Genomic DNA, 115343 nt, shown 5'->3' with positions numbered 1-115343 from the left:
ACCCGGTCCCAGCCGCGCGCCTTCACAGCGTCACGGATCTTTTCGTAAGAGCCGTCGCCGGAGGCGTTGTCGACCACGTTGATCACGCCGTCAATGCCTTCCATCTCCCGCACGGCCACCTCCAGCGCCTGCAGCGTCATGTCCGCCGTGCGGAAATTCAGCAGCGCGGTGAGCAGCTTCGGGTTTCTTGGGTTGCTCATGGGCGCGCGTTCGGGGATTCGGCGGCGTCGATGCAGGCCTTGATGTGGCTGGCGAGCACACGCACGTTGGGCTCAAGCACCATGGAATCGTGATCGCCTGGCACCTCGATCACTCGCAGCGCAGGCATGTAGCGCGTCCAGTCGTTGTCTTCATAGACGACATCGCGGTCGCTGTTGACCCAGCGCCCGCCGGTGATCTTCCAGCGACGGTCCAGCGGTGGACGGAACAGCACCGCCGGGCCATTCCATCCATGCACCTCGTAGCGGGGCAGCGCGCTGCGGAACGCCGCTTCGATGGCGGCGTTGTGCAACTGGTGCGGACTGTGCGTGACTCCCGTGTCGGCGCCGTGACGGAATCGCTGCAGTTCCCACTCCAGGCGGCGCTTCGCCCATTGCCAAAGAAAACCCGGGCCATGGCGGCGCGCCTCAGCCAGCTTGATCATCAGCTTGTCGACGCGGCTCAGCGGCGGGCCGACGGGCAGGGGCGTGTCGAGCATTACCAGCAAGGCGATCTGCTCACCAGCGGCTTCGAGCTGCCGTGCGATCTCGTAGGCCGTGATGCCGCCGCCGGAGAAGCCACCGAGCAGGTAGGGCCCGTGGGGCTGCACCTGGCGCATTTCGGCGATGTAGTCGGTGGCTGCCTCGACCAGGGTTTCATGCGGGCTCTGGTCGCCGTAGAGGCCGCGTGCCTGCAGCCCGTAGAAAGGGCGTCCCACGCCGATGAGGCGGGCCAGGTGCCGCAGGTTGAGCACGTTGCCGAACATGCCGGCCACCAGGAAGAAGGGCGCGCGTTCGCCGCCTTCACCGTCGTGCATGGCCACCAGGTGGGTGAAGCGGCGCTTGGGTGCTGTGACCTTGTCGGCCGTCGGCGCTGCGCCGTCGGTGGAGGTGTCGCCAATCCGCTCGCGGATCATTTCCGCGCACAGCGCGATGGTCGGCGCTTCGAAGAGCACAGAAATCGGGAACTCGACCCGGTAGGCCTTCTTGACCATGGCGAACAAACGCACCGCGATCAGCGAATGGCCTCCAAGGTCGAAGAAACTGTCTTCGACGCCGACCTGGTTCACACCCAGCAACTCCTCCCAGAATCCCACCAGTGTGCGTTCCACGTCGTTGCGCGGCTCCACGTAGTCGCTGTCGAGATCGGGGCGCTGGAACTTCTGGCCCGAGCCCGCATCCGCCGCCACGGACTGGTCCGCCTGACGCACGAGCGCCTCCAGGTTGATCGACGACACCACGACCTGGGGCAGGCCAGTGGCCAGCGCTCGGCCAAACGCGTCGGCGCCCTCGGCTGGCCGGATGCCCAGAGAAATGTTGTGTTGCAGTTGCTCTTCGGCCGCGGAAAGGCGGGCCTGCGCGTCGGCACGCGCCGTGTCGTCGAACACCAGTTCGCGCGCGTCGAGGCGGCTGCTCGAGGCCGCGAAGCCGCCTTCCCTCAGGCGCTTGATGGAGAAACCATGTACCTCCACGCAGACCTCGCCCTGCGCGTCGCACAAGCTCACGTCGAACACCGCAAACGGTGCGTCGGCGCGGTCGTCCCCGGCATTGCGGACCCAGCTCCAGACATGGGCGGGCAGTGGACGGTGCACCCGCACTTCGCGGTACGACACCGGGACCCACAGGTGATCGGGCGCGTAGCCGGCGATCAGGTTCATGGCCCAGCCAGTGGCCAGATCCAGCAGCGCCGGGTGCAGCAGATAGCCTTCCGTCAGGTCGTCGTGGAACGCGCTGGGCAGTTGCAGATGGGCGATGCCTTCGCCCTCGCCATACGCCACGGACTGCAGCACGCGCCAGCGCGGCCCGAAGTTCAGGTGTTGTTCCTGCGGCGAGCGAAGGCCGGCGGGATCGTTCGCGCGGTTGCGGGCGCAGCGCGCCAGCAGGGCGGCGGTATCGATGGCGGCGGGCGCGGGCAGGGCGCCTGGTACCAGGCTGGCCTGGGCATTGAGCTGGTAGCCCTGGCGCCCTTCGAACATGACATCGCTGCGCACCTCCAGCGCATAGCCTTCGTCGCTGCGACCGAGCTTGACCCGCACGGCGCGGGTTTGCCCATCGTTGACTTCAAGCGGGCGGAAGAAATACAGATCGCGGATGGCGAAAGGGCCTTCTTCGCCGTTGCCGCGCAAGGCCTGCGCGGCCAGCTCCAGATAGCCGGTGCCTGGCAGCAGCGCCTGGCCGCTTGCAGTGCGGTGACCGTCCAGGATCCAGCGGTCCTGGGTGCGCCATTGGGCGGTAAAGAGGCGGTGCCCGGCGGCATCGAATGTGGCCTCGTCCAGCAGCGGGCTGTTGGCGGGATGGCGTGGCGCCGGTGCGGCTGCACCCAGGCGGCTGGCCATGGCCTTGGCGGCCATGCCCACTTCGTTCCAGATGCCCCAGTCGATGGCCAGCACCCTTGTGCGCCCGCCCGCCCGGCTCTGCGCGTAGGCATTGAGGTATTCGTTGGCGGCCACATAGTCCACCTGGCCAGCCGGTGCAGTGACCGTGCTGGTGGAGGAGAACAACACCAATTGGTCGATGCTGCCGTCAGGGAAGAGTTCGTGCAGGATCTGCACCCCGTGCACCTTGGGTGCGAAGACTTCTTCCACCGCGCCGGATGTCTTGGCGAGCAGCGGCCCGTCATCCACCACGCCGGCACCATGCACCACCAGGTGGATGCGGCCGAATCGCTGGCGGGCTTGCTCTGCGGCAACCTGCATGTCCTTGACGTTGCACACGTCGGCCGCAACCACCAGGACCTCGGCACCCAAGCCCTCAAGCCTGCGCACCGCCAGGATGCGCTGCGCTTGCGCGCTTTGCGACTCGCTGCCGCGCACAAGTGCATCCCATGTGTCCGGTGCGGGCAAAGCTTGTCGCGCCAGAAGGACCAGGCGCGCGCGCTTTTCGCGCGCCAGGCGCTCGGCCACCGTCAGGCCGATGCCTCCCAGACCACCGGTGATGAAGCACACCGCATTGTCGGGCAACTGCTGAATCTGCCCGGTGTCTGGCAAGGCCAGCGGGGCGTGGCTCAGCTCGTATCGCTTGTCACCACGCAGCGCGGCGATGCGGTTGCCGGGTGGGGAAAACAGATCCTCCAGCACGCGATCTGCAAGATCACCGCAGGCGTCGGGCTGTGGCTTGGCGCGCCACCCTTTGTCCAGCGCCGGGAGGACCACGTCGAGCACGGTGCAGGTCAGGCCAGGCAACTCGCGCGGCGCCACCCGGGCCGGCCCCATGAGGGTTGCTTTTTCAGGGTAGGGCAGGGCCTCATCCCGCACGCGGACGGCCCCCGTGCTCAGCACGGTCATGTGCAGTGGCTTGGGCAGGTTTTCCTCCGCCAGCGCCTGCGACAGGAACAGCAGACTGAAGAAACCTTGTTCGATGTTGCGATGGAAGAAGCTGCTGCCCGGACGGAAACGCTCCGCTCGGGTGACCTGCCAGGCGTGCACGATCTGCTGGGGAGGGTGGCCATTGGCCATGAGGTCGCGCGCCAACTCGTCGTAGCCCTCGCGACCGCGTTCCGGGGCCAGCAGGTATTCGTGCTCGCTCACGCGGGCAAATACGTCGCCCGCACGCACCTTCGTGACCCGGTGCCCCGCTGATTGAAGGCGCTGCACCAGCGCGTCGGTCAGGCCGGCCTCGTCCATGAACACCAGCCAGCTTTGCGCGGGTGTGGAGGCCAGGTCCTGGGTTACATCGAAGTCCACGCCTGCCTGACGCGGGCGCCAGCGCGGCTGGTAGCCCCACTGGTTCACCTCTTCGGTGCGCGTCAGTTGCACCGGTTCTGATGGCGCGTGGCGGACCTCGCCGGGTTCGATGAAATACGGCTTTCGCTGGAAGGCGTAGGTCGGCAGCGGTATGCGGTGGCGGCGCGCCTCGCCCCAGATCGGCTCCCAGTCGATGGGAACGCCGGTGGCCCACAGGCGACCGAGCGTGCCCAGGAACCACACATCGTCGGCAATGGCGTGGTCGGCGTGGCGCAGCGAGTTGATGACCTGATTCGAAGGGACGGCATTGGCCTGCGCCAGCGAACCCAACGCCTTGCCCGGCCCCACTTCGAGGTACACGCGCTGGCCTTCGCTCTTCAGGGTGTCCATGCAGTCGGCGAAATGCACGGTGTTGCGCAGGTGCCCAACCCAGTACATCGGGTCGGTGGCTTGTGCCGCGCTCAGGGGCTTGCCATCGCGGTTGGAGATGATGGGAAGCGCAGGAGCGCTCAAACGGATGCTTCGCAGGTAGGCCTCGAAGCGCCCCAGAATGGGTTCGAGCATGCGCGAATGTGCCGCGATGTCGATCTGGATGCGTTGCGGTTCGATCTCGCGCTTACGCAAGCTGGCTTCCAGTTCGTCCAGCGCGTGCTGAGGCCCGGAGACCACGCAGAGCTCTGGCGCGTTCACACTGGCCATGTCCAGCTCATCGCCCAGCAGGCCGCGTACTTCTGCAGCGGGCAGTGGCACGCTGAGCATGCCTCCCACGGGCACGGTGTCGAACAACTGACCGCGCAACAACACCAGCCCAATGCAATCCTCGAAGGACATCACGCCGGCCAGGCAGGCTGCCGTGTTCTCACCCATGCTGTGACCCACCAGGGCCGCCGGTTTCACGCCCCAGGAGATCCAGAGTTTCGCGAGCGCATACTCCACGATCATGATCAGCGGCAACTGCACCGAAGGACGCTTGAGCCGCTCAACCGCCTCGGTGTGCTGGCCGGCCTCGGGCAGCCAGAGGGACCGGATGTCGTAGTCCAGTTGTCGTTGCAGAACCTCCAACCCGCGATCCATCCAGTCCTGGAACACCGGCTCGGTTGCATAAAGCTCGCGCGCCATGCCCGCGTACTGCGCGCCGCCGCCCGGGAACATGAACACCACCTCGGGGTCGTCGCCCAGGTGGCTGTGGGTGAACACGCGGCGGGTGTCTGCGCCCTCCAGCAGTGTCGCAGCTTCCTCGTGGGTTTCGGCCACCAGCACCCGCCGGTGTTCGAATGCGCGGCGGCCCTGCTTGAGGGTGTAGGCCACGTCGGCCAGGGGTTGCTCGGGATGGGCGCGCAGATGTAAGGCCAGGGCCTTAGCGTTCGCATCCACCGCCGTGCGAGAGCGACCCGAGACCACCAGCAGCTGGAATGGCCAGTCTGAAGGTTCGCTTGAAGGCGCGTCGGGCGCTTCTTCGAGGACGGCGTGCGCGTTGGTGCCGCCCACCCCCAGCGAGTTGACGCCAGCGCGGCGAGGACCTTTGTGCGAGACCCACGGGCTCAGCGTGTGGTTGACCTGGAACGGGCTGCCATCAAAGTCGATGGAGGGGTTGGGGCGCTCGTAGCCCAGGCTGGGCGGGATCTCGCGGTGCTTGAGCGCCAGCGCCACCTTGATGAGGCTTGCCACGCCCGCCGCGGAGTCAAGGTGGCCAATGTTGGTCTTGACCGAACCGATGCGGCAGAACCCGTTTTCTGGCGTAGTCTCCCGGAACGCCTGGGTCAGTGCGGCCACCTCGATAGGATCGCCCAGATAGGTGCCGGTGCCATGGCATTCCACGTAGTCGATGGTGTCCGCCGATATCCCTGCCACGGCCTGGGCCTCGGCGATCGCCTTGGCCTGGCCATCCACGCTCGGTGCAAGGTAGCCCGCCTTGGCGGCGCCATCGTTGTTGACAGCCGTTCCCTTGATGACGGCCCAGATGTGGTCGCCATCGCGCAGCGCGTCCTCCAGGCGGCGCAACACCACCACACCAGCACCCGAGCCAAACACGGTGCCTTCAGCCCGGTGGTCGAAGGCGTGGCAGTGCCCGTCAGGCGAGAGAATCTCGCCTTCCTGGAATATGTAGCCGCGCGCGTGAGGCAGCTCGATGGTCACGCCGCCGGCCAGCGCCATGTCGCACTCGCCGCCCAGCAGGGCCTGGCAAGCGTAGTGCACCGCCACCAGAGAGGTGGAACACGCCGTCTGAATGTTGACGCTGGGACCCTTGAGGTCAAAGATGTGGCTGACGCGGGTGGACAGAAAGTCCTTGTCGTTGCCGGTGTGGCGCAGCAGGAACATCCCTGTGCTGGCCACCAGATCGGGGTTGGAGCAGATGTTGAAGTAGAAGTAGCTGCCCATGCCGCAACCGGCGTAGACGGCGATCGCACCCGGAAACGATTCCGGCGGGTGGCCTGCGCTCTCCAGGGCCTCCCAGGCCACTTCAAGGAACTGCCGGTGCTGGGGGTCCATGATGGCCGCTTCCTTGGGGCTGAACCCGAAGAAGTCGGCATCGAACTGCTCGAAACCGTCCAGCACCGCGGCGGCTGGAACGTAGTTGCGGTGACGCATGCGCTCGGGGCGCTCACCGGCAGCCAGCAGCTCGTCCTCTGTGAGGCGGCGGATGGATTCAATGCCCTGGCGCAGATTGGACCAATAGGCGGATGGGTTGAGTGCACCCGGCAGGTGCGCCGACATGCCGACGATGGCGATGTCGTTCGATGCGTCTGATCGTGTGTTCACACTGTTCTCGCAGGTACGTTACCCGGTATATACCTCCCCCACGGGTAAGTAATTATGACTCGACCATATGTGGCAACGGTGTGTGCTCGGTCACGCTTTTGGGGGTTCCTGTGGCGTCGAAAAGTTGCTGTCTCCAAACTGACTGTCCCCAGACTTGCTGTTTCTGAAGTTGGTGTCGCCCAGAACACCATACTGGCTGCGGTCGTTCAGGACTTCGTCGACAAGGTGAACATCGATCAACCGCGCTTCGGCGGCAAACCCATACACCAGGGTGGTATCGCAAAGAATGTTGATGCTGCGCGGAATGCCATGGGCGGCCTTGGCGATCTTGGCGGTGGCCAACGGCGTGAACAGCTGGCGTTCCCGGCCGGCCACCTTCAACCGGTGATCGATGTAGTCTCCGACTTCCACGGAATTCAGGGGTGAAATGTAGAAGTCGGCCGCCACTCGCTGAGCGAATTGCTGCAACTCAGGGCGTTGGAGCAAGTTGCGCAACTGGGGTTGGCCGACGAGTACCACTTGCAGGAGCTGGTCCTTGTCCGCGTTGATGTTGGAGAGCATGCGCAGCGACTCCATTGCCGCCGGGTTGATGTTCTGGGCTTCGTCGACGATGAGCACCACCCGGTTGTTTTTGCTGTACTCGCTGATCAGGAAGCGCTGAAAGGCGTCGTACCGCGCAATAGGAGAAAGGCCTTCGTAGGGTTGGCCAAACGCCAGCATGATCCACTCGGTGAGATCGGCAAGGTCGGGGTGCGTATTGGTCACCAGTCCAACCTTGACCTCGCTGCCCAGTTCGTTCAGCAGACGACGGATCAGCGTTGTCTTGCCACAACCGATTTCTCCACAAATCACCGTGAAACCGGCCCGGTTGTGGATCGCATACTCCAGCATGGTATAGGCCAGCGAATGGCGCTTGCCCATGTAAAGAAAGTCCGGGTCCGGCTGGATGGAAAAGGGCTTCTCGCGAAGACCGTAGAAAGACTCGTACACGCTCTACCATTTCCGCGCCATGAAGGCGTTCATCCGGCTGACAGCGCCCACTCGCCAAGCTCGCCGTATCGCTGGGTTGATGATTCGAGGAGGCAGTCTACCTTATGCATCAGTCGTGACCGATGCCGCTTCTTGCCCGCGATACGGATGGCGGTGCGCCTGATTGTGCGGATTCAGGCCTTCAGGCAGTCCCTGACCAGCATCCTGACGCCGGCAGGGTAGCTGATCAGGTAGCGCTTCCAGAGCCTGCGGGGCTCCTTGCCCAGCCGATAGAGCCACTCCATCCCGACCCGTTGCATCCAGCGCGGCGCCCGGCCGCCCTTGGGGCCGAGGATTTCGAAGGTTCCACCTATCCCCACAACCACAAGATGGGGCAGCATGGCGCGCAGTTGCAACGCAAGCCGGTCTTGTTTGGGTACTCCCAGCGCTATGAAGACGATCCGCACATCCTGTGCTTTCAGCGCCGCGGAAAACTGATTCAGCTGCGCGTCGCTCAGGTCGACAATGCCGTTGTACAGGTAGCGGCAGGCTTGCCTGGCCGCGGGCGCATAGCGCTCAAGGGTGGCCATGGGGTCCTGGCCGCCGATGATGGCGTAGGCCGGCATCTCGGGTACGCGCAGGTATGCGTCGACCAGGTCGACACCAGTGGTTCGACCGGCGATGGCCTTGTTCTTGTACCGAGAGGCCCAGACCAGGGGCATGCCGTCGGCCGTGATGATGTCGGCCTGCTGAATCAACTCACGATAGGAGGCGTCTCGTGCACAGAGAGCCAGCATCTCGGTGTTCAGTGTAACCAGCCACGCGCCGCGCCCATCTTGGGCGCACTGAAGGATGTCGTCCAGACAGGCTGATGTGCTGTGCCTGACGAGGTCAAATCCGCAAATGGTGGCGTGCACGCTCATTTCAGCAGACGCTTCTTCTGGATACGTGCAACTTCACGGCAAGGAGCGGCCTGCGCCTTTGTGACTGCCATTTTGTCTGGAGCGATCCGGTCATGGACACTCCCGTTCAGGATCAAGGATCGCGTTTCGTGCTTGGCTGTTTGCATATTTCTGCGCGACGAGCAACCAGTGCCCGTACCACAGCGTGTTGAACGTTCCTCGTCGGCGAATGGCCATGCCTTTTTGCGCCAGCCATTGCTCGACATCCATCGGGTCTGCATGTTGCACCCATTGCCTGGCCATGATCAGGTCATGCAACCGATTGGCAGCCGCTCGCCATGTTGGTTTGCAGACCATGTCCTTGAAGATCAATGTCCCCCCCTCCGGGACGGCGTCGCACAAGTCAGCCACGAACGCTTGTTTGTAGGCGTCCGGAATGTGGTGGAGGACGTCAACCACGGTCACTACTTCAAATCCGAGCCGGGGGATGCCTTGTTCCACGGATCTGCTCTCAAATGTGATGGTGTGGCCAGGAGAATGCTTGAGAGCCACTTGTTGGGCAACTTCGATGGCGGGCCCGGATAGGTCAAATCCATGGCCACGCCTGATACGCCCGAGGTCTGCAAGTAGATTGAGCAAAAGGCCATTGCCGCAACCAACATCGAGAACCCTCGATTTCTGGGGTACCTCATTGATGACCTCATGCAGAGGGCAGATGTACGAACGGTAGCTTTGCATGAACCGGACCATGCGGGTTCCTACGTCTGCATAGAGTCTGGACGCCGCGTACATGATCGAACGTGGTCCAAGGGCTGTGTCGGAATTCATTTTGCCTGGGGATATGAAGCGAAGAAGAAGTGACCCACCTCGTGAGTCGTCAGTGTGCACGCCGTCTGGAGGTCACCCGATCCGAGAGCCATGCAGCCCCCACGGCGGCCAAAATCGCCATTTGCCCGGCAAACGCAAGGTGATATCGCTCCTGAGATACCACCACGCTGTGGATGGCTGTGAAGTACAGAATGCTCAAGACGAAAGGAGACGTCAGCGTTTTGCGCCAACCCCGCTGACAAACGGTTGCGCCCAAGCCCACCAACGCCAAGCCAAGAATCAACATCCAGGTCAATTGTGTGAAGCGTTTCAGCCCTGGAACCCAGGGTTCTCCCAGCGCCTGCTTGATGCCTTCGGCATTCCAGCCTACGCCGACGGACTCATTGGAATACAGGATCACCACTTTGCGTACGGCGCGAATGACGAAGCCGAGTGGGTCCTGCTGAATGTACGCTTTTGCCTGACGCCCCATGGTCCGTGCTCTCTCGTTTTCCGGCAACTCGCCAAACTCCTTGGGTATGTACATGTAGCGACCGTCTGTTCCCGGTGTGTTGCCCATCCAAAGTGTGATTCCTCCATTGGTGGAAATCAGCACGGGTTCGCCGTAAAGCTGATAGTTGCGCCAGGTCCACGGGGCGATCACGATGGCCATGACGATGCCGACAGTGATTAGAAGTCGGAGCTGGGATCGGGTGGCCGCCCACGTCATGCCAGCATTTGCCACCACGCAGAACGCATACAGCAAGGGCAGCAGCAGCGCCTGAGGGCGCACCAATGCTGCGAAGCCCAGCAGAAGGCCGATACCCAGCCCCTTGCGCAACGGTCGAACGTTTTCATTGCTCCAGACATCCAGTGCCAGCAGCGTGAGAACCAAGAAGGGCAATTCGCTCGCGAGTATGGTCGGATACATGACCAGCGTTGGCCACAATGCGAGGGTCAGCGCGGTGAGTGTTGCGATCCGTGTTCCCCAGAATCGGGCGGCGAGGCGGGCGCAGATGACAATCAGCGCCAGTGACAGCCCGATATTCACAGCCACGACTGGAAAGTAGTTGAAGCCAAACAACCAGTACACGACCGCATGAAGGAAGGTGGTGCCGGGGGGCCAGAACGCCGTGGGTTGGTGGCTGTTCCAGCCGAACGTGCCATGTTCGACCAGGGTCCGCGCGAAAGCATCGTAGGCTTTGCCATCTGACAGCGGGACGACCGGGATCCACCAGGCCCAGATCAGCCGAAGACCCAGCGCGAGCAGGAGTATCCACCCCAGATGTCGCGCATCGACGATGCCGGATCCTCCTGAGAAAGTGTGTGCTGCGATCATGTGATCAATGGAGAAGATTCCGAATACAGCGGGTGCCTAGAAGTCGGGCCAAAACATGCTCTCCTGGTGCGTCTGAGTGTTCAAAGCGACAGTGTTGTGGCCGCAAACAGAATGCCCGCAATTGCTAGGCTCGTTGCCCATGTCTCGGGATCCTTGACCGCAAAAAATATGGGGTCCTCATCCATGTAGCCTCTCGATGTGACCACCCAGAGCCGCGTCACCCATAGCAGCATCAGGGGGGCGATGAGCCAGAGTATCTCGGGTGATCGATAAAGTTCCGAGACCTCGGGGCTGTGAATGTAGAGCGCGAGCACAAGGACTGATAGATAGCCACTTGCCGCTCCCAGGCTTTGCAGGACGATCACGTCCTCGGTCGCGTATTCTCGCCCGCGAAGTTTTCCGAGCGACGCGCCAGTGGCTGCTTCCTTTCTTCGCACTTCGACCAACTCAGCCACCCGCTTGACAAGGGCCAGCGAGAGGAAAATGAACATCGAGAAGGCCAACAACCAGAAAGAAAGGCTGATGCCCGTTGCCAGTGCACCCGCGACGATGCGAAGGGTATACAGGCCTGCCAGCACGATGACGTCCAGACTGGCCACTCGCTTGAGCCATAGGGAGTACAGCAGAGTGGTCACGAGGTAGGCGACCAGCATGAACTGAAAACCGACGGGCAGAAACCATGCGACGCACAGCCCGGCAGACAGAAGGAGCAGCAGCGCCACCAAACCGGCTCGCACATCAATTGTCCCGGCCGCGAACGGGCGCAATCTTTTCTTGTGATGGTGCCGATCAGCGTCGAGATCGAGCAGATCATTGATGATATAGGTGGCTGATGCACACGCACCGAAGCTCAGGAACGCCAATGCAGCGGCGAGCAATGCCTGTCCGTTCAGCAACTCGTGCGCTGTGATGATCGGGACGAACAGCAACAGATTTTTGAGCCACTGCTGTAAGCGGATCGCGCGAGCCCACGTTCGCCACTTGCTTTCTGTGTCTGAGATGTCCCTGTGCGGAATTCCTATTCCAGCCACCTGGCGGACAAGAAGGGTGGGGGCGTTAACGGACACAGCTGCGCACGACTTCCTCCAGACGGGCAGAGCCGACCATCCACTGGCGACGTACTCGAACTGCCTTGCACCCCAGTCTCGTTCCAGCAAATCAGCTTTGCTTCGTCCATCGAGGTTCTGATCTCTGGTGGTTGCCAGTACGCTGTCAAAAACCGGCAAGTGTTCTGCTACCTGTCTGGCCAGAATTTCATGGCTTCCAGTGACGAGCACAACAGGTCGATGGGTGAGCTTGGCGCTCTGGATCAGATCGATCACCGTAGCGCGATAGGGAAGCAGGGAAACATCGACATGCGCCCGATGGACCAACTGATGCTTCAGGTAACTTCTTCCCGCGAGCAACCACCAAGGCAGCAGAAAAAGCAGCCAAGGCTGCTGCTTTAGCGCGGCCAGCAGAGACTCGAAGGTCAGATCGGTGCGAATCAGCGCTCCATCCAAATCGACGCATAGAGGTTTTTTGGCCGACAGATCAGAGGCATTTCGCTTCATCGCAGCAGTATATTCGGCCAAACTTTAATAAGTTCTCAGTCAGAAGGCAAAAGCGTGAACTGCTCGATGCAGCGGCCCATGGAAAGAACACTGCAGCCTCGGCTTGAACGAACATGGCAATGTATCTAGGCCATTCGCTGACGACCCAGTACCGAGCCAACGCGAGCCGTGAGGCCCACTTCTACATACTTCCACGACAGGACCGCAGCCAGCACAGAAGCCACGACGACCAGTGTGGCAAACACGGGAAAACTGCTGAAGAGAGGGAGGTCAGAGGTGCTTTCCAGCTTGGCAGTCACAAGTACCATGACCGACATCACGGGAATGTGAGCCAGGTAAAGGGAAAAAGACACACGTCCAAGGAGCATGGGCAGCCAGGTTCTGGTCCAGCTTGAAGTGGTTTGCAGAGAGGAAATCATCACCATTCCCAGCGCAGTGCAATAGCCCATGAAGATGTGCCCGGTGGTGAACGCGAGCAATGTAAGAGCCAGCATGAAGAAGGACGTGGGTCGACTCCAGCGGGCGAGGCCTTTGGGCACGGTGCTGGAGAGAAGGCTGCTCAGCGCTCCCAGACAAAAACCCAACAAGCATCGTGCCAAAGCTCCTGGTCCGCCGATGACGTCTAGCGTGCCATAGTGACGAATGAAAAGCCAAACACCCCCCAGAAGTATCACGATCAAAATACAGATGCCCGACCGGCTCAGCGGCACCAAGGACATGGCGAACAGCGGCAATAACAGATAGGCGGCCATTTCCATCGCGATGGACCACAGCGGAACGTTGTACTGGATTTCCAAGCCCAATATGGACTGCAACATGGTGGCATGCAGCACGATGCTGGCTAGGTGTTCATCTGCCTCATACTGCGGCCCCTCTCCCCGCATGCCAACCAGGAACCACACCAAGATCGCCAGTGTCAGCCAGACGATGTAAGGTGGGTAAATCCGCAAAAGCCGGCGCCTCCAGAATTGAAGCAAATCGTTGCGAGACGGATGTGCCAATGAAGCGCCATAGCGGCGCATCAGGATAAATCCGCTCAGAATGAAAAAGATGTCGACAAACAAATAACCGCGCTGAACCAGCGCGGTCAGCGGGCCCAGAGTGACATCAGGCGATGTCAATGCGCAGTGGTAGAGAACCACCATCAACGCTGCTAGGCCACGCAGAGCAGTGTGGGCCGTGATTTCACCCGCTTCCGGGCAAACGACCTCCGCCAACGGGATTGCTTGATTTTTTCGAATGATCATGTCAGTTTCATTTGTGCCTGAAACCGTTTTCACATACTTTCATATATCTCTTTGATAAATATCTCCCGAAATATGTCTGTGGCTGCTGACTTGGTCAGATGGTTTCCGTCGTAATATGCAGGGATGCCCGCCAGCTCCACTTGGCATCGATCGTTGTTACACATCGCTGGTATCGGATCGATCAAATGAACGCGTGGGTGCTCTTTAAATTGATTAAATACTGATTTTGCGCCAGATTGTCGTGCGCGAACTGCTTCCAGCGATGGGGCTTCAGGGGGTTGAATGCCCCAGCGCTCCTTCAGAATCAGTGCGTTGGGAACATTCCAGCCGACTTCGGGAACTCCCTCGATGATGACAACACGACGTCCGCTATCGAGCAATTGTTGTATGGTTCGACGGAGGCCGCGCTCAAAAATTCGATGAGGATTGCTACCCGCCTTGTCCATTTCGTCGCGAACCAGCAGCAGATTGTACGTATCAGTATCTGTTCTTCCATCAACATCCGTGCCTGATTCATAGTATGCCCATCTGGCATGCAGTATCACCGTTCTGAGGTCGGCTCTCTTCAATACTTCCTTGAGGACTGCCTCCGTAAAATCAGTACATCTCGGTTCGATCAAGCGGGATACGCCCGACAAGGGCGGGCATATCATGTTCATCATCAATCCGGATTTTCCTGCGATTCGAGCAGACTCATCAATTTCATCAGAGATTGAAAGCGCATGTGAGTCGCCCATCAAGATAAAATCGTAGGGTCCCGATTTTTCCGTTGGAATGCCGATCGGGCACAAACCGAATTCCATCCAGATCGGTGAGCAGTTCTGAGGAGTTGTGGCTCGATCATTTGCGGCGTCCACAATCGCTTGCTGTTCACTGGGCAAGCGAAATTTCCAGCTGTCAAGAGTTACGACGCAGAAAGTCAGGCCTGCAACAAGACCCATTGCGCCACCGGAGTAACCGAGAATTTTGATGGTACTGCTTGCACTGGTCCGAAACGGTTGTTCAATGAATCGCCACGAAAATACAGCGCCAAGTACCGACGCTGAAATCACGGAAATTGCCATCGATTGAGATAGTGTGGTGGTATTGGATAGGTACTTTGTGAATACCGTAATTGGCCAATGAATCAGATACAGCGAATAGGAAATTTTTCCAATAAATACCAAGGGCGCCCATTGCATGAATGAGAGCGTGCGCACAGGATTGCCGTGCCCCAAGGCAATCAGGATGGCAGCCCCGAGACATGGAGCAAGCGCAGTCCAGCCGGGAAATGGCATCGATTTTGAATAGAAGAAGAAGGGCAAAGAGAGCAGCAAAATGCCAGACGCAGCCGCAATCTCACGAAGGGCGGTGGATTCGAATTTTATTCTCGCAGAGTAAATTGCCAGAATGCTCCCGATGCCGAGTTCCCAAGCACGAGTGGGTAGCAGGTAGAAGGTGGCGCTCGGTTTCCAGTGCACCATGAAAGCCGCCAGCAGGAATGATGCGACAACAATTCCAATAATTATTTTTCCAAGATGCTGGGAGGTGTGCCTGTGAATAAAAATAATCAGGAGCGGGAAGAATATGTAAAACTGCTCTTCAACGGCAAGAGACCAAGTGTGCAGCAGTGGGGCTGATTCGACAGCCGGGCCAAAATACTCCAGCGCCGATTGCCAGAACCACAGATTGGACGAGAAGCCAATTGCTGCAATTGCGGATTTACCCAGTGCATCTACTTCCTCCGGCTTGAAGACCACCCATCCAAAGATCATCGTAATGCCGATGACCGCAATGAGTGCGGGTATGATCCTTCTCGCGCGGCGCTCGTAAAATCTCAGTATGGAGAACTGTTCTTCTTGGACTTCCCGAATGATAATTTTGGATATCAAGAAACCCGATATAACAAAAAAGACGTCTACGCCAACAAAGCCGCCTGGGATAAAGCTGATTCCTGCATGAAATAGTACGACAGGAATGATGGCAAATGCGCGCAGGCTGTCGATATCCTTCCTGTAACCCATGCCATCCCCGTGGGCGGAAATATTTGTCGACATGGGTTTGCCTTTCCTGCTTTCCAAAAAATGATTCAATCAAGATTCAATGGCTATTTTCTGCACCGAGTACCGATGCCGGCTGGGCTGACCGGATGGAGCGCACTGCGGCAGTCACTGTGAAGTGGGCCGCAATGCCGCAGGCTCTGCGATCAGTACTTCGTTCCTTGACACAAGCAACTGTGCCAATTTTTCTGCTTCGATTTTGGCATCGTGGGCCTCACGCACCGCGTTCTTCCCAGCCTTCGCGAACATCGCCAGTTGTACCGACGAGGCCCTCAGGCAGGTACCCATTGCCTTGGCAAGCGGCAGGGCGTTTCCGGGCGGGACCAACCAGCCCGTGCATCCTTCCCGAACCAACTCCGGCACGCCGGCAACCCAGGTGGCGATCACGGGGCGTCCGAGTGCGAGAGACTCCATGATCACCACCGGTAGTCCTTCTGCGAAGCTCGGCAGGATGAGCGCTCGAGACCCCATCAGCCATTCCCGGATCGCCTCGCTGGATTGCCAGCCAGTGATGGTGACGAAGCGTTCGATTCCCAGTTCGCGGGAACGCTGTTCGACGGCACTTCGAAGTGGACCGTCGCCGACCAACACCAGCCGGCAGCTTTGGCCCTGCTCGATCAGCAGTGCGAGCGCCTCGATGAGGACAAGGTGTCCCTTCTCGCTCGACAGCCGCCCCACCGAGACAAATTGATCCACGTCGGGCGCGTCCGTGTGTTCATGTTCGAGAAAGTCGGCGCCAATGCCGCAGTGGATCACGTGAATCTTTCGCCAATCATCGAACGGTATCCAGCGCATCATCTGGGCACGGCCGTACTGGCTGACCGCCACCACGAACGCGGCGCGGCGGACTTTTTCGGGCAGCTTGATGGCCAGCGCGTTGTCCGTCTCCACCGTGCCATGAGCGGTAAAGCTGAAGCCGATTCCGCTCAGCTCGGCGGCCAGCATCGCCACCTCGGCGGGATTGCTGCCGAAGTGGGCGTGCAGGTGGGTGACGGCTGATTCGCGCACCCATTTCGCGATCAGCGCGGCCTCCAGCAGATAGATCCAGTGCACCGGGATGGGCCGGTCGCCGCGCCAGCCCATCCGTGTGGCGAGCGCGAAAGCGCGCCAAGCCCGCCGCGGCGCCTGCACGAGCACTGACAGCATCGCCGCCAGCATCGCGGGGAGCCCGCTCGCCAGCACCTGGCGGGTGCGGCCGGCCTCGGCCTGATCCGCAGGATCGGGCAGGTCTTCATTCGAGCCACGAATGGCGAAGCGCTCCACGGGAATGCCTGCGCCCTCCAGTGCCTCGATTTCGCGGCGAATGAAGGTATGGCTGACCTTGGGGTATTCACTCAGCACATAGCCGATACGGAGTTCGGGCATGGTCTGCTGCTCAAAGTGTGATTCGATGGACGCGGACCCAGCGGATCAGGGCATACAGGGCCCAGATGCGTGTCCAGTAGAGGCCTTTCGCACCGGCGCTGAAGGCTCTCCACAGCCTTTCGACGGCTTCGGGTTGCAGGCCGGCGGACGCCACCAGCGGTGCGTCCAGCAGCGTGCTGCCCACCTCCTGTCCCAGAGAACTTCTGAGCCAGCGGTTGAACGGCAATTCGAAGCCGGACTTGGGCCGCTCGAACATCTTGGGGTCGAGGCCCTTGAGGCCGGCCTGTCTCAGGGCGCGCTTGGATTTCAACGGATGGAATCGCGCACCGGTGTCCATGCGGTTGACCACCGAGAGCAGATCCTTGTCGACGAAGGGCAATCGCGTCTCCAGTGATGCCGCCATGCTGGCAGCATCGGTGTCGCGCAACAGGCGCTCCCCAAGGAACATGCTGTGCTCCATCGCGCTGATGGCGTCGAGCGGCGGCCGTGTCTCCAGGTCGGCCAGGATCGCCTCGCGCCGCAGGGCGGGCAGCCCGTCGGGCAGGAACTCGCCGCGGATGCTCTCGTGCAGCAGGGCGCTCTGGGTCTGCGGGAGAAACAGCGCGTAGGCGATCTGGTAGAGGCCCAGCAGCGATGGGCCTTGCTCGATGATCGCAGGCAGCTTGGCCCACCGGGTCTGGGGCGGATGGCCATGGCTCGGCCGGCTGAGGAACGTGCTGGCCATCGAAGCCGAGAGTTTTGAGAAGGCGCTTGGCAGCGCGTGCAGCGCGCCCAGCCCCGCATGCAGCCGGGGCAGATCGGCGAACGACTGGTAGCCGCCGAACAGCTCGTCACCCCCTGTGCCCACCAGCGCCACCTTGAAGCCGGCGTCGCGTACGGCCCGGGACATGAAATAGGAGTTCAGGCCGTCGAAGCTGGGCTGATCCAGGCTGTCGAGGGCCGTTTCCAGGTGATCGAGGAATGATTGCTGCGTCAGCAGGATTTCCTGGTGCCGGGTGCCGATCGCGTCGGCGACTTGCCTGGCGAAGAAGGCCTCGTTCCTGTCCGCTTCTTCGAAGGTCAGTGTGAAGGAGTTGATTTCGGAGGCGCCCGCACGTTTGGCCAGGTTGGCCACGGCCGAGGAGTCGATGCCGCCCGACAGGAAGATGCCCAGGGGCACATCGCTGATCATGTGGGCGCGGACCGACTCCATCAGCGCGGCCTCAACCTCTTCCTGGGTGGCGGCAGGTCCACGGTGGGCCTCGGGATGGCGCCAGTAGGTGAACCGGCGCAACACGCGTCCCTGTCGGTCGAGCCACATGGCCTCGCCGGGCAACAGGGACTCGATGCCTGTCACTGCGGTTTCCGGCGCGACAGTGAATCCATTCCACAACACCGACGCCACTGCTTTAGGGTTGAGGCGTGGCGCGCGGATCAGCCGCGAGGCCAGCAAGGCGCGGACTTCAGAGGCAAAAGCGAAAGTCCAGCCTTCCGCGCCGGACGGATTTGTCGCGAAATACAGCGGTTTGATGCCCATGGCGTCTCGCGCGACGAGCAGCTCCCCGGTGACCTTGTTCCAGAACGCGAACGCGAACATGCCACGCAGGCGCGGCAGCGCGCGCTCGCCGTGCGCGGCCAGCATCCGCAGCAGGACGGCAGTGTCGCCAGAGGACTGCAGGGCGGTGGGTGCATCCGGCAGTTCCGCGCGCAAGGTCTGGAAGTTGTAGATCTCACCGTTGAGCACGGTGGCGTCGCCACTCTCGGGGTGGATCATCGGCTGGGCCCCCAGGGGGGAAAGGTCCAGGATCGACAGCCGACGGTGTCCGAACATGACGCACTGTCCATCCGGTTGGACGGGCGATGTCCAGAAGCCTTCGTCATCGGGCCCGCGCTGGCGCATGGCGTCCGTCATGCGGCGCAGGGCCGCCTGATGGTCCTCGGAGGGTGTGCCGATGATTCCTGCGATGCCGCACATCAGTGACCGCGCTCCATGGATTGCAGCGCCTTTTGCTTGCCCATCAGCAGGCTGCGCCACTGGTATTGCCGCAAGAAGCGCCGGAAGGCCGGGTTGTCGTAGCGCGGCTTGCGCTGGAGCGCCGCCTTGATCCATCCCCAGAGCATGGCGGCGCTGCCGACGATGTAGGGTTTCTGGTTCACGCGGGAGAGTGCGCTGGCGGCCATGAACAGCAGCCCGGTGCCCATGAAGTACTGGCCGTAGCCATGCCGCATCCGGCCCACATAGATGCTGTCCTGGCTGGAACCCATGGGGCGCAGATGAACGAAGCGCAGGTCTGGCTCGTCCCAGCTGCGCGCTATCCAGCCCTGCATCCGGCACAGATGGTTGTCGATGCCGTCCCACATCACTTCCCGGACAAAGCCGCCGATGGCCTGGAAGCACGTCGTGCGGTAGAACTTCGTCATGCCCAGGGACGTGTCGTCTCCATGCCGCTCGGGTTCGAGCTGGCCGTTTTCCATGACGTAGGCCTTGCCGCTGCACGTGGCCAAGCGATTGTCGGCCAGCATGCGCTCGATCAGGATCTCGAAGTACCGGGGTGGAAGGCGCAGGTCGAGATCGAGCTTGCACAGGAAAGCATAGTCGGTGGGCTCGATCGCTGCGTAGCCCGAATAGAAGGCATCGATGACGCCCGGACCCACGGCCCGATGCCCGCGGTCTTTGCGCGTGACGATCTGAATGAAAGCGTGTTTCGCGGCATATTCCTGCAGGATTTCAGGGGTCGCATCGGTTGAGCCATCGTCGACGATGACCCATTTCGTCGGCGGGACCGACTGGGCCAGCACCGAGTCCAGGGTTTCGCGCATGTAGCGGGACTCATTGCGGCAGGGGGAAATCAACACGTACGAGCGCTCGCTTTTCATGCTGTCCAATCTCTCGTGATTCACTGTGACACGGCGCGTTCACGACATGCCGGGCAGAAGGCCGGTCATGCGCAGAAAAAAGCCGCTCGACTTGAACGTGCCGGCGGCGTTCTTTCCGTATCCGCTTTGAAGATCGATCCGCCGAAGGCTGTACGGATCGCTGCCCTGGGGGTTGATGCCGTATTGCGTGGTCACCGCGTATTCATACCCAGCCTGCCGCACGCGTGCGCTGACTCGCTCATCATAGTCGCCGTTCGGATAGCAAAATGAGCGGACTTCGTGATCTATTTGCGCTTCGAGCACACTTCGGGAGTGGTCGATTTCATGCCGGAGTGCCTCATCGGAGACCAGCGGCAAGATCGGGTGGCTGGTGCTGTGTGAACCGATTTCATGCCCGCCTGATCGCATTTCCCGGATCTGCTCCCAGGTCATCATCCCGTCCCAATCCGGGCGGATGCCTGAGCCCACCAGCTTTTCCAGTCGATCCACGTGCGCACCGCGATCTGCGGGGTCGAGTAATTTGGCTGCGACGATCGCCGCGTTTACGGGGTCGGGCGCACTGCCTGGCACACCCAGTTCGGAAAGCCAGGCGCGCAACTCTCGGGCATCGCGCTGCTGGAGCCTTTGCACTGCATATGCGATCTTGTCGTGCCAGAGCACTTCATTGCCATCAACAGCGTCGGTGACGACAAAAAAGCTCGCACGAACGTTCATGGCGTCCAGCACCGGCAGCGCGAAACGGTAGTTGTCAAGCTGGCCGTCGTCGAACGTGATCGCCAGAGGCGGTTTATCAAGGCGCTGCCCGGACTGGTGCAGCCTCGCGCTGTCGCGCAGGGTTCCGACTGAATAGTGTTCCAGGAACACTTCCAGAAACCGCTTGAGCTCCTCGGGTGTCACCGCGATACCGGGCAACGGATACTGCGCCAGGATCGATGCCGGCAAGACCCGATGGAATGTTGCGATGGTGAGCTTGTTTCGCGCGCGCAGGCTGGGGCGCGTGATGTGACTGGCGTACAGAACTTCCGCGGCCGCGTCCCGGACGAAGTGCTTTGCTTTTCTCAATGTGGACTCCCTGCACCTTTGACCTTTGAAATGTGGGCGTGGTGGATGCGAGTTACTTGTATTCAATGATGCGCGCGGACCCACCTTTGATTCTGGTCCAGTGGAACTTCAGGATGCCCACGGTTTCAGCAAACTTTCCAACGAGCATGAACCATGCCGTGAAGCGCGAACCGGTTTTCCACCAGAGGCGAAAGAACTGAAGCGGGTAGATGGCGAACAACGCCAGCCACCCCGGTCCCCAAGCCAGTGCCAAAATCACTGCGATAGCGGGAATGCATGCTCCCCACACAAGTGCCCGACGTGTCTCGGGGACACAATGGCGCTCGGGCAAGCTTCCATGGAGCCTCGAACCTTCCGCATAGGCGTGCCCCGCTCTCATGCTCCGTTTCCACCACTGACCGAAGCGCGTGATTGCCGCGTCGTGCAGCGTCATCTCCTGGTCCAGGCGCTGGATCGACCAGCCCTTTTGGCGGAGCCGAACGCAGAGTTCGGGCTCTTCGCCCGCGATCATGCCGTCGCGATAGCCGTTCACCGATGTGAAGGCGTTGGCACGCATCAGGGCATCTCCGCCGCATGCCCGGGCTTCGCCGATAGGTGTGTCCCATTCCTCATCGCACAACTGGTTGTAAACGGTTTGCTGCGGAAACCGCTCGCGGCGCCGACCGCATACCACAGCACAGCCTGGATGATCACGCATGAACTGGGTACTGGCCTCCAGCCAGCCGGATACGACTTCACAGTCTCCGTCGACGAACAGGATGTACTCGGTGTCAGGTTGCCGTTCCAGCAAACGGAAAACACCTTGGTTGCGGGCCCGCGCGGCCGTGAATGGAGACGACAGATCAAGCTCGACCACGCTCGCGCCCATCTCGGCCGCCATGCTCCTTGAGTGGTCGGTCGACCCTGAGTCCACATAGACGATCTGCGACGCAAGTGCGCGCACAGACTCCAGACAGAGCCGGAGTCGCTCGCCTTCGTTCCTGCCGATGACCACCACACCCATGGATGCAGCGATTTGATTAGGCTTCATGGTATTTAGATGGCGCTGCAGAGGGTTGGTCGCCATTGTCCTTTGCAGGCGCTGGTGGGCCGGGTGGGCAACGAACCACCACGGCTTGCATTGCGTGACCGCTGCCATTGGCTGGAAGAAATCACCCCGTCGATCTTGTGCGGCAAACAGCTTCTTGGCTGATGGCGCAACGTCGGAGCAGGCCACCGTGCTCCCATTGCGTGAGAGATCTCAAGGCCGATATTTGGTGGAAATTCAATCATTGCAATGCCTGTGCGCTGCATTTCGTTAAACTTTGCTCAACGCCTTTCGCGGCGTTCTGATACCCAGTGAGCGCCGGGTGCGTCAATTCTTGCGTGGATTATCTTCTGCAGATCGGCGGGCGCTCCGCCACGGAAATGCTTTCTCCAGCGCATCCGTTCCTTTGTCACATGGAATCGGTCGTGGTGGTGTGCGAGAGCGGTGAGACACCGTTGCTGCGGTGGCGAGCGAACCGTGCGCAGCCTTGGAGGCCGGGCCACCAACCTCGAAGCGCGGGTGGTCTGATCACGCCCATGCCATTGAAGATCGCACCCGATAGCCGATAGCCGATAGCCGATAGCCGATAGCCGATAGCGCAGCCGTCGGTGCCCTGACAGGTGAGTTGTTGATCCTTGTTTCGGGCGGGTTTTTGAATGACGAGAAAGCAACTCGATGGCATCAAACGTAAAGAATTGTGACCCGCAACGGGATTGAATGTTAAGACTCCCGCGTCGGGGGCGATGCGAGCCTGGCATAGGCGCTTGTGCGCAACGCACAACTGCTTACGTGAGTTAACCTGAAGTGGTGGATCACGGCAGCAATGCAGAGATACTCCGTTCAGTCGGTGGCTTCGGCCGCTTGTTCTGTTCGATCCACTTTCCATACGACTGGGTAGGCGACACTGCATTCCGACCGCGCTTCTACCCGGTTTCAATGGGTAGTTTCGCGGGTGGTTGTACGGTGAGGGTGGCGGTTTACAGATATACCGCCTCTTCCTTTTGACGATTTCCATATGACTGCTCCATCCATCCCAGTGCTCTCGTCGCGGGTTCGCCCGTCCAGTGTTCCACTGGCCCTCCTGTTCCTGGCGGTGCTCAGTGCCTGCGGCGGTGGGGGCGGCGGTGGAGAGAGGTCAAGTGGGGGGGCGATCATAGATGACGCCACGGCCCAGGCGCCTGCACCAGCGCCTGCACCAGCGCCTGCACCAGCGCCTGCACCAGCGCCTGCACCAGCACCAGCACCAGCACCAGCACCAGCACCTGCACCTGCACCTGCACCTGCACCCGCACCTGCACCCGCACCCGCACCTGCACCCGCACCTGCACCCGCACCTGCACCCGCTGGAGCGCCTACCGCCGTTCTTCAGGCAACCCGGTTGAGTGGTGTCGCCCCGCTGGCCGTCATGTTTGACGCCACAGCTTCTTTATTGGGCGGGAGTGGTACCTATGCGTTCCACGATCTGACCTACGACTTCAACTTCGGCGACAACAGCGGACAAACGTGGGGCCTCTCGGGCGTCTCAAAGAACACCCAGAGCGGTGGCCCGCTGGCGGCGCACGTGTTCGAGCTGCCTGGCACCTATTCCGTTCGTGTCCGCGTTGCGGCTCCCAATGGGCAATCTCACGAGGCAACGGTTTCGGTGACGGTTCAGGACGCGGCAGCGTTCTATTCGGGCACCCGAACGGTGTGTGTGTCGACCTCGGCCAACTATGCGGGTTGCCCGTCGGGGGCTGCGCAGCAGACGACGCTGCCTTCCAGCCTGGATGGCAAGCGTGTCCTGTTGCGCAGGGGCGAGAGTTTTGCCGCGATCTCGGTGCGCAATGAAGACGATGGCGTTCAGGTCGGTGCCTACGGCACGGGCGCGAAACCACGGATTCAGTCTGTGCAGATCGGCACAGGTCGCGGAGGGAGCGGGGACTTCCCCGACGACATCACCGTGATGGATCTCGATATCGCCAATGGCATTGAACAGACGGCGTCGGCTTCCAAGCTGCTCATTCTGCGCAACGACCTCGACGATCCCGGCAGCAGCGTCAATAACGGCATCATCATTGGAAGTGCCATCGACTACTGGGCGCCACTCGATCCGTACAGGACTGCGCCGGTGAGTGCGTTCTACAACCCGCGCGAGATCTTCATCGTGGAGAACCGCGTGATCGGCAGCACCGAGAACGACGAAGTGCCGCTGGCCAACCTGCAGGCGGTCGCCTCCCGCATGGCCTTGCTGGGCAACGACTTCGGCCGCGCCAGCCAACACACGGTGCGCCTCTACCGGGCTCACAAGACGGTGATAGCGCACAACGCGCTCAGAGGCATGTCCTCGGACGGTCTTCGTCATTCGCTCAAGCTGCATTCGGGTGGGGTTGGCGCGTACAACGACAACTACGCCCTCTCGGGCTCCAACTGGGCATCCAGCCAGATTGTCATTGCCAACAACCTCATGGGCGATCCGGCCGACAACAACGCCTGGACGGTTGCGGTCCGTCCGCAGAACGATGGCCCGGACAGCAACGAAGGCATCGAAGACGTCATCGTTGAGAACAACCGCTTCGCCCGGGGTTCCCGGACCAATGCCGACGTGGTGCTCGTAGGACGCCGGCTCACCACCCGCGGCAACGTCAGGACCGATGGCCAGAGCCTGAGCATCGGCTATACCCATCAGTCCAGCAGCTATCCCTTGCTTCCGCAGGCCTGGAAAGGTCCTTACTTCGTTCGGTGATGCTGGCCCTGTGCCTGATTTCGAGGCGTTCGGTTTGACACAAGCGTTACCTGGAGCCGTGCGCCCGCTTGCCTGAGCGGCGAACTTTTTTGTGTTTCCCCGGTATCTGTCAACTGCTGGGGATGGCGCCCTTCGCACTCCACCGGCGAGTGTCGCCCTCGGTGCCGTCGCGACATGGGTATCCAGACCTTCAGCAGCGTGCATGCGTCCTGCGTCGCCTCGCGATCTCCATGCGTACCGCCCTCCGGATTTGTGGTGGTCGCCACTCCAAGATGCCCGACACCGTGAAATAAGCCGCGCCTCGCTTTCAACATTGTTCTTCGCACCAATGTGTTCCGGCACTCCGGTCCCGTAAAGTAGGAGAGAGCCCCGCAGGCTCAGTCAGTTGATGCGCTCGAAAGGAGCCAACCCAGGGGGGCTGAAGGCATGCGGGCCGTATTATTCAGTGGCTGCTGCCGCGCATACGCCGGAAGTTGATCCATTTTCACTGGGTTGGCGTACCGTGTTGGCCTTTGAGAGGCGGCACGTCCATAACTCAGCATTCTGGTGCTAATGATGCGAGATTCACAGTTGTTTGCAACAGGTCTGATTCGGAAAAACTCCCGTTCTTACGTGGAGCATTTTTTTTCGCTCAATCAGGATCGACGGCTTTTGGTAAGTTTTTCCGACGAGGAAGCTGCGAGAGAGCCAATTGGCATCACCATTGATGCTTGCATCATGCCTGAAGCGGGTGGGGGTTGGTTCAATGATCACCACGCGCTGATTCACGATGAATTGCCCGCTCAGGTGTCATTTACTTCTGGAACAGAAGGGAAGCCGAAAGGAATTATCCTTAGCTACAGCAATCTTTCGGATGCTGCGGAGCGCATCATCGCAGAGATGGAGCTTACATCCGATGTGCGCGAATATGTTGGCGTACCGGTGACTCACAGTTTTGGAATGGCTCGTGTGCGCGCCATCAGCGCGGTGGGCGGATGCTCTTACTTGCCGCCGAGAGGTTTTGATCCTCTTGAATTTTCGAGAATGCTTGAAGCAGGGGAGGTCAACTCGCTCTCCGCAGTGCCCACGCTCTTGCGAATACTGCTGCAGCGGCCAGACGCATTGAAGGAGTTCGGAAAAAAGCTGCGCTGGATGGAAATCGGATCGCAGTACATGACGGCGACCGAAAAACAGGGAGTTCGCGATCTGTTCCCCAATGCGCGAATCATTCAGCATTACGGTCTTACGGAAGCGTCTCGCAGCACGTTCCTCCAGATTTCCAATGCGCCTGCCGAATTGCTGGAGTCGGTGGGTCGTGCCGTCGGCAATACAGAGGTGGCAATCAGATCCGATGGCCGCATTTTAATCAAGGGTCCACATGTTGCGCGGTACCGTCTTGAGGGTGGACAATTGCAGCAGCTGCATGGAGCTGATGGCTGGTTGCTCACCAATGACTTGGGTCATTTGAAGGATGGTTATCTGTATTTTGATGGGAGAGCGGACGATCTCATCAATACGGGGGGGATCAAGGTCAATCCCGATATTTTGCAGGCGAAGATTGTCGAACTCCTTCAGCAGGGCGGAGGCGTGGTCGTGACCAAAGTGCCGGATGCCCTTCGAGGCGAGGGCATTTTGGTCGTAGGGGAGTCCTTGGATGCGGCCCGACTCAGGAAGGCATCCACAGAAGCGCTCAAGCGCCTCGGGCTTGATGTTGGGGAGGCTTTGCACATCCAAGTCGTGTCCGCGATTCCGCAAACGGCGACGGGCAAGCCGTTGCGCCGGTTGTTGACGGAAGAGTTCGTTCTTGCTGAGAGCGCCGCTCAGGCGACTGCCGACCACACTGACAAGTCGGCTGAACCAAGGACTGGGAATGTGATGGAGTTCTTCCAGGACTTCTTTCCTGGACGCAAGATTGATGCGGACGCCAGCTTTGAAGCCCTTGGCGGCGACTCGCTTGGTTATATTCAATTCTCGATGGAGTTCGAGAGCCGTTTTGGGCCATTGCCCAGCAGATGGGAGTCTCTGACCGTTGAGGAACTGCAAAGTCATGTGGCAGTTGCCCGCGCCAAATCGCTTCCTCGTCTGGAATCTGCAACCCTGACGCGCGCGTTTTTTATGGTTTGTATCATCGCGCTGCATCTCGATACCTTTGTATACAGTAGCAACTGGGGGGCAGCGTACTTTTTGTTCATGCTGGCTGGCTACAGTCTGATGCGTTTTCAGTGGCCGGAGATCAGCCGTACCGGCAGAACGGGGACGATTTTTGGCACCATCTCGAAAATTGCAATTCCAACCGTGATGGTTGTTGCAGCAGTGCAGTTGTGGGCTCACAAGTTTGAACTGAAGCCGTTGCTGTTGATTTCAAACCTGTTCGATCCCAGAGAATACGAAGTCGTGTATTTTTATTTTGCTGAGATTTATATGCAGCTCCTGCTTATTGTGGCTGGTGTATTCTCATTTCGCTCGGTGCGCTCGGCATTTAAAAAGCACCCCCTTGCCAGTGGGGTCATGTTCATTGTCATCTCGACTGCCGTGGGTTATTTGGCTGAGCGCATTTGGGATACCGACTACATTTACCATCGCACACCAACATGGTATCTATGGACGGTGGCGTGTGGAATGCTCATTGCAAGTGCCGCCACGCGTGATTTGTCTAATCGCTTGATGGCGATGGCAGTTGTGACCTTGGCTGTGCTTGTGCATCACGGATTTACATCTGCTACATACTATATTTGTGCCGGATGTGCGCTGTTATTGTTCTGGCCGGAGATTTCTGTTCCAGTACTCGTGAAGCGGTTTGTTGGAGAAATTGCCGGGGCATCGATGTTTATGTACCTCAGTCACTACCATGTCAAGGCGCTCGTAACACGGCTATTCCACGCGCCGATGCCATGGGTTGCCTTGATTGTCGCCATGGTAGTGGGTATTATTTTTGCGCGCACCTATCATTGGGGTGAAAGTCGCGCGTTGGCCTTTGGCAGAAGGCATGCATGGTGGGGGCAAAAGTAGAGCGCCATCTCAGCGTCAATTTGACAAGCCCGTGGCGTGGGTGCAAGCGGATCCTTTTTGTGATGCGCTTGCATGGCCACCTGGGCGATGCGACGCCCGGCTTGGCTCCCGGGCACGGTTGCCCGCGATCCCCATTGAGTTGCATGGAGTGAGTTTCCAGTGATGGCGCGAGTTTCCGGTAGCTGGAAGCACGGTCGCAAGTGAAGCGCGACATCGGGCGAGCCTCTTGCCTCTTCAACCCACAGCCAGTTCCGCACCCCAATGGCGAAGACGGTTCGTACATATGGGCCGGCTTCTCTGGTTGAGCTGTCCACTTGCAATCGAGAATAAGTCACGAAATCTCGATTGCCCTAACCGAAACCTTGTGAAGGTGCACTGTTTCAGCGAAGGCTGAGCATCACCGATGACGTAAGATGCCGGGCTGGAAGTAAGCACAAGAAACTGACGGCGAGCATCGTTGTCAAAGCTGGCTGGCAGCAGGCCTTGTCCGCCGACGGGATGGGCTGCATCCTGTGTCAATGCCACCGCTCCCCACGTAATTTTCCCCTTGTCGTTATTGCCAACTGGTCTACCCGGAGATGAATCATGCAAATTCTTGCTCGCTTCTTCATGTCGATCATGCTCCCGCTGGTTGGGGCAAGCGCCTTGGCGCAATCGAATGTCCCCTACAAGCTGCGGCATGGTGATGCCTTGATGGTGTCGGTATGGCGCGACGAAGCGCTGCGCATGGAAGTTCGCGTGCTGCCAGACGGCAGCATCACGTTTCCACTGGCTGGCCGCATTGACGTTTTGGGACTGAGTACCGCTGAGGCGGAAACCCGGATCGCGGAGAAACTGAAGAAGTACATTCCTGAGGCTGTGGTCACTGTGGCCATTACCGCAGCCGAGGGCAATCGAGTGTTCGTGATCGGCAAGGTGGTCAATCCGGGCGCTGTGGTCATCACCTCACCAGACACAACCGTGTTGCAGATGCTCAGCCAAGTGGGTGGCCTGGATCGTTTCGCAGATGGCAACGCGATCCGCGTGCTGCGCAACACCGAGCAAGGGACCCAGGTCCTGCCGGTGCGTTACAACGATCTTGTCAAAGGGTCCCAACTCGAAACCAACGTGGTTCTGAAGCCGGGTGACACCATCCTGGTTCCATAGGACTTCCCACCATGAGCCGCCGTATAGTTTCCCTGCTGGTCCCGTCCTGGATTGTTTGTGCTTGCCTGCCAGTGTGGGCTCAGAACACGCTGACGGTGCCCATGGAAGTCGTGCATGTCAGCAATCCCAATCTGGTTCCGCAGGGCGTGGGCGATGACTCGAGTCGCGGCAGCACAACGCTCTTTCGCATTCACCCTCAATACACGCTGCAGATGGCAGGCGAGGCATCGCGTACCGAGCTCTCATTAGGTGCGCAGATCGAGCGCTCCAGCGATACGGCGTTGAGTGCAAACCGCAATCTTCCCAGCGTGGGTGTACTGTGGGAGGGTCGTGGGCCCACCAGCGTCATCCAGTTGCGCGCTTCGTTGGCGGAGGCGTCCACTCGCGAGACCGAGTTTGCGGACTTCGGGCGAGTCGCGCTTGACAGCACGCAGCGCACTGGTTCGGTCGGGGCAACGTGGTCAAGGGAACTGACGCCCAATACGGGCTTGGAACTCGCAGCTTTTCACACCAGGGTGAAGTACGACACTTCCACGGCACGCGACTACCAGGAGACGGGGGGCAGTGCCGTCTACCGCTGGCAGGTCAGCGAGAACAGCCGCTATGCGTTGACTGCCAGCACCGCGCGCCAGCAGCAGGAAGGCAGTGTTGGCGGCGGCGTCTCGAACAACCGCGTGTCACGTACTGGTCTTGTTCTCGGATATGAATCGGAATTGAGCGAACGCGTAACCTTGGCGATCAACGTCGGAGGCGTGCGCGCAGGCTCGCTCGAAAAGCGAACGCGGTCAGTGGGGGGCATCAGGCTGACAGGCGAAGGTGAACGGTTGACGTACACCCTGGAATGGGGGGTGGACGTCACCGCGGACGGGACCGCGCGGGGTTATACCCGTGCCGACAACATCGGTGTGTCGCTTGGTTATACGTTGACCGCGGCCACATCCTTGACCCTGGGCGCCAGCCGCGCTCGAGCGTTGAGTGGAGAGCGAAGCCAGGGCTCTCTGCTGTACGCACAGATCCGCTCGGAACTTTCCCCGTTCTGGGCGGCCACGGCGGGCTTGGAGCACCGGCGCGCCCGAACGGGCAGCGTCCCATTTGCCAGAGGTCACTCTGTGACGCTGGGGTTGGTGTACACGCACCCGGATTTCTAGTTGTTCCACCACCATGTCGACCGAATATCAACTGAGTTTGCCGGACTACGTGGCCATCGCGCGGCGCTGGGCCGCGGCTGGCATGCTTGTTTTTTGCCTTGTTCTCGCGGGTTCTGTCGTGGTGGCCATGCTGCTGCCTCGGGTATATGAGTCCACGGCCACGCTGTTGACGGAGGGGCCTCAAGTCTCGGGCGAAGTGGTGCGCTCAACCATCCCGTCCGGCAATGCCGAGCAGCGCATCCAGGCCATCAGCCAGCGCATCATGACGCGTGAAAACCTCTTGCGTGTCGCCGCTGACCATCAGGTGTTCGAGTCGAAGGATGGTGCGATCATCAAAGACTCGGACATCGTGAATGCCATGCGCGGCGGCATCGCCGTAAGGGTGCGTACAACGGGAAACTTGCCGCCGTGGGAGCGCACGGGCAGCAACTTTGTTTTTGACGTTTCGTTCCAGCATGGGAAGCCGGAAAAGGCGCTGGAAGTTACCAATGCGCTGGTGCAATTGTTTCTGGAGGCCAGTACGCTGGATCGTGTCAAGCGGGCCTCGCAGACCAACGAATTTCTGACGCAAGAGGCCGAGCGGGTTCAGGCTCAGCTGGAAGAACTCGAACGCCGCATTGCCGCCTACAAACGAACTCAGGGTGCTGGCGCAGGCGATCAGGCGGTAGCCGTGGCGAATATTCAGAGCCTGGAAAGCGATCTTAGAGCGGTCGAGCGCGAGCATCGTCAGGCACTCGACGAACTGCGAACGCTCGAAGTGGATTTGGTAGGCGCTCGGTCTGGCGTCACGCTGCCGGGAACTGAAGGTTCACCCGGAGCGTCTGCCGCCGAGCAAGAACTGGAGCGTGCGAATGCTGAGCTGGCGCGTTTGCGCAGCCGCTATACCGACAACCACCCGGACGTGCGGGCGCAACGAAGACAGATTGAAATGCTGCAGCGAACAGCGCGTGCGGATGCGGGTGCCGGCACACCGGCGCGCGAGGCGGCGGTGGCGCAGATGCAGTTGGTGATCTCGCGCTTGGAGGCCCGTGTTGCCACAGCGCGCGCGCGCGTTGACCTTCTGTCCGATCAGCAGCGCAACCTGCGCGGCACCATCGCTCAGCTTCGAGCCCAGGTGAGCCGGGCGCCGCAGATTGAACGCGACCTCGCAGTTCTGCAGCGCGACCACGACGCCGCGCGCATTCAATATCAAGACTTGCGCTCCAAGCAACTGTCAGCGCAAGTGGTTGAGAATCTGGAGGATGGGCGCCAGGGTGAGCGGTTTTCCCTGCTTGAGCCCGCCTTGATGCCGGAGTACCCGGTCAAGCCGAGTCGCAAGAAGATCGTGGCGCAAGGCTTCATCGTCGCCCTGGCGGCCGGTGCAGGCGCAATGGCATTGTTGGAGTTCTTGTTTGCCCGTGTGCGCGGCATCAACGCGGTGACCGCCCTGACGGGTCAACGACCCATGGTGGTCATTCCTTACATCGAGACCCGCAGCGAGGTGGCCCAAACATGGAGCCCACGCAAGCGCGCCCTCGTTGCGGCCACGGGATTGGCGGGTGTACTGGGTCTGGTGGCTGTGCATGTTCTGATCACGCCACTGCACACGCTGCTCATCTCCTTGTTCTCCCGCTCAGGCTGAAGGAAGCTGATACATGGAACGCATCAAGCTTGCGATCGAAAGGGCCAAGGCGGATGGTGGCCTGGACGCCGGAATTCCTGCGCCCTCGCAGCAAGACGCTCGGTGGGTGCCTCCGCCTGTCGCCAACAAAATTGCCACCGCACCCAACCGGCCCGTTTCCTCGCCTGCGCAGTACAGGCATACGGCAGTGGTCGATCTCGATCCGGCGCACCTGGAGCGCAACCGCGTGATCGCCCACCAAAAGACGCATTTGGCCAGTTGGGCGTTTGACGTCTTGCGCACTCAGGTGCTGCAGAAAATGGACGAGAATGGTTGGCGCACCATTGCGGTCACATCGCCGAGCCTGGAATCCGGCAAGACCCTGGTATCGATCAATCTCGCTTTAAGCATTGCCCAACAGTCGCAGCGCACGGCGCTGCTGGTTGACTTTGATCTGCGCCGACCGTCCGTGGCCCGCGTGCTTGGGCTTGATCAGCCGGTGTCGTTGAACGAGGTGTTGAACGGCGACGTGGATGTGAGCGAGGCCATGGTTAGCCCGGGTATTGCGCGCCTTGTGGTGCTGCCTACCAACCGTGCGATGTCTCGCGCATCCGAGCTTCTTTCTTCGCCGAAAGTTTCCAATCTGATTGGCGAACTGCGCCAGCGCTACGATGACCGCATCGTGGTGTTTGATCTGCCACCGGTTTTGGTGGCGGATGATGTGATGGCTGTGCTGCCGCACGTCGACTGTGTCCTGATGGTCGTGGGCAGCGGCGTCTCCAGCAAAGCCGAGGTGGAGGAGGCCATGAACCGTGTGGCCAGGGCCAATCTGGTCGGCGTTGTGCTGAACAAGGACACGGCGCCAGCTCAGCAGGACTATTACTGATGCCGACGGCCTGAGGCGTGCGCAGCAATCATGCCTGAGCATATTCGTGCGCTGTTGGTGGTGCTCGTCTTCAGCGCCGGCGTTTTTGCCATCGCGCGAAGCGCCGTGGTTCATCAGTTGATCCCAGAGACCACGTTCAAACGGTGGCGCAAACTTTGGTTTCTGGTGACGCTCGCGCTATTTCTTTCGCACAACATTTGGCTATGCCTCTTGTTGATTTCTGCGATGTTGCTGATTCACCGTCGCCAGGAAGCCCACGTCATGGGCTTGTATTTTGTCATGCTGTTTGTAGCGCCCCCCATTTCAGTGACGATTCCGGGGTTCGGCATCATCGACCATTTCTGGGTCCTGAATCACTACCGCCTGCTGGCTTTGACCTTGCTCTTGCCGACGGCTCTGTCGCTTGCCCGGAAAGGCACCACCTTGCGGCTGGGGCGCTCGAGAGTGGATTGGATGGTTTTGGGGTATCTGTCCCTGGTGTCGCTGCTGTCGTTCCGTGACGTCAGTTTCACGAGCGGCTTGCGGGCGGTGTTTTCACTCTGGATCGATGTCTTCCTGCTGTACTACGTTGCCAGTCGAAGCATTCGCGATCTCGATGGGCTGCGTCACGCGATGACGGGGTACGTGCTTGGTGCCATGGTGTTGTCACTGGTTGCCGTATTCGAAGCGATGCGTGGTTGGCAGCTGTATCTTGCGGTCAAGGATGCGCTCGGCTTGGAAGGCAATTTGTTTGGACTTTATCTGTTCCGATCGGGTCTTTTGCGCCCCGCGGGTACGGCTGGTCAGTCGATCATCCTGGGGTACGCGTTGATGGTGGCGTTGGGTTTCTTTCTTTACCTCAAGGAGTTTTTGCGCCGCCCGGTGCATCGGTGGCTGGGGCTGTTCTTGCTTGGAGCCGGCATCCTGGCGTCGCTTTCTCGTGGGCCCTGGCTGGCCACCGCGTTTCTCGTGCTCGTGTATGTGATGCTAGGGCCTCGTCCAGTGGGTCGATTGATGAAATTGACATATATCAGCTTGTTTGTCCTGCTGCTTGTCGGGCAACTACCGTTTGGACAGAAGGTGATTGACCTGCTGCCGGTGATTGGTAGTCAGGAGCAATTCAACGTGGAGTATCGGGAGGATCTTCTTGAGAACGCCTTGCCGGTGATTGGCCGACATTTGTGGTTCGGCTCCACGGATTTTCTGTTGGCCCCGGAATTGCAGGTCATGATCCAGGGTGAGGGGATCATCGACATTGTCAACAGCTATCTCGGTGTAGCTCTGAGCTTTGGAGTGATCGGATTGTTCTTGTATGTGGGCGCATTTGCGAGTGCATTTGGCCAAGTGCTGCGGGGCAGGCGATTGGCTCGAAAGATTGATTCGGGCTCCTTTGTGCTGGGCCGCGCCCTGGGTGCCACGCTGGCTGCCATCATGCTGATCATCTATACCCTCAGCAGCTTGTTTTCCATACCGTACGTGTACTGGGCGTTCATCGGCCTGTGTGTCGCCTATGCGAGCGTCATGAATGCAAGCGCAAGCACGTTTAAGGAAGGCGCCCGATGACGGCTTCAGCGATGGCGGCTAAGGGGGAAAATTCAGCGCTGAACGCCAAGGCACGATCTGGATCGATCTGGATCGTGGGTGCTTTCGGGGCGTCGCAAGTCTTGCGCCTCGGCTTGAACGTGGTGCTCGCGGCGCTTCTGTTCGAGGAAGCATTCGCACTCATGGCCATCGTCACGGCGGTTATGGTGGGCTTGAACATGTTCTCTGACATTGGGCTGCAGCAGAACGTTGTGCAAAGCCCTCGGGGTGATGAATCGGCCTTCCTGAACACCGCATGGACCATGCAGGTGATTCGCGGCATTGGTCTGACTCTGATTGCCGCAGCGGTGGCATGGCCTCTGGCCACGTTCTATGGGACCAACGACCCCACTGCTCTGGAACTGCGCTGGCTGATCCCGCTGGTTGCGCTGACGGCCGCAATCGATGGACTGCGGTCTCCATCCGCTCTGTCAGCAGCGAGACATATGCTCGTGGCCCGATTGACGCGCATAGACGTGATTGTGCAGATCAGCAACGCGGGCATGGCGATGGTGCTGGTTTGGTTCATGCGCTCCGTTTATGGGATTGCGTGGGCTGGGGTGTTGTCCTCCATTCTGTATATGGTGCTGACCTACTGGCTGTTGCCTGGTCCCCGCCCGCGTCTCATGCTGGAGCGCGATGCGATGCGAGCGATCATTTCGTTTGGGAAATGGATTTTTCTCGCCACGTTGATCTCCTTCCTGGCCATGCAGATTGACCGCCTGGCGTTTGCGGCGATGTACCCGTTGGCGGAAGTTGGGGTGTACTCGATCGCGATGAGCCTGGCGATGGTGGTGACCGCTCTTATCGGTCGACTGCAGATCGCCGTCATGTTTCCCTGGTATTCACGGATGATCGAGAGTGGAATGGCCCTTGAGCAGGCGTATTACAAGGCGAAGATGCCGATGCTCATCATGTCCACCTATTTCGTCACGCTTCTGATCGTCGGTGCCGGGAGCTTTTTCAAGCTGGCCTATGACGACCGATACGCACAGGCGGCTGTGTTCCTTCCCATCCTTTCGGTCGGGATTTGGTTCAGCAGTATGGGCGGCATGTACGGTGCCGCATTTCTTGCGGCGGGACGTTCGAAGTGGATCGCCTTGGTCAGCGCCGTCAAGGTGGGTTCGTTTGCGTTGCTGCTCGTGGTGCTTTCCCACACGGATGGCAGTATGGCGATGGCGACGTTCGCGGTACTGATCAGCGAACTGATCACCTTTGCGATGAGCCGTTATTTGGGATGGCGACTGGGACTGAAGAGTTTGCGGGCTGAGTTGACCAATCTGGTCATGCTGACGGGCTGTTCAGTGGTTGGGGTTTCCTTGGTCCACCGTTTTGGCCCGCTTGCCGCCTTGCATCCCGCCGCCCAACTGCTGGTTCTGGGCGTACTGACGACACTGGCCTTTGCCCCGTTCTTCTTCAAACTCGTCTACCCGCTGCTGAAGCAACGTGGTGCTTGAGGGGGCGGAGATTTCATGCGACGTTGGCTGATCAAACTTCGGTCCTATCTGGTTTGGCAGTTGGGTCGAATGGCACGAGCACCTGCGGTGCTGGTGAATATGCTGTTCGGTACGTTGTGGTACGACGTAGTCGTGGCGAGGGGAAAACGGATTTTTCGTGGGAATGCGGTCGACGCGACGCGCGTCGTCATATATCTGATTTTTCCGAAAGACGGCCTTTTGGCGTCTCACTTGGTGGCGCTGAAGCACTTTCTTGAAGATGGTTATGCGCCGATTGTGGTCTCGAATGTGTCTCTTAGCCTCGAGGATCGAGAAGAGTTGCTGCAATACACCCATCATCTGATCGAACGGCCCAACTATGGGTACGACTTCGGCGGGTACCGAGACGGAATCCTGTTTCTGCGTGATCGCTTGCCAACACTGGATCGCCTCGCGCTGATGAACGATTCGGTGTGGTTTCCGCTGGCGAAGATGCAGGACTGGCTGCTTGCCGCAGAGCATCTGGGGCCCGATGCGGTGGGAGCGGTTTCCAACTACTTTACAGACCCCGAAGACGAGAGAAGAAGTGGAGATATGTCGGAGTCTTGGCAGTATGACACTCAGTATCCGCGTTTTCATTACTGCTCCTTCGCGCTTTCCTTTGGACCAGCTGTGTTGCGCGACGCGAGGTTCCTGAGGTTCTGGGAGGGATTCAGGCTGAGCAACAACAAGGTTGAGACTATTCGTCGCGGTGAGGTGGGGCTCGGACAATGGGTCGTGCGTAGTGGCCATACGCACAGCTGCACGCTGGATCTGTCGCATTTCGACGTGGATCTTGATCGACTCGACGATGCGAGGTTGAGAGAGGTCGCTGAAAACCTTCTCATTCCCGAGGACCCGTCATTGCGAAAGGAAAAAGCGCTTCTATTGGCGAATACCGTTGGCAACTCCGATCAGAGGCGTCGCCTGAAGAGTTTCATACTTCGGGCAACAGCTCGCACGGGGCCCGCCTATGCATTGCTGGACTTTGCCATGCGTGAAAAGAAGCATGGGTTCGTGAAGAAGTCGCCGCTTTGGCTGGATGAAGAAAGTGCGGGCATTACCCTGAAACTGTTGGCAGAGCAGGGCGAACACTTGTTCCATGAGGAAGCGCTTTCGCTGCTGAAGCGGCGAAGCCTGGCCGATGCGACGACGGCGCACTGATAGCGCTTCTGTTTCACGCCAGCGTGTGCAACGGAATGTCCTTTTCCTCCGCCAGCCGATCAAGCTGCCGGCGAGTGCGCCCTCGCAGGAAGGCCGCGATCGCATGGTGCGTCTCTGGCTCCAGAGGGGTGCGCTGCCCCGAAAACGGTATCCCAGCCGCCGAGCACAGGGCCGCTGCGAAATGAGGCTCAAGCGCAGCTACCGCCACGCGGCCGTCCTTGCACGGATAGATGCGGTAGCCGGCGTGGGCCCCTCCGACCGCGCCTGTCGGCAGCGTCAGGCCCCAGGTGCGCGGAAGCGCGAGCCAGGCGGCCGCGTCCGACAGGGCGACTTCCTGCAACGAACCCTTGCCTGAGTGCTGCCGTGCTAGCACAGCCCTGAGCACTGCTTCGCTAGCCATGAGTGCGCCACCCATGTCGGCGAACAGTGTCGCGGGCAGGTCGAGGCCTGTGACCAGTCCCGCGTCGGCGAGGTAGGTCAGGTCGTGCCCAGGTTCCTCGGCCCGCTGGCCGGGCGCGCCCACAATGGCCACCACCGACAGGGTCGGGTGGCGCTTGTGCAGGCCTTTCCAGCCCAACTGCAGCTTCTCCAGTGCAGAAGGACGGAACGAGGTCAGCAGCACGTCGGTGCGATCGAGCGCCTTGTGCAGCGCGATCTGGTCCTTGTCCGATTTCAGATCGAGCGCGATCACCTTGATACCTTGGTGCAGTGTGGCGTACGCATTGGCGTTGTACTGGCCCATGGGGTCGCCCGATGTGCCGGCTGGAGCGCCCTTGGGTCCCGGCGGTTCTGCCTTCACGCAGGTCGCGCCCATGGCCTTGATCCGCATCAGGGCCGCCGGACCGGGCAGGTTGAGCGCGAGGCTGAGCACGCGCACGCCGCGCAGGGGTTTCAGGGCGGGGGCAGGGCGGGGGGCAGGCGTCATATCTTGTGCGGCGCTTGTGGATGTCGCCGCAATGTACCCGCAAGACGCGATTTGCCACCGCCAACGGGTGACAGTGCCGCCTAATGACGTTGCTCTGGGGGGATTCAGCGCTCGCCGAAATTCAGCGGCAGTCCCACGTAGTTCTCGGCGAGCGAGCGCGACAGCGACTCGGAATTCACCAGGTAGTCGAGTTCTGCCTCCTGGATCTTCTGGCCGAAGCCAGCGGTGTCGGGGAAGCGGTGCATCAATGAGGTGAGCCACCAGGAGAAGCGCTCGGCCTTCCAGACGCGTCGCAGGCAGCGCTCTGAGTAGCTGTCGATGCCAGCGGCGGACTTGTCGGCGTAGTACTCGATGAGCGCGCCCGAGAGGTACTTGACGTCGCTGGCCGCCAGATTGAGGCCCTTGGCACCGGTGGGCGGCACGATGTGCGCCGCGTCACCCGCCAGGAACATGCGGCCAAAGCGCATGGGCTCGGCCACGAAGCTGCGCAGGGGGGCAATGCTCTTCTCGATGCTGGCCCCGGTGACCACGCGCGAGGCCATTTCAGGGTCCAGCCGCAGGCGCAGTTCGTCCCAGAAGCGCTGGTCGCTCCAGTCCTCCACCTTGTCGTCCAGGGGGCATTGCACGTAGTAGCGGCTGCGCGTGAGACTGCGCATGGAGCACAGAGCGAAGCCGCGTTCGCTGTTGGCATAGACGATGGCGTGGGGTGAGACAGGTGGCACGTCGGCCAGCACGCCCAGCCAGCCGAAAGGATAGACCTTCTCGAACTCGTTGATGGCGCCCTTGGGGACGCTGGCGCGGCACACGCCGTGAAAGCCGTCGCAACCGGCGATGAAGTCGCAGGCGATCTCATGCGTCTGGCCGTCCCTCTGGTAGCGCACGCGGGGGTGTTCGCCATCGTAGTCGAGCACTTCCACGTCCTTGGCCTCGTACACCGTGGGCAGTCCGGCCGCGCTGCGCGCCTCCATCAGGTCGCGCGTCATTTCGGTCTGGCCATAGGCGGTGACCACCTTGCCACCAGTGAGCCCATGCACATCGATCGCGTGGCGTGTACCGGCGAACACGAGCTCGATGCTGTGGTGGATAGTGCCCTCGGCATCGAGCCGCTGGCCCACACCGGCCTCGCGCAGCAGGTCGGTGGTGATCTGCTCCAGAATGCCAGCGCGGATGCGGCCCAGAACGTACTCGCCGCTCTGGCGTTCGACGATGATGTTGTCGATGCCGGCCTTGTGCAGCAACTGGCCGAGCAGCAGGCCGGAAGGGCCGGCGCCAACGATGGCGACCTGGGTACGCATGGGATGTCTCCTGGGTTTTAGCGATCACCGAGCATAAGAATCCAGGACCGACGATCACAATGGGCGTTTTCGTCGTTTGCACGATCATCGGCTCCTCTGTGCGATCACCGCGCATAATCGGCGCATGAACGCGACGACACCGGCCATTGCCAGGGCCGACTTCATTGAAGGCATGGCCAAGGGCATGGCTGTGCTGGAGAGCTTCGATACCGAGCGCCAGCGCCTCAATGCCACGCAGGCGGCCGAGCGGGCGGGGATCACGCGTGCCGCGGCACGGCGCCACCTGCTCACGCTGGCCTACCTGGGATACCTGGAAACGGATGGCAGCCACTACTGGCTCTCGGCGAAGGTGCTGCGGTTTTCGGGCAGTTACCTCGCCTCGGCGCGGCTGCCGCGCCTGCTGCAGCCCACATTGAACCGACTCGCCGCACTCACCCGCGAGTCGTTTTCGGCAGCCGTACTGGATGGCGATCAGGTGGTGATCGTCGCGCGCAATGTCTCCATCGGTGGCCAGCGACTCATGGCCTACGGGCTGCATCTGGGCGCGCGGCTGCCCGCGCACGCCACGTCCACGGGCCGGGTGCTGCTCGCGGCCTTGCCGAGGGCGGAATTCAGCGCATGGCTGAAGGGGCGGGAACTGCCACGGCTGACCCCGAGAACCACGGTGGAACACAAGGCGTTTCGGGCAGCGATCGCCACAGTGCGCAGTGAGGACATGGCGGTGGCGCGCGAAGAACACGAACTGGGCGTCTACGCGCTGGCAGTACCGCTGCGCAACATGCAGGGCCGCACAGTGGCCGCGCTCAATGTGGTGGCCGCGCCCGAGCGGTTCGACGCACCGGATTTCCAGAAAGACCTGTTGCCGTTGCTGCTGGACGCCGCGCGCGAGTTGCGACCGCTGCTTTGAGGCGTGAAGCTGGCGCTATGGCTTCGCCACTGCGTACCCGCTCGCACAGGGCATCGGATCACTGTGGGTCACGGGCACAGACATCCACGATTCCCGCAACGTCCACAGAACGACGCGGCCGCAACGGGAAGCCAGGGGTTGTCCGCGTTCCATGCGGGTCTCGGTTCCATAGATGTAGCGCTGTGTGCGAGCAGGGCTCGACGGTGGCAGCGGGCCAAGTTTGAGCGCAATATCGATTGCGTGGCCAAGCATCGAAACCACCTCCTCCCGAAAGTGATGTGCGTCGTTCGCCAGCCATGCAGTCAATGGCTCTTCGCCGCCATGCGGGGTTGACACCACCTGGACCATCTGGTCGAAGACGTGGCGGTCGGGGGCCGCATCGGGTTCCTGAACCCGGATGCGCACGTTGAGCACAATGACCCGGTGGTCAGCCGAGATCCGGAAGTGAGGCAGAAGGTGCACGAGTCGGCGCTCATTGCCATTCCCAGCATTGTCGGATACCCAGCGAGCGCGAAGGTCGTGGGTCAGCAGTGACGAGTCAAGACCTTCGATGGCGGCCCTGAAGGGATTCAGTGCCTGGTCGGCCAGCCGTTGACGATCCTGGCGCTCGCTCTCGCGAGACCCATTGACCAGCAGGGAATGTGTGAGGATGGCAGCGATCAGGCCTCCAGCGTTCGGTGCCGGGTAGAGAAACGATGCGGTGCCACCCGCTGGCTCGCCAGCCGCAATGCCGCTCCATGTCAGGGGCTCGGCATCGGACCAGCGAATGTCGAGTGGCGCTGGCGCCTGGGCGCTGACCCAGGAGCATGCGGCCCAGATCGTGACAAGGCCGACAAACTGCTTCACTTGACGAAGGGCTTCTTGATCGCGTCCTTGCCTTCTTCGATCGACGTGAAGTAGGCGTTGGTGAGGCCAGGGAACTTGGGTGCCTCGTCCCAGTTGCCCTGAACACCGTTCTCACGGGAGATCATGTCGTACAACTCGAACTTGTGCGAGCTCAGATCCACGATGTAGGCATGCGCTTCGAACGTGGCGCGAGGAGCACCAGTCGGGATGTATGCGGAGTAGTTTCGCACGGCACCCAAGCTTCGGTATTCGATCACGAGAAGCCTGTCGAGCCTGGTTGGCGACTTGACGGATGTGAAGTCCTTGGGCGCGAAGCCCTCCTGAGGCGCGTTTCGGGTCGGAAGGTCGGCCACCTTGATGGGTTCGTCAATCACCACCACAGTTTGTCCCTGCGCGCGAAGCAAGGCGGCGACTTCGTCCTTGAGGCCTTTCAGGTCGTCCGTTGGCCATTGTCTAACGGCCGAGGTCATGGCATTGTTGGTCATTGATGCCGTGGCCAGACACAGCAGGCAATTGGCTCCGGGAAAATACGTGTCCGGAACAGGCAGTGGGGTGGAGGCCACACCAATTGCACCTTTGCCAGTGACAAAGTAGTCGGTCGGCAGATTGACGAAGGATTGTTGGGGCGCGGCGCAACCCGCGATCAGGACGACCAGCCCCAGTAGCCATGCGCGGCATGACGTCAGATACATCAAGTTCTCCCTCTTTCGTAGAAACAACCCCTGAATGTGGGGTTCGACGGCAGGGAGTGTATCTGTATGTATCGGCAAATTCCGGGTTGGTTTTCCCTTAGACCCCGAGGTACTGCTCCAGCAGCCCAGGCTGCGAGAGCAGCTGTTCCGAACTGCCCTCGAACACCACCTCGCCCTTGACCAGGATCACGTTGCGGTCGGTGATCTGTGTGACGTGTTTCCAGTTCTTGTCGACGATCACGCTGCTGATACCGCTCTCGCGGATCAATCCGCAGATGCGCCAGATCTCGCGTGCGATCAGGGGCGCCAGGCCCTCGGTGGCCTCGTCAAGGATCAGCAGGTCGGGGTTGGTCATCAGCGCGCGGCCGATGGTGAGCATCTGTTGCTCGCCACCGCTGAGTTGCTGGCCGCCGTGGCCCAGGCGCTCGGCCAGGCGCGGGAAGGTGTCGAGCACGCGCTCATAGGTCCAGTCGCGCTGGCCCCGCGTGCCTGCGCGCGCCGACATCTGCAGGTTTTCCCGCACGCTCAGGTTGCCGAAGATGCCACGCCCTTCGGGGACGTACGCAAGGCCCAGGCGCGCGATCTCGAACGTGGGGGCGCCCGTCATGTCATGGCCCTTCACGCGAACCTTGCCGCCGCTGGGTTTGACGATGCCCATCAAGGACTTGAGCAGGGTGCTCTTGCCCATGCCGTTGCGCCCCATCAGGCCAACGGTCTGGCCCTTCTCCACAGTGAAGTCGATGCCTCGCAGGATGTGGCTGGCGCCATAGTGCGTGTGCAGCGCGCGTGCCTCGATCAGCGGGGTCGTGTTCATGCGTGCTCCTCGCCCAGATAGGCGGCCTGCACAGCCGCGTCCGCGCGTACTTCGGCCGGCGTGCCGCTGGCAATGACCTGTCCGTTGACCATCACCGTGAGCTGGTCGGCCAGACTGAACACGGCGTCCATGTCGTGCTCCACGAGCATCATGGCGTGGTCCTTCTTGAGTCGCTGCAGCAGGGCGACCATGCTCTCGGCTTCGGCCTGTCCCATGCCGGCCAGGGGTTCGTCAAGCAGCAGCACGGTGGGTTCGGTGGCCAGTGTCATGGCGATTTCAAGCTGGCGCTGTTCACCATGGCTGGTTGCGCCGGCCACGGTGTGCGCGCGTGCCCTCAGGCCGGCCAGTTCCATGGCGCGTTCACAGCGTTGGTTGACCGCCGTGAGGGCGCTGGCTGCGGACAGCCAGCGCAAGGGGTTCCAGGGCGCGTGCCGCTCGCGCGACTGCGCGGCCAGCCGCACGTTGTCCCACACGGTGAAGGGCAGGAAGATGTTGGTCTTCTGGTAACTGCGGCCCAGCCCCAGGCGCGAAATGCGTTCCGGGCTCTTGCCGGCGGTCTCGGCACCGTTGAGCGTGATGCGTCCTGCCGTGGGCGGCAGGTCGCCCGAGAGCAGGTTGGTCAGCGTGGACTTGCCCGCGCCATTGGGACCGATGACCGCATGGATGCGGTCCCGGTGCAGTTCAACCGACACGTCGTTGACGGCGGCCAGGCCACCAAAGCGTTTGGTGAGGTTCTTCGCCGACAGCAGCAGATCGCTCATGGCGCCTCCCGCTTCTTCGACAACTGTCCCACGAGGCCCAACAGGCCGCGCGGCGCGAGCACCACCACCAGCACGATGAAGCCGCCCATCAGCAACTGCCAGTGCTTGGTGAGGTCCTTGAAGAAGTGCATCACGTACTCGAAGGCGAAAGCGCCGACGATGGCTCCGGCGAAGTTGCCCATGCCACCCAGGATGACCATCATGATGGCGTGCGCACTCATGTGAAAGCCCATGAGTTCCGGATTCACGTAGCCTGTCTGTGCAGCCCACAGAAAACCTGCCACGCCGGCCAGCGTGCCTGCCAGGGTGAAGGCCGCGAGCTTGTAGCCGAAGGTGCCATAGCCCACCGCACGCATGCGGTGTTCGTTCACGCGAATGCCCGCAAGCACGCGACCGAACGGGGAGAACAGCAGGCGGCGCAGGAAGGCGTACACGAGCACCAGCAGCAGCAGCGTGAAGTAGTAAAAGGTGGTCTTGTTCTCCAGGTCGATGCCGGCCCAGCCGAAAACGGACGCATCGGGCCGGAAATAGACATACAGCCCGTCCGATCCACCCAGGGCCTTGTTGTCGAAGAACAGGAAGAACACCATCTGCGCAAAAGCCATGGTGACCATGATGAAGTAGATGCCGTGGGTGCGCACCACGAAGAAGCCGATGACCAGCGCCGCCAGGCCTGCGCCCAGTGCCGAGACGGGCAGGGCCCACCACAGGCTGATCGGCATGTCCGCAGGCGTGAGGAACGCCAGCGCATAGCCTGCCAGGCCAAAGTAGGCGGCGTGCCCCAGCGAGACCATGCCGGTGACGCCTTGCAGCAGATCCAGGCTCATCGCAAAGATCGCCAGGATCATCATTTGCGAGACCATCTGAAGATAAAAGTCGGCGCCGGTGATCGGCACCAGCGGGAAGGCGGCCAGCGCCACGGCGCCCAGCAGCAGGATCACCTGCATGCTGCGCGGGAGTTTTTCGAGTTGGGCTTTCGGTGAACTCATTGTTTGAAGAGCCCTTCAGGCTTGTAGAGCAGCACGGCGGCCATCAGCATGTAGACGGCCATGCCGGCGATCTGCGGCACCAGCACCTTGCCAAAGGTGTCGACCAGCCCGACGAGCAGGGCGGCCACCAGGGCACCGCGCACGGAGCCAATACCGCCGATGACCACCACCACGAAACACATGATCAGCACCGAGCTGCCCATGCCGGGATACACGCTGGAAATCGGTGCGGCGATCATGCCGGCGATGGCCGCCAGCGCCACGCCGAGCGCGAACACCACGCCGTGAATGAGGCGGATGTTGATACCCAGCGACTCGGTCATCTCGCGGTTGAAGGCACCGGCACGGATCTTCATGCCCAGGCGCGTTCGCGAGATCAGCAGGTACAGGCCGAGCGCGAGCAGGATGCACACGCCGGACATCACCAGCCGGTAGACGGGGTAGGAAAGGTTCTCGGTCAACGGAATCGACCAGTTCAGTACCTCCGGCACCTGGACGGCGTGCACGTCGTCGCCCCACAGGATGGAGCGCATCTCCTCGAAGATGTAGATCAGGCCGAAGGTCAGCAGCACCTGATCGAGGTGGTCGCGGTGGTAGAAGTGGCGGAACAGCAGCCACTCCAGCAACCAGCCGAGTGCCACTGCGATCACCGTGCCCAGCACGATGGCCAGCACCAGGCTGTCGAGCCGGGCCACCAGGAACCACGCCATGTAGGCACCCAGCATGTAGAAACTGCCGTGCGCGAGATTGACCACGCCCATGATGCCGAAGATCAGCGTCAGCCCGGCGGCCAGCATGAACAGCAACAGACCGTATTGCAGGCTGTTGAGCAACTGGATCAGGAAGTTGGGGAAATCCATGGCGCGTCAGATGGAGAGCAGGGCGAACGGGCGAGCAAAAAACAGACCAGCGCCTGATGGCGCCGGTCTTTCGTGGTGAACGCGCGATGCGTGTGGGGCCGGAGGTGCCGGGTGATCAACCCATGCGGCAGCCGGTAGCGGGGTCGGCCACAGCCTTCGCGGCGACGCCGATCACCTTGTTTTCCTTGTTCTCGACCTTGCGCAGGTACATGTCCTGAATCGGGTTGTGCGCCTTGCTCATGGTCCACTTGCCGCGGGGGCTGTCGATCACGGCACCTTCCATGGCGGCATACAGCGCCTTCTTGTTGCTGATGTCGCCCTTGACGGCGTTGGCGCCCTTGATCAGCAGCAGGCCGGTGTCATAGCCCTGCACGGCGTACACATCGGGCTGGGTGCGGAACGTCTTGGCGTATTCCAGGCGGAACTGCTTGTTGCGCGGGGTGTCCAGCGAATCGCTGTAGTGCATCGTGGTCAGCACGCCGTCGGCGGCATCGCCTGCGGCGTCCAGCACGCCTTCGGTCAGGAAGCCGGATCCGTACAGTTGGATGTTCTTGTTCAGGCCAGCAGCGGCATAGTCGCGCAGGAACTTGGCCGCACCACCACCGGCAAAGAAGCAGGCCACGGCATCGGGCTTGAGCGAGGCGATCTCGGTCAGCAGGGCCTGGAACTCCACATTGGGGAAGGGCAGCCCCAGCTTCTTGACGATCGTGCCCCCCGCTGCGGTGTAGCTTTTCTCGAAGCCTTCGTAGGCTTCTTCGCCGGCGGCATAGTTCCAGGTGATCCAGACGGCCTTCTTGTGACCCCGGTCGACCATGGCCTTGCCCAGCGCCAGCGTGGGTTGCGAGTTGGTGAAAGAGGCGCGGAACACATTGGGAGCGCACTGCGCGCGCGTGGCGATGTGCACGCCGGCGTTGGGAATCAGGTTGAGCACGCCGGTGTCGCGTGCGACTTTGTGGATGCCCATCTGCACGCCCGAGTGGACTGTACCCACGAGCACGTCGACGTTGTCACGCTGCACCAACCGCGTGGCGTTCTCGATGCCCTTGGCGGGGTTGGACTCGTCGTCGACCTTGAAGAACTCGATTTCGCGGCCGCCGAGCTTGCCCCCCTGTTCATTGAGTGCCATGCGGAAGCCGTTTTCGATGGCCACGCCGAGCTGTGCGAACGTGCCGGTGTACGGCAGCATGAAGCCCACGCGGACCTTGTCCGACTGGGCTCGCACGATTTGCGGCAACAACAGGCCAGTGGAGGCGGCACCGATCACGGCAGCGCTGCGGGTCAGGACGAGTCGGCGGGAAGTCATGGAGTTCTCCTGTGGGTGGTTGCCGGAATGCGATTCACTGTAGACATGGGTGCTGGACTTGGCGATCCTGAATTACCCGTACTTGAGGCCTAAAACATTTATGCATGAATTGAAGGCGTTCGTGTCAGGCCATGCTGCCCTGTGCCAGCGCCGTGCTCAGCCACTCCCGGCACCAGGCCGTGCCGTCCACTTCGGCATCGGTGCCCATGCTCGCGTCGTGGCGGAACACATCGCCGATGCGCACGGCACCCAGATCGGCCAGGCGCTCGTCAAAGCGCAGGCCGCCGTGGCAGAAGGTCTCGCCATAAGAACGGTCGCCCAAGGCCATCACGCCGTAACGCACGTGCCCCAGGAAGCGGGGCTCACTGCCCAGTGAGTCGTAGAGCGCGCGGGCATTCTCGGGCACGTCGCCCGCCCCGTGGGTGGATGAACATATGAGATATAGTGCATCCGACTCAAACACGCGGATGTCCAGGCCGTCCATCGGGCGAACCTGAATGCCATCGACCAGGTCGGTGCAGCTCAGTGCAATGGTGTGAGCCACCTGCATGGCGGTTTGCGTCACGCTGCCAACGAGAATGATGAGTGAAGTGGGCGTGTTCATGGCTCAGAAGCTGCAATATACTTCATGAGCCTTTCGCCAGATACCGGGTAAACCCGATGCTTTCGGCCTCTCCAGGGTGCCCGGATGCGGGACGGTGGATGGCCTGCCCGGAGGGACTCGAACCCCCGACCTGCTGCTTAGAAGGCAGCTGCTCTATCCGGTTGAGCTACGGGCAGACAGGGCGATTGACGATACAAAAAAGGCCCACACTGTGGGCCTTTTTGTTTTTAACGAATGGTCGGAGCGGCGGGATTCGAACTCGCGACCCTCTGCTCCCAAAGCAGATGCGCTACCAGGCTGCGCTACGCTCCGACTAAGCGGCGAATTGTACCCGCTGGCAGCGACGGTTCCGGGCGCATCAGCGCTTTTGATATTGCGTCTTGCCAAACAGCGCTTCGCGCGCCTTGTCGTCGGTGAGTGGTTTGCGCGCATCGGCGAGCACGGCCACGCCACGTTGCACGGCGGGGCGCGCAGCGATGGCGTCGAACCAGACCTTCAGGCGCGGATGGTCGGCCCAGTCGACGCCCTGGTTCTGCCAGCTGCGCAGCCAGGGGAAGATGGCGATGTCCGCAATGCTGTACTGGTTGCCGGCGATGAACTTCTGGTCGGCCAGTTGCCTGTCCATCACGCCATAGAGCCGCTTGGCTTCGCTGGTGTATCGATTGATGGCGTACTCGATCTTTTCCGGTGCGTACAGGCGGAAATGGTGTGCCTGGCCGAGCATCGGGCCCACGCCACCCATCTGGAACATCAGCCACTCCAGCACCTTGAACTTGGCCCTGTCGGACCTGGGCAGGAACTTGCCGGTCTTGGCGGCGAGGTAGAGCAGGATCGCGCCCGACTCGAACAGGTGGATGGGTTGCCCGTCTGGACCCACCGGGTCCACCAGGGCCGGAATCTTGTTGTTCGGACTGATCTTGAGGAAGGCGGGGTCGAACTGATCGCCCTGGCCGATGTTGATCGGGTGCACACGCCAGTCGCGCCCGAGCCGCAGCCCGCATTCTTCCAACATGATGTGGACCTTGTGACCGTTGGGTGTCGGCCACGAGTAAACGTCGATCATGGGTCTGCCTTTCTTCTTCGGGTGTGCTGGGTATGCTTGGGCGATTCACTCTACGGGAAAATGCACACCCATGTTCGAGCGCCTGAAAAAAGCCTGGCTCCGCCTGCACTGGTCGTCCGCTCAGCGCGAACCCCTGGCGCAATGGGCGCAGGCGCATGACCTCGCGTTCACACCTCAGGCCCACGGGGCCTTTGTCTTGTCGGGCCACTGGTCGGGGCAGCCTGTGCGCATCGAATGCGCGTCCTCGTCGCGCCCTTTCATCAAGGGCATGGAGCTCATGGCGCGCGCCGATCTGGGGCTGGCGGGGTCAGGCGGCGTGGTGCTGATGAACCGCATCCTCAAGCTCCACCTGGAGCAGTGGGCGAGCGAACTCTATTCGCAGTACACCGACACGCTGCAAACCACGGCACATGCGCTGCCTGACGAGGTGCGCTGGCTGGCGATGTACCGCGACGCCGGCTGGACAGGTCCCGACAGCCACTTCTGGGCCCGCTACGCGGTGCTCACCGACACGCCGGACATGGCGCGCCAATGGATCGACGGCGACGGACTCCGGCGCCTGATGGATTGGCCCAACGACGCGGTGACGGCCGCGACCCCCTTGATGTTGATGGTGATGCGCGGCAAGGCCTACATGCGCCTGCAGCTCGATGCGCCGCGCGACACCGCCACGGCACTGCACGCGCTGGACCTGTTCCACCATTTCAGCCGCCGGGCCCGTGAAGAGGCGGGCCCGCGCTGAGCGCCGACGCCCTCAGAAGCCGCGGGTGACCGGCATCTCGACTTCGGTCTTGATCGCCATGTGCCTGGCCAGCTCCAGCTTGGCGATGGACTGACGGTGCACTTCATCCGGACCGTCGGCCAGGCGCAAGGTGCGTTGACCGGCGTAGGCGTATGCCAGCGGAAAATCGTCGCTCACGCCACCGCCGCCGTGGGCCTGGATGGCCATGTCGATGATGTCGCAGGCCATGTTGGGCGCCACCACCTTGATCATCGCGATCTCGGCCTTGGCCACCTTGTTGCCCACGGTGTCCATCATGTAGGCGGCCTTGAGCGTGAGCAGGCGCGCCATCTCGATGCGGCAGCGTGCGTCGGCGATGCGCTCATGCCAGACCGACTGGGCCGAGACCGGCTTGCCGAACGCAATGCGGCTGTTCAGGCGCTTGCACATGAGTTCGAGTGCGCGCTCGGCCGCACCGATGGAGCGCATGCAGTGGTGGATGCGGCCCGGGCCGAGGCGGCCCTGCGCGATCTCGAAGCCCCGGCCTTCGCCCAGCAGGATGTTGCCGACCGGCACGCGCACGTTCTTGAGCACCACCTCCATGTGGCCGTGCGGCGCGTCGTCATAGCCGAACACCGACAGGGGGCGCACCACGGTGATGCCCTGGCTGTCGGCCGGCACGATGATCATCGACTGCTGTGAGTGGCGTGGTGCGTCCGGGTTGGTCTTGCCCATGACGATATACACCGCGCAACGCGGATCGCCCGCGCCGGACGACCACCATTTGCGGCCGTTGATGACGTAGTGGTCGCCATCCCGCTCGATGCTGCACTGGATGTTGGTCGCGTCGGACGATGCCACCTCCGGCTCGGTCATCAGGAAGGCCGATCGGATCTCGCCACGCAGCAGCGGCTCCAGCCAGCGGTCCTTCAGCTCTTCACTGGCGTAGCGCTCAAAGGTCTCCATGTTGCCGGTGTCGGGTGCCGAGCAGTTGAACACCTCGGCGGCGAAGGGCACGCGCCCCATGATCTCGCACAGGGGGGCGTATTCCAGGTTGGACAGGCCCTGTGGCGCACGCGGGCTGCGCGGCAGGAACAGGTTCCACAGGCCGGCCTTGAGCGCCTTGGGCTTGAGCTCCTCGATGATGGCCGTGGGAATCCAGGGGTTGCCCTTGGCGCGGTTGGCGGCGATTTCCGCGTAGAAGCGCGCTTCGTTGGGGTAGATGTGTTCGTCCATGAACGCCAGCAGTTGCTCGCGCATGTTCTTGACCTTGTCGGTGTAGTCGAAATTCATCGTGTCTCCAGTGGGGTGATGCGGTGGGTGTGGGGATCAGCCTGCGCTGGCGAAGCGCCAGGCCATCTCGGCCATGGGCCGGGCGCCGGCGGCGGACTTCACGGCTTGCTCGCTGGATGCGGTGCCGGCTTCGACCCGCTTGGCGATGCCTTGCAGGATGGCGGCAAGGCGGAACATGTTGTAGGCCAGGTAGAAATTCCAGTCGGCCTTGAGCTGCGCGGGTTCGGCCAGGCCGGTGCGCTCGCAATACAAGGCGATGTACTCGTCCTCCGTGGGGATGCCCAGGGATTTCACGTCGAGCCCACCGATGCCGCGGAACATGCCCGGCGGGATGTGCCACGACATGCAGTGGTAGCTGAAGTCAGCCAGTGGGTGGCCCAGCGTGGAGAGCTCCCAGTCCAGCACGGCCAGCACGCGCGGTTCGCTCGAATGGAACATCAGGTTGTCCAGCCGGAAGTCGCCGTGCACCACCGAGAGCAGGGACTCGTCGCGCGCCATCGCCGGGATGTTGTGCGGCAGCCAGGCCATGAGCAGGTCCATCTCGGCAATGGGCTGCGTGATCGAAGCCTGGTATTGCTTGCTCCAGCGGCCGATCTGGCGCTCGAAGTAGTTGCCCGGCTTGCCATAGCCGTCCAGGCCGATCTGCAGGGGCTTGACGGTGTGCAGCGCCGCGATGACGCGGTTCATCTCGTCATAGATGGCGCCGCGCTGTGCGCGGTCCATACCGGGCAGTGACTGGTCCCAGAGCACGCGGCCATCAACGCACTCCATCACGTAGAAGGCGCGGCCGATCACCGACTCGTCCTCGCACAGCGCGTGCATCTGCGCCACGGGCACGCCCGTACCGTGCAGCGCACTCATCACACGGAACTCGCGCTCGATGGCGTGGGCGGACGGCAGCAGCCTGGCCACCGGCCCGGGCTTGGCACGCATCACATAGGCGCGTTGGGGCGTGATGAGCTTGTAGGTCGGGTTGGATTGCCCGCCCTTGAACATCTCCACCGTCAGCGGGCCCGCAAAGCCCGGCAGGCGGGGCGCAAGCCAGCGCTCGAGCGCGGGAACGTCGAAGGCGTGTTGCCCGGCGACGGGGCGGGTGCCGACAAAGGTTTGTGTATCGCTCATGCAGCAGGGCTCGAGGCCTTTGGGGGTTGAGGGGCCGGCACCTTCTGCAGCGATGGGTGGGGCGTCAGGACTCCGCTTCGGCGATGCGCATGAGCATCTCGCGGTTGCGCACGACAAGACCACCTTGTTCGATGCGGATTGCGTTCTCGCGCTCCATGGATTTGAGTTCCTGGTTCACGCGCTGTCGCGATGCGCCGAGCAGCTGCGCCAGTTCTTCCTGCGCGAGCTGCAAGCCGATGCGCATCTCGCTGCCGTCCGACAGGCAGGGCACGCCATAGCTGCGCACCAGGTGCAGCAACTGTTTGGCCAGGCGCGCGCGCAGCGGCAAGGTATTGAGATCCTCCACCAGACCGAACAGCGTGCGGATGCGACGCGCCTGCAGGCGCATCAATGCTTCGTACAGCTCGACGTGCGAAGCCAGGATTTTCTGAAAGTCGCTGCGCGCCACGCACAGCAACGTGGTCGGGCCATGGGCATACGCATCGTGCGTGCGCTGGTCGCCGTCGAACATCGCCACGTCGCCGAACCACACGCCGGGTTCCACGTAGGTCAACGTGATCTGCTTGCCCGAGAGCGAGGTGGAGCTCACCCGCACCGCGCCCCTTGCCACCGCCGACCACTCGTTGGGCGGATCGCCGCGCGCGACGATCAGGTCGCCGTCCTTGAATCGCTTGACGTGGGCGCATCGGAGTATGTCGTGACGCAGGGATGGAGAAAGGCTGTTGAACCAGCGACCGTTGTTGATCGCCTCGCGTTCTTCCATTGTCAGAATCGGTTCGTCCATGGGCTGTCTTTTGAGTGACTGGCAAAGCCAGCATTGTCGCCACTGGGACGCGGCGGAGGGATCAGGGTATGCGCGCAGGGCCGTCTTGTGCCGCGCCGATGCGCGGTCTCAGCGATAGCTGGCGGGCCGTTTTTCCAGGAAAGCAGCGATGCCTTCCCCTGCATTGGCGTGATGCAGGTTGCGCACGAAGTGGTCGCGTTCGGACGCGAGCTGTGCGTGCAGCGGCGTGACCAGCGCGTCGTTGGCCAGTTCCTTGATGCTGGCCAGCGCGTTGGGCGCTCGCGCGTTGAGCCGCTCGCACAACGCCAGCGCGGCGGAAAGCGCCTCTCCAGGGGGGGCGACCTGGTTGACAACGCCGAGTTGCTGAAGGCGTTCGGCAGCGACGCGGTCACCACACAACAGCAACTGCAGCGCCGTGGCACGGGGCATGGCGCGCATCAGGCTCCAGGTGGCCCCGCCGTCCGGAGACAGTCCCACGCTGCTGTAGGACATGGCAAACACGCTGTTCTGGGCGGCCAGGATCAGGTCGCAGGCCAGAGCGAGCGAGAAGCCGGCACCGGCGCACGCGCCTTCCACTGCAGCCACCACTGGCTTGGGAAAGGCGCGAATGGTCTCGATCCAGTTGTGCAGGCCCTCGATGCTCTGGGCCTGGACGTCAGGTGGTTGCTGCCGATTGGCCTGCAGCCGCTGCAGATTGCCACCAGCGCAGAAATGCGCGCCTTCACCCGTGACGATCACGCTGCGCACCTCGGGATTGCTCTCGGCCACGTTGAGCGCTTCAACCCCTGCGGCGTACATGTCGGGGCCGAGTGCATTGCGGTGCTCAGGGTTGCTGATGGTCAGCACCATGGTCTGTCCATGGCTGTGGCTTTTCAGGCTGGCGGTCATGCGGTGTGCGTCCGGAGGATGGAGGTCAGGCTTCTTCGTGCGTCAGGCTCAGGCCCAGCGCGCCACGGCGGCGCAGCCAGGGCGAGGGGCGGTAACGCGGGTCGCCGTACACCGTCTGCAGGTTGAACAGGATCTCCAGCACGTTGGTGGGGCCGATGCGGTCGCCCATCGCCAGTGGACCCATCGGGTAACCCAGACCCAACGTGACCGCCACATCCAGGTCGGCCGGCGAACAGATGCCTTGCTGGCACATGTCGGTGGCGATGTTGACGATGGTGGCCACGACGCGCTGCGTGACGAAGCCGCCACTGTCGCGCACCACACTCACGGCCTTGCCGTCGCTGGCGAACAGCGCGTGTGCGGCGTCGCGCATGTCGGACCGCGTCGCGGGATTGGTCGCCAGCACGCGGCGCTTTGTCGAAGCGTCTTCCAGCATCATGTCGATGCCAACGGTGCGAGAGGCGTCCAGCCGCTCGACCGCGGCCAGGGTAGTCACGTCCAGGCCCAGTGGCGCAACCAGGATCAGCGCGTCAGCCGATGGCGCCGCGGCGGTTTCGATGCGCGCACCCAGGTCCTTGAGCAACTGGTAGAGCTCGGCTCGGCGGGCCGCCTTGGGCGAGACCCAGACAGGTGGGCGTTCCGAAACGGTGGGCACGGGCGCCTCGGCGGGCACCTGCGCGACACCCTTGTCGTAGGCGTAGAAGCCTTCGCCCACCTTCTTGCCCACCACGCCACCGGCCAGGCGCTGCGCGGTGATCACGCTGGGGCGGTAACGCGGCTCTTCGAAGTATTGGTGGTAGATCGACTCCATCACCGGGTGCGACACGTCCAGCGCGGTCAGGTCCATCAGCTCGAAGGGGCCGAGCTTGAAGCCCATCTGGTCCTTGAGAATGCGGTCGATGGTGGCGAAGTCGGCAACACGCTCGCCGACCACACGCAGCGCCTCGGTGCCATAGCCTCGGCCCGCATGGTTCACGATGAAGCCGGGTGTGTCCTGTGCCGAGACCGGCGTATGGCCGAACTGGCGCGTGTAATCGGTCAGGCGCTGGCACACCTCGGCGCGGGTCTTGAGGCCGGCGATGACCTCCACCACCTTCATCAGCGGCACCGGGTTGAAGAAGTGGTAGCCCGCGAGCTGGCCCGGGCGCTTGAGGGCCGCGCCGATGGAGGTGACCGACAGCGACGAGGTGTTGGTGGCGAGCACGGCTTCGGGCTGGACGATTCCTTCGAGATCGGCGAACAGGCGTTGCTTCACATCGAGCCGTTCCACCACGGCCTCGACCACGAGGTCGCAGGGGGCAAGATCGGTCAGTGCGGAGGCCAGATGCAGGCGCGCGAGGCAGTCCTCCATGCGGCTTGCTTCCATGCGGTTCTTGCCCACCAGCGTCTGCCAGGTGGACTGGAGGGCGGCACGCGCCGCTTCGGCGGCACCAGGCTGCACGTCGAACAGCCAGACCTCGCTGCCGGCCTGGGCGGCCATCTGGGCAATGCCGCGGCCCATGGCGCCGGTTCCGACGATGCCTGTGCGGGGAAATATGGGTTGCATATGTGTGTTGTATTTGGAATGAGGGCGTCTGGAGCTATGACAAAATGTTTGGACGAAAGAACCAAGGACATCCAAAGTGCGCCAGACATGGACAGGCTGTATTTTGCTATCAACTGCGCTGAGCAGTTCGGCGGCCACACTGGGGAGGCACAGTGGAGCGGCCATCATTGGTCAACCGCTCGATGTCCGCGTACAGGTCCTGCTCGCACCGGGTGAGGATCTGGCCAACCAGTGCCTCAATGCAGACGTCTATTACGGTGACGCGCAGGTTTCGCGCGCTGTCGTGCGCAGCACGCCCCAGAAGACCGCTCCGGATGCCGAAGCCTCAGTGCGTATCCAGGCCGCATTGCCGGTCAATGAACCCATCGTCACGCTCTACGTGCGCGCGGGCTGCGACACCGCGTTCACCCGGCGGTTCGTCCTGCTTGCCGATCCCCTGAACGAGCCGCTCGCGTCGCCCGCCGACCGCTCGCCTGCCGCTTCGAGGGCCGCAGCGGCCCCGCCGCCGGCCGTGCAGGCGCCAACTGCGCCTGCTGGCGGTGATGGCTCGCCTGGCCGTGCCGGTGCGGGTGCCGCAAGTGCAGCCGGCGCAGCGGGTGGATCCGCTGGCACGTCCGCGATGGCACCGGCCAGACCGTCCGCCCGAGCGGAGCGACCAGCCCGCGATCGCGAGGCGACATCAGCACAAGCCAGTGGGCCGAGACCGCCCAGTGTGGTGCGCCGCGCGCCGGCACCGAAGCCAGCACCCGTCGCCACCCCGCGACTCCAGCTCGATCCGGTGGACCTGAGTCCTGGCATCGAGCGCGATCCGGTCCTCCGGCTTTCGCCTTCGCTGCTGAGCGAACCCGGCACGTCGGAAGAAGCGCGTGCTGCGGCAGGGCGGCTCTGGAAGGCCATCAATGCGTCGCCCGAAGACATCCTGCGCGACGCAGGCAAGCTGGCCGAACTGGAAGCAGAGGCCACCCGCTTGCGCGAAGCCCAGGCCCAGGCGCAGGCACGGATCAACGAGCTGGATGCCCAAGTGAGTCAGGCCCGGGACCAGCGCTACCGCAACTGGCTTGTCTATCTGCTGGGAGGTCTGTTCCTGCTGGCGCTGCTGGCACTGCTCCTGCTGTGGCGTCGCCGCCCGCTGGCGCAAGGTTCACAAGCCTGGTGGTCGTCCGAACCCGGCGACCGGAGCTCTCTGGATGCTCCAGCCGTCGCGGACACCCGCAAGGGCCCCAGGAGCGGGGTTGCCCCGCTGGACAACAACGCGCGCAGCATGGATGTCGACCTGAGCCTCGATCTCGATCAGGACTCGTCTCTTGAGAGCATGCCTGTCCCTCTCGACAGGGATGTGCGCTCGAAACGCCAGCCAGAGCAGCCTGCTGCCCCGTTGCAGGCGGGTGATCGTCGGGATTTCTCCCCCAGCGCCCTTGGGGTGTCGCGTTCGGTTGCGGCCGAGGAACTGTTCGATGTGCAGCAGCAAGCCGACTTCTTCGTGTCCTTGGGGGAAGAAGAACAAGCCATTCAGGTTCTGCGCGGTCACCTCGCGGAAAGCCATGAGCCCAGCCCCCTGGCCTATCTGGACCTGTTCAAGCTGTACCACCGGCTGGGTCGCCGCGAAGACTACGACGCCTTGCGCGACGAATTCAATCACGTCTTCAATGCCGGCGCGCCGCCGTTCAGCCAGTACGCGGACGCCGGGCGTGGGCTGGATGCCTACGAGACTGCCTTCAGTCGCATCCAGTCGCTGTGGCCGCAGCCGAAGGTACTGGATTTGATCGAAGAGTCGATTTTCCGCGACGCCAACGACGATCAGGTTGAGGTGTTTGATCTGGAGGCTTACCGCGAACTGCTGCTGTTGCACGCCATTGCGAAGGAACTGATTCAGCGCGACGACTCGCCTGGTGCCTCGCATTCCGAGTTCCGGCAGACCAGCATGCAACCCCTCAAAGCCGATGGTCGGGTCTCGGTCCGCTCGACCGCTGCGGCCACTGGCGCCGATCTGGCGGGCCGCAACACCGAGCCGATGGCGTTCGACGTCCTGACACCGGCCTCGGCGAACCTGGGCCTGGACATCAACCTGAACGATCTGTCGGAGTTCTCGGCTTTCGAGGCAACGCTGCCTGAAACCACGCCGCCAGTAGAGCCGGCGGTGCGACCGCAGACGCAGACAGGTGAGACTTCAAGCAATCTGATCGATTTTGAGGTGCTGGACTTCATGCCGCCGGACGAAGACCCTTCATCCAAGCCCGACGACCGCAGGTGATAGTCAGAGGATCAACATGAAAAACGCCGGCCTGAGCCGGCGTTTTTTCGTGTTGATCAGGTTGTGGCGGATTCAGCGCCGGACCTGCAGAGCGCCGGGATTGACGATATGGGTCGGCGTGCCCTTGATGAAGTTGACCACGTTGTCAAAGGCCGAGGAGAAATACATCTCGTAGCTGTCCTGTTCAACGTAGCCGATGTGGGGGGTGCAGATGCAGTTCTCCAGGCGCAGCAGGGCATGGCCCTGCAGAATGGGTTCCGACTCGAACACGTCGATCGCCGCCATGCCCGGTCGGCCACGGTTCAGGGCGGTGATCAAGGCCTCAGGCTGAATGAGTTCGGCGCGCGAGGTGTTCACCAGCAGTGCGGTGGTTTTCATGCCGGCCAGATCTTCCGGCGTCACGCAGCCAGCGCTGCGTTCGCTCAGGCGCAGGTGCAGGGAAAGGACATCGGCGCATTCGAACAAGGCGGCTTTGCTGGGCGCCACATCGAACCCGTCGGCCGCAGCCCGGGCCCGGCTTTCTTCGCTGCCCCAGACCATGACCCGCATACCGAATGCGCGTCCATAGCCCGCGACCATCTGGCCGATTCGGCCGTAGCTCCAGACCCCCAGGGTTTTGCCACTCAGCACCATGCCGAGCCCGAAGTTGGCGGGCATCGCGGCCGCCTTCAACCCGGCCTGTTGCCACGCGCCGTGTTTGAGGTTGGAGACGTATTGCGGGATGCGCCGCATCGCCGCGAGGATCAAACCCCAGGTGAGCTCTGCGGTTGAGACCGGCGAGCCCATGCCTTCGGCGACCGCAATACCACGCTCGGTGCACGCCGCCACGTCCAGATGACTGCCCACGCGCCCGGTCTGGGCGATCAGCTTGAGCCGGGGCAACTTCTCAATGAGTTGGCGGGTCACGACGGTGCGTTCCCGGATCAGCACCAGCACGTCGGCGTCGCGCAGGCGCACGGACAACTGTCCCACGCCTTTGACCGTGTTTGTAAAGACCTTGGCCGGATAGGGCTCCAGTTTCTCGGCACAGCGCAGCTTGCGCACGGCGTCCTGATAGTCATCAAGGATCACGATATTCATGAGCCCTATTGTGCCTTCAGGCGATGCAGTCACCACCCGGGCGCCTGCAGTCGATGCCCGCACACGCACGGATCGCAGGGCGGGCGCGGCGGGCTCGCCAGGTCATGGCTGTGACCCCGCGCGGATCAGGCGGCGCGCGAGGCCAGTTGATGCTCCTGATCGGCCAGTCGGTCGAGTTCCGCGCACACATCGTTGATGCGACCTGAAATCACCAGCCTGACGCCAGCCTGCCGCGCGACCCCGCGACCCGTCTGGCGCAGCACATGCACGCGACATGACGGGCTTGTGGGACTGCTCGTGGGGACAGGCGCCGCGAGAGGCTCCCGCGACGTTTGCGCCTGAGCCTGGCGACCGAGCCAGCCGGCGCGCGCAAAGCGTTGCACGACCGACTTCGCGACCATGCTTTCATTCGCGGCGGGTGTCTTGCGCAGGGCAGGCGCGGGCAGCCAGCAATCGATCAGTTGAAGGGGCGCGCGCCAGGTGCTGGTGTTGAAAAGTTTTCCCATGTGAACTCCGAAAAAGGGGTTGAACACAGGCAGGATTGCAGACAAGAGCGCCTTCGCAGGGATGTGTCCATGGGTGCGGCATGCCCACCCGAAAGACCAAACGCCCGCCACCTGCTGAGGCGACAACGATTGGCTCGGTCAGAGCTGGAAACTGTTGCGGATCAGGCCCACGGCGAGGCCTTCGATTTCAAACGGCTCACCCGGTTCGACCACGATGGTCTTGTAGTCGGGGTTCTCCGCATGCAATTCGATCAGGTGCTGGCGTCGCATGAAACGTTTGACGGTGACGTCGTCGCCCAGGCGGGCCACCACGATCTGGCCGTTCTTGGCTTCCTTGGTGGCCTGCACCGCGAGCAGATCGCCGTCCATGATGCCGATGTCGCGCATGGACATGCCCCGCACTTTGAGCAGGTAGTCGGGCGTGCGCTGGAACAGGCTGCGTTCGACCTGGTAGGTCTGGTCCACGTGTTCCTGCGCAAGGATGGGCGAACCCGCCGCCACGCGTCCGATCAGGGGCAGCACCAACTGGGACAGGCTGGCGAGCGGGAGTGTAAGCTGGCGCCCGCGCGAATCGTTGATGGATTGCAGATCTTCACTGCGCAGACGGATGCCACGCGATGTGCCACTGACCAGCTCGATGACGCCCTTGCGCGCGAGCGCCTGCAGGTGTTCTTCGGCGGCATTGGCCGACTTGAACCCCAGTTCACTGGCGATCTCCGCGCGCGTGGGAGGGGCACCGGTGCGTGCGATGGCGGTCTGGATCAGTTCCAGTATCTGCTGTTGCCGGGCGGTCAGCTTTGGAGCGGTGTGGGGCAAGTCGAGCATGGAGACCTCGTGGAAGACGGGGGCCGGGGAGTACGCCTTGTGGATGAGCAACGGCAAGTGCTTCGAAGGCGTGCCTGTTTGTCCATCCAGTGCCTGTATTTTTAACCAGTTTCAAAGGATTGGCAAGTGGTGGATCCAAACGAAGCCCGACAACTTGTGATCATGGGCACCGGCGGCACGATCGCGGGACGCGCGGCCCAGGCGGGCGACAACGTCGGCTACGTGGCCGCCCAGGTGGGGGTGGGCGACCTGGTGGCAGCGGTGCCCGCGCTGGCCGGGCTGTCCCTTGAAGTGGAGCAGGTGGCGCAGATCGACAGCAAGGACATGGGCTTGCCCGTGTGGCAAGCGCTCGCTCGGCGGCTGGCGCTTCATCTGGAACGACCGGAGGTCTCGGCGGTCGTTGTGACCCATGGCACCGACACCCTCGAGGAAACCGCGTTCGTTCTGCAGCGCTTGCTGCAACCCAACAAGCCCGTGGTGCTGACTTGCGCCATGCGGCCCGCCTCGGCGCTGGTCCCCGACGGCCCGCAGAACCTGAGCGACGCGGTCTCGGTCGCCCGCCAGATGCGCGAGGGCGGGGTGTTCGTTGTCTGCGCGGGTCAGGTGCATGGGGCGCTGGAAGTGGCCAAGGTGCATACGTACCGGCTCGATGCCTTCGATTCAGGAGAAGCGGGCCCGATCGCATGCGTCGAGGAGGGTTGCGTGCGACGTTTTCGCGCTGAAACCCCCGTGTCTGGCCGCGCCACCCGTGACGAGGCGGCGCTGTCGCGCTTTCTGGCCGCGCGGGAGCTGCCCCGGGTGGAACTGGTGACCAGCCATGCCGACGCGGGAGGTGATCTGGTGCGCGCACTGGTTGCGCAGGGACACGAAGGGGCCACGCGCCCGCTCCGCGGCATCGTTGTGGCGGGCACGGGGAACGGATCGGTGCACGAGGCATTGACCGCGGCCGTGAACGAGGCACGGTCCCGGGGCGTGCGGGTGGTGCTCTCCAGCCGCTGCCCGCAAGGGCGCGTGGTCCCCCACCCGGGTTTGGTTTTTGACCACTCCGCCGGCCTCTCGCCTGTCAAGGCCCGACTGGCGCTTGCGCTGGAACTGCTGGAGCGCTGAAGCCATGTTCGCCGCGCTCGGCGCGCACCCTTGGGCCTATCCAATGTTGGAGGTGGTCCATCTGTTCGGGGTGGCCATGTTGCTGGGCAATCTCACACTGCTGGAGCTGCGTGTGTTTGGCTGGGGCAAGGCCCTGCCGCTGGAACCGCTGGCCAGACTCAGTCTCGGGCTCGTGGCGACGGGTTTCGGCATGGCGGTGGTCTCCGGCCTGTTGATGTTCGGTACCCAGGCCGGGGAACTGCTGGCCAATCGCGTATTCACAGCCAAGATGGCGCTGATCATGCTGGCCGGGTGCAATGCCGGCTGGTTTCACGCCCGCCGCTCGCTGCAGCGGCAGGATCGCACCGCGCGCGTCCTCATGCTGCTGTCGTCGGTGCTGTGGCTGCTGGTGCTGACCTGCGGCCGATGGATTGGCTACGTGTGAAGGAGATGACCATGCAACGACGTGACGTGATCCATGCGGGTGCAGGGCTCGGTCTGGCGGGATGGATCCCCGCAGCTTGGGCCCATCACGGCTGGAGCAGCTTCGACCAGAACCGGCCAATCTACCTGGAAGGCCGCGCGGTGGAAGTGAAATGGCGCAACCCCCACGCCGAGCTGGTGCTGGAGTTGCTCGAGAACCTGCAATTGCCGGCCGATCTCGCCCAGCGGCCCCTGCCGGCGCAGACGGCCGCCATCGACGGGCCGGCCCTGCTAGCCAGGGCCGTGTTGCCATCGCGCCGAGATCGCCGCTGGGAAATCGAGCTCGCGCCCCTGTTTCGCCTCGGTCAATGGCAGATGCCGGAAATTCGCGCTGGGTCCGCGCTGTCCGTGGTGGGCTTCACCTTCAAGGGCGAAATGGGTGAGGCCATCCTGCGCGCCGAGTACGTCTTCCTCGACGGCAAGACCTACGGCCTGCGCTCTGGTCCGGCCTGAGCCGCGACAAGCGCAAAAAAACCCGGCGCTCGGCCGGGTGCGTGGGTGGTACCCGGTCTTACTTCGACAGCGCCTCAAAGGCCCGCGCGGTGATGTCCTCAACCGAACCCATGCCGCTGATGGCTCGGTACTTCGGGGCAGTGGCTGCGTCATTGCGCGCCCAGCTGCTGTAGTAGTCCACAAGAGGCCGGGTTTGCGCGCTGTAGACCTCGAGCCGCTTGGTCACGGTCTCCTCCTTGTCGTCCTCGCGCTGGATCAGCGGCTCGCCGGTCACGTCGTCCTTGCCGGCCACCTTGGGCGGGTTGAACTTGACATGATAGGTGCGGCCCGAGGCCGGATGCGAGCGGCGACCGCTCATGCGCTCGATGATGGCGTCGAAGGGCACGTCGATTTCCAGCACGTAGTCCAGCTTCACGCCGGCAGACTTCATCGCGTCCGCCTGGGGGATGGTGCGTGGGAAGCCGTCGAACAGAAAGCCGTTGGCGCAGTCGGCCTGTGCGATGCGTTCCTTGACCAGGTTGATGATGAGATCGTCACTGACCAGACCACCGGACTCCATTACCGATTTGGCCTGCAAGCCCAGGGGCGTACCCGCTTTCACAGCGGCGCGCAGCATGTCGCCGGTGGAAATCTGCGGGATGCCGTATTTCTGGCAAATGAACGTGGCTTGCGTCCCTTTGCCGGCACCCGGGGCGCCCAACAGAATCAGTCTCATCACTATCCTTCAATCAGAGTTTCAATGGCGTGGCCGCGTGTCTCTCGCGGCAGCCCCTGGGCGTGGGAACCGGGGCGACCGGGCGAGGATAGCACGGGCATCCAGCGGCCTGACTTACGCCGCAGCGCTCCCGCCGACGCCCTGGCGCAGAGGGAAATCAGCCTTGGGTGAACAAGTCGCGCACGCGCTGCAGGTCCTGCGGCGTGTCGACACCTGGCCCCGGCGCGTGGGCGCTCAGGTGCACCGCGATGCACTGCCCATGCCACAGAACGCGCAGCTGTTCGAGGGATTCGGTGCGCTCCAGCGGCGCCACGTCGAGCGTGGGGAAGCGACTCAGGAAGCCGGCCCGGTAGGCATAGATGCCCACATGGCGCAAGGGCGGGGGCGAGGGTAGCACCATGTCGCGCGATTTGTCGTGCAGTAAATCCATGCCGTCGCGCCACCAGGCAATCGGTGCGCGGCTGAAGTACAGCGCTGTGCCGACGCGGTCGAGCACCACTTTGACCACGTTGGGGTTGAGAAAGTCAGCCACGTTGTCGATGGCGTGGGCGGCGGTGCTCATTACGCAGTCGCCGCGGCGATGCAACTCGTTCGCCACCGCATTGATCAATGCGGGTTCGATCAGCGGTTCGTCACCCTGCACGTTCACCACCACAGCGTCATCAGGCAGACCGAGCAGGGAGCATGCCTCGGCCAGCCGGTCGCTGCCCGAGGCATGGTCGGTGCGGGTGAGCAGCGCCCGCACGCCATGCTCGTGGCAAGCTTCGACGATGCGTGTGTCGTCGGCCGCCACCACGCATTGGCTTGCGCTGCTTTGCATCGCACGTTGCGCCACGCGCACCACCATGGGCATGCCGGCAATGTCGGCCAGGGGTTTGTCGGGCAGTCGGGACGAGGCAAGCCGTGCCGGTATGAGGACGGTGAAGCCGGAGGCCGGGTCTGGCGTGCTCATGCCAGCGGCGTGGGGGCAGAAGGCCGGGCCGCTTCCTCGTCGCTCAGGGCGCGCGCTTCGTGTTCGAGCAGGATGGGAATGCCGTCGCGAACCGGGTAGGCGAGCCGGGCGCTGCGCGAGAGCAGCTCCTGCTTCTCGCGGTCAAAGATCAGAGGCCCTTTGGTGACCGGGCAGACCAGCAGTTCCAGCAGTTTGGTGTCCATGGCGGGATGATAGTCGTGACGAGGTTCAGCGCTGTGACTTGAAGGATGCGAGATGCGCATCGACGGCGCTGAGAAAGGCGGGCTCCGGAGTCAGCTCCAGTGGCACGGCCCAGGCCATGGGTGGCATGCCGGGTGCGGCCGTTGGCAGGAGCTCAAAGAGCTTGACGGCATCCTTCTCTGTACAGAGCAGGGGATGGGCCGCGCTTCGGACCAGCTCGACATAGGCCGACGGGTCTGCGTGGTCCGGCAGCCCGACTTCCCGCGCTGGCACGAGGCCGCGTTGGCGCAGCATGTCGAAGAACACCTGGGGACGGGCGATGCCTGCCACGGCGATGAATGCCTGCCCCTGCAGTTCAACGAGCGGAAGGCGCTGCCCTTGGGGTCCGATGGCTTCACTCGCAAGCCGTCTGGTGGCACCGAACACCGGCATGCCCGCTGTCTCGACCGGCCGCTCGCTGCAGCCGTCCACGCTTTGTCGCAACATCATGTCGGGTCGGAAGGGCGCGCCAGGCGATGGGGGCCAGGGTTCGCGCAGCAGCCCCGCTGGCAGCATCCAGCCATTGCCCGTGCCACGGTCGTCGAACACCACGATGGCCAGGTCGCGACCCAGCGCGAGGTGTTGCAAGCCATCGTCACACACCAGCACATCCACCTGTGGATGCAGCGCGCGCAACGCCAGGGCGGCCTCCACCCGGCGCGCCGCCACGCACACAGGCGCGCCAGTGCGGCGGTGGATCAGCAAGGGCTCGTCGCCCACGTCGCTGGCGCTGGAATCCGCCCGCACGTGGTGCGCGTTGCTGGCCTGGCGCCCGTGTCCGCGCGAGACCACGCCGGGGTACCATCCTTGCGAGGCAAGGTGGTTCACCAGCGCGATGGTGCAGGGCGTCTTGCCCGCGCCACCCACCACCGCATTGCCCACGACGACGACGGGCACGTCCAGGCGGTGCACACGCATCACACCGGATGCGTACAGGCGTCGGCGGATGGCCACCAGGGATCGGTACAAGAGGGAGACGGGCCACAGCAGGACATTGACCGGGCCCCGCTTCTGCGCAGCCTGCAGCCATGCAGGCCCCGTGCCGCGACTCATGGCGGGTTGCCGGGGCGTGTTGTCCGGCTCAGGGCTTGCCGCGGGCTGTGGCGCCCGACTGCTGCGTGGCGAACGTGATCTGCACCAACCCTGCGCGGCGCGCGGCGTCCATCACGTTGATGACCGACTGGTGAGAAGCCGCGGCGTCCGCGCTGATCACGACGATGGTGTCACTGTTGCCCTGCGTGGTCAGCGAGAGCACGCGTGTAAGGGCGTCGACCCCCACGCCTTCGAGCACCTGCCGGTTGATCGAGTAGCGGCCATCGCTGCCAACGGCTACCACGACCTCGTTGGGATTCTGCTTGGGCGCCTGCGCGTCGGCCACGGGCAGGTTCACTTTGAGCTCGGTGAACTTGCTGTACGTGGTGGTGAGCATCAGGAAGATCAACACCACGAGCAGGATGTCGATGAACGGGATCAGATTGATCTCGGGTTCGTCGCGCTCGCCGGGCCGGAAATTCATAGCGTCGGCTTCCGCAGGCTGAGCAGGTGGCGGGCGAAGCGCTCGGCCGCCAGCTCCATGGCGAGCAGGTAGCTGTCCACCCGGGCGCGGAAATAGCGCCAGAAGATCAGCGCCGGAATCGCGATCATCAGACCAAACGCCGTGTTGTACAGGGCAATGGAAATGCCGTGCGCCAACTGGCCGGGATTGCCCACGCCCGGCACCACGCCGGCACCTTCTGACGCCTGCGAGCCGAAGATCTCGATCATGCCGATCACCGTGCCGAGCAACCCGAGCAGGGGCGCGGCCGAGGCCACGGTCGCCAGTGCGCCCAGGTAGCGCTGCAACTTCGCGGCGGCTTCGCGCCCGGCGCCTTCCAGACTGGCGCGCAGGTCGTCCTCGCTGGCGCGCGGGTTGATGTTGTAGGTGCGAAAGCCCGTGGCGAGCACAGCGCCCAGGACGGAGTTCTGCTCCAGCTGCTTGACCACGTCGGGCCCCGGGATGCCGTTGCGCGAAACCATGATTGCTTCGTCAAGCAATTTGGGAGGAAAGATCTTGCGCGACTTGAGGCTGATGAAGCGTTCGATGATCAGTGCCATGCCCAGCACGGAGCAGGCGATCAGGGGCCAGATGGGCCATCCGGCGGCTTGTATGATGGAAAACAAATCGGGGCTCCAGGCTTGTGCCGCCTGACGCGGGCGGCCATTGTGCGTTCGCAGGATTATGTCTCAGGCCATTTCTGCCAACTTCAAAGCCCCGTGGGGCCGACATCATGTCGCCACCTGGCTCGGCAGCCGACAAAACGGCACTCATGCACAGATTCTGTGGATAACTTTGTGAAGAACCTTCCTGCTTTCTGGCCGGACGTGCGGCTGCTCTGGGTTCAGGGCTGTTCGATGAACAAACAGGCACTGCAAAACGCTTTGGAATCAAGGCACTTCCAGCTTTCTTGCGAGGAGGGTGGTCGGAAATCGCCGCGATCAAGCAATGACGCGGTGTGTGGACACATTTCGACTGGAGAGGCTTGTGCCTGATGCATTTGCCGGCGCGGACGCGCCATTGGCGCGGCGTGTATGGGCAGTTGGACCTCTGATGCGAGCGGTGGCGGATACACTGTCCGCCCGATTCAATCCGGTCGCGGTTCGGGGTGAGCTTTCCGGCTTCTCGCGCGCGGCCAGTGGGCATTGCTATTTCTCCCTCAAGGACGACAGCGGCCAGGTGCGTTGCGCACTGTTTCGTCGCTCGGCAGAGCAACTGAACTTTGCGCCACGCGATGGCCAACTCGTGGAGGCGCGTGGCAAGCTCGACGTGTACGGTCCGCGCGGCGACTTGCAGCTCATTGTCGAGAGCTTGCAGCCAGCGGGGCAGGGTGCGCTGTTCGAGCAATTTCTCAAACTCAAGGCGCAACTGGAGGCCGAGGGCCTCTTTGACGAGGCGCGCAAGCGACCGCTGCCGGTGCAGCCGCGCAGCATCGGCGTGGTGACGTCGCTGGGGGCAGCCGCACTGCGTGACGTGGTCACCGCGTTGAAGCGACGTGTGCCGCACATTCCGGTGGTGATCCACCCGGCTGCGGTCCAGGGAGCGCAGGCCCCAGCCGAGTTGTGTGCGGCCCTGAGCAGTGCCTACGGCCGCCACGCGCAATCTGGCGAAGGCGAGGTCCTGCTGCTGGTGCGCGGCGGGGGATCTCTCGAAGACTTGTGGGCCTTCAACGACCCGACGCTGGTGCGAATGATCGCGCAAGCGCCGATGCCGGTGATCTGCGGCGTCGGCCACGAGACAGACTTCACCCTGGCCGATTTTGTGGCCGACCTGCGGGCGCCCACGCCCACCGCTGCCGCCGAGCTGTGTGCGCCTGCGCGTGAGCAGCGTCTGGGAGAGCTGGGCTATCTGCACGAACGCCTGTGCGATGCGGTGCAAGGCGCTTTGGACCAGAGGGGGCAGCGGCTGGACAGGCTGAGCCAGCGGCTAGGCCGGCCTTCGGCAAGGCTCAACGACAGCCTGCAGCAACTCACCCGGCTGCAGCATCGCCTGCAAAGCGGCATGCTGCTGGCGGCACAGCACCATCGCGGTCGCCTGCAGACTCTGCGCATCGCTTTGCCTCAGGCCTTGCGGTGGTCGATGGATGCACAGCGGCAGCGCCTGGGGCGCGGGCAGGCAGCCCTCGAACTGCTCGACCCGCAACTCGTGCTGCAGCGTGGCTATGCCTTCCTGACCGACGCGCAGGGGCGTGCCGTGAGCCGCGCGGCGCAGGCGCACCCGGGACAGGCGCTGCAGGCGACCCTGGCCGATGGCCGCATCGGGCTGCACGTTGATCCGGACTGAGCGCGGCAGAGAAACCCTGATCGCAGTACCTGCGACAGCCTTGCCTACAATGCACGATCCGACGACGCCAAGGTATCGCAGCCTTGGGCCGACGCGCATCTTCACAACATCAACGCAAGAGGAACCCCATGGAACACACCCTGCCCAAACTGCCCTATGACCTGGACGCCCTGGCGCCGCACTACAGCCGCGAAACGCTGGAGTTTCACCATGGCAAGCACCACAACGCCTATGTGGTCAACCTCAACAACCTGCAAAAGGGCACCGAGTTCGAGAGCATGGATCTCGAGTCCATCGTCAAGAAGTCCAGCGGTGGCATCTACAACAACGCCGCGCAGATCTGGAACCACACGTTCTTCTGGAACTGCATGAAACCCAATGGCGGCGGCGAACCCTCAGGCGCGCTGGCCGCGGCCATCACCGCCAAGTGGGGCAGCTACGCGGCGTTCAAGGAAGCGTTCGTGAAGTCGGCCGTGGGCAACTTCGGTTCGGGCTGGACCTGGCTGGTGAAGAAGGCCGATGGTTCGGTCGACATCGTCAACATGGGCGCCGCCGGTACCCCGCTCACCACGGGCGACAAGGCCCTTCTGACGGTGGACGTGTGGGAACACGCCTACTACATCGACTACCGCAATCTTCGTCCCAAGTTTGTCGAGACCTACCTCGACAAGCTGGTGAACTGGTCGTTTGCTGAAGCCAACTTCGCCTGAGGGCAGAGGTCCTGGCCACCAAGGCTCGAAGGGTGACCTTCGGGCCTTTTTTCTGTTTGTCATTCGGGAGCAATACAGGATTTCAACGTCGATTTTCGTATTGCGGAAGAGGTATTCATAAAATGGGCGGTGGTTCCCCCCTTTGAACGCAAAATCAAGCACGATCCGATCATCCCGACCTGGCAGCCTGGGCCAGGCGCAGCAGCGGCACACCCCCAACAATTTCTGGAGATAAGCAATGAGCAGCCCGCAACCCACCATCATCTACACCCTGACGGACGAAGCGCCACTGCTGGCGACCAGCGCGTTCCTGCCCATCATCCGCACCTTCGCGGCACCGGCCGGCATCAACGTGGCCACCAGCGACATCTCCGTGGCCGGGCGCATCCTGGCGGGTTTCCCGGAATACCTGAGCGAAGAGCAGCGCGTCTCCGATGACCTCGCTGCATTGGGCAAGCTGACGCTCAAGCCCGAGGCCAACATCATCAAGCTGCCGAACATCAGTGCCTCGGTGGCACAACTCAAGGCGGCCATCAAGGAGTTGCAGGACAAGGGCTACAAGATTCCCGACTTCCCCGAGAACCCGAAGACGGACGAGGAAAAGGACATTCGCGCGCGCTACAACAAGTGCACCGGCAGTGCCGTCAACCCTGTGCTGCGCGAAGGCAACTCTGATCGCCGCGCGCCCCGCGCGGTCAAGGAGTATGCACGCAAGAACCCGCACAGCATGGGCGAATGGAGCCAGGCCTCTCGCTCCCACGTCTCGCACATGCACCACGGCGACTTCTACCACGGTGAGAAGTCGATGACGCTGGACCGCGCGCGCGACGTGAAGATGGAGCTCATCACCAAGAGCGGCAAGACGCTGGTGCTCAAGCCCAAGGTGTCGCTGCTGGACCGCGAAGTCATCGACAGCATGTTCATGAGCAAGAAGGCCCTGCTGGACTTCTACGAGAAGGAGATCGAGGACGCGCACAAGACCGGCGTGATGTTCTCGCTGCACGTGAAGGCAACCATGATGAAGGTCTCGCACCCGATCGTATTCGGCCACTGCGTGAAGATCTTCTACAAGGACGCCTTTGAGAAGCACGGCAAGCTGTTTGACGAGCTGGGTGTGAACGTCAACAACGGCATGGTCGACCTCTACAACAAGATCGCCTCGCTGCCCCAGTCCAAGCAGGACGAGATCAAGCGCGACCTGCACGCATGCCATGAAGGTCGCCCTGAACTCGCGATGGTGGATTCGGCCAAGGGCATCACCAATTTCCACTCGCCCAACGACGTCATCGTCGACGCCTCGATGCCGGCCATGATCCGCAACAGCGGCAAGATGTGGGGCGCCGATGGCCGCCTGAAGGACGTGAAGGCCGTGATGCCCGAATCGACCTTCGCCCGGATCTATCAGGAGATGATCAACTTCTGCAAGTGGCATGGCGCGTTCGACCCCAAGACCATGGGCACCGTGCCCAACGTCGGCCTGATGGCCCAGCAGGCCGAGGAGTACGGCTCGCACGACAAGACCTTCGAGGTGCCCGAGGACGGCGTGGCCAACATCACCGATCTCGCCACCGGCGAGGTGCTGATGAGCCAGGATGTCGAGGCCGGCGACATCTGGCGCATGTGTCAGGTCAAGGACGCCGCGATCCGCGACTGGGTGAAGCTGGCGGTCACGCGCGCGCGCAACTCGGGCATGCCCGTGGTGTTCTGGCTCGACCAGTACCGCCCACACGAGGCGCAGCTGATCACCAAGGTCAAGATGTACCTGCACGAGCACAACACGGCCGGCCTGGACATCCAGATCATGAGCCAGGTGCGCGCCATGCGCTACACGCTGGAGCGTGTGATCCGCGGTCTGGACACCATCAGCGCCACCGGCAACATCCTGCGCGACTACCTGACCGACCTGTTCCCCATCATGGAACTGGGCACCAGCGCCAAGATGCTGTCCATCGTGCCGCTGATGGCCGGTGGCGGCATGTACGAAACCGGCGCTGGCGGCTCGGCACCCAAGCACGTGCAGCAGCTCGTGGAAGAAAACCATCTGCGCTGGGACTCCCTGGGGGAATTCCTCGCGCTGGCGGTGTCGTTTGAAGATCTGGGTATCAAGACCGGCAACAATCAGGCCAAGATTCTGGCCAAGACGCTGGACGCGGCCACCGGCCAACTGCTGGACAACAACAAGAACCCGTCGCCGAAAACCGGTCAGCTCGACAACCGCGGAAGTCAGTTCTATCTGGCCCTCTACTGGGCTCAGGCACTGGCCGCGCAGACCGAAGACGCGGCGCTGGCTGAGAAATTCGCGCCGCTGGCCAAACAGCTGGCCGACAACGAAAAGACCATCGTGGCCGAACTGGCCGCCGTTCAGGGCAAGCCGGTGGACATTGGGGGCTACTACAAGCCCGATTTCAGCAAGCTCGAAGCCATCATGCGGCCGAGCCAGACGTTCAACGCCGCGCTGGCGTCGGTCAAGGCCTGAGTTCTTTCCCTGCAGGTCAGCGGCCCCATGTTCAGGCGCGTCAGCGCCGGAACATGGGGCCGGTCAGTTTGGCTCCGGCCTTGATGCCGCGTTTGTCAAACCAGCCCTGGTGCATTTCCAGTACGTATCGCACGGGCCGGGCCGAGCAGTGCGAGTCCAGGCTTCCAGCCTGCATGTCGGCGAGGTTGACGATGGTGCCATCGTCCGCGACAAACGCCGCCGTGAGCGGCAGCAGCGTGTTCTTCATCCAGAAGCACTGGTCCGCGGACTGTTCAAAGACGAACAGCATGCCTTCATTCGTGCCCATTTCCCGGCGGAACATCAGGCCGATGGCTCGCTGCTGCGGCGTGGTGGCCACCTGGGCGTCGATCAGGCGCATGCCGATCGACAAGGTCACCCGCGGCAACTGAAGTTGCGGCGTTTCCTGAGACCAGGCATTGCCAGTGAAAAATAAGACCAGGCTGATCAGACACAGGTGCAGGCGTTTCATGCGGTGGGGTCGGGAGAGGGCCTCGAGTGGTCTGCATTGTCCGCCATTGTCCGCGCGCACTCTGATGGGGCGGAGTCTAGAATTCCTCCGCTTGTTCCCGCCCTCGATGTCTCGGAGTTTGTCCTACATGTACCAGCACATCAAAGTGCCCGCCCAAGGCGAGAAGATCACGGTCAACACCGACCATTCGCTCCATGTGCCCGATCAACCCATCGTGCCCTATGTCGAAGGAGACGGTATCGGGGTGGACATCACGCCCGTGATGCTCAAAGTCGTCGACGCGGCGGTGGCCACGGCCTATGGTGGTCAACGGCAAATCCACTGGATGGAGGTGTTCGCGGGCGAGAAGGCGAACAAGGTCTATGGCCAGGAGGTCTGGCTGCCGGCCGAGACCCTGGACGCGCTGCGCGACTACGTGCTGTCGATCAAAGGGCCCCTGACCACGCCGGTGGGCGGGGGCATTCGCTCGCTCAACGTCACCCTGCGGCAGGCGCTCGACCTGTATGTCTGCCTGCGGCCGGTGCGCTATTTCCAGGGCGTTCCCTCGCCACTGAAATCGCCCGAGAAGACCAACATGGTGATCTTTCGGGAGAATTCGGAGGACATCTACGCAGGCATTGAATACGAAGCGGGATCTGATCAGGCCAGAAAGCTCATCCGTTTCCTGACCGAAGAGATGGGCGTGACGCGCATTCGCTTCCCCGACACTTCCGGCATCGGTGTCAAGCCGGTCTCGCGCGAGGGCACCGAGCGTCTGATGCGAAAGGCCATTCAGTACGCGATCGACCACGACAAACCCAATGTGACCATCGTGCACAAGGGCAACATCATGAAGTACACCGAAGGTAGTTTTCGCGACTGGGCCTATGCCTTGGCGCGCAAGGAGTTCGGTGCCACGCTGGTGGACGATGGTCCGTGGTGCCAGTTCAGGAACCCGAAGAGCGGCAAGGACATCGTCGTCAAGGACAGCATCGCCGATGCCTTCCTGCAGCAGATCCTGCTGCGCCCTGCCGAGTACTCGGTGGTGGCCACGCTCAACCTCAACGGCGACTACCTGTCGGATGCACTGGCCGCGCAGGTCGGGGGCGTGGGTATCGCTCCCGGGGCCAACATGTCGGACACGGTGGCCTGCTTCGAGGCCACCCATGGCACGTCGCCGAAGTACGCTGGCAAAGACTATGTGAACCCGGGGTCGGCCATCCTGTCGGCCGAAATGATGTTGCGCCACATGGGCTGGAAGGAAGCGGCGGACCTCATCGTCAGTGCGTTGGAAAAGTCGATCGCCAGCAAGAGGGTCACCTACGACTTTGCGCGCCTCATGCAGGGAGCCACCCAGGTGAGCTGCTCCGGTTTCGGTGAGGTGATGATCGAGAACATGCAGGCGTAAGTCCGCTTGCAAGGGCATCGCCAGTCCTGCCCGGGTGTCCGCAATCAGGCCGAAGTCGGCGATGTGTGTCAACGCGATGACTGTCTTCTGAAAGTCATATTTCAGCGCGAATCGATTGTCTTTCGCGCCCTGGATTGGTGCGGCTGTCGAGCAGACATGGCAATCGGGCGCTTTTCTCGGCTTGAGTGGTCTCAAGCGCAGGCGCGTCGAGGTCGAAATGGAGTGATCACGGTTCGGCTTTCCGCTCCGTTTTCCTCCACTGGGACCTCAGATGAAGATTCGACACAAACTCCCACTCGCCATTGGCGTGGCTTTGCTGATGGTGGCTGCGGCCGGCCTGTTCGGCATCCACCAGTTGCGGCAATCGCTGACCACCTATGCGACCCTTGTGAATGTGGATGTGGCGCAAGAGCGGCAAGCCGCACGCATGTTGTCTGAATTCAAGACTCAAGTGCAGGAGTGGAAAAACACGCTGCTGCGCGGCAAGGACGACAAGCAGCGGGATCGCTACTGGACGGCTTTCCAGAAAAAGGAGGCGGAGATCGCCGCGATTGCCGGGGACCTCCGGAATGCGCTGCCTGCCGGCGAGGCGAAGACGCTTGTGGGCCAGTTCATCGAAGCCCATACCGAAATGGGCAAGGGCTACCGCAAGGGGTTCGAGGCCTTTGTGGCGGCGGGTTTTGAGTCCTCAGCGGGAGACGGCGCCGTCAAGGGCATGGACCGCGCGCCTTCCGAGCTGATTGACAAGGCCGTGGAAGCGATCGCCGGGAAGGCATCGGCGTCGGCACTGGCGGCCGCGAGCGCCAGTCAGCGCGTCAGCGTGCTGAGCCTCGTGCTTATGCTGGCAGCCACTGTGGCGGGCGTTGGTGCGGCCGTTCTCATTGGGCGCAGCATCACGCGCCCGATCAACCAGGCTTTGCAGGTGGCGCAGACAGTGGCGGCGGGCGATCTCGGCTCCAGCATCCATGTGGTCGGCAACGACGAAACCGCGGAATTGCTGCAAGCACTCAAGCTCATGAACGAGAGTCTGGTCGGCGTGGTCACTGAGGTGCGCCAGGGCAGCGAAAACGTGGCCACGGCGAGCGCCCAGATTTCGACTGGCAACCACGACCTGAGCCAGCGCACGGAGGAGCAGGCCAGTGCCTTGCAGCAGACCGCCGCTTCCATGGAGCAGCTGGGCAGTGCCGTTACGCAGAATGGAGACAACGCACGGCAGGCCAACCAGTTGGCCATGCAGGCGCGTGAGATTGCAACAGAAGGCGGCCACGCCGTGACCAACGTGGTGCAAACCATGAAGGCGATCAACGACAGCAGCCGACGTATCGCCGACATCATCGGCACCATTGATGGCATTGCCTTCCAGACCAATATCCTGGCGCTGAACGCGGCGGTGGAGGCGGCGCGCGCGGGCGAGCAGGGTAGGGGTTTCGCGGTGGTGGCGGGCGAGGTGCGCAACCTGGCCCAGCGCAGCGCGGAGGCCGCCCGTGAGATCAAGGCGCTCATCACCGCGAGCGTGCAGCAGGTGGAGCAGGGCAGCGCGCTGGTTGATCAGGCCGGCGCGACCATGGCGCGCACGGTGGAGTCCATCGGTCGGGTAACCGACATTGTTGGTGAAATCAGCGCCGCCAGCGGCGAGCAGAGCTCGGGTGTGGCGCAAGTGGGACAGGCGGTGAGCCAGATCGATGAAACGACGCAGCAGAACGCGGCGCTGGTGGAAGAGTCCGCAGCTGCAGCTGCCAGCCTGAAGCACCAGGCACAACAGCTGGTGCAGGCCGTGGCGGTGTTCAAGCTGGCCGCCGCAAAGTCCTTGAACAGGGCGACTGCGGCGGCGTGAGGCGCTGATGGCGCAGCGCACGGTCCGGCGCATTCGCTAACCGCAAAAATGCCTGCGACTCGCCGGGCAGCTCGATGGTTTGAGCGCCGGCTTTCGGCTCACAATGGGGCATGGCCAGGCTTCGAGGATCACGACCACTTTCGGGTGACATATGCACCGGAATGGGGTTGTTCTTCCCCGGTGCAATCCCGTACGGCGCAAGGGCGCCATGGGCGCCGCTAGAATCATTTTCATGGCCACCCAGAACCCGAAGAAACCACCTGACCCGGTTGTCCCGCCAGCGCGGCCGGGTAACGACGACGCCGTGGTGCTCGAGCGGCGCACGCAGCGCACCGAACCGCCCCAGATGTTCCAGGTCGTGCTGCTCAACGACGACTTCACGCCCATGGAGTTCGTGGTTCACGTCATCCAGGAGTTCTTCAGCAAGGACCGCGAGACCGCGACCCAGATCATGCTCAAGATCCACCTGGAGGGAAAAGGCATATGTGGCGTGTATTCGCGCGATGTCGCCGGCACCAAGGTGGATCAGGTGCTGCAGGCGGCGCGCGCAGCCGGGCATCCATTGCAATGCCTGAGTGAACCGGTTGAATAAATCCGAATCCACCTCATCTGAACCCCACAAACCGCATTTCGAACCCAGACGATTGCCTCTCCGATCATCCCAGCCCAAAGGACGTGCCCCATGATTGCCCAGGAACTTGAAGTCAGCTTGCATATGGCCTTTGTCGAGGCCCGGCAGCAGCGGCACGAATTCATCACGGTCGAGCACCTGCTGCTGGCGCTTCTGGACAACCCCAGCGCCGCGGAAGTGCTGCGCGCCTGCTCCGCCAACATCGACGACCTGCGCAAGTCGTTGACAAACTTCATCAAGGACAACACGCCGCAGGTGGCCGGCACCGACGAGGTGGACACCCAGCCGACGTTGGGCTTCCAGCGTGTCATCCAGCGGGCCATCATGCATGTGCAGTCCACCGGTAACGGCAAGAAGGAAGTCACCGGCGCCAACGTGCTGGTGGCCATCTTCGGCGAGAAGGACTCACACGCGGTGTATTACCTGCACCAGCAGGGCGTGACCCGCCTGGATGTGGTCAATTTCATCGCCCACGGCATCCGCAAGAGCGACCCACCAGAGGCCAGCAAGCCGGGTGAGAGCGCGGCAGAGAACGAAGAAGCTGCCGAGGCGAAGGGCAATGAAAAGGCTTCGCCGCTGGAGCAGTTCACCCAGAACCTCAACCAGATGGCCAAGGATGGCAAGATCGATCCGCTGATCGGGCGCGAGTACGAGGTCGAGCGCGTGATCCAGATCCTGTGCCGCCGGCGCAAGAACAACCCGCTGCTGGTGGGCGAGGCCGGCGTGGGCAAGACCGCCATTGCCGAGGGCCTGGCCTGGCGCATCACCCAGGGCGATGTGCCCGAGATCCTGGCCGAATCCAATGTGTTTTCGCTCGACATGGGCGCGCTGCTGGCCGGCACCAAATACCGCGGGGATTTTGAACAGCGCTTGAAGGGCGTGCTCAAGTCGCTCAAGGACAAACCCAACGCAATCCTGTTCATTGACGAAATCCACACCCTGATCGGCGCCGGCGCGGCCTCGGGCGGCACGCTGGACGCGTCCAACCTGCTCAAGCCTGCGCTCTCGAGCGGCCAGCTCAAGTGCATTGGCGCGACCACCTTCACCGAGTACCGGGGCATCTTCGAAAAGGACGCAGCCCTGTCGCGGCGCTTCCAGAAGGTGGACGTGGTCGAGCCCACCGTGCCTGAAACCGTGGAAATCCTCAAAGGCCTGAAGTCGCGCTTCGAGGAGCACCACGGCGTGAAGTACGCCGTCGCCGCGCTGCAGGCCGCCGCCGAGCTCAGCGCAAAGTACATCAACGACCGCCACCTGCCTGACAAGGCCATCGACGTGATCGACGAGGCTGGTGCTGCGCAGCGCATCCTGCCAGTGTCCAAGCGAAAGAAGACCATCAGCAAGTCCGAGGTCGAGGAAATCGTGGCCAAGATCGCTCGCATTCCTCCGGCCAATGTGTCCAACGACGACCGCAGCAAACTGCAGACGCTGGAACGTGACCTCAAGAGCGTGGTGTTTGGCCAGGACAAGGCGCTCGAGGTGCTGGCGTCTTCGGTGAAGATGGCGCGTTCGGGTCTGGGCAAGGCCGACAAACCCATCGGTGCCTTCCTGTTCAGCGGCCCCACCGGCGTCGGCAAGACCGAGGCCGCCAAGCAGCTGGCCTACATCATGGGCATTGACCTGATCCGCTTCGACATGTCGGAGTACATGGAGCGCCACGCCGTGAGCCGCCTGATCGGTGCGCCTCCGGGTTATGTGGGCTTCGATCAGGGCGGGTTGTTGACCGAGGCAGTGACCAAGAAGCCGCACTGCGTGCTGTTGCTCGACGAAATCGAGAAGGCGCACCCGGACATCTTCAACGTGCTGCTGCAGGTGATGGACCACGGCACGTTGACCGACAACAACGGACGCAAGGCCGACTTCCGCAACGTCATCATCATCATGACGACCAACGCGGGGGCTGAGACCATGAACAAGGCCAGTATCGGCTTCACCAATGCGCGCGAAGCCGGCGACGAAATGGCCGACATCAAGCGCCTGTTCACGCCCGAGTTCCGCAACCGTCTGGACGCGACCGTCAGCTTCAAGGCGCTCGATGAGAACATCATCATGCGCGTGGTCGACAAGTTCCTGCTCCAGCTGGAAACGCAACTGGCCGAGAAGAAGGTCGAGGTCACTTTCACCGACGCCCTGCGCAAGCACCTGGCCAAGAAGGGCTTCGACCCGCTGATGGGCGCGCGTCCGATGCAGCGTCTGATTCAGGACACGATCCGCCGTGCCCTGGCCGACGAGCTGCTGTTCGGTCGCCTCACAGAAGGCGGCCGCCTGACGGTGGACATCGAAACGAAGAAGGATGAGGCAGGCAAGGAGACACAGGAAGTGCTGCTCGACATCCAGCCGCTGCCAAAGAAGGAAGGCAAGGCCAAACCCGAGGAAGCCACCGCCGGTTGAAGCGGCGGTCATCTCTGGCCAACCAATGAAAAGGCCCGGTCTGACCGGGCCTTTTTTTCGTCTGACGGAGGCATGCGTTCAGGGCATTGCGAGGTAGGCGGCGCGTATCACCTCCATGCGCTGGCGGTTGACCCCGAAGTCTTCTCGGCCGAGCCGGCTGGCACTGCGCAGCTCAATCGAGCCGCTGGCCGGGTTGGACCAGAACTCCAGGTCGTCCACGAACTTCAGCCAGCGGGTTTGCGCCTGGGCGTAGAGGTAGTCGGGGCGCTGCGCCACCACTGTGACGCCGGGCATATCGCGCAGCACCGACTGCAGTACGCGCATGGATTCCTCTGCGCCACCATCCTTGAACGGCAGCGGAGCCATGCCGGCGTAGTCGCGCTGCGGATGGTCGGCGTACAACGTGGCCTGGCTGCTGACGCTGTTGCGGGTCAATGAGGGTGCCTTGAGTCGGCCATTCTTCACGCCCAGGTCAACGGGCTGCCGGCCTCTCAACATGCCGGCCTGTGCGCCCACCAGCAGCAGCACGATGGCGCCCAGGACGATGTAGGCGACGAGCTTCATGGGTGCCTTCAGCGCTTGCCGCCCAGCAGCCCACCCAGCACGCCGCGCAGGATCTGGCGGCCCAGGCCGCTGGCCACGGTACGGGCTGCGGTCTTGGCCATGGTCTGCACCAGACCGTCGTACTGCCCGCCCCGAGGGCCTGTGCGCCCGAAGAGCACTTCGTTGAGTGCGCTCTTCTCGGTAGGCACCTCTTTGGTGGCGCCCGGAATGCGCGGGGCCTTGGCGGCGGGCTTCTCGTCGGACGCATCGGCCGCGGTGTCGCCGCGCGCGGCTGCGTGCGAGCGGAACATTTCGTAGGCGCTCTCGCGGTCCACCACCTTTTCATACACGCCGGCCACCAGGGAACCCTGGATCAGCGCCTGACGCTGCTCGGGCGTGATGGGCCCGAGCTGGCTGCCAGGCGGCACAACGAACACGCGCTCGGTCTCACTCGGTCGGCCCTTGGCGTCCAGCAGGCTCACCAGCGCCTCGCCCACGGCGAGTTCGGTGATGGCGGCCTCGATGTCCAGGCCGGCCTTGGGGCGCATGGTTTGGGCGGTGGATTTCACGGCTTTCTGGTCCCTGGGCGTGAACGCGCGCAGGGCATGCTGCACGCGGTTGCCCAGTTGGCCAAGCACGCTGTCGGGGATGTCCAGCGGGTTCTGGGTCACAAAAAACACGCCCACCCCCTTGGAACGCACCAGTCGCACCACGAGTTCGATGCGCTCGATCAGCACTTTGGGCGCTTCGTTGAACAGCAGATGCGCCTCATCGAAGAAGAACACCAGCTTGGGTTTGTCCGGGTCGCCGATCTCGGGCAGCGTTTCGAACAACTCCGACAGCATCCACAGCAGGAAGGTGGCGTACAGGCGTGGCGCGTTCATCAGCTTGTCGGCCGCCAGGATGTTGATCACGCCCTTGCCGTCCACGGTCTGCATGAAGTCGCTGATGTCGAGCATGGGCTCGCCAAAAAAGCGGTCGCCGCCCTGTTGCTCCACTTGCATCAACCCGCGCTGGATGGCGCCGATGCTGGCGGCGCTGATATTGCCGTACTCGGTGGTGAACTGCTTCGCGTTGTCCCCGATGTGCTGCAGCATGGCCCGAAGGTCCTTCATGTCGAGCAGCAACAGGCCGTTGTCGTCGGCAATCTTGAACACGAGGTTGAGCACACCAGCCTGTGTGTCGTTCAGGTTGAGCATGCGCGCCAGCAGCAGCGGGCCCATGTCGCTGATGGTGGCGCGCACCGGGTGACCCAGTTCGCCGAAAACGTCCCACAGCGTGGTCGGGCAGGCCTGCGAAGCGGGCAGGGCAATGCCGCGATCCTGCAGCACCTTGCTGATCTTTTCGCCGAAGCTGCCGCGCTGGCTGATGCCGCTCAAGTCCCCTTTCACGTCGGCCATGAACACGGGCACGCCGATGTTGGAGAACTGCTCGGCCAGGGTTTGCAGCGTCACGGTCTTGCCGGTGCCCGTGGCGCCGGTGATCAGGCCATGGCGATTGGCCAGTCCGGGCAGCAGCTGGCAGGTGACGGAGGCGTTCTGGGCAATCAGCATCGGTTCGGCCATGGCGGGAGTTCCTTTGGGGCGGGTTCGGGGCGGTGCGGGTGAAAACGTAAAATCGCGGTCTTATTAGATCAAAGCCAGAACGGGCAAAAGGACAATTTCGTGGCCGGACACAGCAAATGGGCGAACATTCAGCACCGCAAGGGCCGCCAGGACGAGAAGCGCGGGAAGATCTGGACACGTGTCATCCGTGAAATCACCGTGGCGGCGCGCCAGGGTGGTGGCGACCCGGCCATGAACCCGCGGCTGCGGCTGGCCATTGAAAAGGCCAAGGCGGCCAACATGCCGGCCGATCGCATCAAGTACAACGTGGACAAGGCTTCGGGGGCGCTCGAAGGCGTGGCCCTGGAGGAAATACGCTACGAAGGCTACGGCATCGGCGGCGCGGCAGTGATCGTCGACACCATGACCGACAACCGCGTGCGCACCGTGGCCGAGGTGCGCCACGCTTTCAGCAAGTACGGTGGCAACCTGGGCACCGACGGGTCGGTGGCTTTCCAGTTCAAGCACTGTGGCCAGCTGGTGTTTGCCCCGGGCACATCCGAGGACAAGGTGATGGAGGTCGCGCTGGAAGCTGGTGCCGAGGATGTGGTCAGCGACGACGATGGCGCCATCGAGGTGCTGACCTCACCCGCGGACTTCGAAGCCGTGAAGGAGGCGCTCGAGGCTGCAGGCCTCAAGCCCGACGTCGCGGAGGTCACCATGCGCGCCGAGAACACCATTGAACTCGCGGGCGATGACGCCGCCCGCATGCAGAAGCTGCTGGACGTGCTGGAAGACCTGGACGACGTGCAGGAAGTCTTCCACAACGCACACATCTCGGAATAGGGCTGCAGCTGATGAAAGTTCTCGTGATCGGCGGCGGGGGCCGCGAACATGCGCTGGCCTGGCGGCTGCGGCAATCCGAAGGCGTGAGCCAGGTTGTTGTGGCGCCGGGCAACGCGGGGACCGCGCGCGACCCGCAACTCACCAACCTGGACATCACCGACAAGAGCGCGCTGCGCGCCTGGGCGCAGGCCAACGGCATCGCGCTCACCGTGGTGGGCCCCGAGGCCCCCTTGGCCGCAGGTGTGGTCGACGAGTTCCGGGCACATGGCCTGGCCATCTTCGGCCCCACGAAGGCCGCGGCGCAACTGGAGAGTTCCAAAGCATTCTCCAAGGCCTTCATGGAACGCCACGGCATCCCGACCGCGACCTACCAGACCTTCACCGACGCAGCGCAAGCCCATGCCTACGTGGACGCACAGGGTGCCCCCATCGTGGTCAAGGCCGATGGACTGGCCGCGGGCAAGGGCGTGGTGGTGGCGATGACGCTGGACGAGGCGCATGCCGCGATCGACTTCATGCTGCTGGACAACACGCTGGGCGTGGCGCACAACGAAGGCGGTGCGCGCGTGGTGATCGAAGAATTCCTCACGGGCGAAGAGGCCAGCTTCATCGTGTTGTGCGACGGCGAACACGCGCTGCCGCTGGCCACCAGCCAGGACCACAAGCGCCTGCTGGACGCCGACCAGGGGCCCAACACCGGCGGCATGGGGGCCTATTCGCCGGCCCCGGTGGTCACCCCCGCGGTGCACCAGCGCGCCATGGACGAGGTGATCCTGCCGACCCTGCGCGGCATGAAGGCCGATGGCATTCCGTACACCGGCTTTCTGTACGCCGGGCTCATGATCACCCCCGGCGGCCAGGTGAAAACACTGGAATTCAACTGCCGCATGGGTGACCCCGAGACGCAGCCCATCATGATGCGCCTGCGCAGCAACCTGGCGCAGGTGCTGTTGGCGGCCACGCGCGGTGAACTGGACCGCACGACCGTCGAATGGGACCCTCGCGTCGCGCTGGGCGTGGTACTTGCCGCTGCCGGCTACCCGCTGAATCCGCGCAGGGGCGACACCATCACCGGTTTGCCGGCCGACGCAACAGACCGCATGGTGTTTCACGCCGGCACCACGGCGGACGGCACGGGCGCGATCCAGGTCTCGGGCGGGCGCGTGCTGTGTGTCACCGCCCTGGCCGACTCCGTGGCCGACGCGCGCCAGCGTGTCTATGAGGTGGTGGACGCGATCCACTTCGACGGCCAGCAGTGCCGGCGCGACATCGGATACCGCGCGCTTTGAACCCCGCCATTGACTATCCGGGTCCGCACCCGGTCCGGTTTCGCGGGTCCGCACTGTCGCGCTGGCTGCTCGCGCGCCTGGGCTGGCAGGTGCGCTTTGACGGCTTCCCGCGCCTGCAGGGCGTTGCCATCGTCTACCCCCATACCAGCAACTGGGATTTCATCGTCATGCTGCTGGCCAAGTGGGCCATGGGTGTGCCAGCGCGCTTCTGGGGCAAGGACAGCCTGTTTCGCCTGCCCTTGCTGGGTGCCTGGATTCGCTGGCTGGGCGGCATACCCCTGGACCGCCACTCGCCGCGCGGTGCCGTGGGCGACATGGTGGCGCTGATGGGTGTGCACCGGCGCGAGGGGCAACTGCTGTGGCTGGGTCTCTCACCCGAGGGCACCCGCGGGCACACACCGGGCTGGCGCAGTGGCTTCTACCAGGTGGCGCTGGGTGCTGATGTGCCGCTGGCGTTGATCCTGCTCGACTACCGTCGCAAGCAGGTGGATGTCACCCGCTTCCTGCGCCTGACCGGTGACGTACCGACCGACTATGCCCGCCTCGCTGCTGGCTGCGAGGGCGTGCGAGGCCTGCATCCCGAACGGGCCAGCCCCGTGCAACCCTTGTCCAGGGACCTTTCCAGCGATACGGTATGAGCATGCAACAGACCCCCACGTCCTTCGTGCGCGACTACCTGCGCGACCTGCAGGAGCGCATCGTGTCCACGGTTGCGCTGGTCGACGGGGGTTCGTTCGTGGTCGACCGCTGGAGCAAACCGCGCGGGGAGCCTCTGCAGGGCAACGGCGTCACGCAGATCCTGGAAGATGGCGCCGTGTTCGAACGTGCGGGTTGCGGCTTTTCGCATGTCAGCGGTCCCAGCCTGCCGCCCTCTGCGACTCAACACCGGCCCGAGCTCGCGGGCGCGCCGTTCGAGGCCATGGGCGTGTCCCTGGTATTCCACCCACGCAACCCCTACGTGCCCACCGTGCACATGAACGTGCGCATGATCGCCGCCACGCCCGCCGGCGCGGCGCCCGTGTGCTGGTTCGGTGGCGGCATGGACCTGACGCCGTACTACGGTTTCGAGGAAGATGCGGTGCACTTCCACCGGTCTGCGAAGAACGCGCTCGACCCTTTCGGCGTCGACAAGTACCCGCGGTTCAAGGCCTGGTGCGATGACTATTTCGTGCTCAAGCACCGCGGCGAGCAGCGTGGCATTGGCGGCGTGTTCTTCGACGATTTTTCTGAACTCGGCTTCGATGGCAGCTTTGCCATGATGAGTTCGGTCGGCGACGCTTTTCTCGATGCCTACCTGCCCATCGTGGACCGCCGCAAGAACACGCCGTATGGCGAGCGTGAGCGCAGTTTCCAGCTCTACCGGCGCGGGCGCTACGTCGAATTCAACCTGGTATGGGACCGCGGCACGCATTTCGGTCTCCAGTCGGGCGGGCGCAGCGAGTCCATCCTGCTCTCGATGCCGCCGCTGGTCAGTTGGGCGTACAACCGCCAGACCAAGAAGGGCACGCCGGAAGACCGGCTCTACAAGGAGTTCCTGGTGCGCAAGGACTGGATCTGATGACGCACACTTTGCCGGCCCGGCGCGTGGGCATGTTTGGCGGCGCGTTCGACCCGCCCCACTGGGCGCACCGCGCCCTGGCCGAGACGGCACTCAACCAGCTCAGTCTGGACGTGCTCCATATCCTGCCAACGGGCCACGCCTGGCACAAGTCGCGCGTGCTCTCGCCGCCCGACGACCGCGTGGCGATGTGCGAACTGGCTTTCGGCGATTTGCCCAAGGTGCAACTCGACGAGCGGGAGATCCATCGCGAAGGCCCTAGTTACACCGCCGACACGCTGCGCGAACTCCAGCGCGAGTACCCGCAGGCGCAACTGTTCCTGGTGCTCGGGGCGGACCAGTTGTTGGCTTTCCGGAACTGGGTTCGCTGGCAGGAAGTGCTGGAGCTGGCCACGCTGGCCGTGGCCAACCGCGCCACCAACATCGGGGCCGACGCGCCGCTGGACCAGGCCACCGAGTCCGATCTGTCGGGCGTGGATCTGCCTTTCGAGCCGTTGCACATGCCGCTGAAGAACATCAGCGCCACCGCCGTCCGGGCCCGTGTGGGCCAGCTCACAAGCGGCCAGCACGCGCTCGACGTTCTGGTGCCCGAGCCCGTCGCGCGCTATATTTCGCAGCACCACCTCTACCAACCCCCTACATGACCAGCGAAACCACAGCCAAAAAAGACATCCAGCGACTCCAGCGTGCCATCGTCGACGGACTGGAGGACGTCAAGGGTCAGGACATCGTGGTTTTCAACACCGAGCACCTCTCCCCCCTGTTCGAGCGGGTCATCGTCGCCAGCGGCACGTCCAACCGCCAGACCAAGGCGCTGGCGGCCAGCGTGCGCGACGCAGTGCGCGAGGCGGGCTTCGACAAGCCACGCATCGAGGGCGAGGACAACGGAGAGTGGATCATCGTGGACTGCGGCGCCGCCGTGGCGCACGTGATGCAGCCCGTCATCCGCCAGTACTATCGGCTGGAAGAAATATGGGGCGCCAAGCCGGTGCGGCTCAAACACGGTGCCGAAAAGCCTGCAACGCCCGCCAAGTCAGCGGCGAAGAAGAAGGCGGCAAAGGCTCCAGAAGCGGCGCCCGTGTCAGCCAGAAAGGTGGCGCGCAAGACGGCCAGCAAGACACCGGCCACCACCCAGGCGGCGTCAGGCAGGTCCGCTGCTCCCGTGGCCTCCCGCAAGGCGCCCGCGAGCAAAGCCACACCCGCCCAACGCCCCGCCGGCAAGAAGGCCACGCCCAAGCTCGTGGTGGGCAAGCCAGTGGCGAAGAAGTCCGCCGCCAAGCCGGCTGCCCGCAAGACCAGCAAGCCGGCCGCCAAGAAGAAGGCATGAGGCTGTTGATCGTCGCGGTCGGGCAGCGTGTGCCCGACTGGGCCCAGACCGCCTACGACGATTACGCCAAACGCTTCCCACCCGAGCTGCGGGTGGAACTCAAGTCCGTCAAGACCGAACCACGTGCCTCGAAGACGCTGGAGAGCCTGCTGGCGGCCGAGCGCGAGCGCATCGAAGCCGCCATCCCGCGTGGCAGCCGCGTGGTCGCGCTGGACGAGCGGGGCACGGCGCTCACCACCAAAGCGCTGGCGCATCAACTCCAGCAGTGGCAACTGGAGGGCGATGACGTGGCGCTGGTCATCGGTGGGCCTGATGGCCTGGAGCCGGCTTTTCGCGCTGCCGCCCATCAGCGCATCCGCCTGTCTGATCTGACATTGCCGCACGCCATGGTGCGCGTGCTGTTGATCGAACAGCTGTACCGCGCGTGGTCCGTGAACGCCAACCACCCCTATCACCGCGAATGAGCCCACCGGACTTCATCTATCTGGCCTCCCAGAGCCCGCGCCGCAAGCAGCTGCTGGAGCAATGGGGCGTGCGTTGCGAATTGCTGCTGCCTGACCCGGACGAGGACGTGGAAGCGCTGGAAGCCGTGCTGCCGCGTGAATCGCCGACCGCCTACGTGCAAAGGGTCACCGGTCTCAAGTTGGAGGCGTCCCTGTCGCGCCTGAAACGGCGAAGTCTGCCGCCCGCGCCGGTGCTGTGTGCAGATACCACGGTGGCGCTGGGCCGGCACATCCTGGGCAAGCCGGTGGACGCGGCGGACGCATGCCGCATGCTCGCCGCGCTCGCCGGCCGGCGCCACCGCGTGCTCACCGCGGTGGCCGTGGGCACACCTTCAGGCCGAGGCAATCGCAGCTGGGCCGCGCTGTCGACGTCCTGGGTCACGTTCGAGCCGCTCAGTGCCACACAGATCCGCCGCTACGTGGACACCGGTGAACCCATGGGAAAGGCTGGGGCCTACGGCATTCAGGGTCGCGCCGGCCTGTGGGTGAGCCACATCAGCGGCAGTTATTCGGGCATCATGGGCCTGCCTGCACACGAGACGGCGCAGGTGCTGCATGCCGCGGGCGTGCGGTTGATCTGAGATGCGACTTGTGCCACGGAGAAGGGCCCCATGAGCCAGGATATTCTGATCAATTGGTCGCCACAGGAGACACGCGTGGCCGTGGTGGAGCAGGGGGCTGTGCAGGAAGTGCACCTGGAGCGCACCCTCGAGCGCGGACTGGTGGGCAACATCTACCTCGGCAAGGTCTCGCGCGTGCTGCCGGGCATGCAGTCGGCCTTCATCGACATCGGGCTGGACCGCGCCGCCTTTCTGCATGTCGCCGACCTCATGCCCAACATCGCGGCCAAACATGCCACGCCTCGATTGCCCGTCGTGGCAGCGCCGGCGGCTTCGGCCGAACCGGTCCCGGCGATGCCGGCCAACGGTGCGCCCAAGGTGCTCACGCCCAACCCCGTGCTGCCGATCGAGCGCCAGATATTCGAGGGCCAGGCCCTGATGGTGCAGGTGCTCAAGGACCCGATCGGCACCAAGGGCGCGCGCCTGACGGCGCAGATCAGCATTGCAGGCCGCCTGCTGGTGTTCCTGCCGCAGGACAACCACATCGGGGTTTCGCAAAAAATTCCGCCAGCTCAGCGCGAAGCACTGCGCCAGCGCCTGGTGCGCCTGACGGCCACCGCCGACGGCAGCCCGGCCGGCGGCTTCATCCTGCGCACCAACGCCGAAGACGCCACCGACGAGGAACTGGTGGACGACACCGCCTACCTGCGCAAGACCTGGTTGCGCATCAAGGAGGCCGCCACGCGCCAGCCCTCGGCCACGTTGCTGCACGAGGACCTGAACCTGATGCAGCGTGTGCTGCGCGACCTGGTGAGCGCAGAAACCCAGTCCATCCGCATCGACTCGCGTGAGCAGCACGGCCTGCTGACCGGTTTTGCACAGGAGTTCATGCCCGATACCGTGGCCAAGCTGCAGCACTACAGCGGTGAGAGACCGATCTTCGACCTCTTCAACATCGACGAGGACATCGTGCGTGCGCTCAGCCGCCGTGTCGACCTCAAGTCCGGGGGCTACCTGGTGATTGACCAGACCGAGGCGCTGACCACGGTGGACGTGAACACGGGGGGGTTCGTCGGCGCGCGCAACTTCGACGACACCGTGTTCCGCACCAACCTGGAGGCCGCGCAGGCCATTGCGCGCCAGTTGCGGCTGCGCAACCTGGGTGGAATCGTGATCGTCGATTTCATCGACATGGTGCGCGACGACCACCGCGAGGCCGTGCTGACCGAGTTCCGCAAGCAACTGGCACGGGACCGCGTCAAAACCATGATCGGCGGCTTTTCGCAGCTCGGGCTGGTGGAGATGACCCGAAAGCGCACGCGCGAGTCGCTGGCCCACATGCTCAGTGAACCTTGCGAGGCCTGCGCCGGACGGGGTGTGGTGAAGACCGCGCGCAGCGTCTGCTACGACATCCTGCGCGAGATCCTGCGCGAGGCGCGCGCCTTCAACCCGCGCGAGTTCCGCGTGGTGGGCTCGCCCAAGGTGGTCGAGCTGTTCCTGGACGAGGAACGGGCCCATCTCGCGGGCCTGTCCGATTTCATCGGCAAGCCGATTTCCCTGCAGAGCGAGAGCTCGATGACGCAGGAGCAGTACGACATCGTGCTGCTGTAGAACGTCCGCGCTACGACTCTGGTCGCAGGTTCTGCGCGTGCAGCCGCGCGTAGAGGCCGTCGGCCTGCAGCAACTGCTGGTGCGTACCCTGTTCGATGATGCGCCCATCTGCCAGCACGATCACGCGGTCCGCGTGTTCGATGGTCGACAGCCGGTGCGCGATCACCAGCGTGGTGCGGCCCTTCATGAGCCGCGCAAGGGCTTCCTGCACCAGGCGCTCGGATTCGTTGTCCAGGGCAGAGGTGGCCTCGTCCAGGATCAGGATCGGCGCATCCTTGTAGATCGCGCGCGCAATTGCCAGGCGCTGGCGCTGGCCGCCCGAGAGTTCGGTGGCGTTGTGCCCCACTGTGCTGTGCATGCCCTGCGGCAGGCGCTCGATCAGTTCGCCCAGGTTGGCCGATTCCAGCGCCGCGCGCACGCGCAACTCGTCAATCTGTGCACCGGCCGCGCCCAGCGCCACATTGGCCGCCAGCGTGTCGTTGAACATCACCACGTCCTGGCTCACCATCGCGTACTGCCGGCGCAGACTGGCGAGGTCCCAGTCTGCCAGTGCCACGCCGTCGAGACGGATCTCGCCACGCTCGAACTCCACGAAGCGTGGCAGCAGGTTGACCAGCGTTGTCTTGCCCGAACCCGACGGCCCCACGAAGGCGACCACCTCGCCGGGGTGAATCTCGAGCGTCACGCCACGCAGCGCGACCAGGCTGTCGTTATCGGCGTCGACGGCGGCAGAGGCGTCGTCCCTGGCCGGATAGCGCACCCACACGTCGCGCAGCGAGATCGATCCGTCCACGCGTTCGACCGCGTGCGTGCCACCCATCTGCTCGGGCGTGTTCTCGATCAGGTCGAGCCCGCGCTCCAGCGCGGCCAGGCCCCGCGTGATCGGCGCGGCGATCTCGGCCAGATGCCGGATCGGGGTGATCAGCATCAGCATGGCGGTGACGAAGGCGACAAAATTGCCCACCGACACCCCGCTGGTGTTGCTCTGCCAGAGCGCCACCGCGATGACCGCCGACAACGCGGCGGAGGCGAGCAACTGGGTCAGGGGTGTCATCGCGGCCGTGGCCACGGTGGACTTGAGCGCGAGGCGGCGCAGCGCGACGCTCAGGCCGTCGAAGCGCAGCGTCTGGCGCTGCTGCGCACCATGCAGCCGCACCATGCGGTGGGCCAGGGCGTTTTCTTCCACCACGTAGGCCAGCTCATCGGTGGCATGCTGGCTGTCGCGGGTGAGCTTGTAGAAGCGCCGTGACAGCACCCGCATGATCAGGATCAGGCCTGGAAACACCGTGAGGACGATCAGCGTGAGTTTCCAGTTCAGATAGAGCAGGTAGCCCAGCAGGGCCAGCACCGCCAGGCTGTCCTTGGTCAGGGTGAGGAAGGCGGTGACCAGCAACTGGGAACCGTTCTGGACCTCATAAACCAGGGTGTTGGAGAGCTTGCTCGCGCTTTGCCGGGCGAACAAGGTCATCTGTGCTTCGTTGAGCTTGAGGAACATGGCCCGCCGCAGGTTGAGCAGGCCCAGGCTGGCGGTGTACGACAGGGCGTACTGCGCGGTGAACCCGGCCAGTCCGCGAATGCCGAAGAGCCCCATGAGCGCCACGGGCACCATCCACAACGCGATGTTGCCTTCGGCAAAGCCCCGGTCGAGCAAGGTCTTGAGCAGGGCCGGAATCAGCGGCTCGGTGAGTGCCCCGATCAGCGTGCTGACCGCAGCCAGGGCGATGCCGGTCTTGGCCGAACTGAAGTACGGCCACAGCCGCATCAGCCGCTGTGTGAGCGTGCCGGCCGGTGGCTTGTGCAATGGGTTGAAGTCGGTCAAGGGCAGGGCGGCAGAAAAAACGTGCGGGCGGGTGGAACAATGCGGCGCAAGGGCGATCAAGCAGCGGCGAACGCACCCGTGCAGCCAGCGCGCTCACATCTTGTCACGGGTAGCGGGAAACCCTCCGTTATTATCAGTTGCTTGGCTGCGGCGCCAGCCGCGCGTTGCAACCCAAGGCTCAGGCGACTCACACAGGATGCAGGATTTGACACGACACGACACGCTGGCCACGGTCCCGAGACGGTCCATTCTCGGGCTGGCTTCCACAGTTCCCCTGCTCACCTGGCCCTTCTCGACAGCGCATGCCCAGTTCAGGGTCGAGGTGGCCGGCGTGGGCCTGACCCAGTTCCCGTTCTCTGCGGTCGCCTTCCGCGGCAACGACGCCGCCAGTGAAAACATCGCGGCCATCGTGCGCGCCGATCTGGAACGCAGCGGACAGTTCCGTTTTGTCGACCCGGCGCCCGGTGCGCTGGATGAAACCTCCCGACCTGATCTCGGGCCCTGGCGCGAACGGGGCTCGGACTCCCTGCTCACCGGCAGCGTGACCCGCCTGGCCGATGGCCGTTTTGACGTGCGCTTTCGGCTCTGGGACGTGGTACGGGGGCAGGACCTGGGCGGGCTGAGCTATCCCGTCGGTGCGCAGGACCTGCGCCTGGCGGCCCACCGCATCGCCGACCATGTGTTCGAGAAGATCACCGGCGTCAAGGGGGTGTTCTCCACCCGCATCGCCTACGTGACCAAGGCCGGCCCGCGCTACAGCCTGTGGGTGGCCGATGCCGATGGCGAAAATGCGCGCGCCGCGCTCACCAGCCCCGAGCCGATCATCTCCCCGAGCTGGGCACCTGGTGGCGCGCAACTGGCCTACGTATCGTTCGAGGCGCGCAAACCGGTCATTTATGCGCACGACGTGGCCTCCGGCAAGCGCCGCCTGCTGGCCAACTTCAAGGGCTCCAACAGCGCACCGTCGTGGTCACCTGACGGGCGCTCCATGGTGGCCACACTGTCCATCTCGGGCAATGCCCAGATCTACGTGATGGATGCCGCCGGCGGTGAGCCGAGCCGTCTGAGCCAGTCCGCCAGCATCGATACCGAGCCCGTTTTCAGTCCCGATGGCAAGAGCATTTATTTCGTGAGCGACCGGGGTGGTTCGCCGCAGATCTACCGCATGAGCGCGCAAGGCGGCGGTGCGCAGCGCCTGACCTTCACGGGCAACTACAACATTTCGCCGGCCCCCAGCCCGGATGGCCGCTGGCTGGCCTTCATCTCGCGCGTCAACGGCGCGTTCCGCCTGCACGTCATGGACGTGGCCAGCGGGGCCGTCACAGCATTGAGTGAGTCCAGCGGTGATGAAAGCCCCAGCTTTGCGGCCAACAGCCGCATGATCATCTACGCCACCCGCGACAGGGGGCAGGAAGCGCTCATGACGACCACGGTCGATGGTCGTATCAAAACACGCCTGTCGGGCTCGCAGGGTGATATTCGCGAGCCCGAATGGGGTCCCTTCCTCAAGTGAGTCGCGCCCGGCACAGCCATCCGTGCGAGCCTGCAGTCCCGGCAACGCTCGCTTCCTCTTCCATTCCACGTTCTAAGGACACTCCCATGCACATCTTCTCGTTTTCCGCTCAACGCCAGTCCCTGTCGCGCGTTTCTTCCCGTTGGTCGCGCCTGGTCATCGGTCTAGGCTTTGCCGCCGTGTTGGCCGCCTGCAGCTCCGGCGTGAAGCTCGACGATGTTCCGGTGGAAGACCGTGCGGGGACGGCCACGGGCGCCGCGGGCTCGGGTGGACAAACCGGTGGTGTGGACCAGCGTGGCGTTTCGGGCGTCACGGTCAATGGTGGGGACGCCGCGCAGCCCGATTCCGTGGGCCGCATCGTCTACTTTGACTACGACAGCTTTGAAGTGAAGGCCGAATACGCGTCGACGCTGGAAGCCAACGCGCGGTACCTCAATGCCAACCGCAGTCGGCGGGTCAACCTCGAAGGCCACACCGACGAACGCGGTGGCCGCGAATACAACCTGGCCCTCGGCCAGAAGCGCGCCGAGGCTGTGCGCCGCGCCCTGTCGCTGCTGGGCGTGACGGACGCGCAGATGGAAGCGGTGAGCTTCGGCGAGGAAAAGCCTGCCCAGGTTGGTTTTGACGAGACGGCATTCAGCAAGAACCGCCGCGTTGAACTGACCTACCGTTGAGTCACATGTTCACTCGAGTGCACCCCGCTTCAGGTCTGGTCGGCGCCTGTGCCATGGCCGTGGCGGCCTTGTGGCCGCTGCAGGCGCATGCCCTCTTTGGCGACGACGAGGCCCGCAGGGCGATCATCGATCTGCGGCAGAAGGTCGAGGCCAGCCAGAAGGCAACCGATGCCGCCAACGCGGAAATGCGCGAGAGCGACGCGGCCACGCGCCGCAGCCTGATCGATCTCGCCAACCAGATCGAACAACTGCGTTCCGAGCTGGCCCGACTGCGAGGCCAGAACGAGCAGCTGGCTCGCGAAGTCTCCGAGTTGCAGCGTCAGCAGAAGGATGTGCAGGCCAGCGTGGACGAGCGCCTGCGCAAGGTCGAGCCGCTGCGCATCGAACACGATGGTCAGACCTTCAACGCCGCGCCGAATGAAAAGCGCGACTTCGAGGCGGCCATGGACCTGCTGCGCAAATCCGACTTCGGTCCGGCTGCGGGTGCGTTCAACAGCTTTCTGCAGCGCTACCCGGCCAGCGGCTACCGGCCTTCGGTGCTGTACTGGCTGGGCAATGCCCAGTACGCCAGCCGCGACTACAAGGCGTCGGTGGACAGCCACCGCCGGCTCGTGAGCGAATTCCCGAGCCACCTGCGCTCGCCCGAGGCCATGCTGGCCATGGCCAACAGCCTTATCGAGCTCAAGGACACCAAGGGGTCGCGCCGTGCGCTGGACGACCTGGTCAAGACCTACCCGAACTCGGAGGCCGCAGCCGCCGCGCGCGAGCGGATCGCCCGCCTGCGTTGAGCCTGGGCGCGTGACCTGGCGGCGGTGAGGTCGGTGGCCGCCTCCTACAATGGCGGCCATGGATATTGCCGACATTCTCACTTTGCAGACCCAGGTGCTCTGGGCTGCCTTTGCCGTGGCCGTGGCCTTCGGCTTCATCGCGCAGCGCACGCATTTCTGCACCATGGGTGCGATCAGCGACGTCGTCAACATGGGCGACTGGACGCGCATGCGCATGTGGGGCATGGCGGTGGGCGTGGCCATGGTGGGCTTCTATGCCCTGGCCTGGCTGGGCTGGATCGACCCTGGAAAGACCCTCTATACCTCGGCTCGCGTGATCTGGCTGTCGGCGCTGGTCGGCGGGCTCATGTTCGGTTTCGGCATGGTGCTGGCGTCGGGTTGTGGCAGCAAGACGCTGGTGCGAATCGGCGCGGGCAGTCTCAAGTCGGTGGTGGTGTTCATCGTCATGGGCCTCAGCGCATTCGCCACGCTGCGCGGCGTGTTCGGTGTGCTGCGCGTCAATACGGTAGACAAGGCCGCGTTCGATTTGCCGGTGGGCAGCAGCGCCATACCTGTCTGGATCTCCAGTGGGTTCGGTCTCGATCCCTCGCTCACCGGGGTGCTGATGGCGCTGCTGGTGGGTGGGGCGCTTGTGCTTTGGGCACTGGTCGGTCCCGAGTTTCGCAACTTCAACAACTTGCTCGCCGGCCTGGGACTCGGTCTGGTCATCGTTCTCATGTGGTGGGTCAGTGGCCGTCTGGGTTTCGTGGCTGAACACCCGGAAACGCTGGAGGCGGTCTACCTCGGTTCCAACAGTGGGCGCATGGAGTCGCTCACCTTCACCGCACCCATGGCCTACACACTGGACTGGCTCATCTTCTTCAGCGACACGTCCAAGTTGCTGACCTTCGGTGTGGTCACGGTGGTGGGTGTGGTGGTGGGATCGCTGGTGTGCGCCCTGATCGAAAGCAGCTTCCGTTGGGAAGGCTTTCACGGCACGCAGGACACGGCGTTGCACATTGTTGGTGGCGCGCTCATGGGTGTCGGCGGTGTCACGGCGCTGGGCTGCACGGTGGGACAAGGTTTGTCGGGCCTGTCCACGCTCAGCATCACCAGCGTGATCGCCGTGACCGGCATCGTGCTCGGTGCCGTGGCCAGTCTGCGCTTCCAGATGTGGCTGCTGGATCGCGAGTGAACACGACGCTGCCGGCCGACGTTTTCGAACGCCGTTTCGGTGGTCTGCGCCGGCTCCATGGCGTGGACGGGGCGCAGCGCATCTTCGACGCACATGTGATCGTGGTCGGTATTGGTGGCGTGGGCTCATGGGCGGTTGAAGCCCTCGCTCGCAGCGGTGTGCGCAGGCTCACGCTGATCGATCTCGACCATGTGTCCGAATCCAACATCAACCGCCAGATCCATGCGCTGGAGCCCACGCTCGGGCAATCCAAGGCCGAGGCGATGCGCGAGCGCATTGCCCTGTTTCATCCCGGTTGCATGGTCGATGTGATTGACGATTTCGTTACCCCTGACAACTGGCCCGGCCTGCTCGATGCGCTGCCCGGCATGGCGCGGCCGCCCTCGGCCCTGATCGACGCCTGCGACCAGGTGCGCGCCAAAGTGGCACTGGCCAGTTGGGCGCTGGCCCGCTCCGTTCCTTTCGTGACAGTGGGCGCAGCCGGTGGCAAGCGAGAGGCGCAGGCGGTGGAAGTGGCCGATCTCGCCGACACCACGCACGACCCTTTGCTGGCTCAGCTGCGCTACCGCCTGCGCAAGCACCACCACGGCGCACGACAGGGCCGCATGGGCGTGGCCTGTGTGTTCAGTCGCGAGGCCGTGACCCCTCCTGATGCCTCCTGCGAACTCGGAGCCAGCGATGGCTCGCTCAACTGCCATGGCTACGGCTCCGTGGTGAGCGTGACCGCGACTTTCGGACTGTGCGCCGCGGGCTGGGTGATCAATGCCATGGCGGCTGGCGCAAAAAAAACGCAGCCCCTTCAAAGGCGTGTGACAACAACGCTATAATTTGAGGCTTGGCGTAGCAGTCGATAAGACTCGAATCCAGTTCTCGCATCTGGTGTTCACGCAAATCCCCCCGGGGGCGTTAGCTCAGTTGGTAGAGCAGCGGACTCTTAATCCGTAGGTCGAGTGTTCGAGTCACTCACGCCCCACCATCTTCGGATGGACAAGGCCTGACGCCGTCAGGCCACCGCATCGAGTTGGAATTGCTGCTCTGTCGGGGCAGCATTTCGGTTTTGATGGGACGTTAGCTCAGTTGGTAGAGCAGCGGACTTTTAATCCGTTGGTCGGCAGTTCGAGCCTGCCACGTCCTACCAAATGAAAGGCCCTGGTCGCAAGCCAGGGCCTTTTTTCATTGTCTGTCCGGGCGCCGGGCGGCCTGTGTTCACTTCTTCTTGATGAAGCCGTAGATCACCAGAAGGATGATTGCGCCGATCACGGAGGCGATGAAACCAACCGGCTGGCCGGGTTGGTACAGGCCCAGCGCTGCGCCCAGATAGCCGGCGACGAATGAGCCGGCGACGCCCAGCACGGCGGTCATGATCCAGCCCATGCCATCGTCTCCGGGTTTGATCGCGCGCGCGACGAAACCCGCAATGAGACCAATGAAAAGAGTGGCAAGTATCGACATCATGTGGAGTTCCTTCCTGGGGTTGCTGATGGACGCCGTGCGTGGGCGGCAACGGCAGCATACCCCAGCCGCCTTGGGGCGGGGAACTCAGGTGCCTGCCGCTTCAATCGCTTCTTGCAATTCCAGCCAGCGCACTTCCAGCACGTCGTTTTCATCGTTGACGGCCTTGAGCCGGCGACCGGATTCGGCGATGTCGGCGGGATTGCCAGGTTGGCTCAACGCACTTTCGAGCCGGGCCTTTTCTTGTGCCAGTTGCGCCATGCGTGTCTCGGTCTTCTCCAGCTCCTTCCGCAAGGGCTTGGTCTTTTCCGCCTGTTGCTGGCGGCGCTGAGCGTCCGCGCGCTTCTGCTCTGGCGCACGACCAGCTTCCGCGGATGGAGCCGGAGCGGTCGCCGTGGCGGTGTCGGGAGCCTGCGCGCGGGACTGGCCCCGCTGCTCCTGACGCTGTGCCTCGCGCGACTGTTTGGCCATGTCCAGCAGGTAGCGCTGGTAGTCGTCCAGGTCGCCGTCGAAGGGCGCGATGCCCCCCCGGGAAACCAGCCAGAACTCATCACACACCGCGCGAAGGAGGGCGCGGTCGTGGCTGACCAGCATCACCGTGCCTTCGAATTCGTTGAGCGCCACCGACAGGGCTTCGCGGGTGGCAAGGTCGAGGTGGTTGGTGGGTTCGTCGAGCAGAAGCAGGTTGGGGCGCTGCCAGACGATCATGCAAAGCACCAGCCGCGCCTTCTCACCGCCGCTCATACTGCCCACGCTTTGCTTGACCTGGTCCCCGGTGAAGTTGAAGTTGCCCAGGAAGCTGCGCAAGTCCTGCTCGCGCGTGGGTTGCCCGCTCAGGCGCCCTTGCGCGGTGCAGTCGCGCACCAGGCGAATCATGTGTTCCAGCGGTGTATCGGCCGGGCGCAGCACGTCGAGTTCCTGCTGGGCGAAGTAGCCGATGTTCAGACCCTTGCCTTCGGTGATCTGACCCGCCAGCGGAGCGAGGTCGCGCGCGATCGTCTTGACGACGGTGGATTTGCCCTGGCCGTTGGCCCCGAGGATGCCGATGCGCTGGCCCGCGAGCACCGAGCGGCTGATGCCACGCACGATGGCCACCGGCTCGCCGCCAGCTTCTCGCGGTGGGTAGCCAAAGGTCACGCCCTCCATGGCCAGCATGGGGTTGGGCAGGTTCTGAGGTTCGCTGAACTCGAAATTGAAATCTGCCTCGGCCAGCACGGGGCCGATCTTTTCCATGCGCTCCAGCGCCTTCACGCGGCTTTGCGCCTGCTTGGCCTTGCTGGCCTTGGCCTTGAAGCGGTCGATGAACTTCTGCAGGTGCGCCATTTTTTCCTGCTGGCGTGCATAGGCGGAAGCTTGCAGCGCCATCTGTTCGGCGCGCATGTCCTCGAAGCGACTGTAGTTGCCCCCATAGCGGTTGAGCTGGGCGCGCTCGATGTGCACGGTGACGTTGGTGACGGCGTCGAGGAACTCGCGGTCATGGCTGATCACGAGCATGGTGCCTTCGTAGCGTTGCAACCATGCCTCCAGCCAGACCAGCGCGTCCAGGTCCAGGTGGTTGGTGGGTTCATCGAGCAACAGCAGTTCGCTTGGGCACATGAGCGCGCGCGCGAGCTGCAGGCGCATGCGCCAGCCTCCCGAGAAACTGTCCACCGGTCGTTCCAGCTCGTCGGTGCGAAAGCCCAGGCCCAGGATGAGGGCCTGCGCGCGGGCCGCCGCGTCGTGGGCGCCCGCGTCATGCAGCTCCATGTAGGCGTGGGCCATGCGCTCGCCATCACCGCTGTCTTCGGCCGCGGCCACTTCCTGCTGCGCGGCGAGCAGCGTCACGTCCCCCTCGATCACGAACTGTGTGGCCGACATGACGGTCTCTGGCATGTCCTGCGCAACCTGGGCCATGCGCCACTGTGCGGGCACGGTGAAATCGCCCTTGTCCTCGTGCAGCGTGCCGTCCAGCAGGCGGAACAGGCTGGACTTGCCCGCGCCGTTGCGGCCGACGAGACCGACCTTTTCGCCGGGATTGATGGTGCAGGAGGCGCCATCGAGCAAGACCTTCGCCCCGCGGCGAAGGACCACATTCTTCAGAGTGATCATGGGGTGGACGCCTGCGGGGAGGGCAGCGTCAGAAGGGATTCAAGGGTGAGCAGCAGCACCTGGTCGTCGCCCGCGCTGGTGTCGAGCCAGATGGCTTCGAGCTGCGGGAAGGCGGCCTCGAAGTGCGCGCGTTCGTTGCCGATTTCGAGCACCAGCACGCCGCGCGGCTTGAGGCAGGCCGGCGCGTCGCGAAGCAGGCCGCGGATGAAGTCCATGCCGTCCCGGCTGCCCGCGGTGTTGCCATCCAGCGCCAGGGCGGGTTCGGCCAGGTATTCGGGTGGCAGCGCTGCCATGCTCTGCGCATTCACGTAGGGCGGGTTGCACAGAATCAGGTCCCAGGGACCGCGACAGTCGTGCAGGCCGTCGGACTGAACCAGCTGGATGCGGTCCTGAAGGCCATGGCGTTCGACATTGATGCGGGCCACCTGGAGCGCGTCGGTCGAGATGTCCGAGCCCGTGACCCGAACGTCGGGGTAGGCCATGGCGGCCAGCACGGCCAGGCTGCCATTGCCGGTGCACAGGTCGAGCACGTCGCGCGAGTGCTCGTCCAGCCAGGGGTCGATGGATCCCTCGGCCAGCAACTCGGCGATGAAGCTGCGCGGCACGATGGCGCGCCGGTCAACGTGGAACGAGACGCCCTGGAGCCACGCCTCCCCAGTGAGGTAGGCGGCGGGTTCGCGGGTGTCGATGCGGCGCTGGATCAGCGCCAGCGCCTTGGCATGCTCTGTGGGGCTGACATGGCGGTGGGCCAGTGCTTCAAGGTCGCTGTCCAGTGGCAGGCCCAACTGCCACAGCAGCAGCCACGCGGCCTCGTCCCGCGCGTTGGTCGTGCCATGGCCGTAGGCCAGCTGCGCGGCTTCCAGGCGCTGACTCGCTTGGGCCAGGAGGTCTCTCAGGATCACGGGGTGTTCTCAGGCACTGGCCCGTGCGGCCAGGTGCTCCAGGGTGCGGCGGTAGATGTTTTTCAGCGGTTCGATGTCCGCGAGCGCCACGTGTTCGTCGATCTTGTGGATGGTGGCGTTGGGCGGGCCCAGCTCGATCACCTGTTCGCACACCTGGGCGATGAAGCGCCCGTCGCTGGTGCCACCTGTGGTCGACAGCGTGGTTTCGATGCCGGTTTCCGCCAGCACCGCCGCGCGCACCGCCTCCACCAGTGTGCCCGGGGGCGTGAGGAAGGGCCTGCCGCCCAGGGTCCAGTGCAGATCGAAGTCGGTGCCGGGCTGCAGGCCATGACTTTGCAACAGTTCGGTCAAGCGCTTCTGCAGTCCCTCGGGCGTGGACTCGGTGGAGAAGCGGAAGTTGAAATCAATCACCACGTTGCCGGGGATGACGTTGCTCGCGCCCGTACCGCCATGGATGTTGCTGACCTGCCAGCTGGTGGGTGGAAAGAAGTCATTGCCGTTGTCCCAGACGGTTCGTGTGAGTTCGGCCAGCGCGGGTGCTGCGAGGTGAATCGGGTTCCTGGCCAGGTGCGGATAGGCGATGTGCCCTTGCACACCCTTGACGGTGAGCTTGCCGCTCAGCGTGCCGCGGCGGCCGTTCTTGATCATGTCCCCGGTGCGCTCGACCGAGGTGGGTTCGCCCACGATGCACCAGTCCAGCCGCTCGCCGCGCTGCTTGAGCGCGTTGCACACGATGACCGTGCCGTCCAGGGCGGGGCCTTCCTCGTCGCTGGTCAGCAGAAAGGCGATGTCGATGGCCGGCACCGGGTGGGCGGTGAGAAATTCCTCGCAGGCGACGACCATGGCGGCAATCGAAGTCTTCATGTCGCTGCTGCCCCGCCCGAACAATTTGCCATCGCGGTGGCTGGGCACGAACGGGTCGCTGGTCCAGGCCTCGAACGGCCCGGTGGGCACCACGTCGGTGTGTCCGGCAAACACCAGTGTCGGGCGCTGGCCCGTGCCCAGGCGCGCCCAGAGATTGGTGACACGAAAGTCCGCCGGACCACTTTCCATCGTTTCACAGACAAAGCCCAGCCGCGCGAGCCGGGTCGCGATCAGCGACTGACAGCCCTCGTCACGCGGCGTGATGGAGGGGCGTGCGATCAGTTCCTCGGCGAGGCGCAGCGTGGAGGTCATCAGAATTTGACGTCGAGTGTGAACTCGGTAAACGTCGCACCTTCGCCACCTTCTTCTTCGCTCGCGTTGGCGGCATCGTTCGCCTTGCTGGCGTTGAAGTCGTTCTGCAGGCGCCAGAGCAGGTTGTTGGGGGAGTCGGCGTGGGCCAGACCCTCGTTGCGCGCCACCAGGCCATCGTTGATCAGTCGCGCGAGATCCTGCTCGAAGCTCTGCGATCCTTCGGCCAGAGACTTCTCCATCGCCTCGCGCACGCCGGAGAAATCGGCTTTCTGGATCAGGTCGGCGATCAGCGAGGTGTTGAGCATGACCTCCATCGCGGGCACGCGCCCACCGGTGTGCGTGCGCAGCAGGCGCTGCGAGACGATGGCGCGCAGCGCGGCGGCCAGGTCGCCGAGCATGGTAGGGCGCACTTCGACGGGATAGAAACTCAGGATGCGGTTGAGCGCCTGGTAGCTGTTGTTGGCGTGCAGCGTGGCCAGGCACAGGTGGCCCGACTGCGCGTAGGCGATGGCGGCCGACATGGTTTCGCGGTCGCGGATTTCGCCGATCAGGATCACGTCGGGCGCCTGACGCAGCGCATTCTTCAGCGCGATCTGCAGTGAGGCCGTGTCCGGCCCGATCTCGCGCTGGTTCACCACCGACTTCTTGTTGCGGTAGACATACTCGATCGGGTCTTCGACCGTGAGCACGTGTCCGGTGGCGCGTTCATTGCGGTAGTCGATCATGGCCGCCAGTGTGGTGCTCTTGCCTGCGCCAGTGGCGCCGACCATCAGCACCAGGCCGCGCTTCTCCATGATCAGATCGGCCAGCACGGGCGCCACATTGAGCGAGTCCAGCGCAGGGATGTCGCCCGGCACAAAGCGGATCACCACCGCGATGTGGCCCCGTTGGCGGAATGCGCTGACACGGAAGTTGCCGAGCCCTTCCAGTGGCACGGCCATGTTGAGTTCGCCGGTTTCCTGCAACTCCTCCATGCGGGTGGGCGGCACGATCTCCGAGAGCAGGTTGCGTGGTGCCTCCGGCGGCAGCACCTGGCTGTTGACCGGGATGGTCTGCCCGTTGATCTTGATCATGGCCGGCGCATGCGCCGACAGGTACACGTCAGAGGCCTTCTTGTCGGCCATCAGGCGCAGGATGCGCTCCATCGTTCCGCTGCTCATGTCGTGCCTTTCCCTGGAATGCCGAAAAAGTCCGGGCTCAGTCTCTGAGCAGGTCGTTCAGGCTGGTCTTGGCCCGCGTCTGCGCGTCCACGCGCTTGACGATGATGGCCGCGTACAGGCTGTACTTGCCGCCATCCTTGGGCAGGTTGCCACTGATCACCACAGAGCCGGCCGGCACACGGCCGTAGCTCACCTCGCCGGTGGCGCGGTCGTAGATGGGGGTGCTCTGGCCGATGTACACGCCCATCGAGATGACGGAGTTCTCCTCGATCACCACGCCCTCGACGACCTCGGAGCGCGCGCCGATGAAGCAGTTGTCCTCGATGATGGTGGGGCCTGCCTGCAGGGGTTCGAGCACACCGCCGATGCCCACACCACCCGACAGATGCACGTTCTTGCCAATCTGCGCGCAGGAGCCAACCGTGGCCCAGGTGTCGACCATGGTGTTTTCGTCGACGTAGGCGCCGATGTTCACGTAGCTGGGCATGAGGATGGCGCCCCTGGCCACGTAGCTGCCGCGGCGCGCCACGGCAGGTGGCACCACACGAACGCCGGTGGCCTTCATCTCGGCCTCGCTCAGGTGGGCAAATTTGGTCTTGACCTTGTCGAAGAAACCCAGGTCGCCAGCGCGCATGACCTCGTTGTCCTTGAGCCGGAACGACAGCAGCACCGCCTTCTTGATCCACTGGTGCACGGTCCACTGCCCCACGGCTTCGCGAGTGGCCACGCGCAGGCGACCCTTGTTGAGTTCGGCGATCACGTGTTCCACCGCATCGAGTACCTCGCGTGGTGCCGAGGCGGGCGAGAGTTCGGCGCGGTTGTCCCAGGCGTTGTTGATCAGGTCTTGCAGTTGTTGGCTCATGGGTCTCAGGGCAAAGATGAAGAAAGAAACGGGACGCGCGTCAGGCGCGCTGCGAGAGGAACGACTGGATGCGCCCGGCGGCCTCCAGGCATTCCGCCGGCTCGGCCACCAGGGCCATGCGCACGCGGCCAGTGCCCGGGTTGACGCCACCTGACTCGCGGGCCAGGTAGCTGCCGGGCAATACCGTCACATTGTATTGAGCCAGCAGCTCGCGGGCGAAGGCCTCGTCGGCGCTGAGGCCGGGCACGGCTGTGGCAAACGAAGGCGGCACACCGGCCCAGAGGTAGAACGACGCGTCGGGCAGCGCCACGTCCAGCACCTGCGCCAGCAGCGGCGTGACCTGGCTGAACTTCTCGCGGTACTGGCGGCGGTTGTCGACCACGTGGTCCTCGTCGCCCCAGGCGGCGATGCTCGCGGCCTGGACCACGGGGCTCATCGCGCCGCCATGGTAGGTGCGGTAGAGCAGGAAAGGTTTGATCAGGGCAGCGTCCCCCGCCACGAAACCGCTGCGCAGCCCGGGCACGTTGCTGCGCTTGGACAGGCTGGTGAAGATCACAAGGCGCCGGAAATCGCCGCGACCGAGGCGCTGCGCCGCCTCCAGGCCACCCAGAGGCGGCTCGTCGCGAAAGTAGATCTCGCTGTAGCACTCGTCCGAGGCGATCACGAAACCGTGGCGGTCACTCAGTTCGAACAGCTTGCGCCACTCGTCCAGCGGCATCACGGCACCGGCCGGGTTGCCGGGCGAGCAGACGAACAGCAGTTGCGTGCGCGCCCAGACGGCCTCTGACACGCTGTCCCAGTCGACGGCGAAGTTGCGCGCCGGGTCACTCGCCACGTAATGCGGGGCGGCGCCGCCCAGCAAGGCCGCGCCTTCGTAGATCTGATAGAACGGGTTGGGCATCACCACGGCGGCGCCCTCGCGCGTCGGGTCGATGACGGTTTGCGCGAAGGCAAAAAGCGCTTCTCGCGAGCCGTTGACCGGCAGCACCTGGGTGGCCGCATCCAGCTTCACCCCATAGCGCCGCGCCACCCAGGCGGCGCATGCCTCGCGCAGCGCGGGCGTACCGGTGGTGGCCGGGTAGCTGCTCAGGCCCGTGTCGAGCGCACCGGCCAGGGCCTGTTTCAGGAAATCGGGCGCCGCGTGCCGCGGCTCGCCAATGCCCAGGCTGATGGGGCGCAGGGCGGGGTTGGGGGTGACGTCGGCGAAGAGCTTGCGCAGCCGCTCGAAGGGGTAGGGCTGCAGGCGAGAGAGCAGGGGGTTCATGGCCCGCGATTATCGGGCTTGGTGCCACCGCTCCGGACACGCCTAGCGGCTGCGGGGCGCCAGCGCCGTCGCGGGCCTGGTGCGCAGGTTCTGCATGAACAGCTCGAACGACAGCATCAGGATCATCAGCACGGTGGTGACGATCACCAGCGTGGGCAGGCTGAAGGCACTGATGTAGCCCGTGCCCTGGGGAATGGCGGTGCGGCTGTCGGTGGTGCAGATGAACTCGGCGGCGGCCATGCCCGTGTAGTGCATGGCGCACACGGCCACACCCATCACCAGCGAGGCCAGCACACGCCGCGTCAGCGTGGGCGTGTTCAGGGCCAGCCACAGGGCGGCGGTGGCCGCGACGACGGCGATCAGCATCGACAGTGCCACGATGTCGTAGTTCCAGGCAATGAAGCCGTAGATCTTCAGGCCGAACATGCCGAGGTAGTGCATCACGACGACGCTCATGCCCAGAGCAAAGCCGCAGCCCAGCAGGCGCAGCAGGCTGTCGGGCCGCTGGGCGGCATGGCCCACGGCGAGCGATGTGGCCAACACCACCACCACCAGCGAGAGCATGGTTTCTGCCATTGAGTAGCTGCTGCCGACATCCATCTTCAGCGCCAGCATGCCGATGAAGTGCATGGACCAGACACCGATGCCGCCCAGCGCCACGCCGATGGTGAGCACGCTGGACAGCGCAGGGCGGGCGTGACCGGCCTTGATGCGCGAAGCCGCGGTGAGGGCAATCAGCGAGCCAACGACGGCGAAGAAAAAGGACAGGGCCACGAGGACTGGGTCGAATGTGGTGGTGACTGGGGAGTTCATGCTCGTACTTTCTGGTCTTAGGTCAAAGGCGTTGTATGACGGGATGTCCTGATAGCCCGAAAGCACGCATTCTGTAGGTGAAAACCCGAATATTTACCCTGCCGGGTACCGTTAATTGACCAAGCGGTCGGGAAATCCGGGGAGGGTGTGATGCGCTTCACGTGGTAACGGAGCGCCCGGACCCCGGCAGTTATGATTTCCGGTCGCTCCCGCGCGCAGCCGCGCTCGCTTCACCTGACCGTCATCGGAACGCCGTGCGTCTCAACTCGATCAAGCTCTCCGGCTTCAAGTCCTTCGCCGAACCGACCAACTTCATGCTGCCGGGTCAGCTCGTCGGCGTGGTCGGCCCCAATGGCTGTGGCAAGTCCAACATCATGGACGCCGTGCGCTGGGTGCTGGGCGAGTCCAAAGCCTCCGAACTGCGCGGCGAGTCCATGCAGGACGTGATCTTCAACGGCACCAACACGCGCAAGCCGGCGAGCCGCTCCAGCGTCGAACTGGTGTTCGACAACAGCGACCACCGCGCGGGCGGGCAGTGGGGCCAGTTCGGCGAGATCGCTGTCAAGCGCGTGCTCACGCGCGACGGCACCAGCAGCTACTACATCAACAACCAGCCGGTGCGCCGCCGTGACGTGCAGGACGTTTTCCTGGGCACCGGCCTGGGCCCGCGCGCCTACGCCATCATTGGCCAGGGCACCATCAGCCGCATCATCGAAAGCAAGCCCGAAGAGTTGCGGCTTTTCCTCGAAGAGGCCGCGGGCGTCTCCAAGTACAAGGAACGCCGCCGCGAGACCGCACACCGCCTGGCCGACACGCGCGAGAACCTCACGCGGGTGGAAGACATCCTGCGCGAGCTCAACGCCAATCTGGACAAGCTGGAGAAGCAGGCCGAGGTGGCCGCGCACTACAACACCCTGCAGGCCAGCGCCACGCTCAAGCAGCAGCAGCTCTGGTTCCTCAAGCGCAGCGAGGCCGAGTCCGACCAGGTGAAGGTGAAGAACGACGCCGCGCAGGCGGTGAACGATCTGGAATCGCGCACGGCCGACCTGCGCCGCGTCGAGGCCGATCTGGAAACCATCCGCCAGGCACACTACGCGGCCGGCGACCAGGTCAACCAGGCCCAGGGCAAGCTGTACGAAGCCAGCGCCGAGGTGGGCAAGCTCGAGGCCGAGATCCGCTTCGTGGTCGAAGGCCGCCAGCGTGTCGAGCAGCGGCTAGTGCAACTGACAGAGCAGATCGCTTCCTGGGGCACACGCAGCCAGGACGCGGCGGTCGAGCTGGAGCAACTGGCCGAATCGATGGTGCAGGCCGAGGACCAGTCGGTTGTGCTCGCGGCGCAGGGTGAGGAACAATCGGGCGCCTTGCCGGCACTCGAAGACAACCTGCGCCAGTCCCAGGCGCGCGCCAACGAACAGCGCGCCAGCGTGGCGCTGGTGCAGCAGCAAATCCAGGTGCTGGCCGCCGAGCAGCGCAATGTGGAAGAGCAGAGCCGCTCGCTCAATCAGCGGCGTGAACGGCTCGTTGCCGACCGCAACGCCCTGGCCGCTCCCGACGAGGCGCGCGTGCAGCACGCGCAGACCCAGCTCGCCAGTGCGCAGGAGGCCGCGGAGATGCACGACGCCGTGCTCCACGAGCTACAGGACAGCGTGCCGCAGCTCGACGAAGCGCGCCGCGCCGCGCAACAGGCGGTGAACCAGGAATCCGCGAAACAGGCCGACCTCTCGGCCCGCATGGAAGCGCTCAAGGCACTGCAGGAGAAGGTCAGGACCGACGGCAAGCTCAAGCCCTGGCTTGCCAGACACGGGCTGGAGGGGCTGCAGGGCCTGTGGAGCCGCATCCACATCGAGACCGGCTGGGAAAACGCGCTCGAAGCCGCGCTGCGTGAGCGCATGGGCGCGCTGGAGGTCTCTCGCCTGGACATGGTGCGCGCCTTCGGCAACGACGCGCCGCCCGCCAAGCTGGCGTTCTACAGCCCTCCGGTGGGCGCTGCCACCAGCGCCAGCGCCACCGGCCTCAAACCACTGGCGCAATGGCTGCGGCTGAACGACGCTGGCCAGCAGGCGCTGCTGGCCGAATGGCTGCATGGCTGCCTGACCGCATCCAGTCTGGAAGAGGCGCTGGCGCAGCGCGCCCAGCTGCAGCCGGGCGAGGTGATCTTCGTGGCCAGTGGCCACGCCGTCACCGCGCACAGCGTGAGCTTCTACGCGCCCGACAGCGAGCAGGCCGGCCTGCTGGCGCGTGCGCAGGAAATCGAGAACATCGACAAGCAGCTCAAGGCCCAGGTGCTGATCGCTGAGCAGGCCCGTGCGGCGCTGATCCGCGCCGAGGCCGCCTACACCGACGCCTCGCAGCGTCTGGTGAGCGCGCGCCGCGAGGCCGCCGAATCGCGCGCCCGCGCGCACGAACTGCAGGTCGAGGCCTTGCGCCTGACGCAGCAGGCCGAGCAGACGCGCGCGCGCAGCGAGCAGATCGGTTCCGATCTGGCAGAGGTCGACGCACAGCTGGAAGAGCTTCAGGAGCGCCGCGTGACCGCCGAGGCGCGGTTCGAGGAGCTCGACATGCAACTGGCCGACAGCCAGGAGCGCCATGCGCAGCTCGACGACAAAGTGATCGAGGCCGAGCGCGCGCTCAGCCAGGCGCGCGAGCAACAGCGCACGCTGGAGCGCACCGCGCAGGAAGCCGTGTTCGCGCTGCGCAGCCTCCAGGCGCGCCAGAGCGAGCTGCAGCGCGCAATGGAAACCGCCGCCACGCAGGAAAAGTCGCTCGCAGAGGAACAGCAACGGGCGGCCGATGAACTCGGCCGACTCAACGACGCCGCCGCCCAGGCCGGGTTGCAGAACGCCCTGGCCGTCAAGCTCGAGCGCGAGCAGGCGCTGGGCGGGCTGCGCAGCCAGTACGACGAACTCACCGCCAAGCTGCGCGCCAGCGACGAGCGCCGCCTGCAGCTCGAACGCGAACTGGAGCCGCTGCGCAACCGCATCACCGACTTCCAGCTCAAGGAGCAGGCCGCGCGTCTGGGTGTGGAGCAATACAGCCAGCTGCTCGAAGAAGCGCAAGCCGATCTGGCGGCCGTGTCGCAAAGCATCACCGAGGGCAACGTGCGCCTGAGCGGCCTGCAGGGAGAGATCGATCGCCTGCACCGCGAGATCCAGTCGCTGGGCGCGGTCAACCTCGCCGCGCTGGACGAACTGACCGCCGCGCGCGAGCGCAAGACCTTCCTGGATGCGCAGTCGGCCGACCTCGTCGAGGCCATGAACACGCTGGAAGACGCGATCAAGAAGATCGACAACGAAACGCGCGAGCTGCTGGGCAGCACCTTCGAGACCGTCAACACGCACTTCGGCCGCATGTTCCCCGAGCTGTTCGGCGGTGGCAACGCCAGGCTGGTGATGACCGGCGAGGAAATCCTCGACGCCGGCGTGCAGGTCATGGCGCAGCCGCCCGGCAAGAAGAACCAGACCATCCACCTGCTCTCTGGTGGCGAGAAGGCCTTGACCGCCATCGCGCTGGTGTTCGCGATCTTCCAGCTCAACCCGGCGCCGTTCTGCCTGCTCGACGAGGTGGACGCGCCGCTGGACGACGCCAACACCGAGCGGTACGCGAAGCTGGTGACGGCGATGGCCCGGGAGACCCAGTTCCTCTTCATCAGCCACAACAAGATCGCCATGGAAATGGCCGAGCAGCTGATCGGCGTGACCATGCAGGAACAAGGTGTCTCGCGCATCGTGGCAGTGGACATGGAGTCCGCAGCCGGTATGCTCGAACCCACCTGATCGCACACCCCACAGCACCATGAGCACACTGCAAATCGGTCTGGCCATCATCGGAGGGCTTGTGCTCGCGGGCGTGGTGGCCTACAACGCCTGGGTCACCAACCAGAGCGCGCCGCGCACCGTGCGCGAGCGCGGCGGCCCCGACGCCGCAAGGGCGGACCGCGACGGCGATGAAACCCTGCCGTATTCCCCCGCCGACCTGGCCGAGCACGAGATTCAGCGCATCGACCCCGTGCTGGGCGACATGCCTGGCGCGCCCGCCGCTCACGACCCTGAGGAAATTGCCGCCGCAGCCGCCGCAGTCAGCATCAACCCGACCATGGGCCAGCCACCGGAGAAGCGGCCCGGGCTGGATGCGCTGATCGACGTGATCACGCCGCTGATGCTCGAGCATGAGGTCTCGGGCGATGCGTTGCTGTCCGCGTTGCCCGGCACGCGCCGTGTGGGCAGCAAGCCGTTCGCGGTGGAGGCGCTGAGCGCGGCGACGGGCGAATGGGAGAGCCCGCGCGCGGGCCAGCGCTACCGCGCGCTGCAGGCGGGGGTGCAACTGGCCAACCGCTCTGGTGCGCTCAACGACATCGAGTTCTCCGAGTTCGTGGTGAAGGTGCAGGCCTTTGCCGATGCGGTTGGCGCCGCGCCGGATTTCCCTGACATGCGCGTCGAGGTCGCCCGCGCACGCGAACTTGACGCCTTTGCCAGCGGGCACGATGCCCAGCTTGGTTTCACGTTGCGCGCACGCCGCGCGGCCTGGAGCCCGGGCTACGTGGCGCAACACGCGGCCCGCCTTGGATTTGTGCCCGGTGCGCTGCCTGGGCGCATGGTTCTCTCGGGCAGCCACAGCGGGCAGGCGCCGGTCCTCAGCCTGGTGTTCGACCCCCAGGCCGCGATGGCCGAAGACCCCGAGCAAAGCGCGCTGCGCGAGATTGCGCTGTCGCTGGAAGTCACCCACGTGCCGCGCGGCGAGCAACCGTTTGCGCGCATGCGCCAGGCCGCCACCGCCCTGGCCGAGGCCATGGAAGGCATGGTCACCGACGACGGTGGCCAGCCGCTGTCCGTGGCCGCCATGGACCACATCGGCGCTGACCTCGAAAGCCTGTACGACGCGCTGGACAGCCGCGACCTGTCGGCGGGTTCGCCTCAGGCACGACGACTTTTCTCCTGAAATCCATGAACCCCCACGCTCCACCGCTGCGCGGGTCGCTGCCCCCCGAGGGGGCTGGTCTGCCTTGGGGCGGCCCGGCGACAGCCCGATGACCTCCGACCTGTTCGCCGAGCCGCCTTCGCCGGCCGCGCGCGCCGCCGATCTGCGCGCGCAACTGCATCACCACGCGCACCGCTACTACACACTGGACGAGCCGGAGATTCCCGACGCCGAGTACGACCGGCTGTTTCGCGAGTTGCAGGCGATCGAAGCCGCGCACCCCGAGCTGCTCACGCCGGATTCGCCCACGCAGCGCGTTGGCGGGCGCGTGCTGGACATGTTCACGCCCGTGCGCCATGCCGTGCCCATGCTCTCGATCAACACCGAGACCGACACCGAACCCAGCGGCGCGCGCAACTTTGACGCCCGGGTGCGCCGCGCGCTCGGCCTGAGCGAGTCCGACCCGCCCGTGGACTATGTGGCCGAACTCAAGTTCGACGGCCTGGCCATGAGCCTGCGCTATGAGGACGGCGTGCTGGTGCAGGCCGCCACGCGCGGCGATGGCGAAGTGGGCGAGGACGTCACCACCAACGTTCGCACCATTGCGCAGGTGCCACTGCGCCTGCCGGCGGACGCCCCACCCGTACTGGAGGTCCGCGGCGAGGTTTACATGCGCCGCGACCGGTTCGAGACGCTCAACGAGAAGCAGCGTGCCAAGATCGCCGCCGGCGCCAAGGGTGAAAAAACCTTCGTGAACCCCCGCAACGCCGCGGCGGGCGCGGTGCGCCAGCTCGATTCCCGGATCGCCGCGCAACGGCCCCTGAGCTTCTTCGCCTACAGCTGGGGCGAGGTGCAGGGCGATGCAAATCCCCCCGCCACCCAGTACGACTGGCTCATGCGCCTGAAGGCCTGGGGTTTTCCGGTCGCCGAGCAGACCACGCTGGCCGCCGGCGCGGACGCGTTGGTGGCGTTTCACCAGCGCATCGGTGCCGGTCGTGACCAGTTGCCCTACGACATCGATGGCGTGGTCTACAAGGTCAATTCGCTGGCGCTGCAGAAACAGCTCGGCTTTGTCACGCGCGAACCGCGCTGGGCGGTGGCGCACAAGTACCCGGCCCAGGAGCAGCTCACCACCGTGCAGGCGATCGACGTGCAGGTGGGTCGCACCGGCAAGCTCACCCCGGTCGCCAAGCTCGCGCCGGTGTTCGTGGGTGGGGTGACCGTGACCAACGCCACCCTCCACAACGAGGACGAAGCCCGCCGCAAGGATGTGCGCGTGGGCGACACGGTGATCGTGCGCCGTGCCGGCGACGTGATCCCCGAGGTGGTCTCGGTGCTCGTGGACAAGCGCGTGGGCGATCCACCGCCCTTCACGATGCCGACCCAGTGCCCGGTGTGCGGCAGCGACGCGGTGCGCGAGGAGGGTGAGGCCGATCACCGCTGCACCGGTGGCCTGTTCTGCGCCGCGCAGCGCAAGCAGGCCATCCTGCACTTCGCGCAGCGCCGCGCGGTCGAGGTCGAGGGCCTGGGCGAGAAGCTGGTCGAACAACTGGTCGACAGCGGACTGATCAAGACCCTGCCCGATCTCTACAGGCTGGGCTTCACCACCCTGGCGGGCCTGGAACGCATGGCCGACAAATCCGCACAGAACATCGTGGACGCGCTGGAAAAGTCCAAACGCACCACCTTGCCACGCTTCCTCTTCGGCCTGGGCATCCGCCACGTGGGCGAGGCCACGGCCAAGGAAATGGCGCGCCACTTTGGCCAGCTCGACCGCATCATGGACGCCAGCGTGGACCAGTTGCTGGAGGTCAGTGACGTGGGGCCCGTGGTGGCGCAAAGCATTCGCACCTTCTTCGACCAGCCCCACAACCGCGAGGTGGTGGAGCAACTGCGCGCTTGCGGCCTGACCTGGGAAGAGGGCGAACCCGCGGCGCGTGCGCCGCAGCCACTGGCGGGCAAGACCTTCGTGCTCACCGGCACCTTCCCCTCGCTCAGCCGCGACCAGGCCAGGGATCTGCTCGAAGCCGCCGGCGCCAAGGTGGCCGGCTCGGTGAGCAAAAAGACTGACTACGTGGTGGCCGGTGCCGAGGCCGGCAGCAAGCTGGAGAAGGCGCAGTCGCTGGGCGTCGCCGTGCTGGACGAAGCCGGCATGCTGGCTTTGCTCAACGCCCCGGAGGCGCAGACGCCATGACCGTCCACGCCATCCTCAAGATGGGCGACCCGCGCCTGCTGCGCCATGCCCAGCCCGTCGCCGCCTTCGACACGCCCGCGCTGCACCGGCTCGTGGCGGACCTGCAGGAGACGATGGCCGCGGCCAGCGGTGCCGGCCTGGCCGCTCCGCAGATCGGGGTTGATCTGCAGGTGGTGATCTTTGGCAGCGGCCTGCCCAACCCGCGCTATCCGGATGCGCCGCCGGTGCCACGCACCGTGTTGATCAACCCCGTCATCACCCCGTTGGGCGATGAAGAGGAAGAGGACTGGGAAGGCTGTCTCTCGGTGCCCGGCATGCGCGGCGTGGTGCCGCGCTGGCGGCGCATCCGCTACCAGGGCTTTGATGCGCAAGGCCGGGCGATCGATCGCGAGGCCGAGGGCTTTCATGCCCGTGTGGTGCAGCACGAGTGCGATCACCTCCGGGGCATGCTGTACCCGATGCGGGTGCGCGATTTCACCCGTTTCGGATTCACCGAGGTGTTGTTCCCCGGGGTGGCCGCGGCCGAGGACGACTGAAGCCCGTCTGGGCGCGTGGGGCAGGGCGTTACAAACCGTCTCGGCATTGAAAAGTATTGAAATGTTCGGATCGGGAAATCGACTAGAGTCTTTCCCGGACCACAACCGATCAGGGACTCCCAATTCCATGAAGCGAATGCTTGCCGTGGTGGCCAGCGCCGCCTTGCTTGGCGCCTGCAGCGTCACCCAGCCACCGGCCGACGTGCCGGTGGATCTGCCCACCCGGTGGTACGCGCCACCCTTGCCCCACCAGGGCAGTCCGGAAGAACTCACCACCTGGTGGAGCCGGTTCGACGACCCCTTGCTCACCGACTGGATCGCGCGCGCGCAGGCGCTGAGCCCGAACGTTGCATCGGCCCGTGCGCAGGTGTTCGCTGCCCGTGCGGCGCGCCTGGGCGTGCAGGCGCAGACCGGCCCGCAGGTGGACGCCATCGCGCGCGCCAGCCGCGGCCTGACCGACCCCACCACCCCTCTGGGCACCACGCTCAGCGCGGGTCTGCAGGCTTCATGGGTGGTTGCGCTCTGGGGTGAGCGCGACGCGCGCCTGGGCAGCGCGCAGGCACAGCAGGACGCCGCGAGTGCCGGCTGGCACGAAGCCCGCGTGCTGGTGGCATCCGAAGTCGCGCAACTGTATTTCGCGCAACGGCTGTGCCGCGTGCAACTGGCGGTGGCCGAGCGCGACCGCGACTCGCGCGCCGTGACGGCCGAGAACAACGCCGTGTCCGAACGCGCCGGGCTGACCGCCCCGGCGGTGGCCGCGCTCGCGCGCGCCAGCAGTGCGGAGAGCGCGGCGCGCTACCGCCAGCAGAACGAACAGTGCGAGCGGCAGGTGAAATCGCTCGCGGCGCTCACCGGGATGGCCGAGCCGGACCTGCGCCAGCAGCTCGCTGCCGCGACGGACCTGCCGCGTCCGGAGCGGCTTGATGCCTTGCTCTCGGTGAACGCGGTGCCGGCCGAGGTCATCCGCCAGCGGCCCGACATCTACCGCGCGCAGCGCGAACTGGTGGCCGCCAGTCAGGACGTGGGCGTGGCACGCGCGGCCCTGCTGCCGGGTCTGACGCTGCAGGGCAGCCTGCTGCGCAACCGGTTTTCCGGTGGCGGCATCGAAGGCAACTTCAACACCTGGTCGATCGGCCCGGTGACGCTGAGCCTGCCGCTGCTCGGGCGCGACAGCCTGCGCGCCAGCGCAGACAGCGCCCAGGCCCGCTACGAAGCCGCGAGCCTGGCCTACGCCGGCACGGTGCGCCAGGCCGTGGCCGAGGTTGAGCAGGCGCTGGTGACGCTGGCCAGCCTGAGCGAACGCGTGGCCGCCACCGACACCGCCGTGGCCGGCTACAACCAGTCGCTGCAAGGGACCGAGTCGCGCTACCGTGTGGGCCTGGCCAGCCTGAACGAGCTGGAAGAGGCGCGCCGCCTCAAGCTCAACGCCGACAGCAGCGCAGTCGCACTGCAACAGGAGCGCATCAACGCCTGGGTCCAACTCTATGTCGCGCTCGGCGGCGGCTTCGACCCCGTGAACAACCCCAACGCCCTCAAAGACCCTTCATGAACGCTGCTTCTTCGCCATCGCGCAAACGCTGGCTCTGGCTCGCCGCCGCCATCGCCCTGGTTCTGGTCCTTTTGCTGGTGTTGCGATCTGTCATCGGCCAGCCGCAGGACGAAGCCCCGCCCGCCGAGGCAGCGCCACGGCCTTCGCTCACCGTGACCGTGGCGCGCCCGGCGCAAGGGCCACTGCCGATCCGGCTGCAGGCCAATGGCAACGTCAGCGCGTGGCAGGAAGCCAGTGTGGGTGCCGAGGTCAACGGGCTGCGCCTCGCGTCGGTGAACGTCAACGTGGGTGACGTGGTGCGCAAGGGCCAGGTTCTGGCCGTCTTCGCCAGCGAAACCACGCAGGCCGACAGCCTGCAAAGCCGCGCCAGCCTGATGCAGGCCGAGGCCAGCTTCGAGAACGCCAGGGCCGACGCCGAGCGCGCGCGTTCCATCCAGGACAGCGGCGCGCTCTCGAAGTCCCAGGTGGCGCAGTACCTGACGCAAGAGAAGGTGGCGCGCGCGCAGTTCGAGGCCGCCAAGGCCGCCTTCGCCGCGACCGAGGTGCGCCTGGGCAACACCCGGGTGCTCGCGCCGGACGACGGCGTGATCTCCGCCCGCATGGCCACCGTGGGGGCCGTGGTGGGCGCGGGGCAGGAGCTCTTCCGCCTGGTGCGCCAGAGCCGCCTGGAGTGGCGCGGCGAGGTCACGCCCAGCGAGGTCGGGCGCATCCGGACGGGGCAGAAGGTGGAAGTCACGGCGGCCACGGGCGCACAGATCGAAGGCCGGGTGCGTGCGATCGCGCCCAGCGCCGACCCGCAGACGCGCAACATCCTGGTCTTCGTGGACCTGCCGCGCCACGCCGACCTGAAGGCTGGCACCTTTGCCAAGGGCAGCTTCGATCTGGGGCAGAGCGAAGCACTCACGGTGGCCAGCGAGTCCATCGTCGTGCGCGACGGCAGCAACTACGTGTTCGTGATCGACACGCAGACCAGCAAGGCCAGCCAGCGCAAGGTGCAGACCGGTCGCCGGGTGGGCGAGCGCGTCGAAATCCTCGAAGGGCTCAAGCCGGACGAGGCGGTGGCGGTGCAGGGGGCCGGTTTCCTGAACGAAGGCGACCTGGTCAAGGTGGTTCAGTGAGGGCGCGCGCATGAACGTCTCTGCCTGGTCCATCCGCAACCCGATCCCGGCGGCGATGCTGTTCGTCATGCTCACGCTGGCGGGCCTGTTCTCCTTCAAGCAGATGAAGGTGCAGAACTTCCCCGACCTGGACGTGCCCAACATCACCGTGCTGGCCACGCTGCCCGGCGCGTCTCCGAACCAGTTGGAAAACGACGTCGCCCGCATCATCGAAAACGGCCTGGCCTCGCTGCAGGGGCTCAAGCACATCTACACCAAGGTGCAGGACGGCACTGTGTCGATCACGGCCGAGTTCGTCATCGAGAAGAACACGCAGGAAGCGCTGGACGACGTGCGCTCGGCCGTGGCCAAGGTGCGTGGCGACCTGCCCACCGACCTGCGCGAACCCATCATCAACAAGATCGAACTGGCCGGTGGCGCGGTGCTGGCCTACACGGTGGCGTCCGACCGGATGGACGCCGAGGCGCTCTCGTGGTTCGTCGACAACGACGTGGCCAAGCTGCTGCTGTCGGTGCGCGGCGTGGGCGCGGTCAACCGCGTGGGCGGGGTGGACCGCGAGGTGCAGGTGCTGCTGGACCCACTCAAGCTGCAGGCCCTGGGCACCACGGCGTCGGACATCTCGCGCCAGCTCGCCAAGGTGCAGATCGAGAGCGCCGGCGGGCGTGTGGATCTGGGCGGCAGCCAGCAGCCGCTGCGCACGCTCTCTTCGCTGCAGTCGGCCGAGGCCATCTCCCGGCTTGAGCTCTCGCTGAGCGATGGCCGCCGCATCCGGCTGGACCAGATCGCCGAGATCAAGGACACGGTGGCCGAGCCCACGGCGGCGGCCTTTCTCGATGGCAAGCCGGTGGTGGGCTTCGAGGTGGCGCGCAGCCGGGGTGCGAGCGAGATCGAGGTCGGCGACGGTGTGCGCGCGAAGCTCAAGGCGTTGCAGGACGCGCGGCCCGACCTGCGCATCACCGAGTCGTTCGACTTCGTCACGCCCGTCAAGGAAGAGTTCGATGGCTCCATGAAGCTGCTCTACGAAGGCGCCATGCTGGCGGTGCTGGTGGTCTGGCTGTTTCTGCGCGACTTCCGCGCCACCGTGGTCTCGGCCGTGGCGCTGCCGCTGTCGGCCATTCCCGCCTTCATTGGCATGCACTACATGGGCTTCACCATCAACGTGGTGACGCTGCTGGCGCTCTCGCTGGTCATCGGCATCCTGGTGGACGACGCCATCGTGGAGGTGGAGAACATCGTGCGCCACATGCGCATGGGCAAGACGCCTTACCAGGCATCCATGGAAGCGGCCGACGAGATCGGCCTGGCGGTGATCGCCACCACCTTCACGCTGATCGCGGTGTTCCTGCCCACGGCCTTCATGGCCGGCATTCCGGGCAAGTTTTTCAAGCAGTTCGGCTGGACAGCCTCATTCGCCGTGTTCGCCTCGCTGGTGGTGGCGCGCGCGCTCACGCCCATGATGGCGGCCTACCTGCTCAGGCCGATCGTGACGGCCAAGGACATGCCGCGCTGGGCGCGCAGCAGCCGATTCACCGGCGCGGTCTGGCGCTGGATGAATAACCAGGACGAGCCGGCCTGGCTCAACACCTACCAGGGCTGGGCCGCCTGGTGCATCCGCCACCGCTGGATCACCATGGTCGGCGCGGGTGCGTTCTTCTTCGGTTCGCTGATGCTGATTCCGCTGCTGCCGCAGGGCTTCATCCCGGCCGATGACAACTCGCAGACGCAGGTCTACATCGAGCTGCCACCGGGTTCGACGCTGGACCAGACCATCGCCACCGCCGAGCGCGCGCGCCAGCTGGTGGCCGCGGTGCCGCACGTGAAGTCGGTCTACACCACCATCGGCTCGGGCACCGCCGGGTCCGACCCGTTCGCGCCGCAGGGCGCGGCCGAGTCGCGCAAGGCGGCGCTCACGATCCAGCTCGACCCGCGCAGCGAGCGCCCGCGCAAGCAGGGCATCGAGAACCAGATTCGCGAGGCCATGTCCAACCTGCCCGGTGTGCGCAGCAAGGTCGGCCTGGGCGGTTCGGGTGAAAAGTACATCCTGACGTTGACCGGCAACGACGCGGCCTCGATGCAGAGCGCGGCCAGGGCGGTCGAGCGCGACCTGCGCACCATCGCCGGCGTGGGCAGCATCCAGTCCACCGCGGCCCTGGTGCGCACCGAGATCAGTGTCGTGCCCGATCTGGCGCGCGCGGCCGAGATGGGCGTGACCAGCAGCGCCATCGCCGAGACCCTGCGCATCGCCACCGTGGGCGACTACGACAACGCCTTGCCCAAGATGAACCTGCCGCAGCGGCAGATTCCCATCGTGGTCAAGCTCGACGTCTCGGCGCGCCACGACCTGGCCACGCTGGAGCGCCTGGCCGTGCCCGGCAGCAAAGGCCCGGTGATGCTGGGACAGGTGGCCACGCTCAGCTTTGGTGGCGGGCCGGCGGTGATCGACCGCTACGACCGCGCGCGCAACATCAACTTCGAGGTCGAACTCGCGGGCATTGCGCTGGGCGACATGAAAACCGCGGTGGAGAAACTGCCCAGCCTGCGCAACCTGCCCCCGGGTGTCTCGGTGCTGGAGATCGGTGACGCGGAGGTGCAGGGCGAGCTGTTCGCCAGTTTCGGCCTGGCCATGCTGACCGGCGTGCTCTGCATCTACATCGTGCTGGTGCTGCTGTTCAAGGCCTTCCTGCACCCGTTCACCATCCTGGCCGCGCTCCCGCTGTCGCTGGGCGGTGCCTTCGTGGCGCTGCTGATCGCCCAGAAGAGTTTCTCCATGCCTTCGCTGATCGGCCTGATCATGCTCATGGGCGTGGCGACCAAGAACTCCATCCTGCTGGTGGAGTACGCCATCGAGGCGCGGCGCGAACACGGCCTGAGCCGGCTCGACGCCATCCTGGACGCCTGCCACAAGCGGGCGCGCCCCATCGTGATGACCACCATTGCCATGGGTGCTGGCATGCTGCCGATCGCGATTGGCTGGGGCGCGGCCGACAGCAGCTTCCGCTCGCCCATGGCGGTGGCGGTGATCGGTGGCCTGATCACCTCGACCTTCCTGAGCCTGCTGGTGATCCCGGCGGTGTTCACGCTGGTGGACGATGTGTCGCTGTTCTTCGGGCGGTTGTTCCGGCGGCGTCCGGCACAACCGGATACCACCGACTCCCTTCGCGCCAAGGGGTTGGCGGGCTCGTGAGCGCAAGGCGCTCTGCTCCGCGAATGTCCTCCGGACCGGCTTTGCCGGTCCTCCCCCTTGATTTCGCTGCGCAGAGCGCCTTGCGCTCACGAGCCAGAAGCGGTCTTGGTGATCCTCTGAACTGCGAGCCAGGAAGGCATCGGCGGCCAC

94 protein-coding genes, 4 tRNA genes and 1 pseudogene (1 of these 99 running past the window's edge) are annotated in these 115343 nt (G+C 63.9%); 45 read left to right on the top strand and 54 right to left on the bottom strand.

Annotated features, from left to right (window positions below; all coding sequences use genetic code 11):
• The 15 genes from AB7P10_RS13350 to AB7P10_RS13280 form a co-directional block, all read right to left on the bottom strand.
• A protein-coding gene (locus AB7P10_RS13350) for a glycosyltransferase family 2 protein (protein ID WP_428294344.1) crosses the window boundary here: on the bottom strand, nt 1-200 show its beginning. Its footprint begins 784 nt before the window's first position; only the first 200 of its 984 coding nucleotides appear in the window; the start codon lies at nt 198-200; its stop codon lies off the left edge, out of view.
• Nucleotides 197-6640, bottom strand: coding sequence for a type I polyketide synthase (locus AB7P10_RS13345; protein WP_428294343.1), 6444 nt, complete (start codon nt 6638-6640; stop codon nt 197-199). Before AB7P10_RS13345 ends, AB7P10_RS13350 begins: the two co-directional genes overlap by 4 nt.
• Nucleotides 6641-6730: 90 nt before the next feature.
• Nucleotides 6731-7630, bottom strand: coding sequence for an ExeA family protein (locus tag AB7P10_RS13340; protein ID WP_428294342.1), 900 nt, complete (start codon nt 7628-7630; stop codon nt 6731-6733).
• A 173-nt stretch (nt 7631-7803) separates the two neighbouring features.
• Nucleotides 7804-8532, bottom strand: a complete 729-nt coding sequence (locus AB7P10_RS13335) for a WecB/TagA/CpsF family glycosyltransferase (RefSeq protein ID WP_428294341.1) — start codon at nt 8530-8532, stop codon at nt 7804-7806.
• A 90-nt stretch (nt 8533-8622) separates the two neighbouring features.
• Nucleotides 8623-9249, bottom strand: a complete 627-nt coding sequence (locus tag AB7P10_RS13330) for a class I SAM-dependent methyltransferase (protein WP_428294340.1) — start codon at nt 9247-9249, stop codon at nt 8623-8625.
• A gap of 139 nt (nt 9250-9388) precedes the next feature.
• Nucleotides 9389-10657 (bottom strand): glycosyltransferase family 39 protein, encoded by a 1269-nt coding sequence (locus AB7P10_RS13325; RefSeq protein WP_428294339.1) that lies wholly within the window; start codon nt 10655-10657, stop codon nt 9389-9391.
• 80 nt (nt 10658-10737) lie between these two features.
• Nucleotides 10738-12210: a UbiA family prenyltransferase gene (locus AB7P10_RS13320; RefSeq protein ID WP_428294338.1), complete on the bottom strand. Its 1473-nt coding sequence runs from the start codon at nt 12208-12210 to the stop codon at nt 10738-10740.
• 125 nt (nt 12211-12335) lie between these two features.
• Nucleotides 12336-13457 carry an acyltransferase family protein gene (locus tag AB7P10_RS13315; protein WP_428294337.1) on the bottom strand — a complete coding sequence of 374 codons (1122 nt, stop codon included), beginning with the start codon at nt 13455-13457 and terminating at the stop codon, nt 12336-12338.
• A 29-nt stretch (nt 13458-13486) separates the two neighbouring features.
• Complete coding sequence (locus tag AB7P10_RS13310; RefSeq protein ID WP_428294336.1) at nt 13487-15493, bottom strand: acyltransferase family protein; 2007 nt, start codon at nt 15491-15493, stop codon at nt 13487-13489.
• A 111-nt stretch (nt 15494-15604) separates the two neighbouring features.
• Nucleotides 15605-16861, bottom strand: coding sequence for a glycosyltransferase family 4 protein (locus AB7P10_RS13305; RefSeq protein WP_428294335.1), 1257 nt, complete (start codon nt 16859-16861; stop codon nt 15605-15607).
• Nucleotides 16862-16871: 10 nt separating this feature from the next.
• Entirely contained in the window at nt 16872-18815 is a 1944-nt protein-coding gene (asnB, locus tag AB7P10_RS13300; RefSeq protein WP_428294348.1) for an asparagine synthase (glutamine-hydrolyzing), read from the bottom strand.
• Complete coding sequence (locus AB7P10_RS13295) at nt 18815-19717, bottom strand: glycosyltransferase family 2 protein (RefSeq protein ID WP_428294334.1); 903 nt, start codon at nt 19715-19717, stop codon at nt 18815-18817. Before AB7P10_RS13295 ends, asnB begins: the two co-directional genes overlap by 1 nt.
• Nucleotides 19718-19756: 39 nt before the next feature.
• Nucleotides 19757-20779: a polysaccharide deacetylase family protein gene (locus tag AB7P10_RS13290; RefSeq protein WP_428294333.1), complete on the bottom strand. Its 1023-nt coding sequence runs from the start codon at nt 20777-20779 to the stop codon at nt 19757-19759.
• 52 nt (nt 20780-20831) lie between these two features.
• Nucleotides 20832-21995, bottom strand: coding sequence for a glycosyltransferase (locus tag AB7P10_RS13285; RefSeq protein WP_428294332.1), 1164 nt, complete (start codon nt 21993-21995; stop codon nt 20832-20834).
• A 962-nt stretch (nt 21996-22957) separates the two neighbouring features.
• A complete protein-coding gene (locus AB7P10_RS13280) occupies nt 22958-23146 on the bottom strand; it encodes a hypothetical protein (RefSeq protein WP_428294349.1) in 189 nt (62 codons plus the stop codon).
• 20 nt (nt 23147-23166) lie between these two features.
• Between AB7P10_RS13280 and AB7P10_RS13275 the strand changes: the two are divergent.
• The 9 genes and pseudogenes from AB7P10_RS13275 to AB7P10_RS13235 form a co-directional block, all read left to right on the top strand.
• Nucleotides 23167-24528 (top strand): annotated as a pseudogene (locus AB7P10_RS13275) (PKD domain-containing protein); the annotation flags it as partial.
• A 552-nt stretch (nt 24529-25080) separates the two neighbouring features.
• The gene (locus tag AB7P10_RS13270) at nt 25081-27516 is read left to right on the top strand and encodes an AMP-binding protein (RefSeq protein ID WP_428294331.1); all 2436 of its coding nucleotides are present in this window, start codon (nt 25081-25083) and stop codon (nt 27514-27516) included.
• A 585-nt stretch (nt 27517-28101) separates the two neighbouring features.
• Nucleotides 28102-28662 carry a polysaccharide biosynthesis/export family protein gene (locus tag AB7P10_RS13265; RefSeq protein ID WP_428294330.1) on the top strand — a complete coding sequence of 187 codons (561 nt, stop codon included), beginning with the start codon at nt 28102-28104 and terminating at the stop codon, nt 28660-28662.
• A 101-nt stretch (nt 28663-28763) separates the two neighbouring features.
• Nucleotides 28764-29810, top strand: a complete 1047-nt coding sequence (locus AB7P10_RS13260; protein WP_428294329.1) for a hypothetical protein — start codon at nt 28764-28766, stop codon at nt 29808-29810.
• 13 nt (nt 29811-29823) lie between these two features.
• On the top strand, nt 29824-31431 hold the full coding sequence (locus AB7P10_RS13255; RefSeq protein WP_428294328.1) for a GumC family protein: 1608 nt from the start codon (nt 29824-29826) through the stop codon (nt 31429-31431).
• Nucleotides 31432-31444: 13 nt separating this feature from the next.
• The gene (locus tag AB7P10_RS13250) at nt 31445-32296 is read left to right on the top strand and encodes a CpsD/CapB family tyrosine-protein kinase (protein ID WP_428294327.1); all 852 of its coding nucleotides are present in this window, start codon (nt 31445-31447) and stop codon (nt 32294-32296) included.
• A gap of 30 nt (nt 32297-32326) precedes the next feature.
• Nucleotides 32327-33838 (top strand): O-antigen ligase family protein, encoded by a 1512-nt coding sequence (locus tag AB7P10_RS13245; protein ID WP_428294326.1) that lies wholly within the window; start codon nt 32327-32329, stop codon nt 33836-33838.
• Nucleotides 33835-35313 (top strand): oligosaccharide flippase family protein, encoded by a 1479-nt coding sequence (locus tag AB7P10_RS13240; protein WP_428294325.1) that lies wholly within the window; start codon nt 33835-33837, stop codon nt 35311-35313. The genes AB7P10_RS13245 and AB7P10_RS13240 overlap by 4 nt, the downstream gene beginning before the upstream one ends.
• A gap of 15 nt (nt 35314-35328) precedes the next feature.
• Nucleotides 35329-36495, top strand: coding sequence for a rhamnan synthesis F family protein (locus AB7P10_RS13235; RefSeq protein ID WP_428294324.1), 1167 nt, complete (start codon nt 35329-35331; stop codon nt 36493-36495).
• Nucleotides 36496-36508: 13 nt separating this feature from the next.
• Here the strand turns inward: AB7P10_RS13235 and AB7P10_RS13230 are convergent, their stop codons facing one another.
• Both AB7P10_RS13230 and pobA read right to left on the bottom strand, forming a co-directional pair.
• Nucleotides 36509-37420, bottom strand: coding sequence for a CoA transferase (locus tag AB7P10_RS13230; protein ID WP_428294323.1), 912 nt, complete (start codon nt 37418-37420; stop codon nt 36509-36511).
• Nucleotides 37421-37524: 104 nt separating this feature from the next.
• Nucleotides 37525-38715, bottom strand: coding sequence for a 4-hydroxybenzoate 3-monooxygenase (gene pobA, locus AB7P10_RS13225; RefSeq protein ID WP_428294322.1), 1191 nt, complete (start codon nt 38713-38715; stop codon nt 37525-37527).
• A 124-nt stretch (nt 38716-38839) separates the two neighbouring features.
• Between pobA and AB7P10_RS13220 the strand changes: the two genes are divergently transcribed.
• The gene (locus tag AB7P10_RS13220; RefSeq protein WP_428294321.1) at nt 38840-39622 is read left to right on the top strand and encodes an IclR family transcriptional regulator domain-containing protein; all 783 of its coding nucleotides are present in this window, start codon (nt 38840-38842) and stop codon (nt 39620-39622) included.
• 15 nt (nt 39623-39637) lie between these two features.
• Here AB7P10_RS13220 and AB7P10_RS13215 read toward each other — a convergent pair whose 3' ends face one another.
• The 11 genes from AB7P10_RS13215 to AB7P10_RS13165 all read right to left on the bottom strand — a co-directional run bounded on the left by AB7P10_RS13215 (nt 39638) and on the right by AB7P10_RS13165 (nt 47554).
• On the bottom strand, nt 39638-40468 hold the full coding sequence (locus AB7P10_RS13215) for a hypothetical protein (RefSeq protein ID WP_428294320.1): 831 nt from the start codon (nt 40466-40468) through the stop codon (nt 39638-39640).
• On the bottom strand, nt 40465-41160 hold the full coding sequence (locus AB7P10_RS13210; RefSeq protein WP_428294319.1) for a hypothetical protein: 696 nt from the start codon (nt 41158-41160) through the stop codon (nt 40465-40467). Before AB7P10_RS13210 ends, AB7P10_RS13215 begins: the two co-directional genes overlap by 4 nt.
• Nucleotides 41161-41257: 97 nt before the next feature.
• Nucleotides 41258-41974 carry an ABC transporter ATP-binding protein gene (locus tag AB7P10_RS13205; RefSeq protein WP_428294318.1) on the bottom strand — a complete coding sequence of 239 codons (717 nt, stop codon included), beginning with the start codon at nt 41972-41974 and terminating at the stop codon, nt 41258-41260.
• Nucleotides 41971-42735 carry an ABC transporter ATP-binding protein gene (locus tag AB7P10_RS13200; RefSeq protein WP_428294317.1) on the bottom strand — a complete coding sequence of 255 codons (765 nt, stop codon included), beginning with the start codon at nt 42733-42735 and terminating at the stop codon, nt 41971-41973. Before AB7P10_RS13200 ends, AB7P10_RS13205 begins: the two co-directional genes overlap by 4 nt.
• On the bottom strand, nt 42732-43724 hold the full coding sequence (locus tag AB7P10_RS13195) for a branched-chain amino acid ABC transporter permease (RefSeq protein ID WP_428294316.1): 993 nt from the start codon (nt 43722-43724) through the stop codon (nt 42732-42734). The genes AB7P10_RS13200 and AB7P10_RS13195 overlap by 4 nt, the downstream gene beginning before the upstream one ends.
• Nucleotides 43721-44584 carry a branched-chain amino acid ABC transporter permease gene (locus AB7P10_RS13190; protein ID WP_428294315.1) on the bottom strand — a complete coding sequence of 288 codons (864 nt, stop codon included), beginning with the start codon at nt 44582-44584 and terminating at the stop codon, nt 43721-43723. Before AB7P10_RS13190 ends, AB7P10_RS13195 begins: the two co-directional genes overlap by 4 nt.
• A 115-nt stretch (nt 44585-44699) precedes the next feature.
• The gene (locus AB7P10_RS13185; RefSeq protein ID WP_428294314.1) at nt 44700-45887 is read right to left on the bottom strand and encodes an ABC transporter substrate-binding protein; all 1188 of its coding nucleotides are present in this window, start codon (nt 45885-45887) and stop codon (nt 44700-44702) included.
• A gap of 124 nt (nt 45888-46011) precedes the next feature.
• Nucleotides 46012-46491, bottom strand: coding sequence for a flavodoxin domain-containing protein (locus AB7P10_RS13180; RefSeq protein WP_428294313.1), 480 nt, complete (start codon nt 46489-46491; stop codon nt 46012-46014).
• Between the two features lie 99 nt (nt 46492-46590).
• Nucleotides 46591-46667: transfer RNA gene (locus tag AB7P10_RS13175), tRNA-Arg, on the bottom strand.
• A gap of 59 nt (nt 46668-46726) precedes the next feature.
• Nucleotides 46727-46803: transfer RNA gene (locus tag AB7P10_RS13170), tRNA-Pro, on the bottom strand.
• A 46-nt stretch (nt 46804-46849) separates the two neighbouring features.
• Nucleotides 46850-47554, bottom strand: coding sequence for a glutathione binding-like protein (locus tag AB7P10_RS13165; protein WP_428294312.1), 705 nt, complete (start codon nt 47552-47554; stop codon nt 46850-46852).
• A 70-nt stretch (nt 47555-47624) separates the two neighbouring features.
• On the opposite strand from AB7P10_RS13165, the gene AB7P10_RS13160 reads away from it, so the two are divergent.
• Entirely contained in the window at nt 47625-48296 is a 672-nt protein-coding gene (locus tag AB7P10_RS13160; protein ID WP_428294311.1) for a hypothetical protein, read from the top strand.
• A 12-nt stretch (nt 48297-48308) separates the two neighbouring features.
• On the opposite strand, the gene AB7P10_RS13155 is transcribed toward AB7P10_RS13160, so the two are convergent.
• The 5 genes from AB7P10_RS13155 to AB7P10_RS13135 form a co-directional block, all read right to left on the bottom strand.
• Nucleotides 48309-49568, bottom strand: a complete 1260-nt coding sequence (locus AB7P10_RS13155) for an acyl-CoA dehydrogenase family protein (protein WP_428294310.1) — start codon at nt 49566-49568, stop codon at nt 48309-48311.
• A gap of 36 nt (nt 49569-49604) precedes the next feature.
• A complete protein-coding gene (locus AB7P10_RS13150; protein ID WP_428294309.1) occupies nt 49605-50690 on the bottom strand; it encodes a phosphotransferase family protein in 1086 nt (361 codons plus the stop codon).
• A gap of 64 nt (nt 50691-50754) precedes the next feature.
• Nucleotides 50755-51474 carry a Crp/Fnr family transcriptional regulator gene (locus AB7P10_RS13145; RefSeq protein WP_428294308.1) on the bottom strand — a complete coding sequence of 240 codons (720 nt, stop codon included), beginning with the start codon at nt 51472-51474 and terminating at the stop codon, nt 50755-50757.
• A 108-nt stretch (nt 51475-51582) separates the two neighbouring features.
• On the bottom strand, nt 51583-52362 hold the full coding sequence (locus AB7P10_RS13140; RefSeq protein WP_428294307.1) for an oxepin-CoA hydrolase, alternative type: 780 nt from the start codon (nt 52360-52362) through the stop codon (nt 51583-51585).
• Nucleotides 52363-52387: 25 nt separating this feature from the next.
• Nucleotides 52388-53908, bottom strand: a complete 1521-nt coding sequence (locus AB7P10_RS13135) for a 3-hydroxyacyl-CoA dehydrogenase (protein WP_428294306.1) — start codon at nt 53906-53908, stop codon at nt 52388-52390.
• 76 nt (nt 53909-53984) lie between these two features.
• Here AB7P10_RS13135 and AB7P10_RS13130 point away from each other — a divergent pair, with 76 nt between their 5' ends.
• Complete coding sequence (locus AB7P10_RS13130) at nt 53985-56159, top strand: hypothetical protein (protein ID WP_428294305.1); 2175 nt, start codon at nt 53985-53987, stop codon at nt 56157-56159.
• A gap of 72 nt (nt 56160-56231) precedes the next feature.
• Here the strand turns inward: AB7P10_RS13130 and AB7P10_RS13125 are convergent, their stop codons facing one another.
• The 3 genes from AB7P10_RS13125 to lexA all read right to left on the bottom strand — a co-directional run bounded on the left by AB7P10_RS13125 (nt 56232) and on the right by lexA (nt 58570).
• Nucleotides 56232-57239: a D-2-hydroxyacid dehydrogenase family protein gene (locus AB7P10_RS13125; RefSeq protein ID WP_428294347.1), complete on the bottom strand. Its 1008-nt coding sequence runs from the start codon at nt 57237-57239 to the stop codon at nt 56232-56234.
• A gap of 125 nt (nt 57240-57364) precedes the next feature.
• Nucleotides 57365-57790 carry a hypothetical protein gene (locus AB7P10_RS13120; protein ID WP_428294304.1) on the bottom strand — a complete coding sequence of 142 codons (426 nt, stop codon included), beginning with the start codon at nt 57788-57790 and terminating at the stop codon, nt 57365-57367.
• 93 nt (nt 57791-57883) lie between these two features.
• The gene (gene lexA, locus AB7P10_RS13115) at nt 57884-58570 is read right to left on the bottom strand and encodes a transcriptional repressor LexA (RefSeq protein ID WP_428294303.1); all 687 of its coding nucleotides are present in this window, start codon (nt 58568-58570) and stop codon (nt 57884-57886) included.
• Between the two features lie 129 nt (nt 58571-58699).
• Between lexA and AB7P10_RS13110 the strand changes: the two genes are divergently transcribed.
• Genes AB7P10_RS13110 through AB7P10_RS13100 form a run of 3 tightly spaced genes read left to right on the top strand, consistent with a single transcriptional unit; the run spans nt 58700 to nt 60592 of the window.
• The gene (locus AB7P10_RS13110) at nt 58700-59677 is read left to right on the top strand and encodes an asparaginase (protein ID WP_428294302.1); all 978 of its coding nucleotides are present in this window, start codon (nt 58700-58702) and stop codon (nt 59675-59677) included.
• 4 nt (nt 59678-59681) lie between these two features.
• Nucleotides 59682-60101, top strand: coding sequence for a hypothetical protein (locus AB7P10_RS13105; RefSeq protein WP_428294301.1), 420 nt, complete (start codon nt 59682-59684; stop codon nt 60099-60101).
• 11 nt (nt 60102-60112) lie between these two features.
• Nucleotides 60113-60592 carry a DUF6152 family protein gene (locus AB7P10_RS13100; RefSeq protein ID WP_428294300.1) on the top strand — a complete coding sequence of 160 codons (480 nt, stop codon included), beginning with the start codon at nt 60113-60115 and terminating at the stop codon, nt 60590-60592.
• A gap of 58 nt (nt 60593-60650) precedes the next feature.
• On the opposite strand, the gene adk is transcribed toward AB7P10_RS13100, so the two are convergent.
• The 6 genes from adk to AB7P10_RS13070 all read right to left on the bottom strand — a co-directional run bounded on the left by adk (nt 60651) and on the right by AB7P10_RS13070 (nt 64659).
• A complete protein-coding gene (gene adk / locus AB7P10_RS13095) occupies nt 60651-61307 on the bottom strand; it encodes an adenylate kinase (protein ID WP_428294299.1) in 657 nt (218 codons plus the stop codon).
• Nucleotides 61308-61464: 157 nt separating this feature from the next.
• Nucleotides 61465-62259 (bottom strand): 3-deoxy-manno-octulosonate cytidylyltransferase, encoded by a 795-nt coding sequence (gene kdsB / locus AB7P10_RS13090; RefSeq protein ID WP_428294298.1) that lies wholly within the window; start codon nt 62257-62259, stop codon nt 61465-61467.
• Nucleotides 62256-62462 carry a Trm112 family protein gene (locus tag AB7P10_RS13085; protein WP_428294297.1) on the bottom strand — a complete coding sequence of 69 codons (207 nt, stop codon included), beginning with the start codon at nt 62460-62462 and terminating at the stop codon, nt 62256-62258. The genes kdsB and AB7P10_RS13085 overlap by 4 nt, the downstream gene beginning before the upstream one ends.
• Nucleotides 62463-62487: 25 nt before the next feature.
• Nucleotides 62488-63552, bottom strand: a complete 1065-nt coding sequence (gene lpxK / locus AB7P10_RS13080; protein ID WP_428294296.1) for a tetraacyldisaccharide 4'-kinase — start codon at nt 63550-63552, stop codon at nt 62488-62490.
• A 28-nt stretch (nt 63553-63580) separates the two neighbouring features.
• Nucleotides 63581-64015, bottom strand: a complete 435-nt coding sequence (locus tag AB7P10_RS13075) for an ExbD/TolR family protein (protein ID WP_428294295.1) — start codon at nt 64013-64015, stop codon at nt 63581-63583.
• A complete protein-coding gene (locus tag AB7P10_RS13070; RefSeq protein ID WP_428294294.1) occupies nt 64012-64659 on the bottom strand; it encodes a MotA/TolQ/ExbB proton channel family protein in 648 nt (215 codons plus the stop codon). Before AB7P10_RS13070 ends, AB7P10_RS13075 begins: the two co-directional genes overlap by 4 nt.
• A 361-nt stretch (nt 64660-65020) precedes the next feature.
• On the opposite strand from AB7P10_RS13070, the gene xseA reads away from it, so the two are divergent.
• The 3 genes from xseA to AB7P10_RS13055 all read left to right on the top strand — a co-directional run bounded on the left by xseA (nt 65021) and on the right by AB7P10_RS13055 (nt 69502).
• A complete protein-coding gene (xseA, locus tag AB7P10_RS13065; protein WP_428294293.1) occupies nt 65021-66316 on the top strand; it encodes an exodeoxyribonuclease VII large subunit in 1296 nt (431 codons plus the stop codon).
• A gap of 128 nt (nt 66317-66444) precedes the next feature.
• Nucleotides 66445-67026: a superoxide dismutase gene (locus AB7P10_RS13060; protein WP_428294292.1), complete on the top strand. Its 582-nt coding sequence runs from the start codon at nt 66445-66447 to the stop codon at nt 67024-67026.
• A 238-nt stretch (nt 67027-67264) separates the two neighbouring features.
• A complete protein-coding gene (locus AB7P10_RS13055) occupies nt 67265-69502 on the top strand; it encodes an NADP-dependent isocitrate dehydrogenase (protein ID WP_428294291.1) in 2238 nt (745 codons plus the stop codon).
• A gap of 40 nt (nt 69503-69542) precedes the next feature.
• Here the strand turns inward: AB7P10_RS13055 and AB7P10_RS13050 are convergent, their stop codons facing one another.
• Complete coding sequence (locus tag AB7P10_RS13050) at nt 69543-69992, bottom strand: DUF192 domain-containing protein (RefSeq protein WP_428294290.1); 450 nt, start codon at nt 69990-69992, stop codon at nt 69543-69545.
• 127 nt (nt 69993-70119) lie between these two features.
• On the opposite strand from AB7P10_RS13050, the gene icd reads away from it, so the two are divergent.
• The 4 genes from icd to clpA all read left to right on the top strand — a co-directional run bounded on the left by icd (nt 70120) and on the right by clpA (nt 76232).
• A complete protein-coding gene (gene icd, locus AB7P10_RS13045; RefSeq protein ID WP_428294289.1) occupies nt 70120-71379 on the top strand; it encodes an NADP-dependent isocitrate dehydrogenase in 1260 nt (419 codons plus the stop codon).
• Between the two features lie 271 nt (nt 71380-71650).
• Nucleotides 71651-73213: a methyl-accepting chemotaxis protein gene (locus tag AB7P10_RS13040; protein WP_428294288.1), complete on the top strand. Its 1563-nt coding sequence runs from the start codon at nt 71651-71653 to the stop codon at nt 73211-73213.
• A 232-nt stretch (nt 73214-73445) separates the two neighbouring features.
• Nucleotides 73446-73805, top strand: coding sequence for an ATP-dependent Clp protease adapter ClpS (clpS, locus tag AB7P10_RS13035; protein ID WP_428294287.1), 360 nt, complete (start codon nt 73446-73448; stop codon nt 73803-73805).
• 90 nt (nt 73806-73895) lie between these two features.
• Nucleotides 73896-76232, top strand: a complete 2337-nt coding sequence (gene clpA / locus AB7P10_RS13030) for an ATP-dependent Clp protease ATP-binding subunit ClpA (protein WP_428294286.1) — start codon at nt 73896-73898, stop codon at nt 76230-76232.
• A 78-nt stretch (nt 76233-76310) separates the two neighbouring features.
• On the opposite strand, the gene AB7P10_RS13025 is transcribed toward clpA, so the two are convergent.
• Together AB7P10_RS13025 and AB7P10_RS13020 are read right to left on the bottom strand one after the other, a co-directional pair.
• Entirely contained in the window at nt 76311-76796 is a 486-nt protein-coding gene (locus tag AB7P10_RS13025) for a DUF1499 domain-containing protein (RefSeq protein WP_428294285.1), read from the bottom strand.
• Between the two features lie 8 nt (nt 76797-76804).
• Nucleotides 76805-78340 (bottom strand): helicase HerA-like domain-containing protein, encoded by a 1536-nt coding sequence (locus AB7P10_RS13020; RefSeq protein ID WP_428294284.1) that lies wholly within the window; start codon nt 78338-78340, stop codon nt 76805-76807.
• Nucleotides 78341-78439: 99 nt separating this feature from the next.
• Between AB7P10_RS13020 and AB7P10_RS13015 the strand changes: the two genes are divergently transcribed.
• Genes AB7P10_RS13015 through AB7P10_RS12975 form a run of 9 tightly spaced genes read left to right on the top strand, consistent with a single transcriptional unit; the run spans nt 78440 to nt 86013 of the window.
• A complete protein-coding gene (locus tag AB7P10_RS13015) occupies nt 78440-79165 on the top strand; it encodes a YebC/PmpR family DNA-binding transcriptional regulator (protein ID WP_428294283.1) in 726 nt (241 codons plus the stop codon).
• Nucleotides 79166-79176: 11 nt separating this feature from the next.
• Nucleotides 79177-80454, top strand: coding sequence for a phosphoribosylamine--glycine ligase (gene purD, locus AB7P10_RS13010; RefSeq protein ID WP_428294282.1), 1278 nt, complete (start codon nt 79177-79179; stop codon nt 80452-80454).
• Complete coding sequence (locus tag AB7P10_RS13005; RefSeq protein WP_428294281.1) at nt 80451-81092, top strand: 1-acyl-sn-glycerol-3-phosphate acyltransferase; 642 nt, start codon at nt 80451-80453, stop codon at nt 81090-81092. Before purD ends, AB7P10_RS13005 begins: the two co-directional genes overlap by 4 nt.
• Nucleotides 81093-81094: 2 nt before the next feature.
• Nucleotides 81095-82012, top strand: a complete 918-nt coding sequence (gene hemF, locus AB7P10_RS13000) for an oxygen-dependent coproporphyrinogen oxidase (protein ID WP_428294280.1) — start codon at nt 81095-81097, stop codon at nt 82010-82012.
• Nucleotides 82012-82656, top strand: a complete 645-nt coding sequence (nadD, locus tag AB7P10_RS12995) for a nicotinate (nicotinamide) nucleotide adenylyltransferase (RefSeq protein WP_428294279.1) — start codon at nt 82012-82014, stop codon at nt 82654-82656. Before hemF ends, nadD begins: the two co-directional genes overlap by 1 nt.
• The gene (rsfS, locus tag AB7P10_RS12990; RefSeq protein WP_428294278.1) at nt 82653-83339 is read left to right on the top strand and encodes a ribosome silencing factor; all 687 of its coding nucleotides are present in this window, start codon (nt 82653-82655) and stop codon (nt 83337-83339) included. The genes nadD and rsfS overlap by 4 nt, the downstream gene beginning before the upstream one ends.
• Nucleotides 83336-83803 (top strand): 23S rRNA (pseudouridine(1915)-N(3))-methyltransferase RlmH, encoded by a 468-nt coding sequence (gene rlmH / locus AB7P10_RS12985; protein WP_428294277.1) that lies wholly within the window; start codon nt 83336-83338, stop codon nt 83801-83803. The genes rsfS and rlmH overlap by 4 nt, the downstream gene beginning before the upstream one ends.
• On the top strand, nt 83800-84423 hold the full coding sequence (locus tag AB7P10_RS12980; protein ID WP_428294276.1) for a Maf family protein: 624 nt from the start codon (nt 83800-83802) through the stop codon (nt 84421-84423). Before rlmH ends, AB7P10_RS12980 begins: the two co-directional genes overlap by 4 nt.
• A 30-nt stretch (nt 84424-84453) precedes the next feature.
• Nucleotides 84454-86013: an Rne/Rng family ribonuclease gene (locus AB7P10_RS12975; RefSeq protein ID WP_428294275.1), complete on the top strand. Its 1560-nt coding sequence runs from the start codon at nt 84454-84456 to the stop codon at nt 86011-86013.
• Nucleotides 86014-86023: 10 nt separating this feature from the next.
• Here AB7P10_RS12975 and msbA read toward each other — a convergent pair whose 3' ends face one another.
• Nucleotides 86024-87775 carry a lipid A export permease/ATP-binding protein MsbA gene (gene msbA / locus AB7P10_RS12970; RefSeq protein ID WP_428294346.1) on the bottom strand — a complete coding sequence of 584 codons (1752 nt, stop codon included), beginning with the start codon at nt 87773-87775 and terminating at the stop codon, nt 86024-86026.
• A 253-nt stretch (nt 87776-88028) separates the two neighbouring features.
• Between msbA and tolB the strand changes: the two genes are divergently transcribed.
• The 7 genes from tolB (at nt 88029) to AB7P10_RS12935 (ending at nt 93119) form a co-directional block, all read left to right on the top strand.
• Nucleotides 88029-89345, top strand: a complete 1317-nt coding sequence (gene tolB, locus AB7P10_RS12965) for a Tol-Pal system beta propeller repeat protein TolB (RefSeq protein WP_428294274.1) — start codon at nt 88029-88031, stop codon at nt 89343-89345.
• An 86-nt stretch (nt 89346-89431) separates the two neighbouring features.
• Nucleotides 89432-90019, top strand: a complete 588-nt coding sequence (gene pal, locus AB7P10_RS12960) for a peptidoglycan-associated lipoprotein Pal (RefSeq protein ID WP_428294273.1) — start codon at nt 89432-89434, stop codon at nt 90017-90019.
• Between the two features lie 5 nt (nt 90020-90024).
• Nucleotides 90025-90807 carry a tol-pal system protein YbgF gene (gene ybgF, locus AB7P10_RS12955; RefSeq protein ID WP_428294272.1) on the top strand — a complete coding sequence of 261 codons (783 nt, stop codon included), beginning with the start codon at nt 90025-90027 and terminating at the stop codon, nt 90805-90807.
• 58 nt (nt 90808-90865) lie between these two features.
• A complete protein-coding gene (locus tag AB7P10_RS12950; protein ID WP_428294271.1) occupies nt 90866-91981 on the top strand; it encodes a YeeE/YedE family protein in 1116 nt (371 codons plus the stop codon).
• Entirely contained in the window at nt 91978-92808 is an 831-nt protein-coding gene (locus AB7P10_RS12945) for a tRNA threonylcarbamoyladenosine dehydratase (protein WP_428294270.1), read from the top strand. Before AB7P10_RS12950 ends, AB7P10_RS12945 begins: the two co-directional genes overlap by 4 nt.
• Nucleotides 92809-92881: 73 nt before the next feature.
• Nucleotides 92882-92957: transfer RNA gene (locus tag AB7P10_RS12940), tRNA-Lys, on the top strand.
• An 86-nt stretch (nt 92958-93043) separates the two neighbouring features.
• Nucleotides 93044-93119: transfer RNA gene (locus tag AB7P10_RS12935), tRNA-Lys, on the top strand.
• Nucleotides 93120-93187: 68 nt separating this feature from the next.
• Here the strand turns inward: AB7P10_RS12935 and AB7P10_RS12930 are convergent.
• The 8 genes from AB7P10_RS12930 to AB7P10_RS12895 all read right to left on the bottom strand — a co-directional run bounded on the left by AB7P10_RS12930 (nt 93188) and on the right by AB7P10_RS12895 (nt 101698).
• Nucleotides 93188-93436, bottom strand: coding sequence for a GlsB/YeaQ/YmgE family stress response membrane protein (locus AB7P10_RS12930; RefSeq protein ID WP_428294269.1), 249 nt, complete (start codon nt 93434-93436; stop codon nt 93188-93190).
• An 84-nt stretch (nt 93437-93520) separates the two neighbouring features.
• Nucleotides 93521-95521, bottom strand: coding sequence for an ATP-binding cassette domain-containing protein (locus AB7P10_RS12925; protein ID WP_428294268.1), 2001 nt, complete (start codon nt 95519-95521; stop codon nt 93521-93523).
• A complete protein-coding gene (prmB, locus tag AB7P10_RS12920) occupies nt 95518-96423 on the bottom strand; it encodes a 50S ribosomal protein L3 N(5)-glutamine methyltransferase (protein WP_428294267.1) in 906 nt (301 codons plus the stop codon). The genes AB7P10_RS12925 and prmB overlap by 4 nt, the downstream gene beginning before the upstream one ends.
• A gap of 9 nt (nt 96424-96432) precedes the next feature.
• The gene (gene dapE / locus AB7P10_RS12915; protein ID WP_428294266.1) at nt 96433-97599 is read right to left on the bottom strand and encodes a succinyl-diaminopimelate desuccinylase; all 1167 of its coding nucleotides are present in this window, start codon (nt 97597-97599) and stop codon (nt 96433-96435) included.
• A complete protein-coding gene (locus AB7P10_RS12910; protein WP_428294265.1) occupies nt 97599-98759 on the bottom strand; it encodes a PilT/PilU family type 4a pilus ATPase in 1161 nt (386 codons plus the stop codon). Before AB7P10_RS12910 ends, dapE begins: the two co-directional genes overlap by 1 nt.
• A gap of 37 nt (nt 98760-98796) precedes the next feature.
• The gene (gene dapD / locus AB7P10_RS12905) at nt 98797-99621 is read right to left on the bottom strand and encodes a 2,3,4,5-tetrahydropyridine-2,6-dicarboxylate N-succinyltransferase (RefSeq protein WP_428294264.1); all 825 of its coding nucleotides are present in this window, start codon (nt 99619-99621) and stop codon (nt 98797-98799) included.
• Between the two features lie 40 nt (nt 99622-99661).
• Nucleotides 99662-100885 (bottom strand): succinyldiaminopimelate transaminase, encoded by a 1224-nt coding sequence (gene dapC, locus AB7P10_RS12900; protein ID WP_428294263.1) that lies wholly within the window; start codon nt 100883-100885, stop codon nt 99662-99664.
• Between the two features lie 42 nt (nt 100886-100927).
• Nucleotides 100928-101698 (bottom strand): MHYT domain-containing protein, encoded by a 771-nt coding sequence (locus AB7P10_RS12895; protein WP_428294262.1) that lies wholly within the window; start codon nt 101696-101698, stop codon nt 100928-100930.
• A gap of 254 nt (nt 101699-101952) precedes the next feature.
• Here AB7P10_RS12895 and smc point away from each other — a divergent pair, with 254 nt between their 5' ends.
• The 7 genes from smc to AB7P10_RS12860 all read left to right on the top strand — a co-directional run bounded on the left by smc (nt 101953) and on the right by AB7P10_RS12860 (nt 115193).
• Nucleotides 101953-105471, top strand: coding sequence for a chromosome segregation protein SMC (gene smc, locus AB7P10_RS12890; protein ID WP_428294261.1), 3519 nt, complete (start codon nt 101953-101955; stop codon nt 105469-105471).
• 19 nt (nt 105472-105490) lie between these two features.
• Entirely contained in the window at nt 105491-106633 is a 1143-nt protein-coding gene (locus AB7P10_RS12885) for a cell division protein ZipA C-terminal FtsZ-binding domain-containing protein (protein ID WP_428294260.1), read from the top strand.
• Nucleotides 106634-106721: 88 nt separating this feature from the next.
• Nucleotides 106722-108806, top strand: a complete 2085-nt coding sequence (gene ligA / locus AB7P10_RS12880) for an NAD-dependent DNA ligase LigA (RefSeq protein ID WP_428294259.1) — start codon at nt 106722-106724, stop codon at nt 108804-108806.
• Nucleotides 108803-109342: a peptide deformylase gene (gene def / locus AB7P10_RS12875; RefSeq protein ID WP_428294258.1), complete on the top strand. Its 540-nt coding sequence runs from the start codon at nt 108803-108805 to the stop codon at nt 109340-109342. The genes ligA and def overlap by 4 nt, the downstream gene beginning before the upstream one ends.
• 127 nt (nt 109343-109469) lie before the next feature.
• Nucleotides 109470-110891, top strand: a complete 1422-nt coding sequence (locus tag AB7P10_RS12870) for an efflux transporter outer membrane subunit (RefSeq protein ID WP_428294257.1) — start codon at nt 109470-109472, stop codon at nt 110889-110891.
• Nucleotides 110888-112009 (top strand): efflux RND transporter periplasmic adaptor subunit, encoded by a 1122-nt coding sequence (locus tag AB7P10_RS12865; RefSeq protein WP_428294256.1) that lies wholly within the window; start codon nt 110888-110890, stop codon nt 112007-112009. Before AB7P10_RS12870 ends, AB7P10_RS12865 begins: the two co-directional genes overlap by 4 nt.
• A gap of 10 nt (nt 112010-112019) precedes the next feature.
• A complete protein-coding gene (locus AB7P10_RS12860; protein WP_428294255.1) occupies nt 112020-115193 on the top strand; it encodes an efflux RND transporter permease subunit in 3174 nt (1057 codons plus the stop codon).
• The last annotated feature ends 150 nt before the right edge of the window (nt 115194-115343 follow it).

It is taken from the genome of Hydrogenophaga sp. (assembly GCF_050182545.1).
Classification (GTDB): domain Bacteria; phylum Pseudomonadota; class Gammaproteobacteria; order Burkholderiales; family Burkholderiaceae_C; genus Hydrogenophaga.
This window is presented reverse-complemented; position numbering and strand designations above follow the sequence as displayed.

Bases quoted from the DNA above. Each gene is read 5' to 3' on its own strand.
- AB7P10_RS13050 (WP_428294290.1), bottom strand. From the start codon at position 69,992: ATGAAACGCCTGCACCTGTGTCTGATCAGCCTGGTCTTATTTTTCACT.
- AB7P10_RS13235 (WP_428294324.1), top strand. From the start codon at position 35,329: ATGCGACGTTGGCTGATCAAACTTCGGTCCTATCTGGTTTGGCAGTTG.
- lexA (WP_428294303.1), bottom strand. From the start codon at position 58,570: ATGCTCGACTTGCCCCACACCGCTCCAAAGCTGACCGCCCGGCAACAG.
- AB7P10_RS13140 (WP_428294307.1), bottom strand. From the start codon at position 52,362: ATGACCGCCAGCCTGAAAAGCCACAGCCATGGACAGACCATGGTGCTG.
- AB7P10_RS13155 (WP_428294310.1), bottom strand. From the start codon at position 49,568: ATGAATTTCGACTACACCGACAAGGTCAAGAACATGCGCGAGCAACTG.
- AB7P10_RS13255 (WP_428294328.1), top strand. From the start codon at position 29,824: ATGTCGACCGAATATCAACTGAGTTTGCCGGACTACGTGGCCATCGCG.
- def (WP_428294258.1), top strand. From the start codon at position 108,803: ATGACCGTCCACGCCATCCTCAAGATGGGCGACCCGCGCCTGCTGCGC.
- AB7P10_RS12910 (WP_428294265.1), bottom strand. From the start codon at position 98,759: ATGAGCAGCGGAACGATGGAGCGCATCCTGCGCCTGATGGCCGACAAG.
- ybgF (WP_428294272.1), top strand. From the start codon at position 90,025: ATGTTCACTCGAGTGCACCCCGCTTCAGGTCTGGTCGGCGCCTGTGCC.
- AB7P10_RS13245 (WP_428294326.1), top strand. From the start codon at position 32,327: ATGCCTGAGCATATTCGTGCGCTGTTGGTGGTGCTCGTCTTCAGCGCC.
- adk (WP_428294299.1), bottom strand. From the start codon at position 61,307: ATGAGACTGATTCTGTTGGGCGCCCCGGGTGCCGGCAAAGGGACGCAA.
- AB7P10_RS13135 (WP_428294306.1), bottom strand. From the start codon at position 53,908: ATGCAACCCATATTTCCCCGCACAGGCATCGTCGGAACCGGCGCCATG.
- AB7P10_RS12860 (WP_428294255.1), top strand. From the start codon at position 112,020: ATGAACGTCTCTGCCTGGTCCATCCGCAACCCGATCCCGGCGGCGATG.
- AB7P10_RS12975 (WP_428294275.1), top strand. From the start codon at position 84,454: ATGAGCCAGGATATTCTGATCAATTGGTCGCCACAGGAGACACGCGTG.
- dapC (WP_428294263.1), bottom strand. From the start codon at position 100,885: ATGAACCCCCTGCTCTCTCGCCTGCAGCCCTACCCCTTCGAGCGGCTG.
- clpA (WP_428294286.1), top strand. From the start codon at position 73,896: ATGATTGCCCAGGAACTTGAAGTCAGCTTGCATATGGCCTTTGTCGAG.
- tolB (WP_428294274.1), top strand. From the start codon at position 88,029: ATGCAGGATTTGACACGACACGACACGCTGGCCACGGTCCCGAGACGG.
- AB7P10_RS13210 (WP_428294319.1), bottom strand. From the start codon at position 41,160: ATGTATCTGACGTCATGCCGCGCATGGCTACTGGGGCTGGTCGTCCTG.
- AB7P10_RS12925 (WP_428294268.1), bottom strand. From the start codon at position 95,521: ATGATCACTCTGAAGAATGTGGTCCTTCGCCGCGGGGCGAAGGTCTTG.
- rlmH (WP_428294277.1), top strand. From the start codon at position 83,336: ATGAGGCTGTTGATCGTCGCGGTCGGGCAGCGTGTGCCCGACTGGGCC.
- AB7P10_RS13310 (WP_428294336.1), bottom strand. From the start codon at position 15,493: ATGTCGACAAATATTTCCGCCCACGGGGATGGCATGGGTTACAGGAAG.
- AB7P10_RS13125 (WP_428294347.1), bottom strand. From the start codon at position 57,239: ATGAATATCGTGATCCTTGATGACTATCAGGACGCCGTGCGCAAGCTG.
- AB7P10_RS13105 (WP_428294301.1), top strand. From the start codon at position 59,682: ATGTTCGCCGCGCTCGGCGCGCACCCTTGGGCCTATCCAATGTTGGAG.
- purD (WP_428294282.1), top strand. From the start codon at position 79,177: ATGAAAGTTCTCGTGATCGGCGGCGGGGGCCGCGAACATGCGCTGGCC.
- nadD (WP_428294279.1), top strand. From the start codon at position 82,012: ATGACGCACACTTTGCCGGCCCGGCGCGTGGGCATGTTTGGCGGCGCG.
- AB7P10_RS13150 (WP_428294309.1), bottom strand. From the start codon at position 50,690: ATGAGCGATACACAAACCTTTGTCGGCACCCGCCCCGTCGCCGGGCAA.
- AB7P10_RS13055 (WP_428294291.1), top strand. From the start codon at position 67,265: ATGAGCAGCCCGCAACCCACCATCATCTACACCCTGACGGACGAAGCG.
- kdsB (WP_428294298.1), bottom strand. From the start codon at position 62,259: ATGAGCACGCCAGACCCGGCCTCCGGCTTCACCGTCCTCATACCGGCA.
- AB7P10_RS13330 (WP_428294340.1), bottom strand. From the start codon at position 9,249: ATGCAAAGCTACCGTTCGTACATCTGCCCTCTGCATGAGGTCATCAAT.
- hemF (WP_428294280.1), top strand. From the start codon at position 81,095: ATGCAACAGACCCCCACGTCCTTCGTGCGCGACTACCTGCGCGACCTG.
- icd (WP_428294289.1), top strand. From the start codon at position 70,120: ATGTACCAGCACATCAAAGTGCCCGCCCAAGGCGAGAAGATCACGGTC.
- pal (WP_428294273.1), top strand. From the start codon at position 89,432: ATGCACATCTTCTCGTTTTCCGCTCAACGCCAGTCCCTGTCGCGCGTT.
- AB7P10_RS13240 (WP_428294325.1), top strand. From the start codon at position 33,835: ATGACGGCTTCAGCGATGGCGGCTAAGGGGGAAAATTCAGCGCTGAAC.
- dapE (WP_428294266.1), bottom strand. From the start codon at position 97,599: ATGACCTCCACGCTGCGCCTCGCCGAGGAACTGATCGCACGCCCCTCC.
- AB7P10_RS12980 (WP_428294276.1), top strand. From the start codon at position 83,800: ATGAGCCCACCGGACTTCATCTATCTGGCCTCCCAGAGCCCGCGCCGC.
- AB7P10_RS13305 (WP_428294335.1), bottom strand. From the start codon at position 16,861: ATGCCCGAACTCCGTATCGGCTATGTGCTGAGTGAATACCCCAAGGTC.
- AB7P10_RS12865 (WP_428294256.1), top strand. From the start codon at position 110,888: ATGAACGCTGCTTCTTCGCCATCGCGCAAACGCTGGCTCTGGCTCGCC.
- AB7P10_RS13260 (WP_428294329.1), top strand. From the start codon at position 28,764: ATGGAAGTCGTGCATGTCAGCAATCCCAATCTGGTTCCGCAGGGCGTG.
- AB7P10_RS12930 (WP_428294269.1), bottom strand. From the start codon at position 93,436: ATGATGTCGATACTTGCCACTCTTTTCATTGGTCTCATTGCGGGTTTC.
- AB7P10_RS13220 (WP_428294321.1), top strand. From the start codon at position 38,840: ATGAACGCGACGACACCGGCCATTGCCAGGGCCGACTTCATTGAAGGC.
- asnB (WP_428294348.1), bottom strand. From the start codon at position 18,815: ATGTGCGGCATCGCAGGAATCATCGGCACACCCTCCGAGGACCATCAG.
- AB7P10_RS13100 (WP_428294300.1), top strand. From the start codon at position 60,113: ATGCAACGACGTGACGTGATCCATGCGGGTGCAGGGCTCGGTCTGGCG.
- AB7P10_RS13295 (WP_428294334.1), bottom strand. From the start codon at position 19,717: ATGAAAAGCGAGCGCTCGTACGTGTTGATTTCCCCCTGCCGCAATGAG.
- AB7P10_RS12895 (WP_428294262.1), bottom strand. From the start codon at position 101,698: ATGAACTCCCCAGTCACCACCACATTCGACCCAGTCCTCGTGGCCCTG.
- AB7P10_RS13145 (WP_428294308.1), bottom strand. From the start codon at position 51,474: ATGGACGAACCGATTCTGACAATGGAAGAACGCGAGGCGATCAACAAC.
- AB7P10_RS12885 (WP_428294260.1), top strand. From the start codon at position 105,491: ATGAGCACACTGCAAATCGGTCTGGCCATCATCGGAGGGCTTGTGCTC.
- lpxK (WP_428294296.1), bottom strand. From the start codon at position 63,552: ATGAGTCGCGGCACGGGGCCTGCATGGCTGCAGGCTGCGCAGAAGCGG.
- AB7P10_RS13200 (WP_428294317.1), bottom strand. From the start codon at position 42,735: ATGAGCGATCTGCTGCTGTCGGCGAAGAACCTCACCAAACGCTTTGGT.
- AB7P10_RS13315 (WP_428294337.1), bottom strand. From the start codon at position 13,457: ATGATCATTCGAAAAAATCAAGCAATCCCGTTGGCGGAGGTCGTTTGC.
- AB7P10_RS13270 (WP_428294331.1), top strand. From the start codon at position 25,081: ATGATGCGAGATTCACAGTTGTTTGCAACAGGTCTGATTCGGAAAAAC.
- AB7P10_RS13250 (WP_428294327.1), top strand. From the start codon at position 31,445: ATGGAACGCATCAAGCTTGCGATCGAAAGGGCCAAGGCGGATGGTGGC.
- AB7P10_RS13185 (WP_428294314.1), bottom strand. From the start codon at position 45,887: ATGACTTCCCGCCGACTCGTCCTGACCCGCAGCGCTGCCGTGATCGGT.
- AB7P10_RS12950 (WP_428294271.1), top strand. From the start codon at position 90,866: ATGGATATTGCCGACATTCTCACTTTGCAGACCCAGGTGCTCTGGGCT.
- AB7P10_RS12870 (WP_428294257.1), top strand. From the start codon at position 109,470: ATGAAGCGAATGCTTGCCGTGGTGGCCAGCGCCGCCTTGCTTGGCGCC.
- AB7P10_RS13075 (WP_428294295.1), bottom strand. From the start codon at position 64,015: ATGAATTTCCGGCCCGGCGAGCGCGACGAACCCGAGATCAATCTGATC.
- AB7P10_RS13205 (WP_428294318.1), bottom strand. From the start codon at position 41,974: ATGAACACGACCCCGCTGATCGAGGCACGCGCGCTGCACACGCACTAT.
- AB7P10_RS13230 (WP_428294323.1), bottom strand. From the start codon at position 37,420: ATGACGCCTGCCCCCCGCCCTGCCCCCGCCCTGAAACCCCTGCGCGGC.
- pobA (WP_428294322.1), bottom strand. From the start codon at position 38,715: ATGCGTACCCAGGTCGCCATCGTTGGCGCCGGCCCTTCCGGCCTGCTG.
- AB7P10_RS13060 (WP_428294292.1), top strand. From the start codon at position 66,445: ATGGAACACACCCTGCCCAAACTGCCCTATGACCTGGACGCCCTGGCG.
- rsfS (WP_428294278.1), top strand. From the start codon at position 82,653: ATGACCAGCGAAACCACAGCCAAAAAAGACATCCAGCGACTCCAGCGT.
- dapD (WP_428294264.1), bottom strand. From the start codon at position 99,621: ATGAGCCAACAACTGCAAGACCTGATCAACAACGCCTGGGACAACCGC.
- AB7P10_RS13190 (WP_428294315.1), bottom strand. From the start codon at position 44,584: ATGGATTTCCCCAACTTCCTGATCCAGTTGCTCAACAGCCTGCAATAC.
- AB7P10_RS13085 (WP_428294297.1), bottom strand. From the start codon at position 62,462: ATGGACACCAAACTGCTGGAACTGCTGGTCTGCCCGGTCACCAAAGGG.
- AB7P10_RS13020 (WP_428294284.1), bottom strand. From the start codon at position 78,340: ATGGCCGAACCGATGCTGATTGCCCAGAACGCCTCCGTCACCTGCCAG.
- AB7P10_RS13335 (WP_428294341.1), bottom strand. From the start codon at position 8,532: ATGAGCGTGCACGCCACCATTTGCGGATTTGACCTCGTCAGGCACAGC.
- AB7P10_RS13320 (WP_428294338.1), bottom strand. From the start codon at position 12,210: ATGAAGCGAAATGCCTCTGATCTGTCGGCCAAAAAACCTCTATGCGTC.
- AB7P10_RS13025 (WP_428294285.1), bottom strand. From the start codon at position 76,796: ATGAAGCTCGTCGCCTACATCGTCCTGGGCGCCATCGTGCTGCTGCTG.
- msbA (WP_428294346.1), bottom strand. From the start codon at position 87,775: ATGCGGCTGTGGCCGTACTTCAGTTCGGCCAAGACCGGCATCGCCCTG.
- AB7P10_RS13165 (WP_428294312.1), bottom strand. From the start codon at position 47,554: ATGATCGACGTTTACTCGTGGCCGACACCCAACGGTCACAAGGTCCAC.
- AB7P10_RS13040 (WP_428294288.1), top strand. From the start codon at position 71,651: ATGAAGATTCGACACAAACTCCCACTCGCCATTGGCGTGGCTTTGCTG.
- AB7P10_RS13160 (WP_428294311.1), top strand. From the start codon at position 47,625: ATGTTCGAGCGCCTGAAAAAAGCCTGGCTCCGCCTGCACTGGTCGTCC.
- AB7P10_RS13180 (WP_428294313.1), bottom strand. From the start codon at position 46,491: ATGAACACGCCCACTTCACTCATCATTCTCGTTGGCAGCGTGACGCAA.
- clpS (WP_428294287.1), top strand. From the start codon at position 73,446: ATGGCCACCCAGAACCCGAAGAAACCACCTGACCCGGTTGTCCCGCCA.
- AB7P10_RS13325 (WP_428294339.1), bottom strand. From the start codon at position 10,657: ATGATCGCAGCACACACTTTCTCAGGAGGATCCGGCATCGTCGATGCG.
- ligA (WP_428294259.1), top strand. From the start codon at position 106,722: ATGACCTCCGACCTGTTCGCCGAGCCGCCTTCGCCGGCCGCGCGCGCC.
- AB7P10_RS13195 (WP_428294316.1), bottom strand. From the start codon at position 43,724: ATGAGTTCACCGAAAGCCCAACTCGAAAAACTCCCGCGCAGCATGCAG.
- AB7P10_RS13265 (WP_428294330.1), top strand. From the start codon at position 28,102: ATGCAAATTCTTGCTCGCTTCTTCATGTCGATCATGCTCCCGCTGGTT.